This window comes from Hoskinsella mucinilytica (assembly GCF_045223415.1).
Lineage (GTDB): Bacteria > Bacillota_I > Bacilli_A > Erysipelotrichales > Erysipelotrichaceae > Hoskinsella > Hoskinsella mucinilytica.
This window is the reverse complement of the sequence record NZ_JBEQZJ010000003.1, coordinates 1-115,343: the sequence shown is the minus strand read 5'-3', so window position 1 is coordinate 115,343 and position 115,343 is coordinate 1. Positions and strand designations below refer to the sequence as shown.

The 115,343-nt window shown below is 35.6% G+C and carries 113 protein-coding genes, 3 tRNA genes and 1 riboswitch (1 of these 117 running past the window's edge); of the genes, 19 read left to right on the top strand and 97 right to left on the bottom strand.

All coding sequences use genetic code 11. The annotated features are described in order from the left end of the window. Positions 1 to 433, bottom strand: the 5' portion of a protein-coding gene (locus tag UGRO018_RS01885; protein ID WP_416324754.1) for a stage VI sporulation protein D. It extends 305 nt beyond the left edge of the window; 433 of the gene's 738 nt are visible here — the first part of the coding sequence; the start codon lies at positions 431 to 433; the stop codon falls past the left edge of the window. 144 nt (positions 434 to 577) lie between these two features. Here UGRO018_RS01885 and UGRO018_RS01880 point away from each other — a divergent pair, with 144 nt between their 5' ends. Further along, positions 578 to 1,213: a hypothetical protein gene (locus UGRO018_RS01880; RefSeq protein WP_416324753.1), complete on the top strand. Its 636-nt coding sequence runs from the start codon at positions 578 to 580 to the stop codon at positions 1,211 to 1,213. A gap of 580 nt (positions 1,214 to 1,793) precedes the next feature. Here the strand turns inward: UGRO018_RS01880 and UGRO018_RS01875 are convergent. From UGRO018_RS01875 to UGRO018_RS01855, 5 genes are all read right to left on the bottom strand, one after another. After that, positions 1,794 to 1,970, bottom strand: a complete 177-nt coding sequence (locus UGRO018_RS01875; RefSeq protein ID WP_416324752.1) for a hypothetical protein — start codon at positions 1,968 to 1,970, stop codon at positions 1,794 to 1,796. 304 nt (positions 1,971 to 2,274) lie between these two features. Then, a complete protein-coding gene (gene yihA, locus UGRO018_RS01870) occupies positions 2,275 to 2,865 on the bottom strand; it encodes a ribosome biogenesis GTP-binding protein YihA/YsxC (protein ID WP_416324751.1) in 591 nt (196 codons plus the stop codon). Next, complete coding sequence (gene lon / locus UGRO018_RS01865) at positions 2,866 to 5,190, bottom strand: endopeptidase La (protein ID WP_416324750.1); 2,325 nt, start codon at positions 5,188 to 5,190, stop codon at positions 2,866 to 2,868. It abuts the gene before it with no gap. Between the two features lie 57 nt (positions 5,191 to 5,247). Next, complete coding sequence (gene tig / locus UGRO018_RS01860; protein WP_416324749.1) at positions 5,248 to 6,525, bottom strand: trigger factor; 1,278 nt, start codon at positions 6,523 to 6,525, stop codon at positions 5,248 to 5,250. 24 nt (positions 6,526 to 6,549) lie between these two features. Then, on the bottom strand, positions 6,550 to 7,281 hold the full coding sequence (locus UGRO018_RS01855) for a hypothetical protein (protein WP_416324748.1): 732 nt from the start codon (positions 7,279 to 7,281) through the stop codon (positions 6,550 to 6,552). Between the two features lie 212 nt (positions 7,282 to 7,493). Between UGRO018_RS01855 and UGRO018_RS01850 the strand changes: the two genes are divergently transcribed. Continuing rightward, a complete protein-coding gene (locus tag UGRO018_RS01850; protein WP_416324747.1) occupies positions 7,494 to 7,787 on the top strand; it encodes a hypothetical protein in 294 nt (97 codons plus the stop codon). A gap of 90 nt (positions 7,788 to 7,877) precedes the next feature. Here the strand turns inward: UGRO018_RS01850 and UGRO018_RS01845 are convergent. From UGRO018_RS01845 to hpf, 5 genes are all read right to left on the bottom strand, one after another. Continuing rightward, positions 7,878 to 7,954: transfer RNA gene (locus tag UGRO018_RS01845), tRNA-Arg, on the bottom strand. Between the two features lie 96 nt (positions 7,955 to 8,050). Then, positions 8,051 to 9,733 (bottom strand): ABC transporter ATP-binding protein, encoded by a 1,683-nt coding sequence (locus UGRO018_RS01840; RefSeq protein WP_416324746.1) that lies wholly within the window; start codon positions 9,731 to 9,733, stop codon positions 8,051 to 8,053. Beyond that, positions 9,730 to 10,581, bottom strand: coding sequence for a helix-turn-helix domain-containing protein (locus UGRO018_RS01835; protein WP_416324745.1), 852 nt, complete (start codon positions 10,579 to 10,581; stop codon positions 9,730 to 9,732). The genes UGRO018_RS01840 and UGRO018_RS01835 overlap by 4 nt, the downstream gene beginning before the upstream one ends. A gap of 133 nt (positions 10,582 to 10,714) precedes the next feature. Then, positions 10,715 to 11,275, bottom strand: a complete 561-nt coding sequence (locus UGRO018_RS01830) for a DNA-3-methyladenine glycosylase I (protein ID WP_416324744.1) — start codon at positions 11,273 to 11,275, stop codon at positions 10,715 to 10,717. Between the two features lie 106 nt (positions 11,276 to 11,381). Continuing rightward, positions 11,382 to 11,915: a ribosome hibernation-promoting factor, HPF/YfiA family gene (gene hpf / locus UGRO018_RS01825; RefSeq protein WP_416324743.1), complete on the bottom strand. Its 534-nt coding sequence runs from the start codon at positions 11,913 to 11,915 to the stop codon at positions 11,382 to 11,384. Positions 11,916 to 12,068: 153 nt separating this feature from the next. On the opposite strand from hpf, the gene UGRO018_RS01820 reads away from it, so the two are divergent. Beyond that, positions 12,069 to 12,467 (top strand): DUF1893 domain-containing protein, encoded by a 399-nt coding sequence (locus tag UGRO018_RS01820; protein WP_416324742.1) that lies wholly within the window; start codon positions 12,069 to 12,071, stop codon positions 12,465 to 12,467. A gap of 11 nt (positions 12,468 to 12,478) precedes the next feature. Here the strand turns inward: UGRO018_RS01820 and UGRO018_RS01815 are convergent, their stop codons facing one another. The 4 genes from UGRO018_RS01815 to UGRO018_RS01800 all read right to left on the bottom strand — a co-directional run bounded on the left by UGRO018_RS01815 (position 12,479) and on the right by UGRO018_RS01800 (position 16,836). Further along, positions 12,479 to 13,429, bottom strand: a complete 951-nt coding sequence (locus tag UGRO018_RS01815) for a dipeptidase (protein WP_416324741.1) — start codon at positions 13,427 to 13,429, stop codon at positions 12,479 to 12,481. Positions 13,430 to 13,451: 22 nt separating this feature from the next. Next, a complete protein-coding gene (locus tag UGRO018_RS01810; protein WP_416324740.1) occupies positions 13,452 to 14,435 on the bottom strand; it encodes a zinc dependent phospholipase C family protein in 984 nt (327 codons plus the stop codon). Between the two features lie 84 nt (positions 14,436 to 14,519). After that, positions 14,520 to 16,415, bottom strand: coding sequence for an ATP-dependent zinc metalloprotease FtsH (gene ftsH / locus UGRO018_RS01805; protein ID WP_463667542.1), 1,896 nt, complete (start codon positions 16,413 to 16,415; stop codon positions 14,520 to 14,522). After that, a complete protein-coding gene (locus UGRO018_RS01800) occupies positions 16,393 to 16,836 on the bottom strand; it encodes a MarR family winged helix-turn-helix transcriptional regulator (RefSeq protein WP_416324738.1) in 444 nt (147 codons plus the stop codon). The genes ftsH and UGRO018_RS01800 overlap by 23 nt, the downstream gene beginning before the upstream one ends. Before the next feature lie 304 nt (positions 16,837 to 17,140). On the opposite strand from UGRO018_RS01800, the gene UGRO018_RS01795 reads away from it, so the two are divergent. After that, complete coding sequence (locus UGRO018_RS01795; protein ID WP_416324737.1) at positions 17,141 to 18,238, top strand: peptidoglycan-binding domain-containing protein; 1,098 nt, start codon at positions 17,141 to 17,143, stop codon at positions 18,236 to 18,238. A 58-nt stretch (positions 18,239 to 18,296) separates the two neighbouring features. Here UGRO018_RS01795 and UGRO018_RS01790 read toward each other — a convergent pair whose 3' ends face one another. The 10 genes from UGRO018_RS01790 to uvsE form a co-directional block, all read right to left on the bottom strand. Next, the gene (locus UGRO018_RS01790) at positions 18,297 to 18,998 is read right to left on the bottom strand and encodes an LrgB family protein (RefSeq protein WP_416324736.1); all 702 of its coding nucleotides are present in this window, start codon (positions 18,996 to 18,998) and stop codon (positions 18,297 to 18,299) included. Then, positions 18,998 to 19,348 (bottom strand): CidA/LrgA family protein, encoded by a 351-nt coding sequence (locus tag UGRO018_RS01785; protein ID WP_416324735.1) that lies wholly within the window; start codon positions 19,346 to 19,348, stop codon positions 18,998 to 19,000. Before UGRO018_RS01785 ends, UGRO018_RS01790 begins: the two co-directional genes overlap by 1 nt. 9 nt (positions 19,349 to 19,357) lie before the next feature. Beyond that, a complete protein-coding gene (locus UGRO018_RS01780) occupies positions 19,358 to 21,229 on the bottom strand; it encodes a YgiQ family radical SAM protein (RefSeq protein WP_416324734.1) in 1,872 nt (623 codons plus the stop codon). Between the two features lie 277 nt (positions 21,230 to 21,506). Beyond that, entirely contained in the window at positions 21,507 to 22,433 is a 927-nt protein-coding gene (locus UGRO018_RS01775) for a magnesium transporter CorA family protein (protein ID WP_416324733.1), read from the bottom strand. After that, a complete protein-coding gene (locus tag UGRO018_RS01770; RefSeq protein WP_416324732.1) occupies positions 22,423 to 23,289 on the bottom strand; it encodes a DMT family transporter in 867 nt (288 codons plus the stop codon). Before UGRO018_RS01770 ends, UGRO018_RS01775 begins: the two co-directional genes overlap by 11 nt. Beyond that, positions 23,277 to 24,740 (bottom strand): DUF2779 domain-containing protein, encoded by a 1,464-nt coding sequence (locus tag UGRO018_RS01765; RefSeq protein ID WP_416324731.1) that lies wholly within the window; start codon positions 24,738 to 24,740, stop codon positions 23,277 to 23,279. Before UGRO018_RS01765 ends, UGRO018_RS01770 begins: the two co-directional genes overlap by 13 nt. A 37-nt stretch (positions 24,741 to 24,777) precedes the next feature. Next, positions 24,778 to 25,731 carry a helix-turn-helix transcriptional regulator gene (locus tag UGRO018_RS01760; RefSeq protein WP_416324730.1) on the bottom strand — a complete coding sequence of 318 codons (954 nt, stop codon included), beginning with the start codon at positions 25,729 to 25,731 and terminating at the stop codon, positions 24,778 to 24,780. A 14-nt stretch (positions 25,732 to 25,745) separates the two neighbouring features. Beyond that, the gene (locus tag UGRO018_RS01755) at positions 25,746 to 26,105 is read right to left on the bottom strand and encodes an ankyrin repeat domain-containing protein (RefSeq protein WP_416324729.1); all 360 of its coding nucleotides are present in this window, start codon (positions 26,103 to 26,105) and stop codon (positions 25,746 to 25,748) included. A gap of 124 nt (positions 26,106 to 26,229) precedes the next feature. Further along, positions 26,230 to 26,784: a hypothetical protein gene (locus tag UGRO018_RS01750; RefSeq protein ID WP_416324728.1), complete on the bottom strand. Its 555-nt coding sequence runs from the start codon at positions 26,782 to 26,784 to the stop codon at positions 26,230 to 26,232. Positions 26,785 to 26,836: 52 nt separating this feature from the next. Next, a complete protein-coding gene (gene uvsE, locus UGRO018_RS01745; protein WP_416324727.1) occupies positions 26,837 to 28,060 on the bottom strand; it encodes a UV DNA damage repair endonuclease UvsE in 1,224 nt (407 codons plus the stop codon). A 107-nt stretch (positions 28,061 to 28,167) separates the two neighbouring features. Between uvsE and UGRO018_RS01740 the strand changes: the two genes are divergently transcribed. After that, on the top strand, positions 28,168 to 28,944 hold the full coding sequence (locus UGRO018_RS01740; protein WP_416324726.1) for an HAD-IIB family hydrolase: 777 nt from the start codon (positions 28,168 to 28,170) through the stop codon (positions 28,942 to 28,944). 22 nt (positions 28,945 to 28,966) lie between these two features. Here UGRO018_RS01740 and UGRO018_RS01735 read toward each other — a convergent pair whose 3' ends face one another. From UGRO018_RS01735 to UGRO018_RS01710, 6 genes are all read right to left on the bottom strand, one after another. Next, a complete protein-coding gene (locus UGRO018_RS01735) occupies positions 28,967 to 29,506 on the bottom strand; it encodes a GNAT family N-acetyltransferase (protein WP_416324725.1) in 540 nt (179 codons plus the stop codon). Between the two features lie 107 nt (positions 29,507 to 29,613). Continuing rightward, complete coding sequence (locus tag UGRO018_RS01730) at positions 29,614 to 30,012, bottom strand: MerR family transcriptional regulator (protein ID WP_416324724.1); 399 nt, start codon at positions 30,010 to 30,012, stop codon at positions 29,614 to 29,616. A gap of 79 nt (positions 30,013 to 30,091) precedes the next feature. Beyond that, complete coding sequence (locus UGRO018_RS01725) at positions 30,092 to 31,354, bottom strand: peptidoglycan bridge formation glycyltransferase FemA/FemB family protein (protein WP_416324723.1); 1,263 nt, start codon at positions 31,352 to 31,354, stop codon at positions 30,092 to 30,094. Between the two features lie 5 nt (positions 31,355 to 31,359). After that, a complete protein-coding gene (locus tag UGRO018_RS01720; protein WP_416324722.1) occupies positions 31,360 to 31,680 on the bottom strand; it encodes a hypothetical protein in 321 nt (106 codons plus the stop codon). Further along, entirely contained in the window at positions 31,677 to 32,171 is a 495-nt protein-coding gene (locus tag UGRO018_RS01715) for a flavodoxin (RefSeq protein WP_416324721.1), read from the bottom strand. Before UGRO018_RS01715 ends, UGRO018_RS01720 begins: the two co-directional genes overlap by 4 nt. A gap of 295 nt (positions 32,172 to 32,466) precedes the next feature. Next, positions 32,467 to 35,229 carry a PAS domain-containing hybrid sensor histidine kinase/response regulator gene (locus UGRO018_RS01710; protein WP_416324720.1) on the bottom strand — a complete coding sequence of 921 codons (2,763 nt, stop codon included), beginning with the start codon at positions 35,227 to 35,229 and terminating at the stop codon, positions 32,467 to 32,469. A gap of 414 nt (positions 35,230 to 35,643) precedes the next feature. Between UGRO018_RS01710 and UGRO018_RS01705 the strand changes: the two genes are divergently transcribed. Beyond that, positions 35,644 to 36,300: a putative ABC transporter permease gene (locus tag UGRO018_RS01705; protein WP_416324719.1), complete on the top strand. Its 657-nt coding sequence runs from the start codon at positions 35,644 to 35,646 to the stop codon at positions 36,298 to 36,300. Between the two features lie 258 nt (positions 36,301 to 36,558). On the opposite strand, the gene ppdK is transcribed toward UGRO018_RS01705, so the two are convergent. From ppdK to UGRO018_RS01690, 3 genes are all read right to left on the bottom strand, one after another. After that, positions 36,559 to 39,192 (bottom strand): pyruvate, phosphate dikinase, encoded by a 2,634-nt coding sequence (gene ppdK / locus UGRO018_RS01700; RefSeq protein WP_416324718.1) that lies wholly within the window; start codon positions 39,190 to 39,192, stop codon positions 36,559 to 36,561. Between the two features lie 234 nt (positions 39,193 to 39,426). Beyond that, entirely contained in the window at positions 39,427 to 40,701 is a 1,275-nt protein-coding gene (locus UGRO018_RS01695; RefSeq protein ID WP_416324717.1) for a glucose-6-phosphate isomerase, read from the bottom strand. Between the two features lie 14 nt (positions 40,702 to 40,715). After that, the gene (locus UGRO018_RS01690; RefSeq protein ID WP_463667543.1) at positions 40,716 to 41,057 is read right to left on the bottom strand and encodes a CvfD/Ygs/GSP13 family RNA-binding post-transcriptional regulator; all 342 of its coding nucleotides are present in this window, start codon (positions 41,055 to 41,057) and stop codon (positions 40,716 to 40,718) included. A gap of 119 nt (positions 41,058 to 41,176) precedes the next feature. On the opposite strand from UGRO018_RS01690, the gene UGRO018_RS01685 reads away from it, so the two are divergent. Both UGRO018_RS01685 and UGRO018_RS01680 read left to right on the top strand, forming a co-directional pair. Next, entirely contained in the window at positions 41,177 to 41,635 is a 459-nt protein-coding gene (locus UGRO018_RS01685; protein WP_416324715.1) for a divergent PAP2 family protein, read from the top strand. Between the two features lie 14 nt (positions 41,636 to 41,649). Further along, on the top strand, positions 41,650 to 41,883 hold the full coding sequence (locus UGRO018_RS01680; RefSeq protein WP_416324714.1) for a NifU family protein: 234 nt from the start codon (positions 41,650 to 41,652) through the stop codon (positions 41,881 to 41,883). 49 nt (positions 41,884 to 41,932) lie between these two features. Here the strand turns inward: UGRO018_RS01680 and UGRO018_RS01675 are convergent, their stop codons facing one another. After that, positions 41,933 to 42,928, bottom strand: a complete 996-nt coding sequence (locus UGRO018_RS01675) for a nucleoid-associated protein (RefSeq protein ID WP_416324713.1) — start codon at positions 42,926 to 42,928, stop codon at positions 41,933 to 41,935. 168 nt (positions 42,929 to 43,096) lie between these two features. Here UGRO018_RS01675 and UGRO018_RS01670 point away from each other — a divergent pair, with 168 nt between their 5' ends. Then, complete coding sequence (locus UGRO018_RS01670) at positions 43,097 to 43,648, top strand: HD domain-containing protein (RefSeq protein ID WP_416324712.1); 552 nt, start codon at positions 43,097 to 43,099, stop codon at positions 43,646 to 43,648. A gap of 41 nt (positions 43,649 to 43,689) precedes the next feature. On the opposite strand, the gene UGRO018_RS01665 is transcribed toward UGRO018_RS01670, so the two are convergent. The 11 genes from UGRO018_RS01665 to UGRO018_RS01615 all read right to left on the bottom strand — a co-directional run bounded on the left by UGRO018_RS01665 (position 43,690) and on the right by UGRO018_RS01615 (position 55,734). Next, entirely contained in the window at positions 43,690 to 43,986 is a 297-nt protein-coding gene (locus UGRO018_RS01665) for a DUF4176 domain-containing protein (protein ID WP_416324711.1), read from the bottom strand. 24 nt (positions 43,987 to 44,010) lie between these two features. Continuing rightward, positions 44,011 to 44,910, bottom strand: coding sequence for an amino acid transporter (locus UGRO018_RS01660; RefSeq protein WP_416324710.1), 900 nt, complete (start codon positions 44,908 to 44,910; stop codon positions 44,011 to 44,013). Between the two features lie 186 nt (positions 44,911 to 45,096). Next, a complete protein-coding gene (locus tag UGRO018_RS01655; protein WP_416324709.1) occupies positions 45,097 to 45,396 on the bottom strand; it encodes a pore-forming ESAT-6 family protein in 300 nt (99 codons plus the stop codon). A 12-nt stretch (positions 45,397 to 45,408) separates the two neighbouring features. Then, on the bottom strand, positions 45,409 to 45,711 hold the full coding sequence (locus tag UGRO018_RS01650; RefSeq protein WP_416324708.1) for a WXG100 family type VII secretion target: 303 nt from the start codon (positions 45,709 to 45,711) through the stop codon (positions 45,409 to 45,411). Positions 45,712 to 45,723: 12 nt separating this feature from the next. After that, entirely contained in the window at positions 45,724 to 45,969 is a 246-nt protein-coding gene (locus tag UGRO018_RS01645) for a hypothetical protein (protein WP_416324707.1), read from the bottom strand. Continuing rightward, positions 45,962 to 49,933 carry an FtsK/SpoIIIE domain-containing protein gene (locus UGRO018_RS01640; protein ID WP_416324706.1) on the bottom strand — a complete coding sequence of 1,324 codons (3,972 nt, stop codon included), beginning with the start codon at positions 49,931 to 49,933 and terminating at the stop codon, positions 45,962 to 45,964. The genes UGRO018_RS01645 and UGRO018_RS01640 overlap by 8 nt, the downstream gene beginning before the upstream one ends. Further along, positions 49,893 to 52,946 (bottom strand): Ig-like domain-containing protein, encoded by a 3,054-nt coding sequence (locus UGRO018_RS01635; protein WP_416324705.1) that lies wholly within the window; start codon positions 52,944 to 52,946, stop codon positions 49,893 to 49,895. Before UGRO018_RS01635 ends, UGRO018_RS01640 begins: the two co-directional genes overlap by 41 nt. Continuing rightward, a complete protein-coding gene (locus tag UGRO018_RS01630) occupies positions 52,943 to 53,101 on the bottom strand; it encodes a hypothetical protein (protein WP_416324704.1) in 159 nt (52 codons plus the stop codon). The genes UGRO018_RS01635 and UGRO018_RS01630 overlap by 4 nt, the downstream gene beginning before the upstream one ends. Before the next feature lie 45 nt (positions 53,102 to 53,146). Further along, positions 53,147 to 54,343, bottom strand: a complete 1,197-nt coding sequence (locus UGRO018_RS01625; protein WP_416324703.1) for a protein kinase family protein — start codon at positions 54,341 to 54,343, stop codon at positions 53,147 to 53,149. After that, positions 54,252 to 54,740, bottom strand: coding sequence for a serine/threonine protein kinase (locus UGRO018_RS01620; RefSeq protein WP_416324702.1), 489 nt, complete (start codon positions 54,738 to 54,740; stop codon positions 54,252 to 54,254). Before UGRO018_RS01620 ends, UGRO018_RS01625 begins: the two co-directional genes overlap by 92 nt. Then, complete coding sequence (locus UGRO018_RS01615; protein ID WP_416324701.1) at positions 54,727 to 55,734, bottom strand: FHA domain-containing protein; 1,008 nt, start codon at positions 55,732 to 55,734, stop codon at positions 54,727 to 54,729. The genes UGRO018_RS01620 and UGRO018_RS01615 overlap by 14 nt, the downstream gene beginning before the upstream one ends. A gap of 136 nt (positions 55,735 to 55,870) precedes the next feature. Here UGRO018_RS01615 and UGRO018_RS01610 point away from each other — a divergent pair, with 136 nt between their 5' ends. After that, positions 55,871 to 56,428, top strand: a complete 558-nt coding sequence (locus UGRO018_RS01610) for a hypothetical protein (protein ID WP_416324700.1) — start codon at positions 55,871 to 55,873, stop codon at positions 56,426 to 56,428. Between the two features lie 92 nt (positions 56,429 to 56,520). Here UGRO018_RS01610 and UGRO018_RS01605 read toward each other — a convergent pair whose 3' ends face one another. From UGRO018_RS01605 to UGRO018_RS01540, 14 genes are all read right to left on the bottom strand, one after another. After that, positions 56,521 to 56,682, bottom strand: coding sequence for a hypothetical protein (locus tag UGRO018_RS01605; protein ID WP_416324699.1), 162 nt, complete (start codon positions 56,680 to 56,682; stop codon positions 56,521 to 56,523). An 18-nt stretch (positions 56,683 to 56,700) separates the two neighbouring features. Then, positions 56,701 to 57,399 carry an ABC transporter ATP-binding protein gene (locus tag UGRO018_RS01600; protein WP_416324698.1) on the bottom strand — a complete coding sequence of 233 codons (699 nt, stop codon included), beginning with the start codon at positions 57,397 to 57,399 and terminating at the stop codon, positions 56,701 to 56,703. Continuing rightward, the gene (locus UGRO018_RS01595; RefSeq protein WP_416324697.1) at positions 57,383 to 57,751 is read right to left on the bottom strand and encodes a GntR family transcriptional regulator; all 369 of its coding nucleotides are present in this window, start codon (positions 57,749 to 57,751) and stop codon (positions 57,383 to 57,385) included. The genes UGRO018_RS01600 and UGRO018_RS01595 overlap by 17 nt, the downstream gene beginning before the upstream one ends. 12 nt (positions 57,752 to 57,763) lie before the next feature. Then, positions 57,764 to 57,961 carry a hypothetical protein gene (locus UGRO018_RS01590; protein WP_416324696.1) on the bottom strand — a complete coding sequence of 66 codons (198 nt, stop codon included), beginning with the start codon at positions 57,959 to 57,961 and terminating at the stop codon, positions 57,764 to 57,766. After that, positions 57,962 to 58,729: a hypothetical protein gene (locus tag UGRO018_RS01585; protein WP_416324695.1), complete on the bottom strand. Its 768-nt coding sequence runs from the start codon at positions 58,727 to 58,729 to the stop codon at positions 57,962 to 57,964. Between the two features lie 107 nt (positions 58,730 to 58,836). Continuing rightward, positions 58,837 to 60,171: an ABC transporter permease gene (locus UGRO018_RS01580; RefSeq protein ID WP_416324694.1), complete on the bottom strand. Its 1,335-nt coding sequence runs from the start codon at positions 60,169 to 60,171 to the stop codon at positions 58,837 to 58,839. Continuing rightward, a complete protein-coding gene (locus UGRO018_RS01575) occupies positions 60,149 to 61,039 on the bottom strand; it encodes an ATP-binding cassette domain-containing protein (protein WP_416324693.1) in 891 nt (296 codons plus the stop codon). Before UGRO018_RS01575 ends, UGRO018_RS01580 begins: the two co-directional genes overlap by 23 nt. Further along, on the bottom strand, positions 61,023 to 61,772 hold the full coding sequence (locus tag UGRO018_RS01570) for a hypothetical protein (RefSeq protein ID WP_416324692.1): 750 nt from the start codon (positions 61,770 to 61,772) through the stop codon (positions 61,023 to 61,025). The genes UGRO018_RS01575 and UGRO018_RS01570 overlap by 17 nt, the downstream gene beginning before the upstream one ends. Beyond that, positions 61,769 to 62,281 carry an RNA polymerase sigma factor gene (locus UGRO018_RS01565; protein WP_416324691.1) on the bottom strand — a complete coding sequence of 171 codons (513 nt, stop codon included), beginning with the start codon at positions 62,279 to 62,281 and terminating at the stop codon, positions 61,769 to 61,771. Before UGRO018_RS01565 ends, UGRO018_RS01570 begins: the two co-directional genes overlap by 4 nt. A gap of 82 nt (positions 62,282 to 62,363) precedes the next feature. Next, positions 62,364 to 62,801: a MarR family winged helix-turn-helix transcriptional regulator gene (locus UGRO018_RS01560; protein ID WP_416324690.1), complete on the bottom strand. Its 438-nt coding sequence runs from the start codon at positions 62,799 to 62,801 to the stop codon at positions 62,364 to 62,366. Positions 62,802 to 62,815: 14 nt separating this feature from the next. Beyond that, entirely contained in the window at positions 62,816 to 63,184 is a 369-nt protein-coding gene (gene rplT, locus UGRO018_RS01555) for a 50S ribosomal protein L20 (RefSeq protein ID WP_416324689.1), read from the bottom strand. A gap of 14 nt (positions 63,185 to 63,198) precedes the next feature. Next, positions 63,199 to 63,393 carry a 50S ribosomal protein L35 gene (gene rpmI / locus UGRO018_RS01550; protein ID WP_416324688.1) on the bottom strand — a complete coding sequence of 65 codons (195 nt, stop codon included), beginning with the start codon at positions 63,391 to 63,393 and terminating at the stop codon, positions 63,199 to 63,201. A gap of 24 nt (positions 63,394 to 63,417) precedes the next feature. Further along, complete coding sequence (gene infC, locus UGRO018_RS01545) at positions 63,418 to 63,969, bottom strand: translation initiation factor IF-3 (RefSeq protein ID WP_416324687.1); 552 nt, start codon at positions 63,967 to 63,969, stop codon at positions 63,418 to 63,420. 192 nt (positions 63,970 to 64,161) lie between these two features. Further along, positions 64,162 to 65,304 carry a DUF6348 family protein gene (locus tag UGRO018_RS01540; protein ID WP_416324686.1) on the bottom strand — a complete coding sequence of 381 codons (1,143 nt, stop codon included), beginning with the start codon at positions 65,302 to 65,304 and terminating at the stop codon, positions 64,162 to 64,164. 291 nt (positions 65,305 to 65,595) lie between these two features. Here UGRO018_RS01540 and UGRO018_RS01535 point away from each other — a divergent pair. Both UGRO018_RS01535 and UGRO018_RS01530 read left to right on the top strand, forming a co-directional pair. Further along, a tRNA-Lys gene (locus UGRO018_RS01535) sits at positions 65,596 to 65,671 on the top strand. Positions 65,672 to 66,210: 539 nt separating this feature from the next. Next, on the top strand, positions 66,211 to 66,453 hold the full coding sequence (locus UGRO018_RS01530; protein WP_416324685.1) for a hypothetical protein: 243 nt from the start codon (positions 66,211 to 66,213) through the stop codon (positions 66,451 to 66,453). A gap of 54 nt (positions 66,454 to 66,507) precedes the next feature. Here UGRO018_RS01530 and UGRO018_RS01525 read toward each other — a convergent pair whose 3' ends face one another. Further along, the gene (locus tag UGRO018_RS01525) at positions 66,508 to 67,572 is read right to left on the bottom strand and encodes a glycoside hydrolase family 25 protein (RefSeq protein WP_416324684.1); all 1,065 of its coding nucleotides are present in this window, start codon (positions 67,570 to 67,572) and stop codon (positions 66,508 to 66,510) included. Positions 67,573 to 67,682: 110 nt separating this feature from the next. Further along, entirely contained in the window at positions 67,683 to 68,180 is a 498-nt protein-coding gene (locus UGRO018_RS01520; protein ID WP_416324683.1) for a GNAT family N-acetyltransferase, read from the bottom strand. Positions 68,181 to 68,314: 134 nt separating this feature from the next. On the opposite strand from UGRO018_RS01520, the gene UGRO018_RS01515 reads away from it, so the two are divergent. Both UGRO018_RS01515 and UGRO018_RS01510 read left to right on the top strand, forming a co-directional pair. Further along, a complete protein-coding gene (locus UGRO018_RS01515; RefSeq protein WP_416324682.1) occupies positions 68,315 to 69,562 on the top strand; it encodes a hypothetical protein in 1,248 nt (415 codons plus the stop codon). 49 nt (positions 69,563 to 69,611) lie between these two features. Next, the gene (locus UGRO018_RS01510) at positions 69,612 to 70,079 is read left to right on the top strand and encodes a hypothetical protein (RefSeq protein ID WP_416324681.1); all 468 of its coding nucleotides are present in this window, start codon (positions 69,612 to 69,614) and stop codon (positions 70,077 to 70,079) included. A gap of 24 nt (positions 70,080 to 70,103) precedes the next feature. Here the strand turns inward: UGRO018_RS01510 and UGRO018_RS01505 are convergent, their stop codons facing one another. The 18 genes from UGRO018_RS01505 to UGRO018_RS01420 form a co-directional block, all read right to left on the bottom strand. Continuing rightward, positions 70,104 to 70,589 (bottom strand): DNA-deoxyinosine glycosylase, encoded by a 486-nt coding sequence (locus UGRO018_RS01505; RefSeq protein ID WP_416324680.1) that lies wholly within the window; start codon positions 70,587 to 70,589, stop codon positions 70,104 to 70,106. Then, on the bottom strand, positions 70,583 to 71,884 hold the full coding sequence (gene rimO / locus UGRO018_RS01500; RefSeq protein WP_416324679.1) for a 30S ribosomal protein S12 methylthiotransferase RimO: 1,302 nt from the start codon (positions 71,882 to 71,884) through the stop codon (positions 70,583 to 70,585). The genes UGRO018_RS01505 and rimO overlap by 7 nt, the downstream gene beginning before the upstream one ends. A 77-nt stretch (positions 71,885 to 71,961) precedes the next feature. Continuing rightward, positions 71,962 to 72,909: a 3'-5' exoribonuclease YhaM family protein gene (locus tag UGRO018_RS01495; RefSeq protein ID WP_416324678.1), complete on the bottom strand. Its 948-nt coding sequence runs from the start codon at positions 72,907 to 72,909 to the stop codon at positions 71,962 to 71,964. After that, the gene (locus UGRO018_RS01490) at positions 72,887 to 74,878 is read right to left on the bottom strand and encodes a glycosyltransferase (RefSeq protein ID WP_416324677.1); all 1,992 of its coding nucleotides are present in this window, start codon (positions 74,876 to 74,878) and stop codon (positions 72,887 to 72,889) included. The genes UGRO018_RS01495 and UGRO018_RS01490 overlap by 23 nt, the downstream gene beginning before the upstream one ends. Positions 74,879 to 74,903: 25 nt before the next feature. Further along, positions 74,904 to 75,956 carry a lysylphosphatidylglycerol synthase transmembrane domain-containing protein gene (locus UGRO018_RS01485; protein WP_416324676.1) on the bottom strand — a complete coding sequence of 351 codons (1,053 nt, stop codon included), beginning with the start codon at positions 75,954 to 75,956 and terminating at the stop codon, positions 74,904 to 74,906. Positions 75,957 to 76,121: 165 nt separating this feature from the next. Continuing rightward, positions 76,122 to 77,123, bottom strand: coding sequence for an LTA glycolipid anchor biosynthesis glycosyltransferase, IagA/BgsA family (locus UGRO018_RS01480; protein ID WP_416324675.1), 1,002 nt, complete (start codon positions 77,121 to 77,123; stop codon positions 76,122 to 76,124). A 57-nt stretch (positions 77,124 to 77,180) separates the two neighbouring features. Then, positions 77,181 to 77,600 (bottom strand): hypothetical protein, encoded by a 420-nt coding sequence (locus UGRO018_RS01475; protein ID WP_416324674.1) that lies wholly within the window; start codon positions 77,598 to 77,600, stop codon positions 77,181 to 77,183. A 53-nt stretch (positions 77,601 to 77,653) separates the two neighbouring features. Beyond that, positions 77,654 to 78,487 (bottom strand): inositol monophosphatase family protein, encoded by an 834-nt coding sequence (locus tag UGRO018_RS01470; protein ID WP_416324673.1) that lies wholly within the window; start codon positions 78,485 to 78,487, stop codon positions 77,654 to 77,656. Between the two features lie 55 nt (positions 78,488 to 78,542). Next, on the bottom strand, positions 78,543 to 79,340 hold the full coding sequence (locus UGRO018_RS01465) for a transporter substrate-binding domain-containing protein (RefSeq protein ID WP_416324672.1): 798 nt from the start codon (positions 79,338 to 79,340) through the stop codon (positions 78,543 to 78,545). Between the two features lie 102 nt (positions 79,341 to 79,442). After that, positions 79,443 to 79,877: a VanZ family protein gene (locus tag UGRO018_RS01460; protein WP_416324671.1), complete on the bottom strand. Its 435-nt coding sequence runs from the start codon at positions 79,875 to 79,877 to the stop codon at positions 79,443 to 79,445. 29 nt (positions 79,878 to 79,906) lie between these two features. Next, positions 79,907 to 81,214, bottom strand: coding sequence for an immunoglobulin-like domain-containing protein (locus tag UGRO018_RS01455; protein ID WP_416324670.1), 1,308 nt, complete (start codon positions 81,212 to 81,214; stop codon positions 79,907 to 79,909). A 96-nt stretch (positions 81,215 to 81,310) separates the two neighbouring features. Continuing rightward, positions 81,311 to 82,126 carry an HAD family hydrolase gene (locus UGRO018_RS01450; protein WP_416324669.1) on the bottom strand — a complete coding sequence of 272 codons (816 nt, stop codon included), beginning with the start codon at positions 82,124 to 82,126 and terminating at the stop codon, positions 81,311 to 81,313. Between the two features lie 27 nt (positions 82,127 to 82,153). Then, positions 82,154 to 83,605, bottom strand: a complete 1,452-nt coding sequence (locus UGRO018_RS01445) for a glycoside hydrolase family 1 protein (RefSeq protein ID WP_416324668.1) — start codon at positions 83,603 to 83,605, stop codon at positions 82,154 to 82,156. Between the two features lie 72 nt (positions 83,606 to 83,677). Beyond that, positions 83,678 to 84,463 carry a histidine phosphatase family protein gene (locus UGRO018_RS01440; protein WP_416324667.1) on the bottom strand — a complete coding sequence of 262 codons (786 nt, stop codon included), beginning with the start codon at positions 84,461 to 84,463 and terminating at the stop codon, positions 83,678 to 83,680. Between the two features lie 15 nt (positions 84,464 to 84,478). Then, positions 84,479 to 85,897, bottom strand: coding sequence for a glycoside hydrolase family 1 protein (locus UGRO018_RS01435; RefSeq protein WP_416324666.1), 1,419 nt, complete (start codon positions 85,895 to 85,897; stop codon positions 84,479 to 84,481). Next, complete coding sequence (locus tag UGRO018_RS01430) at positions 85,891 to 86,235, bottom strand: PTS lactose/cellobiose transporter subunit IIA (protein WP_416324665.1); 345 nt, start codon at positions 86,233 to 86,235, stop codon at positions 85,891 to 85,893. Before UGRO018_RS01430 ends, UGRO018_RS01435 begins: the two co-directional genes overlap by 7 nt. A 12-nt stretch (positions 86,236 to 86,247) precedes the next feature. Continuing rightward, entirely contained in the window at positions 86,248 to 87,540 is a 1,293-nt protein-coding gene (locus UGRO018_RS01425; protein ID WP_416324664.1) for a PTS sugar transporter subunit IIC, read from the bottom strand. A gap of 21 nt (positions 87,541 to 87,561) precedes the next feature. Next, complete coding sequence (locus tag UGRO018_RS01420; protein WP_416324663.1) at positions 87,562 to 87,870, bottom strand: PTS sugar transporter subunit IIB; 309 nt, start codon at positions 87,868 to 87,870, stop codon at positions 87,562 to 87,564. Between the two features lie 318 nt (positions 87,871 to 88,188). Between UGRO018_RS01420 and UGRO018_RS01415 the strand changes: the two genes are divergently transcribed. Continuing rightward, positions 88,189 to 90,117 carry a BglG family transcription antiterminator gene (locus UGRO018_RS01415; protein ID WP_416324662.1) on the top strand — a complete coding sequence of 643 codons (1,929 nt, stop codon included), beginning with the start codon at positions 88,189 to 88,191 and terminating at the stop codon, positions 90,115 to 90,117. A gap of 27 nt (positions 90,118 to 90,144) precedes the next feature. Here the strand turns inward: UGRO018_RS01415 and UGRO018_RS01410 are convergent, their stop codons facing one another. After that, complete coding sequence (locus UGRO018_RS01410; protein ID WP_416324755.1) at positions 90,145 to 91,581, bottom strand: glycoside hydrolase family 1 protein; 1,437 nt, start codon at positions 91,579 to 91,581, stop codon at positions 90,145 to 90,147. Positions 91,582 to 91,680: 99 nt separating this feature from the next. On the opposite strand from UGRO018_RS01410, the gene UGRO018_RS01405 reads away from it, so the two are divergent. After that, positions 91,681 to 93,378 (top strand): helix-turn-helix domain-containing protein, encoded by a 1,698-nt coding sequence (locus UGRO018_RS01405; protein ID WP_416324661.1) that lies wholly within the window; start codon positions 91,681 to 91,683, stop codon positions 93,376 to 93,378. Here the strand turns inward: UGRO018_RS01405 and UGRO018_RS01400 are convergent. The 7 genes from UGRO018_RS01400 to pepD form a co-directional block, all read right to left on the bottom strand. Further along, a complete protein-coding gene (locus UGRO018_RS01400) occupies positions 93,371 to 95,314 on the bottom strand; it encodes an EAL domain-containing protein (protein ID WP_416324660.1) in 1,944 nt (647 codons plus the stop codon). The two genes, UGRO018_RS01405 and UGRO018_RS01400, sit on opposite strands and share 8 nt — an antisense overlap. A gap of 84 nt (positions 95,315 to 95,398) precedes the next feature. Continuing rightward, on the bottom strand, positions 95,399 to 97,000 hold the full coding sequence (locus UGRO018_RS01395; RefSeq protein WP_416324659.1) for an NAD(P)/FAD-dependent oxidoreductase: 1,602 nt from the start codon (positions 96,998 to 97,000) through the stop codon (positions 95,399 to 95,401). Positions 97,001 to 97,012: 12 nt separating this feature from the next. Then, complete coding sequence (locus tag UGRO018_RS01390; RefSeq protein WP_416324658.1) at positions 97,013 to 98,044, bottom strand: acyltransferase family protein; 1,032 nt, start codon at positions 98,042 to 98,044, stop codon at positions 97,013 to 97,015. A 36-nt stretch (positions 98,045 to 98,080) separates the two neighbouring features. After that, positions 98,081 to 99,229, bottom strand: a complete 1,149-nt coding sequence (gene alr, locus UGRO018_RS01385; RefSeq protein ID WP_416324657.1) for an alanine racemase — start codon at positions 99,227 to 99,229, stop codon at positions 98,081 to 98,083. Between the two features lie 12 nt (positions 99,230 to 99,241). Beyond that, complete coding sequence (locus tag UGRO018_RS01380; protein ID WP_416324656.1) at positions 99,242 to 100,306, bottom strand: D-alanine--D-alanine ligase family protein; 1,065 nt, start codon at positions 100,304 to 100,306, stop codon at positions 99,242 to 99,244. A 14-nt stretch (positions 100,307 to 100,320) separates the two neighbouring features. Beyond that, positions 100,321 to 101,700 (bottom strand): UDP-N-acetylmuramoyl-tripeptide--D-alanyl-D-alanine ligase, encoded by a 1,380-nt coding sequence (locus UGRO018_RS01375; RefSeq protein WP_416324655.1) that lies wholly within the window; start codon positions 101,698 to 101,700, stop codon positions 100,321 to 100,323. Positions 101,701 to 101,805: 105 nt separating this feature from the next. Beyond that, the gene (pepD, locus tag UGRO018_RS01370) at positions 101,806 to 103,236 is read right to left on the bottom strand and encodes a beta-Ala-His dipeptidase (RefSeq protein WP_416324654.1); all 1,431 of its coding nucleotides are present in this window, start codon (positions 103,234 to 103,236) and stop codon (positions 101,806 to 101,808) included. A 222-nt stretch (positions 103,237 to 103,458) separates the two neighbouring features. Here pepD and UGRO018_RS01365 point away from each other — a divergent pair, with 222 nt between their 5' ends. Beyond that, positions 103,459 to 103,899, top strand: a complete 441-nt coding sequence (locus tag UGRO018_RS01365) for a hypothetical protein (protein ID WP_416324653.1) — start codon at positions 103,459 to 103,461, stop codon at positions 103,897 to 103,899. 423 nt (positions 103,900 to 104,322) lie between these two features. Here UGRO018_RS01365 and UGRO018_RS01360 read toward each other — a convergent pair whose 3' ends face one another. From UGRO018_RS01360 to UGRO018_RS01340, 5 genes are all read right to left on the bottom strand, one after another. Next, complete coding sequence (locus tag UGRO018_RS01360; RefSeq protein WP_416324652.1) at positions 104,323 to 105,495, bottom strand: phosphoribosylaminoimidazolecarboxamide formyltransferase; 1,173 nt, start codon at positions 105,493 to 105,495, stop codon at positions 104,323 to 104,325. Between the two features lie 42 nt (positions 105,496 to 105,537). Next, positions 105,538 to 105,615: riboswitch (ZMP/ZTP riboswitch) on the bottom strand. Between the two features lie 194 nt (positions 105,616 to 105,809). Then, positions 105,810 to 107,705, bottom strand: coding sequence for an extracellular solute-binding protein (locus UGRO018_RS01355; RefSeq protein WP_416324651.1), 1,896 nt, complete (start codon positions 107,703 to 107,705; stop codon positions 105,810 to 105,812). After that, positions 107,702 to 108,556 carry an ABC transporter permease gene (locus UGRO018_RS01350; protein ID WP_416324650.1) on the bottom strand — a complete coding sequence of 285 codons (855 nt, stop codon included), beginning with the start codon at positions 108,554 to 108,556 and terminating at the stop codon, positions 107,702 to 107,704. Before UGRO018_RS01350 ends, UGRO018_RS01355 begins: the two co-directional genes overlap by 4 nt. Position 108,557: 1 nt before the next feature. Next, positions 108,558 to 110,135 carry an ABC transporter ATP-binding protein gene (locus UGRO018_RS01345; RefSeq protein WP_416324649.1) on the bottom strand — a complete coding sequence of 526 codons (1,578 nt, stop codon included), beginning with the start codon at positions 110,133 to 110,135 and terminating at the stop codon, positions 108,558 to 108,560. An 11-nt stretch (positions 110,136 to 110,146) separates the two neighbouring features. Beyond that, complete coding sequence (locus tag UGRO018_RS01340) at positions 110,147 to 110,680, bottom strand: helix-turn-helix domain-containing protein (protein WP_416324648.1); 534 nt, start codon at positions 110,678 to 110,680, stop codon at positions 110,147 to 110,149. A 386-nt stretch (positions 110,681 to 111,066) separates the two neighbouring features. Here UGRO018_RS01340 and UGRO018_RS01335 point away from each other — a divergent pair, with 386 nt between their 5' ends. Beyond that, positions 111,067 to 111,402: a helix-turn-helix domain-containing protein gene (locus UGRO018_RS01335; RefSeq protein WP_416324647.1), complete on the top strand. Its 336-nt coding sequence runs from the start codon at positions 111,067 to 111,069 to the stop codon at positions 111,400 to 111,402. Between the two features lie 157 nt (positions 111,403 to 111,559). Here the strand turns inward: UGRO018_RS01335 and UGRO018_RS01330 are convergent, their stop codons facing one another. Together UGRO018_RS01330 and UGRO018_RS01325 are read right to left on the bottom strand one after the other, a co-directional pair. Further along, entirely contained in the window at positions 111,560 to 111,901 is a 342-nt protein-coding gene (locus tag UGRO018_RS01330) for a winged helix-turn-helix transcriptional regulator (protein WP_416324646.1), read from the bottom strand. 354 nt (positions 111,902 to 112,255) lie between these two features. Next, positions 112,256 to 112,570, bottom strand: a complete 315-nt coding sequence (locus tag UGRO018_RS01325; protein ID WP_416324645.1) for a hypothetical protein — start codon at positions 112,568 to 112,570, stop codon at positions 112,256 to 112,258. Between the two features lie 119 nt (positions 112,571 to 112,689). On the opposite strand from UGRO018_RS01325, the gene UGRO018_RS01320 reads away from it, so the two are divergent. Continuing rightward, positions 112,690 to 112,765 (top strand) — tRNA-Val (locus tag UGRO018_RS01320). 164 nt (positions 112,766 to 112,929) lie between these two features. On the opposite strand, the gene UGRO018_RS01315 is transcribed toward UGRO018_RS01320, so the two are convergent. Next, the gene (locus UGRO018_RS01315) at positions 112,930 to 113,994 is read right to left on the bottom strand and encodes an ArsR/SmtB family transcription factor (RefSeq protein WP_416324644.1); all 1,065 of its coding nucleotides are present in this window, start codon (positions 113,992 to 113,994) and stop codon (positions 112,930 to 112,932) included. Between the two features lie 12 nt (positions 113,995 to 114,006). Next, positions 114,007 to 115,260, bottom strand: coding sequence for an MFS transporter (locus tag UGRO018_RS01310; RefSeq protein WP_416324643.1), 1,254 nt, complete (start codon positions 115,258 to 115,260; stop codon positions 114,007 to 114,009). Positions 115,261 to 115,343: the final 83 nt, after the last annotated feature.

Sequence of the window (115,343 nt, the reverse complement as noted above, 5' to 3'; positions counted from 1 at the left end):
CATGAGTTGGCATAGGTGGAATTGCTTGCGTTAGATTAAGTGCCGCTTTTTCCTCTTTCATGGTATCTATTTGTTTTTTACTTACTTCACCATGTACATCATTAGGTTCCTCTAACAATCCATGAATGCTCATGGTGATGTATAAATGAATGCCTTCCTTTTCCGGTACTCCATGATAATCTTCAATTTGTATTTGGAAATCTTCTCCACTCAATTTATGCTTAGGTGCCATGATATCCATATCTAAAACTTCTTGAAAGCTTTGCATACCACCATCCTGATCTTCATATTCTCCACTGATAAATAATGGACCTATGGCTCGAATACCATCCTCCTCTTGACGGTATTGCAATCCATCACTCACATTCAATGTACTTAATTTTCTGACCGTATCCGCAAAGAGCATCTGTTTTTCTATTTTCATTGTTTTCATATCGTAGTCCTCCTATATGTATGTATGTTTCCACATAAGAAAGTATGATAATTTCTATATGTGAAATTAAAAACTTTTTTTGCTTAGGTGAACCTTGTGTTCTATGTTACAATATTTGTACAGAAAAATAGAGAGGTAAATGAAATGATAAAAATAGAACGTACATCCGTAATGAATTTTGAAAATGCAATTCGTGGCGCAAGAAATCCTATGAACAGCTGGAATCGCATGGATTCCTATTATCAAGAAGATGGGGTCTTTGTGATGGGACCAAATGATCTAAGCCTAGCACAGCGTCTTGCTCGTGCAGGAAGTGATCACCGTAAATTTATCCGTCAGATTTTTGTTTCTGTTGATTTCACAGCACCAATGTACTGGTGGAAAGAATATGACACCTATAAGGTCGCAACTGTTGCTAATTCTACTAGCACGATGCATAAGATAGCAAGCAAACCATTTGAGCTAGATGATTTCTCTCATGATCACATGAATGAAGCTGCTTTATCAAGTTTACAAAGCGTGATCGATGTATTAGAAGCATTACGTTTAAAATATTTAGAAACTAAGGATAAAACTGTTTGGTATAGCATGATACAACTTCTTCCAAGTAGCTATCATCAAATGCGAACTTGTACTTTGAATTATGAAACACTAATGAATATCTATTATGCTAGAAGAAATCATAAGTTAGATGAATGGCACACAGTTTGTGACTGGATCAAAACGTTACCTTATGCAACTGAATTAATTCTTGCCGTAGAAGATCACAAAGGTGAATAAGCACCTTTGTTTTTTTTACCGCTAAGCTTTCATGTGAATCATCTTTATTACCTTTCTATGTTGTCTTGTATTACATATCCGATTTTCGGAAAGTCCTTTTCCATATAATCGACCTTTGCCTTTTCCATTTGATTTTGAAAGGAAGATGATCGTATTACTTCTCTTGTAAGATTACTGATATCAATGATTTTGTCATTTTGATAAATTTTAAAGTGGAAAGCTGTTGAAAAAAAACAATTTGTTTCTAAGCATCATACGCTTGCATGCTTTTACATAATGCATCGATATCCTCTTGTTGTCTTGTAATAGAAATCGTTGCTAAAATAGATATGCGTTGATCAATAGAACGAGCATATGAGAACGAGCATATGAGAACGAGCATATGATTCATGAAGTATCAATACATTTCTTTGCTGATCCTTTTCACTTTGTAGTCCTGTCATAGTTACATCTGCATTCAAATAATCGTTGGAAAAGAACTTTTTGGATACTGAATCAATATCTTGTTGTTAGTCCTCAAGCAATCGTGCTAAAACAGTTACTTTTTGATTTATTTGATATTCATAATTATCCTTGATGGTTAAAAAAAATCCTTGGTACAAAGAGAAAACTTCAAATCTGGTTCTTGTTCATCTATTGCTTTTACATCAGCCGAATAAAACCCGTTTGATGTACCAAATCCTTTTGTCTCAGGATCATAATATTCGAAATTTTCCAACTTTACATACTGTTCATGATAGTGCATCGCAAGATACATTTGCATTCTCCATTTGGTTAAGTTGGACACACTCCTTGTAAAGCATAATAAAATTACGAAGCATCCTAGCAAGACATATCATAGCCTTTTTTGTTTTATCATTTTTTCATATAATTTCCCGTCCTTTGATAACATCTTAACATGAAACTATTCGTCTATCTATGGGAGTAATAGAATTATAAGAATGGTGTTTGATTTCTGTAAATATCGTAAGGGAATCTTAATCATTATCATGATAATAAAAAGTTTAAAATAAAAATGATCTATTCATGTTTACGCAAAAAAAGTGTATCTTTCGATACACTTAGGATTCGAATATTGGAATCAAATACTCCCATACAGCCTCCATTCCTTCTTTTTTTTCTGCAGAAAAAGGAAATAATGGCTCTTTATGATCTAATTCTAATTCTTTACGAATCATTTGTAACTGATTTTTTAATCTTGTTGAAGGAACTTTATCTGTTTTTGTAGCTACTACTGCAACAGGAATATCAAAATAACGAGCAAATTCTATCATCGTGATATCATCCTCTGTTGGCTTATGCCTAGCATCCACAAGAATGACCAGACCTTTTTTTTGTTCTCGTTTCGCAAAATACTCTTCCATCATCTCGCCAAATTTCTTTAGCTGGGTTTTTGATATGTTCGCATAACCATATCCGGGAACATCGACAAACATGTATTTATCATCTAGATTGAAAAAATTTAACAATCTAGTTTTCCCTGGAGTATTTCCAACGTATGCCAATTTTTTTCTGCCACACATCGTATTGATAAAGCTACTTTTCCCAACATTGCTTCTACCTGCTAAAACAATTTCAGGTAGGTCGGTATCTGGCCACGATTTCTTATCGGGCGCAGACACCACCAATTCTGCTTTCTGAAAGGTAATCATTTATTTAACCAATGCAACATCCAATACCTGAGAAACACGTTCTACAGGAATGAAGTTGACACTTTCTTTGACCGTAGCTGGTACATCATCCAAATCTTTAACATTAGCCTTAGGAATGACAACTGTTGTAATGCCACAACGATGTGCAGCCATGGATTTTTCTTTTAGTCCACCAATCGGTAAAACGTTTCCTCTTAGTGTAACCTCACCGGTCATTGCTAAATTTGCTTTTACTGGCGTATTACTTAAGCTTGACACCAATGCTGTTGTCAAAGTAACACCAGCACTTGGTCCATCTTTTGGTACTGCTCCTTCTGGAACATGAATATGAATATCATTCTTTTCAAAGATGTCAGGCTTGATTTTATATTTTTTGCAATTTGCACGAACATAGTCATATGCAATAGATGCACTTTCTTTCATCACATCGCCAAGTTGACCAGTCAAAATCAACTTACCTTTCCCTTCGAAATGATTCACTTCAATCTGTAAAACATCACCGCCAAATGCAGTATAAGCAAGTCCGGTAACCGTACCTACTTGATCCTTCATTTCACGTTTGCCATATTCAAATTTTTCATTACCCAGCCACTCTTTTACCAATTTCTTTGTGACCTTAATAGAGCGTTTTTTATCTTTCAATATAGCTAAAACACTCTTACGGCAAACAGTCGCAATGACACGTTCTAGCTGACGAACACCACTTTCACGGGTATAATAGCGAATCAAGAAACTGATGATATCATCATCGATTTTCAGTTGATTTTCTTTCAATCCGTTTTCATTTAATTGTTTCGGTACAAGATGACGTTTGGCAATCTCAACCTTTTCTAGTTCCGTATACGAAGATAATTCAATAATTTCTAAACGGTCACGTAACGCATTTGGGATATTCTCCAAATAATTAGCTGTCGCAATAAATAAAACTTTGCTTAGATCATAGCTTTCTTCAATGTAATGATCAGAAAAATATTCATTTTGCTCTGGGTCTAAAACCTCAAGCATTGCACTAGCAGGATCACCCTTATAGTCGCTAGCCATCTTATCAATTTCATCAATCAAGAAGACAGGATTGATCGTTCCGGCTTTTTTCATAGCTTGTATAAATCTGCCTGGCATACTGCCAAGATAGGTTCTTCTATGTCCTCGGATTTCAGATTCGTCTTTTACACCGCCAAGGGAAATTTTCACAAATTTACGATCCAAAGCTCTTGCTACAGATTTCGCCAAGGAAGTTTTACCGACACCTGGAGGACCAACAAGACAAATGATCGGTGCCTTTAATGAATTGGTCATTTGCTTAACCGCAAGATATTCCAATATACGTTCTTTGATTTTTTCTAAACCATAGTGATCTGCATCGAGAATCTCAGAAGCCTTATTCAAATCTTCGTTATCCTTGCTTTCTTGCCACCATGGCAAATCCATCAACCAATCGATGTAAGTCTTAATTACACCGGTTTCACCACTAGCTGCTGGTAACATTTCATAACGAGATAATTCATCCTTGACCTTTGCTTTGATTGCATCCGGATAAGGATTCTCTTCTAAACGTTTACGAATGGCATCCACATCTTTATCAGTATCAGGCACATCTCCTAATTCCTCTTTGATTGCACGCATTTTTTCACGTAAATAATATTCTTTTTGTCCTTCTTCTATTCTAGTTTTTACTTTATCATTAATTTTATTTTCAATTTGTGATAATTCTTTTTCGCTTTCAATTTCTTGCAAAATGATATATAAACGATCATTTACACCTAGGGTTTCTAACAATTGTTGGCGTTTTTCCAAAGTAAAAGGGAACAACTGAGAAATCTGGTCAGCTAGTTGAGGAGCACTTACTCCTTTTGCAAGTTCATTGATCATTTCTTTAGGAATCGCTTGAGAAACGGTTTCTATTTCTTCAAATTGCTTTGCGATTTTTCTGATAAGAGCTACTTCCTCCATATCATCCTGATGTAGATCATCTTTTACTTCTGCATCTACTACCATCATTTCTGCATCATTTATGATCGTATGCAACTCAACACGTTTTACACCTCTGAATTTTACACGTAAATATCCATCCATACGGCGAATATGTTTGATTTGACAAAGAGTACCAAAGGAATATAAATCATTCACATCTGGATCTTCTACCGCCAAATCTCTTTGAGCTACCAATACGACTTGACCTTGATATTGTTCCTGTGCTGTTTCTACAGCATGGCAAGATTTTGCACGACCAACATCAATCACGATTTCTTGATTTGGGAATACGATGACACCTCTTGTACATACTAAGGGATATTGTACATTTAGTGATTCATTTGTTTCACTCATAATTCCTACACTCCTTTCTATAGGGCAAAAAAGACGCAAACTGCGTCTTTATGCATATTACTTACCTACTGATTCTTTGATAAGCTCTAATGCTTTGCGAATACGCAGGTCATAAGAAACTGCATCAGCAGACACCATAGTCTTGATCTGTTCTGTTTCCATACCATACATGTTTGCGATTCTTTCAAATTCTGCATTTACATCTTCATCATTGATTTCAATTTTTTCTTCTGCAGCGATTGCTTCCAGTACAAGACGTACCTTTACTTTATTCTGTGCATCTTTACCCATTTCATCACGAATCATTTCATCTGTCTGTCCAGTTACTTGTTTAAACTGATCCAAAGAGAATCCTTGAGACTGTAAACGTTGTGCAAAATCACGAACAAGGTTATCTGTTTCTTCTTCAATCATCACTTCTGGAATTTCAACTTCAGCATTTTCTGTGATTGCAGTTAAAATTTCGCTTTCAAATTTATTTTCAGCTTGTTGAACCTTTGTAGCTTCTAAATTCTTACGAGAATATTCTTTAAATGCTTCCAATGTTTCTACATCTTTGATTTCAGCCTGTTTTACAAGTTCATCATTTGCTTCTGGCAATTCTTTTGTTTTAATATCATGAACAGTTACTTTGAATACTACTGGAGCATTAGCTAAATCCTCTACTTGATAATCTTCAGGGAATGTAACATTAATGTCCTTTGTTTCTTCGCTCTTCATACCGATCAATTGTTCTTCAAATCCAGGAATGAAAGAACCGCTACCGATAACTAATGGATAAGCATCTGCTTTTCCACCTTCAAAAGCAACACCGTCTTTGAATCCTTCAAAATCGATAACAGCAGTGTCTCCATCTTCTACAGCGCCATCTTCTTTTACGATCAAATCAGCAAATCTTTCTTGTAAACGAGTGATTTCAGCATTGACATCTTCATCAGTTACTGTTGCGTCTTCTTTTGTGATATCCAATCCTTTGTATTGACCTAATGTCACTTCTGGCTTAACCGTAACCACAAATTTGAAAGTTACTTTTTCTTCATCGATGCTATCGATATCCAAAGATGGACGAGCAACCAATTGTAGATCATGTTCTGTAATACCAGCATTTAATGCATCACCAGCAACATCATCTATTGCTTCCATCAATATATTCTGTGAACTAATGTGTTTTTTCACCAAAGCTTCTGGAGCCTGTCCTGGACGAAATCCTGGAAGATTTACTTTCTTTGCCAGTTTTTTGAATGCTTTTTTCTGAGCCTTCTGCCAAGCTTCACCTTCTACTGTTGTCTTTAATTCACCTTGTGATTTTTCTTTTAATTCCCATGTTGAACTCATTGTTCATACCTCCTACATATCATGTTACATTTCATGCTTATCTAATAATAATTCATAACCTTGATACTGACCAAGTGATTTTTCTTTTAAGAACAATTCCATTCCTTCACGATTATCACTTGCGATAAATACATAGCATACAATTGCCACTGCCAGATTCATTGCCTCATCTTCTTCTACATTGAAAGGTAGCTTAAGATAGGCCTCCTTGACAAGAGACTCCACACACATCATCAAGAAGCTAGGATCTTCATTCTCAAACCATTCCCGTAACAACTCAATTGCACTGACAACACCGTCACTCTCCATAGGAGCTTCGATATAGCATGGTGTGAACGTGACCTCTAAGCCGTCGATAAGCGTAGTGATCTCATCTGTGATGTTTTGTTCCATCATCGCTTCCATGAGAAAGGAGCGCACAAGATAATGAGGATCATTCATCAAATAATCCTGTATCTCTGTCAAATGATTACGAATATTACTTTTCTTCAATTGTTCAATCGCAAGAAATGCTTCATCCAGACTTCCATTTAAAAGATCAGCAATATCTTCTTCATCATAAACAGTCTGTTTACGGTCATCCTGCCTGATAACTGCACGACATTCATTGTAATCAGCAATCAAGCGTTCCTCATATTCTCTTGGAATATAAGGCATAGAAAGTTCTTCTTCAAGAATCTTCAGACATTCATCATATCCTTGATTTTGTTTAAGATTTTCTACTTTTTTCAGAATATCCTCATAATAACTATCCATGGCTTCTCCTTTACGACTAAACATACATTAATATAGCATATTTCCTAGGTTTTATCAATTCTAAAGTACACAAACATGTGTTTTCACGTTACTATTTGCATATTTTCACACAATATGGTGATAATTCATTTCCAATAAAAATGAAAACAACTCTTTTCAAACACGAATTTCTGTATTATCATGATTAAGAAATAAAGAATCGAGGTAATGATATGAAGATAGAGGATATATTTAAGGAAAAGGGATATCTGGCTCAAGCAGTACCTTTATCCATTCCAGAACTTGGGTTTGCTTATCTTAATGATATTGGGTTATGGAATATTACCATCAATCAAAAAAATGTAGCGTGCATTGATAATAAAATCACCGTTGGTCAGCTGAAAGATATCTTTGAACATCATTGTACCTGTTATCAGAATCAAAACGATGTCATCGAGAGCAAACGAAACCACATGTTAGAACAGTTACAAAATTTCGATCCAAATGACATCATTGATTTTTCATAAGCGTATAAGGTATGAGCATTATGACCTCATACCTTTTACATATTGCATTAAAATAAAAAAGCCCGATCTTCATCGGGTTATTTTTTATAGTGGCGTCCACAGTAGGATTCGAACCTACGACCGCACGCTTAGAAGGCGTGTGCTCTATCCAGCTGAGCTATGTAGACATCTGCTTTTAATTGCTTAACTATAATACCAAACTTTCTAAATGATTTCAACCTTTTTTTCAAAAAATTCAAAAGAAAAGATGGAGTTCTCCATCTTTAAGTAGCAATCGTATATAAGGAATAAAAATATCCTTTCTTCTCATAAAGCTCATCAAAGCTCCCCTTCTCTATTAACTGATGCTGTCCGATCACTAAAATCTCATCATATTGACGAAGTATTTTTTCCTGTAGTTTATGTGTTACAATGATTCTAGTCAATCCTTCCATATTTAAGATTGCCTGTTCTACTGCCGTTGCTGTTGCTTGATCCAATGCCGCAGTAGCTTCATCCATCAATAATATCGGTGTATGCTTCAATAATGTTCTCGCAATAGAAATACGCTGTTTTTCACCACCCGATAAATGACATCCATTTTCACCACAAGGATATTCTCTGCCTTTTTCCATCCAAAGCTTAGATAACCCTGCCCTATGGATTGCTTCTTCCATATCTTCTTTTGAAAATGATTTATACATGGTGATATTATGTTCTAAACTGTCATCGAAGATAAAGACATTTTGTTGGATCATACCGAACATTTCATATAAACCATCACTAATCATATGTTTTAAGGAAATTCCATCCATTTGAATATCTCCATCATAATCATGATACCCTAACAATAGCTGAAGTAAGGTAGATTTTCCACTTCCACTTGCCCCTACGATTGCATAACTTTTTCCCTTTTCCAAGGTAAATGACACATCTTGAAGTACAAGGCTATCCTCATAACCAAAGCTGACATGATCAAATTCTATCGTTTCCTTAAAACAGTTTAATGTCGTAAGTTCTCTTTTTTCTTCAGACCTTTGACACAGCTGTTCTAGCTTTTCCATCAAGGTAGCACTTGCTTTTTTTGCGCTTATCAACGCCGGCGCTGTTTGTAAAGGTGATACAACATAATTGGTCAATTGTACAAACGCAACCAATATTCCAACCGTGACCTCACCGTGAACAGCAAGAAAAGCACCAAATCCAAACACAGCGATATGAACCAACAATCCACCGGTTGCCGAACATAACGTAACCAAAGAAATCAAATCTCGACGTTTTCGTTTTACTTTTTCTACTAATCCGTTTTCATAAGCAAAATTACCTGCAATCTCTTTTTCCGCTTGAAAACTTTTGATCACTGTGAATCCATCCAAAAGGCCTTTGATCAATCCGGTAAATCTTCCATTGTGTAAAGAAGTATTTTTTTCTGCCTCATTGATGTTATTACCAAATGCAATTGACACGATCAACGGAAGCAAGCATACCACGATCACTACTATTGTCATCTTGATATTCAAATATGCCATGGCACATAAGCCCCCTACAAACATCAAAGATTGTGTATAAATAAGAAAGCTACCCTCTAAATAATGTTGTTCAATACTGTTAACATCATTATTCAACGCCGAAATATACGTACTTGTTGACTCTTTTTGAAAACTGGCGATATGCTTTGCCATGATTTGATCAAACGCATATTCTTTATACTGGCGTAGTCCTCGTTCAATGAAGCGATTTTTAAAATAGAAACCAAATGCATCAAACAAAACAAATAGGATCAAAAACACAAGGAATTGAAATAACATGTGTTTTAAGTTTTCCATATTACCACTTGCTGCAATGTCTGTAAAATCCTTTAACAAAAAAGCAATCCATACTGTCAATGCGGTATTGACGAACACACCCATCAATGCACATAAATAATAGATCTTATTGTGCTGAAATATTCTTTTCTTTAAGTTCATCTCTTTATTTTATGGTCACTTAATATTGGCTTTTCACGTAACACAATGGTGTAACCTGTTGTGGTTTTCTTGTTTAATTCTTTGGCAAAAATTAACATGCCCAAAAAAGCGAAATTCTCATTGAGTACATAGACAGCAAGATCACTTTCATCTGTTTCCACTTCTACCTTTATGATCCAGTTTCTTTCCATAAACTCTTTTAAAATTTGTACTACATCGTTTCTAGGAATATGACATTGTTTTACCAACAGCTCTACCGTAAATCCTTTTTTTCTTTGATAAAGTTCATACAGTATATGAAATCGATGCTCTTTCGCTAGGAAGGCAAATAGTTCTTCATATTCTTCTCGCTTCATCAACATATCTTTGTATCCCTCTTCAGGTTCCGGCATAAAAATGAAATAAGGAAAATGATCCATTAAGGACATCAATGAAATCACATGATCATTGGCCATTTCATATTGAAAATTCATTTCCTTTTTATGATACATTTGCATCTTCTCTGTTTGCATGACCATAGAAATCTCATCATATTCATTACAAGCATTCATAAGAGAATACATAAGATGATAAGCCTCCATAGGACGTTTTTTCAAAGGTAGTTTATGAATTTGTTGATAAACATACATAGATAAGCTTGTCTCTTCTGCAAGATTTCTGCCAAATAAATAATCAATACTAACATGAAAGAAATCTGCTATCGCCGGTAGTAATTCAACATCAGGTGTACCTCCGCATTCCCATTTGGATACAGCCTGAGTAGATACTCCAACCGCATTTCCTAGTGCTTCCTGTGTTACATGTTGTGTTTTCCTAAGCTCTTGAATCTTTTTTCCAATGGTGACCATAAGTTCTCCTTTCTCAACTTACACTCTCATCATACAAGTATCGTTAGTTGATAACAATGGATGTAAAACTGATAAAATCAACTGTCAGTTGTATTTAGATCTAAAAAAGTAGGTACTGCATTTTTTACAGCACCTAGGATGCTTTATGATATAAAAAACATTCTTGTTCATGAGAATGAACCACACCGACAGCTTGTAAGTAGGCATATATAATGGTGGTTCCCACAAAATTCATACCTCTTTTTTTCAAATCTTTGCTGATGTTATCAGATAATGGTGTACTGGAAGGAATAATATCGCCATGATCATATACAACTTGATTTTCAGTAAATCCCCATAAATAAGAATCAAAGCTTCCGTATTCTTTTTGAATTTGCATAAATACCTGAGCATTGCGTCTACTAGCTTCTATTTTCCTGCGATTGCGAACGATATCTGCATTATTCATCAAGATTTCTATTTTCTCATCTGTATAATTGGCCACTTTTTGAACATCAAAATAATCAAACGCTTTGCGAAATGCTTCTCTTTTTTTTAAAATGGTCAACCAAGATAATCCGGCTTGAAATCCTTCTAAGATCAGCATTTCAAATAATCGTTTGTCATCATGTTGTGGCACGCCCCATTCTTCATCATGATAGACTTCATATATTTCAGGAACATTTTGTGCCCAATGGCATCGTTTCTTCTCCATAACATCACCATCCTTATTACTTATATTATATCCTACTAATACCTTTATTTCATTATTTTTATCTGTTTATTAAGTTGAAAAAAAGTCCTTTCGGACTTTTCATATCTTATTCAGTTTCGATCAACCCATAGCCACCATCATGACGTTTGTAGACAACAGCTATTTCACTGGTTTCATCATCACGATAGATAAAGAAATTATGATTTAACATTTCCATACGCATGATTGCTTCATCCAATTCCATCGTATCCGGTACAATAGATTTTGTCTTTACAAGTTCTTCATCATCTTCACCGTCTTCAACTTCGAAATCTTCTTCAATGAAAGCATATGCTAGTTTTTCTTTGTTCTTTCTTGTTAGACGTGTCTTCTGACGACGAATCTGATCTTCTAATTTATCGATTGCTTTATCAATGGCAGCATATAAATCATCATCAACGACCTCTGTACGTAAAACTGCGTATTTAGTAGGAATCGTAACCTCGATTTTTTGTTTATTTGGATATACACGTACCACCACATTTGCTACCACGTTTTCATCAATTATAAAGTATTTTTCAAGATGAGATAGCTTCTTCTCGATCTTCTCGGCAATCGCCACTGTAACTGTAATATTTTTTCCGTAGATTTGGACTTTCATATAAAATCCCTCCTTGTTGTTTATACCTATATTATACGATAAAAAATCTATTTTAACAGTCTTACATTTTGTGGAATAATGTGATAAACTAATACTGTAAGGGCGATAAATAAACATCGTCTTTTTTCATACAAGAAAGCAGGTGGGCATAACATGCAGGATTTAAAACAACAATTGTTAGAGGAAGGTTTAAGTTGCATCGTAAAGCAAAAGGATTCCATTTATAAGGAGCATGCACATGGTATTCTTCCCCTATTACATTTCATCGAACAAGATCGACTTAAAGACAGCATCCTTGTGGATAAAGTCATTGGTAAAGCTGCCGCTATGTTGATGGTATATGGTGGTGTGAAAAAGATTCACGCACTTATCATCAGTGAACATGCCTTACAGATTCTACAAGCACATAACATATCTATTAGCTATGATACCTTAGTACCATATATCATAAATCGAAAAAAGGATGGTATGTGTCCCATGGAGCAAGCTGTTTTATCTATTCAAGATATCGATCAAGCCTATCAGCTTCTTGTCGATAAAGTAATGCATTAAAAAACCAGTAATCACTGGTTTTTTTCATACGCAACAGATAACACTCTTCTTGCATTCTCATAACAAATCTTTCGAATCTCATCCTCAGAAAAATCTTGCGCATATAGCTCTTTGACAAAATTTTGTGCCTGAGTTGCATTCGATAAAGTTTCTATAGCGCCATACGTATCCGCATCATCATAAAAATCCATAAAGTCAAAACCGATAGCGATATGATCAATACCGATCCATTCTTTTAACTGCCTTACATGTTGAACTAAGTGTGGAATATCTTGCTTTTCTGAATGAGTAGAAACAAAGGGTGGCGCTGATACCACACCGACAACACCGCCATGATCTTTTATTGCCATCAATTGTTCTTTCCATAGATTTCTTGGATGATCACAAAGCTCTCTCACATTTGAATGAGTTGCGATCACGATGCCGGGATCTAGTTCCATGATATCCCAGAATGTTTTTTCGTTTGCATGAGATACATCAACGATCATATTTAAATCGATCATTTCCTTTAATGCCTCTTTGCCCATTTCGCTTAACCCTCGTTTAGGATTACCTTTTACTCCGGTAGCTAATGCATTTTCCTCATTCCAACAAAAGGAAGCTACTCTAATGCCTTGATCATATAACCATTTTATAGATTCTCTTGGCTGTGTTTTAATTCCACACATACCTTCAATGGTCAACAACGCTTTCTTTTTTCCGGAATTATCAAAGAGATCATCTTTGGTAAGCACCAATTCTAAATCTTCACATTCTATAATTTGTCGCTTTAGTTGAAGAACCATCTTTTGCATGTATTCCCAACTTTCGACACCTTCAAAATAGCTGGCCATTGCGATATAAGCAAGTTCACCTTGATCAAATTTCTTACAATGCACATCTCTTACCACGTGATCGTTTCCTTTTGCGCTCTCTTCCATGACATCATAGCCGATGTCCGCATGTAAATCAAATAATTTCATTGACACCTCCGTTGATTTATTTTTAGGATGCTTCTTCATAAATGATATCAAAATATTTCATTTCACGTTCTCCATCCATACCAGTATCATATGCACGATCCTTTAAAATATCCATCACTCCAGATATATCAGCATCATATTCCACGCACCCATATGCCTTCTCTAATACTGTGTTTGCGATTTTGATTGCTTCATTGAATAATTCTAGAAAACTTGCATTAGAACTAATATGATCATCACATGGATGATACCAAATATGTTTTTCTTCATTCAAGATATCATATCGATCCTCAACATCCGGCCTCACGACATTACCTGAAATCATCCATGGTTTACGAATGATGGTTTCGACGCCTTTTAATGCCTTATATTTCATTTTCTTAGGATCATAGAGTAACTTTTGTATATCATACCAAGAATTCAGTGTTTCTCTAATATCATGCACTTTTACTTCTACATGATAGACCTCTTTTGCTACTGGAACATAAATACGTGAGATAGCACGCAAGATATCCTCATCATATTCACATATTTCATAAGCACGATAATCACGAATACTTAAATTATGATAACGCTCTAGCATCATCGTATCCATCATAGATTCAAATCGATGGTGATACCCGGCACTTACGCCTTTGCAATTTCCCGTACGATAAAATATATAAGGATGTGTTTTCATATCTAATGCCCAATGGCACAAATGTCCAAATAAATATACGCTCATTGCTTCTTTGACATCCGGATGTTTTTGTTCCTTGATACAACGCATAGCGACACGATAGAAGTCATTGATATGTACAGCATGCATCGCACTTCCTAAATGATTGAGCGTATGACTTTTCATTGCTTCCCATGGTTTCGCATGTTGAAAGAATAAAAAATCAGGACCATTGCTTCCGATATAGAAAATTTGTGGGTGTCGGTCTATCATTCCCTTGATATCTTGTTTCGTTATTTCTTTTAGAACCTCTTCTGCGAAGATTTTATGTGTAATGATATTTGGCATATCAAATTCCTCCTTATAACAGGGCTATTATAACACTTTAAAAAGAAAAGAGGAAACGATTTATGTCGTTTCCCCACGACTCGTCTATTCTTGTGATTGATTAGGAATTGCTTCATGTACTTCGTTTTCTAACAATGGTTTACGTGTTAAAATTTCCATAAACTGTTCTCCGGTAATGGTTTCTCTTTCATACAGGAATTTCGCAAGTTCATGTAGCTTATCCTTATTCTCTTCTAATATACGATACGCTTTTTCATAGGCTTCTTTGATTAATTTGATGACCTCTGCATCGATCTTGGTTGCTGTTTGATCACTACATGTCAAGGATGCATCTCCGCCTAAATATTTTTGATTGATGGTTTCTAAAGCTGTCATACCGAATTCTTCACTCATACCAAGACGAGTGATCATGCTTCTTGCCACTTTTGTAGCTTGTTCGATATCATTGGCTGCCCCACTGGTAATAGAATGAAAAATCAGATCTTCTGCAGCTCGTCCACCACAATAGGTCACGATCTTCGTAAATGCTTCTTCCTTTGTAATTAAATTAGATTCATCTTCAGGTACTTGCATCGTATAGCCTAGTGCACCACTTGTCCTAGGAACAATCGTGATTTTTGTCACAGGCATACTATTTTTAGATTTTGCCGCAACCAAGGCATGACCGATTTCATGATAGGACACGATTAATTTTTCTTTGGTAGATATGACCGCATTTTTTCTTTGATATCCGGCAATCACTGTTTCTACAGCTTCTTCCAGATCCTTTTGAATTACTTGATTTCGATGATCTTTTACCGCTAACAAGGCTGATTCATTGATAATATTGGCAAGTTCTGCGCCACTTGCTCCGGCAGTTGCACGAGCAATTGCTTTTAAATCTACATTTTTACTGATTTTCACATCTTTCGCATGTACTTGTAGGATTGCGATTCGCCCTGATAGATCCGGTAATTCCACCGGTATACGTCGATCGAATCGTCCCGGACGTAGCAATGCCTGATCTAAAGATTCCGGACGATTGGTTGCTGCCAAAATAATGACACCAGTAGAACCGTCAAAACCATCCATTTCAGCTAACAACTGATTTAAGGTCTGTTCTCGTTCATCATTCCCACCATAACCTGCACCATCACGTTTTTTACCTATGGTATCAATTTCATCGATAAAGACGATACATGGCGCTTTTTCTCTTGCTTGTTTGAATAAATCACGCACACGTGCAGCACCTCGTCCGACAAACATTTCCACAAATTCCGAACCGCTGATGGAAAAGAATGGTACGTTCGCTTCTCCTGCGACAGCTTTTGCCAATAATGTTTTACCGGTACCAGGAGGACCTACCAATAGTGCTCCTTTTGGCATCTGTGCACCAATGGCTTTATATTTCCCTGGATTTTTTAAGAACTCTACCATTTCTTGTAAAGCTTCCTTCGCTTCTTCCTGTCCTGCGACATCATCAAACGTTTTACCACTTTGGCTTTTCACATAAACCTTTGCATCACTTTTCCCAAAGTTGCCAAAACCGCCACCACCAAAGCTCATGGAATCTCCTCCCATTTTGTTTTGCATTTTCTTAAACATATGGTTTCCTAACCACCAGAATAAAAGCAATGGCAATACGATCGTCAACAACAAATAAAGCCATGGATTCATTTCTTGTGCATGCTCTCTTGTAAAGGTAGCGCCTGCTGTTTGTAGCTTATCCACAAGTGTCAGATCATTCTCTATGGTTTCCGTTTGATAAGCCTTTTTCTCTTCACCTTTGATGGTATAGGTGATATCTTCATCTCCAATATTGACCTTATCGATTTTCTTTTCTTCGATTGCTGTCAAAAATTGATTATAACTGACTTCCTCTACATGATTGTTATAAATGAAATTAGATAATACATAATTGCCTACTAAAATAACGATCAATATGATGATATAGTAAAAATATAACGGTCTTTTCTTTTTATTCGTTTTGTTCATTTCCATTACCTCCCAAAACAGCCTGATCTAATAATTTCAGACTCTCTATGATTTGTTCTCTTTGCTGATCATCTAAACAATATAACATTGGTTCATGACGTTTACATTTCCGCATTTCTTTCATACATAACTTTGCTTTTTTTGTCAAGGAAAGTGTTACGACCCTTTCATCCAATTTGTTTCGCTTTCTTTCCAACAGCTCGTGCTGTTCTAATCGTTTGACAATTGCAGAGATATTTGAATTACTCATCATCAGTCGTCTGGCAAGCTCACTGATTTTCAATTCCTCATCACTGGTAGCTACTTCCATTAACACCAGGCACTGAACACCGGTGATTCCAAAAGGTTCATAGCAGCGGTTCATTTGCATGGAAAGATTGGACATGATGTTTCTCAATAAACGAAAAATCATTTCCTCATCTTGCATACCACCACCTCCTTTATCAAAATATTTCATGCGTGAAATATTTACACATCAAATAGTAATGCCATCCTTGTATTTCGTCAACCATTGAGCTCGTGTTTCCATAATTCTATAAGTTGTTCACATATTTCACATAAATTTGATTTACGTTCTAGGCATATTCCCATGCGGATTTCGGCCTATCTCATAAGGTAAGGTAGGGGGTGAAATTATCGCAACAGGTTATTTAGACATTGATATAACACAACGTGATCACAAAGCATCATTAGCATTTGTCAATATTAGAGTTTGCCGCTTTGATAAAGATTTGCTTCTCTATGAGGATTTTTTCTTAAGTGATGAAAAAGGTGAAATCACATCGATTCCCCTTTATGTTGCGGATAGCAAACAAACATATCTCATTGAAGGTTTCAAACAAGGATATGTGCGTACTCATTCGGAAGTAACCATCAAAAAAGGTAGCCATACTTCGCTTTCTATAACCATGGAACCTGTCAAAGATGAAATAAAAAAAACACCCCCTGATCGATTTGACCTTTTATCGAAAACGATTACGGTTCATCTTGGACAAGTGTATCAAGAGGGTGAAACCATTACTATGCCTTTTCTTTCCTATTTGAAGAATGTTGCCTGTTCTCAGCTATATCCTACCTGGCCATATCAAGCATTAAAGGCCGCTATCAGAGATCAGTTACGTATGATCCTTCATATGATGGAAAGTCAATGGTATCGTCAACAGGGATATTCCTTTGACATCACCAATACTGCTTATTTTGATCCAGCTTATGTCAAGGACCGTAATATTTTTGATTCCATCAGTAACATCGTAGACGAAGTCGTGCAGGAATACACACAAGATCAAAGATGTGGCTCTTCAACTTATCCGGGCCATGCCTTTCAGGAAAAGGAGCATAGTGAAGCTGTATTGCTACTTCAAAAAGCATTGAATACAATTGCCTCCCAATATCCTGCGATCCCTGTACTTGTGATGGATGGTATGTTTGAAACTGGTACCAAACATGCAGTTTGCACATTTCAGCGTGTTTTCGGATTACCTGTAGATGGTATCACAAAAAAAGCCACTTGGGATGCCATTTTCGATACTGCCGCACAAATCGAACAAAGTGATCTTCCCGGAGAAGGAAGGCCTTTATTCCCAGGCACTCCACTACAATTATATTCTCATGGAGATGATGTTTTACTGATGCAAAGTCGTCTACAAATCATTTCTTTATCCTACTCCTCCATTCCAAAACCAAAGATTGATGGTATGTTTCTTGAAACTACACATCAATCCGTACTTGCTTTTCAACGTTTGCTTGGGTTATCGATCCATGGTATCATTGATCAAATGACCTGGTCTCAAATCAATCAAGTTTATGAAGAACTCAGAGCTTCCTCATAATTTAGAAACAACAAAAAAGGAAATTCATGTCTAATGATTTTCCTTTTTTTGTTATAAGCTATAAAAACGTTACGATCATATTCCAAAGAATTGGTGCTACCAATACTGTCATCAAGCCACTTACACCAATTGCAAGAGAGCTCATCGCTGCTTCTACATGACCTAGTTGCAATGCTTTGCTTGTGCCTATGGCATGGGCACTGGTACCAAGTGCCACACCCTTTGCAATCGGATGATCGATACGAAAGATACGAAACACCGGTTCTGCGACGACAGCTCCCATGATACCGGTTACCAAAATCGTTAACACCGTAACCGCTTGAATCCCACCAAGTTGAAGACTCAATTCAATTCCAATTGGAGTGGTAATGGATTTCGGCAAGATACTTGCAATGATTTCCATATCAAAGCCCATAAGCAAGCCACAAAGCAAGGTCGATATCAATCCACAAGCTACACCTGTACAGATTCCGATCATGATAGGCATAAAATAATGTTTTAAATTATGCACCTGTCGATATAAAGGAACTGCCAATACAACTGTCGCAGGGCCTAAAAACATAGAAATCATCGCTCCTCCCTTTTCAAACGAGGAAAGAGGAATACCGCTGACCATAAGGATCAAGATGATCAACACAATGGCAATCAATAATGGATTACATAACAACAACTTCGTTTTTTTCTGAACCCATAATCCGATTTCAAATGCAATCAATGCCAATAAAATCCCAAACATAGGAGATAAGAACAATTCATCCATTATGTTTTCTTCCTTTCCATTAGCTTTTGAATACATTTCCCGCTCAACCCCATGGTGACAATGGTCGTCAACAGACACACGATCAGTATTTGTATCCAAATACCTTGAATATGCATAAAGTTTGCCATTAAAGCAACTCCTGCAGGGATGAAGAAAAACGGCAAATGTCCTAGCAAGAAATCAGCAGTTTCTTCCAAATGGTTCAATTGAAGGATATGAAATTGTAGTGCTAGAAACAATAGGATCATACCGATAAGAGAACCCGGTAAGGGTAAAGAAAGCAAGCTTGCTATCCATTCTCCAGCATAATAAAAACCAAACACCAAAATAAGTTGTCGAAAGATTTTCATGTGATTCTCTTACCTTTTTCGCTTATCCGCTTGCGTATAGCTTCTCTTTTTTCCATTGTTTCCTCTATCCTTTTGTTTTCTCCACAAAGAAGCATTGCCCGGTTTCTGATATGGGATCAAACATTTAGGACCATTGCCTACCAGATCCATACGATTTGCTTGTTTTAATGCTTGATACACCAAATCATAATTTTGCGGATAGGTAAATTGCATCAATGCTCGTTGCATTGCCTTTTCTTCATGTGTTTTTGCGACATAAACAGGTTTCATCGTCTTAGGATCTAGTCCTGTATAATACATACAAGTCGCAGGTGTTCCAGGTGTGGGATAAAAGTCTTGTACCTGTTTTGGTGTATGATGAATTTTCTTTAAATAACAAGCCAATTCAATGGCTGCCTTTAAATCACTTCCAGGATGGGAGCTCATCAAATAAGGAACGATGTATTGATCCTTTTGGAACGCTTTATTTTTCGCATTGAATTTATCAACGAATTTCAGATATAATTCTTTTCTCGGTTTTCCCATCTTATCCAATACTTCTGCACTGATATGCTCCGGTGCCACCTTTAACTGACCGCTGATATGATGTTGAACAAGCTCATCAAAGAACTCATCATTCTTATCATACATAAGATAATCATAGCGAATACCGGAACGAATAAACACTTTTTTTACTCTCGGTAATTCTCTGACTGCTCTTAAAATTTCCAAATATCGGCTATGATCAACAACTAAATTTCCACATGGTTTGGGATGTAGACATTCTCGTGTCTTACATGCTCCGAATTCCCTTTGTTTATCACACGCTTCTCTTGAGAAATTTGCGGTCGGACCGCCTATATCATGAATATAGCCTTTAAAGTTCGGCATATCGGTGATACGTTTGGCCTCTTCTACGATGCTATCCTTACTTCGTGTCGAAATCACTCTTCCTTGATGATGAGTGATGGCACAAAAGGCACAAGATCCAAAGCACCCACGATTGGATACAATGGAAAATTGTACTTCTTCAATGGCCGGTATGTATTTATATTTTGGATGAAACGTTCGCTCATACGGTAAAGAATATGTGAAATCCATTTCTTCTTGTGTCAATGGAAGTGGTGGCTGATTTTGAACGATATACCAGCCATCATATGGTTCTACAAGTACACTGGCAGCGATAGCGTCAATATTTTCATGTTGAATATGAAAACTTTTGGCATATGTTTTTTTATCCTTACAAACCTCTTCATAGCTTGGTAGCATCAAATAATCACTAAGATATTCCAAGGATTTTGTTTTCCATACCGTACCTCTGATATAACAAATATCCTTTGCTTCTAAACCACTAGCCAAGGCATCCGCTACCTCAATGATCGTATTTTCTCCCATTCCATACATCAATAAATCTGCCTGAGAATCCATCAAGATACTTCTTCTGACACGATCGTCCCAATAATCATAATGAGATAAGCGTCGAAGACTGGCTTCGATTCCACCAATTAAAACAGGCTTATTTGGAAATAACCGTTTTAATATTTGAGTATATACAATGGTCGGACGATCAGGACGTTTGCCCATAACACCTTCATCACTGTAATAGTCCTTATCTCTTCTTCGTTTATTTACAGAATAATGATTCACCATAGAATCAATATTTCCCGCAGATACTAAAAATCCCAGTCGTGGTTCATCGAATTGCAGAAATTCTGCATCGTTATGCCAATCTGGCTGAGCCAATATCGCACAGCTATATCCATATGCCTGAAGGACCCTGGTAATAATGGCACAGCCAAAGCTAGGATGATCGACATAAGCATCCCCGCAGACATAGACAAAATCCACCTGTTCAAATCCTTGTTCCAGCATTTCTTCTCGTGTTGTCGGTAAAAAAGCCATATTCTCAACTCCAATCGATATTAGTTTACCATACTTCTGTTCTTTTGGAAAAGGAAAAGCGATGTTCTTTTTGACGAAGAAAAAGGAATATGTTTGATTATCACATATCCCTAAATAAGAAGTCAGATTTTTTTGGTTGGTTGTAAAGTTATAGAGGATTAGAGAAGCATGTTTGAGAAAGGAAATTCTGCAATCTCTTTTGTTAGTTTTATCTAACTTCATCTATAGTATATATCAAAAGTTAGCCTTTGTCAACATTTTTCTATTTTCTTTCTGATTATTTTAATAATTTGTTTTTTTTGAAAAACAAAATGCATAACACAACCGTGATAATGGATAGTAAGATCACCAATGGATATCCAAAACGCCAATTCAATTCCGGCATATTTTTAAAATTCATGCCATACCAACCAACGATCAATGTTAAAGGTAGAAAGATGGTGGTGATCACAGTAAAGAAATACATGATATGATTTAAGTTCATATCGACTTGGGCCTGATATGAATTCTGTACTTGAACCATATAATCCTTTAACAAACGAACATTGCTATCTAATCTTTGAATACGATCTGACATGATCCTAAGATGATGAAGTTCCTCCATTTGAAAAAATCCATTTTCGTCTTGTAACAGCTCTTCACATACATCCATGAATTGTTCATAATAGTGTGTCAAAAACAAAATTTCATTCCTAAAACTTCGAATTTGCGTATTAAAATCTTTCATATGATTTTCTAAAACCTGTTCATCCATCGTTGCCAATCTAGTTTCCATTTGCTCTATCATATCCGTATGCTCTACTATGATACAATGAAGCAAGGCCGATAAGACATGCTCCTTACAAAATGTCTTTTGGTTAATTTTATAGACCGCTTGAAAAATGGTTTGACAAAACATCTCATCATCACAGATCACCAGTATTACCTGTGCATTAACATACACCCCAACTCTGATTTTTGAAAACCCATGATTACCTTTTGTAATATGCTGTAATAAACCGAAATTATAGCCATAATAAGAATCCATTTTATGATGCATGCGTTTAGATTCATGCTCATATTCTTGCATGGTAGCGATATCAAAATGTAATCGCTCATGAAGCTGATTCATTTCTTGAGATGTAACAATGCCAAATAGCAATGTTGAACCATCCCATGTATCTATTTCTATACGTTTCAAGCCTTGATGATATTCATAAAACATGCTCTTCTCTCCCTTTTTTCTGATAAGAAGTTAAAAGAATTCCTGTAAAAATCAATAGTATACCAACGATTTGCATCATACTGCTACCTTCATGTAACACGAATATGGATAACAAAATGGCAGTACATGGATCAAGATAGGAAAATACAGCGATCGTAGCAGGTGATAGCTTTGCAATAGAAGAAAAATACAATAAATATGCAAGACCTGTATGGACGATTCCCAGGATAAGAATAAAGGGAATCTGATGCATTGTAAGCGTAGTTAATAAGGAAAGCTCTTGTTGCATCATCACATAAGGAAACAACAAAATCGCAGCTATTCCAAGTTGAACAAATGTAAAACCAATGGATTCCATATGGATCTTTTTATTGGTCAAAACAACTCCAGCATATCCTAATGCCGCAAGTAAACCGAATAGGATGCCCATCACATTGATTTCTCCACCTTGAAAGGTAATACAAATCAAACCCATCATGGTCAAAAAAAGACAAATACCATCCTTTACTTTCAGCTTCATATGATAGATGATCGCCGAAAGTAATAGAATCAAAATAGGAGCTGTGTAGTATGCAATGGTTGCATTGGATACGCTTGTATAGCGATAACTTTCAAATAAAAACACCCAGTTACAGCCAAGAAATAAAGCAGATAAGATCAGATACTTTAATTGTCCCTTTTCAACATGGATCGGCTTTTTTTGAAACCATAAGACAGCGCCTAATATGATAGCTCCGATCAAAGTACGTAACCATGCCAACAATGCGCTAGGTACACCTGCGGATTTCACAAATAAACCAATGGTACCAAAGATGAGCATTGCGATCACGTTATGATATAAATTTATTCTTCCCATGCCAGCTTCTCAATTGCATGAAATACAATATATTCCGCATAAGTATCCATCGAACAATAAGCATCTAATTGTTCACGGATAAGATTCGAAACTTCTGGTGTACAATGTTCTAATTCCCGAAATTTCTCTACCGCATCCATACCATAGGAGATATCCAGATCTTGATAATTATAATCTGAAAAGATCGGCACCAAGGTTTTTAAAGAATAAAAGCCCGCCATACGATTATCATAGATATTGCCGGTAGAAAATGGAAGAGATAAATCGACCATTCTTTCCCATATTGCTTCCAATTGTTTTTCATATTGAGGAAATTGCACCGCTAATTGCTTTAAACGTAGCTTTTCTGCACCTTCCATGTTATATACAAGGATGGTTCCATGTGTTGGTACATTGGCAATGAGTGATTCGATAAATGCGATACGACAATCTTTTGTTTCTATAAATCCGACATGTTTCAAAGGTGCATGTTCACTTTCTTCAATATGCAGACTATATTGAAAACATAATACATCAAATGGTTTCATTCCGGGATATGGAGGATATGCATAGGTTTCCCATTCAAAATCCAAATAGCTGATTGGATATTGAATATGATCCTTTAACCAACAACGAAGTGCCGCTTTATCTACATATCTACCGTATTTTGCTGCCATGATCTGGGCATATTGATGACGAGTTCCCTCAATCCGTTCGATATCAACATCTTTGATATCCTTGATTCCTTCCTCATGCATATCGTATTTTTTGGACGATTGCACAAGATGGAGAATGCTTGTGTGATCCAATTCCTCATCAAAACAATCTTCAAAATAAGGACATTTGATTCCTCTGGTACAAGCATTACTTCTGATTGCGCAAACTTCATCACATGCTTCACAAGAACGAAGTTCTTCCAACAATGCTACCACATCTCGATCATTTGCTTTTAACAATTCCTTGATCGTCTTTCCTAAATGATTTTTTGAGTTATATAAATGATCATTGATCACAAGTAAGTTTCTAACATCCAGCTCTTTGTCTCTTACATAATCCGCATTTAAATGAATGAGATATACTTCATCAACGTCAATTCCCAATAAGCTTAACACAGATAGCGTATCTGCCATCCGTTTTGCTTCTCCTTCTTTTGGATAACAGTTGGTAGAGGTGAAATAAACGATTCGTTTTCCTGCTTCTTGATATAAGATTGGTATCTTTACTCTAAGGTCTTCATATACAAATCTGGCATTCAAAAGCCACGTATATTCCTCTAATGCAGCCAACGCTCTTTCCCCTTCATCATTTGCTTCTCCGATAAAAGGATCTTTGATCATCAGCAACTCTTGACATAGTTCCATCATATTCATATTATAATTCACAAAAGGAATCATGGATTTTCGTTCTTTTCGTGACAACCAGAACATTCTTTGACATCGCTCATATTTTTTAAAATCAGATACATGATACATCTTTCTTCACTTCACTTTCTTAATGATTATAACAGAATTATTCTGAAAAGTGATAGTTTCCTAGCATATCGTGTAATATTTCTTCGATTTCTTTTCGTATACTTTGCGGTTTGATGACTTTACATTGCTTTCCTAGTGACAAAAGAAAGCTGATGACTTCCATCTTTCCTTCCATGATCGTGGAGTAATGCAACGTATCTTCGCTGATCCATTGTATGACTGGATGCAATCCTACTTGCTTTTCTGACATTAACAAAGCCGTTTCTTCATATAATTCTAACTCCAATTCATACACCGCATCTTGAATTAATCCAAGATTTCCGACATGATCCTTGATATTGAAATCCATATCACGATTAAAGGTAAGCTCATTCATGGTGACAAGGCGCATACGCTCTTCACTAAATTTATAATGGCGATAATCCTTTGCTTTTAAAGAGTATGCCAAACAATAATAGCTTCCCTTATAGTTTAAGATTTCATATGGATGAATACGAATTTGTTGGAAGGTCTTAGCATGCATACTTTTATACTCCATATCGATTACTCTATGTTCTTGTCTTGCTTGTTCACACAATTGAATCATCTCTTGCACCTGTTTTGATACGATGGCTTTGGTATCGTTCAGATAGAACCCGGCTGAACTATGCGGCATTGCACTGGATGCTTGTATCTTATCCATCGCACTTTGAAAATCTTCGATCATATAAAAATCCGGATGTTCTTTCAAATAAACCAAGGCCTCTTGTAACGCCTTTTTTTGTTTTGTGGTGAATCCTTGTACAGGCAAAAGGGTACCCCTTTCCAGAGTGTACCCGCCATATTTTCCGGTTGTTGTCATAATCGTGTATCCGGCTGCTTCTAATTCTTTTCGATATTCTACGATATTTCTCAGGTTCACACCTAATTCATCAGCCAATTCTTCTTTTCGCATAAATCCTCTTGCATGTAATAACAGCAACATTTGTATGCAATTCGCACATCGATTCATGTTGTTCCCTCTTTCTATGGATGTAATAGGGCTTGGTAATCAATAGGTGCATAACGATTAGGATAATAGCCAAATGCAACATTCATATATTCATGTTTAGGTGAAGCCCCATAGCGATGTAATAATAAAACCATGCCGGTAAGTCCTCGATCTTGTGCAAATGCCAATGCACTATCAATTTGAACTGCACCACGTTCAATCAGAAGTTTCACCATACGACGATCCTTTTTACATACTGCATGATGCAAGATCGGATATCCGTTAAAGATCCAGTTCGCATCAGCGCCAAAATCCAACAACTCCTCAGCACGCTCTAAATCCTTATCATACACTGCATTTAATAATTCCCTTGCCAATCTACGTTCGTTGACCATAAACCTCATCCTTTCTTTTCTGATGGCTTTATGATACAACACTTTCTTACATTATTTATGTAAGAACTAAAAACATTATGGCATATTTTCTTCACTTTGTAAAATAAAAAGGATAAACGTAAGTTTAATCCTCTTTCTCAGTATTGGTATCCGTATTAGAGTTTGATTGATCATCTGTATCTTCTTGTGTACTTGTGGTAGTTGTAGTCGTACCTGGTGTATATCCTGGGAATGCATTTAATACTTCACGCATATCTGCTTTCGTATCATACAGCAATAAATAATCTCCATTGACCCTAGCGGCATATTCACTTTCCTTATTATCAACATTAACCTTTACTTTACCTTTATCTTTCGCTTCTTGTAATACCTTTTTCATGTTTTCGTCATTGCTTTTTACTCGATATAAATATGCTCTTGATCCATTGAACATGAAGCTTCTTCCTTCATAAGCAGCAAAATCCATTTGATCGATGGTTTCATCACTTTCATACTTCACACCTTTTTCTTTAAAATAATTCATGAAATGATCAATGCTATCATCTACATCCTTTTTGGCTGTATTCGCCTTATTTTCTACCTTATCTTTCGCATCTTCTACATCTTTTTTCGCATTACATGCGCTCATCATTGAACATAATGCCAAAACACACGCAACAATTTTCATATTCTTTTTCATTATCATTTCCTCCTGTCACAATTAGTATTGCCATAGCAGTTCACCTTATACCTTAAAGAAACAGATAATCATCCTCTTCTTTGATACTTTTTGAGACAGTAAGAAATGCTTGTTTCACACCTTGTTCAGATAATTTATGCTCCTGATATCGCATGATAGCTCGTGTAAGTTTTACTTTTTGTTCCTCTTGAAGTCGAGGAGCCCATTCCTGTAACATAAGACGATAACAGATCGCACCTTGTTCCTCCATCATACTACATGCGGTATGGATCCATTGATAAAAAGTATATGCATCCATATGACTAACATCCTGTTCTAGTTTAGTAAATATGGATATGGAATGTCGTAACACAAGAAAACGATAGTGCTTCCATGTCTTTATAGCACAAAAGTGTTTAGGATATAAAAGATCAAGTGCCTCTAATGCCGCAAGATTTTTTGATTTCACTTCCAACATGATATCTATATCCATCCATTTGATATCCTCACAGAATGAAACAAAGGCTATCGGATCCAAATAGTGTGCATGTGCCCCTTTCCTACGATCAGGATCTTGTTGACTATAATGAATTTTCATTCTGCCATCCTGATTCTTCCAACTTTTTTGTACCATTTGCATGACCTGTAGCAAAGAAAGCTTTGGAAAGGAAGGAAGTAGTGCATGATGAAGATTATCAAATACAATCGGAATATGTAATTGATTTGCCAAAGACCATACATCTTGCAAAGTATAATATCGATCATCATTTTCTAAGATCAAACGTGCTTGTATATCTTCATCTAATTTAGGAAAGGATGATAAAAAACGCTTTATGGCTTCCTCTTTATTCCCATAGATACCTCCAACATGTAAAATCAACTTATTGGTGGTATCCATTCCCATAAGATTTAAGATATCACAATGATATCGTAAATCTAACACCGAGCGTTGCCATACATTCTCATTTGGAGTATTCAGGATCGTATATTGCCCTGGATGCATGGTCAAACGCATATGATATGCTTTTGCTTTCTCTCCCAAGGCAAGAAAAGAGGAAGCAAATATTGATCTCCATGCAACTGTATTGATCGGACTGGAGCCAAAGGGTATCAAATCACTGCTTAAGCGAAATAGTTGTATACCATGTTCATGATTATAATCAAGTATTTCATCTAATACCTTAAGATTATGTGTGATGATCGAAAGTAAATTTTCTTCACTGGCAAATTTTTTGATACAAGTACGAAAGGATGGCATGGTATTGCTTAAACACTGACATGCATAACCGATTTTCATAATTTCACCTCATCATATTTAGCTTGTTCATTTCCCTTTTTTTCATTCGAGAGAGTTGTATTTTTTTATATGCTGCGTTATCATAAAAGCAAATTAGGAGATAGCTTATGGATAAAAAATACTTTTTTTTCGATATTGACGGAACTTTAACTGATCAAGCTAGCAAGCAGATCGTTCCATCTGCACAACAAGCCTTGCTGGCATTACAAAAAGAAGGCCATTTTGTAGCAATTGCTACTGGAAGAGCACATTATAAAGCAAGGCCTTTTATGGAACAAGTTCATTTACATCATATGGTTTGTTGTGGTGGAGCCGGTCTTGTGATTCAAGATCAGTTCATTCAAAATATCCCATTAAACAAAGAAGCAGCCATTCATATTTATGATGAAGCACAACAATTAGGCTATGGTGTACTTGCCATGTTGGATGATTCTATTGATGTATATAGTAATAATGATGACTTTAGGATCCAATGCGGTGAGCGAAAAGAGGCTACTCATTACATCATTGATGCATCTTTTGATATCCATCAGGTAAAGGAAATTTATAAGTTATATATATCCATTCCACAAGTTGAAGAATATCGCCTTACAAAGCAAGATGCTATCGGATATTTACGTCTGGAAAAAGGCTATCTGGTGTTTCAACATGATCGTAAAAAAGATGGTATTTTGGATATGATAGCCAATCTTGGTGCAGACACAAAAGATGTTGTTGTTTTCGGAGATGACTATAATGATCTGGTTATGTTTGACGAACAATGGTTTTCCATCGCAATGGGAAATGCTTGTGAAGCATTAAAGAAAAAAGCAAAATATGTAACTGACACAAATATAAGAGATGGTATTTGGAAAGCATGTAAAAAATTTGGTTGGATCGATTAAAAAAAAGACCATGTGGTCTTCGTTAATCAAAATCAATTTGATAATATCGATAGGTGATCATCAACTTTCCAGGTTTTCTCATCTGGAAGCTATAACGATAGCGCATTTTAATAAGTTCCATAAGTTTACCACAATATGGTACCTCTGTACTTTGTGATATAGAAACACTGGCAAAGCCGTTTTCCTTTGCCTTTTTTAATACTGCCTCACCGGCTTCTTTGGCATAGCCACCATCCCAATAAGATTTCAACAAACCATATTCAATTTCACCTTTACATAAATTCTCATCGATTCCGACAATGGATATGAATCCAATGACCTGATGATCCAACTTATCTTCAATCGCATAAAAATATCCAATGTTTTCTTGATAAACAGGATAAATTCTTTTTTTAATATAGGCCTTCACTTGAGATATGGTCGTAAACGGAATCCATGGACGATAACGATGAATACCTTCCACTTGATAGATTGCCAACAATGCATCGGCATCCTGTAATGTAACTTTTCTTAAGCGTAACCTCGTTGTTTCTATTTCTGGTGTATTTTCTCTTTTTAGCATAACGTACCTCTTTACAAATACCATTCATTCGTATAAAAGTAATAATATACTATCGTGAAAAGGTACGTCAATTCCTTTTTTACATGTAACCGAATACATTTATAAAATTATGCTAATTCCTCTTCTTCTTGGCGATTTAAACGGTGTTCTGCCATCAAAATAGTATCATCATAGTGGGCTATTTTCGATTCTAAACGCTTCATGGTATCCTTCATTTCCTGAACTCGTATCGAAAGTTTTTCATACTCCTCTATCAATAATTGCTTCCTACACTCTCTTGTTTTCTCACCTTGTTGAAACAATGCCACATATTCAATCAAAGCCTCAATAGAAATTCCTGCATTTCGCATACATTTTGCGAACTCCACCCATTTACAATCTTCTTCCGTAAAATTTCTTATCCCATTGGTATTTCGATGTACAGGAGGTATTAAGTGTATTCTTTCATAATAACGAAGCGTATCTGCACTTATTCCATACTTCTTACTAACTTCTGCAATGGTCATATCCCTACACTCCTTTCCTATCTATATTGTAAGACTTGGAGTACACTTTAAGTCAAGTAAAATATTGCATAATATCGTATCAAAGTTCGGCTATTTTTCCTTTCCATCTACGATAGAGTCGATATTTCATTGGTTGAATCGGTAAAATAAAATCTCCGATCAACTCTTCTACATGTGCATGGAATCCTTTTTTAAACAAATACACCCCATAATCCGGAGCATCTTTGTGAAAGATCCCACTGGTACCATAGAAATTATAACGAGCGATACCTTGGTTCAATGCCTCTTTGATCATATACCATTGAATAGCATAAGGTCCATTAAAACTGCGAAATTCATCAAAAGCTCCACTGGATACATAAACAATTTCATTCTCATAAAGAATAAAATAAGCAGTGGCGATATCAATGATATTCCCATGTTTCTTCTTTAATTGTTCTATTTGTGCGCTTTGTTGCTTCATAGCAACCATCTCTTCCAGAATGGAAGCTTTTTTCTTACGATATTTTTTAGAATCCGGATGCTCTAATAAAGTTTGCTTAACTTCACTTAGCTCCTTCATTTTCTCATCATAAGCATCCTGTAAGCGTAGAGTTACCTTATCACAATCCAAATATGCCATGAGAAATTTAGCTCTATCACTTCCGAAAATTTCTCGCTGGGCTTTATAATGAGATAATGGCATGTTCAAAAAATGTCTTGTAAATGAAGTATATTCCATCATTTCATAGAAGCGATCTAATTCCTCTTCCTTTAGCTCTCTGATCTCGACACCAAGCCTTTCAGCTTTACGAATGCTCCATCGTGTTCTTTGATTCAATTCTTGAAATATCTGTGCTTCACTCTTATCCTTTAGATCTAACACCATCATCCATCGTACTTGACTCGTTGAAGAAAACCCGGTGGTAAATCCCTGATGATGATATCCATTGGTTTTTAAATGACTTAATAAGGCAAAATTTTTCCATCCTTCTTCAATGATTGCTCCATCCTCATCTCGTTGTTGTAGCATCACATAAGGATCCATACGCAAATAAATGACGTTTTGTTTTTTTAAATAACTTTTCAATTTTTCTGTAAAAAAAGAAAGTAGTTCCTGATCTTGAAAATCAATTAAAAAGCCTCTTTGTGCATATGCATAACGATAGAATTTCATTAAAGGGGATAAGGAAATCGCCGCAGCGCCCAGCAACTCCCCATCCTTTTTTACGCCTACAAAGTGATTTTCATAACCATAATATCGTTTTACTTCAAAAGCATATAATGAGTTAAGATAATTACGATATGGATGATTTCTAGCAAAACGATCGTATTCCTGTGTGTCTAATACAACAAATTCCATACACCTCACACTCCTCTTTGTTTTAATTGATCTACATAATCAAATAATGGTAACGTTCCGTTCAGCTCTTCTATTAACAAATCACATAAATAGCACCAATCATCCCTTTCTATGTGAAATGCCTTTCTTTCTACCAGCAAATAACATTGCCATAGGATAGGCTCTTTATATCGTTGGATTGCCTGGTAAAGTGTTTGTAGTAATAACACTTGTTCTTTGCTTAATGTCGTGTTTGATATGTTATCTTCTTGATTTATAATGCAATTTGCATATTTTGGTAGTTTCTCTACTTCTGTTTTAGAAAAAAATTGATAGATTTCCTTCATTCCTTCACACCCTTTTTCTGTATGTATGTGATGTTTTTAATCATTTGGTTTAATTCCTGAAATGAAATCGCCATTTTTTTCATATGAAAAGGAATGATGTTGATCCATGGAATGTGGGCATTTGGGCAATATTGATGAAGCTCCTCACTGCTATTTCCGATTCCATAACCACCATGTGCCAAGAAAGGAATCAATACTTTTCCATTTGTATCGATTTCTTTGAGTAAGTTGATAGATGCAGGCGCAATCCGATACCACCATATCGGTGTACAAAAAATCAGCAGTTCATATGTTTCCATAATGCTTTTTTTATCCTTTTGATATCGTTTTTCTATTGATCCGTTTTCCAATGTTAAGGCTTGACAAGTTTTCGCATATGGATGCTCTACCAATACAGCATACAAATCACACGGAACTCTTTTTTGTATATATCTGGCAATATTACGAGAATTTCCCGTATGAGAAAAATAGATGACAGCAGTTTTCATCATGAAAACTTACACCCTTCGTTTTGGCGACTTTTAACATTGTATCGTGTTAAAAGGCGAGTCGTACAAGCTGATTCCTCACAATATAGCATACTCCATTTATTTGTATGAATATGACGATTTATCTGTATACAATGTAATTTCTTCACTTCAACACCTCATTTCTTCATTCAACTTCACCAGATGAAGAGATGATATCAGTTAAAGTTTACTTTAAGTCAAGTTGATATGATCCATTTCACAATATTTCACATTTTAATCAAACAATAAAAGCCCATGACAACTCATGGACCTTTTCTTATTTGATATATTTTTGTAATACTTCAACCAAATGTTCTACATCTATTGGTTTTGCGACATGATCATTCATTCCTGCACTTTGCGCAGATATGACATCGGATAAGAAAGCATTGGCTGTTAATGCAATGATAGGTATTTCCTTCGCATCTTCTCGATCCAATCGACGAATGGCTTTCGTTGCTTCATAGCCATCCATCTCCGGCATCTGGATATCCATTAAAATAGCGGTATAATAACCAAGATCAGAAGCTTTATATTTATCTAAGGCCTCGATACCATCCTGTGCACAATCAACTAAAATCCCCTGTAAAGCAAGTAATTCAACTGCGATTTCTCGATTCAATTCATTATCTTCAGCTAATAATACTCGTTTTCCGCATAGTGAAGAATATGTTTCTTCTATCTCCGTATTTGCATTATCCAATCGATTGCTCGTACAGAACAATTCTAATACATGAAGCATCTTAGACTTAAATAGTGGCTTGGTGATAAAGGCATCTGCACCCGCTTTGACGAATTCTTCTTCTATTTCCGTAAAATCATAGGCTGAGATAATAATGATCGGTATATCATCTCCTAATTCTTTTCTGATTATTCTTAATGTATCCAATCCACTTAGATCCGGCATCTTCCAATCTAAGATGACCGCAAAAAAATCATTCTTCTCTTCATGTGCTTGTACTACATAAGTGATTGCTTCTCGACCTGATAACACCCATTTTCCACGCATACCCAACTCATTTAACAATAATACAGCATTTTCACATACGATCTGATCATCATCTACTACAAGGACAGCGTTACCACTCAATTGCTCGTCTATCTTTTGTTCCTCTTCTTGTATCTGCAAGGGAATCGACACGATAAATTGACTACCCTTTCCAAGCTCGCTTTTCACTTCTATGGTTCCATTCATCATATGAACGATATTTTCCGTGATTGCCATACCCAAACCGGTTCCTTGAATTTTACTGATTCTAGAATCCTCAGCTCTTGAAAACGCCTCAAAAATGTGTGGAATAAATTCCTCAGACATTCCTATACCATCGTCAGTAAAGATAAATTCAAAACGTCCCTTTCCCGGTATCAAAGAAGGAACTTCATGGATTTGTAAGCTGATATGTCCATGTTCAGGTGTGTACTTCATTGCATTGGACAAAAGATTCATACAAATCTGTTGTAAACGATCCCCATCAGTAATGATCTTTTCATGATTGACACAATCGATTACGATCTTAAAATCTTGATGTTTACGATTCATCATCGGTCTACAAATATTGGATATATTTTCAACCAATTCAGAAAGTTCAACGGTTTCCAACATCAAATCGATCTTACCACTTTCGATTTTTGACATATCCAAGACTTCATTGATCAAACTTAATAAATGCCTACTAGATATATTAATTTTATTTAAACAATCGTGTACCTTTTCTTGTGAATCGATATTTGCTTGAGCGATCGTTGCCATTCCAACAATGGCGTTCATTGGTGTTCTGATATCATGAGACATGGAGGATAGAAAATTCGTTTTCGCTTGCGATGCTACTCTTGCGGTATCATAGGCCTCTTCCAACGCTTTTCTTTGTCTTGCTTGTTCTACTCGATCCTTTGTGATATCTAAGGCAATACTGTAATAAGAAGGAATACCATCCCAACTGTCTTCTCCACTAATATAACACAGCGTTATCATTAAGATACGTTCCTCTTTATCACGTGTTAGGATATTAGCTTCAAAAATCACATTATCTCCGGTCTTTGTCAATGTTTGTGCTAATTGTGATGCACGATTGAAATCTTCTTCCTTCATATAAGTACAACGGGAATTTAATTCACTTTCAAATTGTTGGGTCGTATAACCAATCATATCTAATAGTCTACCATTGTACCATAAGATTTTACTAAAATCACGAGCATCCAAACGTGCCAATGCACCGGGAATCGTCTGAAGAATAGCTTCTCTTTCCTGATCTTTTTTCGCTAATTTATATTCTGCGCTAAACATATCATAAGATAGCTCTATTCGGGTTCTATGTCCATGCCAATTCAATTCTCTATTTTTAATCATAAAGGTTCGATTTAAATTCGGATTGAAAAATTCCCATTCATAGGTTTGTTCTCTATTCAAACGATTATTTGTACAAAATGGACAAGGAGAGGTCCTTCCTTGGATGACTTCATAACATTTCTTACCAATCACTTCATCTGCGGAATGTTGTAACGTCTGACAGGCCATTTTATTTACATAAAGTAATTCATAGGTATCCATATCACTCATATAAACATTGCCTGCGTATTCAGACATCATCCATTTGAAATTCTCTTCTCGCTCTTCTTCACTTGCTCTTATATTTTCTAATTCTCGCATTACATCATCAATATCTGTGAATAAAATAGAATATACAGGATGATCATCTATAGCTCCTTCCAATAAGGTAATGGTAAGTTTAGCCCAGATGGTTGTTTTTTCATGATGTGGAAGATGCACGGTTAAGGTCTGTTTCTTTCGATGTTGCGATTTCATCATAAAAAGAAGTTCCTTTAATTTCTGAAATTCCTTGGGATATGAAAATAAACAGTGCTTCCAATCAGGATATAAAGAAAGAAACACTTGTTCTTGATAACAAAGTGATTCATAAAAATAGTGATTGCACCATAGTATATCAATATTTTCACTTAAAATAACCTGACTCATTCCAACATCCAACTGCTCAAAGATTGCTTGTTGTTCACCTATGTATCCTTTTTTTATGATTTGCATTATCCTTACACTCCTCTTATGAATGGAAGACCACATATGTTAATATTGTATAATGAATATTCTATAAAGGAAAGGATAAAATAGTAAAAAACTTACTTTCACACACCTATTCTAAAAAAAACCTATCCAGTGGTACCTTCATTGGGAATAAAAAACAAAATTTTAAATAAAACAGTAGCGATTTTGATAATTTAAGGTCTGTAAAATATTTTTAAGATTACTTTTATTAGGTAATTTCACTCCCTATTTTTATAGTATTCAATACTTTAAATTAATGTATTCGAATAATTTCATCATTCATTGATTCCTATTCTACGTTATGATACAAAATGCATTTATAGAAAATAAAAATCTTCCTTTTTTTCCGTAATAATTCTTGCTATGGTATGATGATAAAGAAGGGAGAGTTTTACCATGGAAACTAAAATTTTTGCTAAGGGGTATTGTTTTACAAAAATATTTATTTTTTTTGTAATAGGCTGTATCATAGGCACATATTATGAAGAAATATTAAACTTCGTGAAATATGGCACCTATTCTGATCGACAAGGACTGCTTTATGGTCCTTTTAGTCCTATTTATGGCGTAGGGATCGCAATTTTCATCCTATTTCTAGGGAAACACAATGATGCACGTCCATTATGGAAAACATTATTATATGCTTCCTTGATTGGAGGAGTTACGGAATTTATGACAAGTTGGATTGCCGATACGTTCTTTCATGTTGAGTTTTGGGATTATTCAGATTATTTCTTGAATATTGCGGGACGAACTACGATACCGTTTATGATAGGCTGGGGTATTGGCGGAACCATTCTAATGAAAGTCATCTATCCTTTCATTTCAAAATGGCTTGAAAAAATCCCTTATAAAATAGGTCACCCTCTATATATGATTCTTCTTATCTTTATTATCTTTGATGTGATTTTGACCTATACTGCATTTGGCAGAATGGCTTTACGAGATCAAAATATAAAGCCTTATTCCATAATCGGAGAGTGGATTGATCATACTTATGATGATGAATATATGTATCAAAAGTTCCCTGTTATGCGCCCAGAGGAAAACTAACAGCTTCTTTGATGATCATTTATGAGAACTCTTGTGATTAACATGGTAAAGAGACACTTCAGCATATTCTGCAGAAATGCCTCTTTTTTTATTATAACTTTAATTTAAAAATGCCATAAGTTTGATTAAGTATCCAAACGTAAAAAAAACGATATTATAAAAACAGATGATTTATAAAGGCTTGTTCTTCCTCTAGTTATCATCTGTTTGATTGAGCTTACTACATCACTTTCCTAAGTAATCTAGCAAAGTCTTAAATTATTTTTCTTTATTGGTGATAGCAGCTTGTGCAGCAGCTAGTCTTGCGATAGGCACTCTAAATGGACTACAGCTTACATAAGTCAATCCCATACGGTGACAGAAATCAATACTGCTAGGATCTCCACCATGTTCACCACAAATACCAAGTTTGATACCTGGGCGAGCTTGGCGACCTAAGTCTACAGCCATCTTAATTAATTTACCGACACCCTTTTGATCTACTCTGGCAAATGGGTCCTGTTCAAAGATTTTTTTCTCATAATAATCATTTAAGAATCCACCAGCATCATCTCTTGAAAAACCAAAGGTCATCTGAGTCAAGTCATTTGTTCCAAAGCTGAAGAATTCAGCTTCTTCTGCAATTTCATCTGCCAGTAATGCGGCACGTGGAATCTCGATCATTGTTCCTACATGATATGTTACTTCCGCATTCTCACGTTTCAATACTTCCTCAGCAGTGCGAACAACGACATCTTTTACATATTTCAATTCAGCCTTATCACCAACAAGTGGTATCATGATTTCAGGTTCAATATGCCAATCCGGATGTTTTTTATTCACATTGATCGCTGCTTCGATCACAGCTGTTGTCTGCATTTCCGCAATTTCAGGATAAGAAATCGCAAGACGACATCCACGATGTCCCATCATTGGGTTAAATTCATGTAAATTCATAATAACACCACGTAATTCATCCAAATCAATATTCATATCTTTTGCTAATTGTGCAATATCATAAGAACTTGTTGGTAAGAATTCATGTAATGGTGGATCAAGATAACGAATGGTTACAGGTAATCCATGCATAGCCTCATAAATACCTTCAAAATCACCACGTTGCATTGGAAGCAATTTCGCAAGTGCTTTTCTTCTTTGACCTTCTGTTTTAGATACGATCATTTCACGCACTGCCTTGATACGATCGCCTTCAAAGAACATGTGTTCTGTACGAACCAAACCGATTCCTTCTGCACCAAATGCAACTGCTTGTGCTGCATCCTTAGGTGTATCCGCATTCGTTCTAACTTTCAATACACGAACCTCATCTGCCCATTTCATAAAGCGCTCAAAATCACCTGAAATTTCAGCTGGAACTGTAGGAATTTTTTCTCCATAGATATTACCAGTTGATCCATCTAAAGAAATATAATCACCTGAATGGTAAGTGACACCCTTCACTTCAAATGTCATATCTGTTTCATTGATCTTAATTTCACCACATCCTGAAACACAGCAAGTTCCCATACCACGAGCAACAACAGCAGCATGTGAAGTCATACCACCTCTTACCGTCAAAATACCTTCGGATACATGCATACCTTCAATATCTTCTGGGCTGGTTTCCAATCTAACCAAAACAACCTTGTGACCAAGCGCAGCTTCCTCAATTGCCTGTTCAGCAGTAAATACGACCTGCCCACAAGCTGCCCCTGGGGATGCAGGAAGTGCTGATGCAATTGGTTTGGCCTTTTTCAAAGCTTCTTCATCAAAACGTGGATGTAATAAACTATCCAACTGTTTTGGTTCCACCATCATCAACGCTTCTTCACGAGTAATCATACCTTCATCATACATATCACAAGCAATTTTCAAAGCAGCTGCTGCTGTACGTTTACCATTACGTGTTTGCAACATAAACAAATTGCCTTTTTCAATTGTGAATTCCATATCCTGCATATTCTTATAATGTTTTTCTAAGGAAGCACAAATTTCAGTAAATTTTTGATAAGCAGCAGGCGCTGTTTCTTTCAAACGATCAATGGTTTGAGGTGTACGAATACCGGCTACTACATCTTCACCCTGAGCATTCATTAAGAATTCTCCATATAGCTTATTTTCACCTGTACTTGGATTACGTGTAAAGGCAACCCCGGTACCACAATCATTTCCCATATTACCGAATACCATCATCTGTACGTTAACAGCAGTTCCCCAACTTCCCGGAATATCATTCATCTTACGATAGAAGATTGCACGTGGATTGTTCCATGAACGGAATACCGCTTCGATTGCTCGAAACAGCTGTTCTTTTGGATCAGCAGGGAAATCCTCTTCTAAGCTTTCTTGATAGAATTTCTTAAAACGTTTTACCATTTCCTTCATGTCATCAGCATCAAGGTCAGTATCCTGTTCTACACCCTTCTTTTCTTTCATTTCATCTATGATTTCTTCGAATTTTGCTTTATTTAAACCCATGACAACATCTGCAAACATCTGAATGAAACGACGATAAGAATCATATGCAAAACGTGGATTTCCGGTCAAAGTCGCAACACCTTCGACAACCTCATCATTGAGTCCTAAATTTAAAATGGTATCCATCATACCGGGCATTGACGCTCTTGCTCCTGATCTTACGGATACTAACAAAGGGTTCTTTGGGTCACCGAATTGCTTCTGACTCAACTCCTCTAATTTCATTAAATAATCAAAGATTTCCTTACGAATTTCTTCAGAGATTTTTTCTCCGTCATCATAATACGTATTACATGCTTCAGTAGTTACAGTAAAGCCAAAAGGAACTGGCATACCCAAATTCATCATTTCTGCCAGATTAGCACCTTTACCGCCTAATAAATCACGCATGTGTTCGTTTCCTTCAGAAAAAAGGTAAACATATTTCTTACTCATTAAGCATTCCTCCTCTAATGTAATCGGTTACATTTCGTTGTTACTATTATACTATATTCTTACTCATATGACCAGTGCTATTTTTATATTTTTCATTTTTCCATAAAATTAATTATTACCTTACGATATCTAGCTCATATCATCACCTGTTATGATTCTATGTTTGCTTTCCTCCTATTTATGCTCAAGCATGAAAAAAGGCTTGATTCTATAAATGAATCATAGCCTTTTGCTTTAGTTTTTACCTAATAAACGGAACATATTCTTTTTATATACTTCTACTCCTGGTTGATCAAATGGATTCACATCCAACATTGCAACACTAATTGCACAAGCCTTGAAGAAGAAATAACACATGTAACCAAAAGTTTCAGCACTCATATCAGGCAATGTAATCAAAATATTTGGTACATTTCCTGTTACCTCATGTGCCTCTAATGTGCCTTTACAAGCCATTTTGTTGACCCAATCGACACTCTTACCACTTAAATAATTCATTCCATCTGCATTATCAGGATCACTTGGGAATTCTAAATCAGCATCAGGTTGATCAACCAATACCAATGTTTCATATAGAACTTTTTTCCCTTGTTGGATAAATTGTCCCAGTGAATGAAGATCGGTTGAGAAATTTGCACTGGTTGGAAGATTTCCCTTTTCTTCCTTGCCTTCACTCTCACCGAATAATTGTTTCCACCACTCTGCTACCATGACCATCTGAGGTTCGTAAGATACCAGCATCTCTACATCTTTACCCTGATTTTCTAAAATACGACGTGCAACTGCATACTGATACGCAATGTTTTTATGCAAATCAGCATCCTTAAAATCTTCATACCCTTTTGATAGACCATTCATAATAGCATCGATATCGATACCTGCGACTGCAATTGGGAATAAACCAACAGGAGTAATGACAGAAAATCTTCCACCGATATCATCAGGAATAACGAATGTTTCATAGCCTTCCTTATCTGCAATCGTCTTCAGCGTTCCTCTAGCTTTATCGGTAGTTGCCACAATACGTTTGCTTGCTTCTTCTTTTCCGTATTTTTCTTCCATAAATTGTTTCAAAAGACGGAAAGCAAGTGCTGTTTCTGTAGTAGTACCAGATTTTGAAATTACATTTACACAAACTTCTTTATCTTTGATATATTCCATAACATTAGAAATATAACTACTTGAGAAAGTATTTCCCATAAAGATAATTTCTACTTTATCTTTGTTATATAAGCCCTTGATCATTTCGATTGCGGCACGACTTCCCAAATAAGAACCGCCAATACCACATACAATGAATACTTCGCTTTTTTCACGGATTTCCTTTGCTGTTTTTTTGATACGGTCAAACTCTTCTTTATCATAGTTGTTTGGCCATTCTACCCAGCCAGTAAAGTCATTCCCTTTACATGTCTTATTGATGAGTTCTTCATGACATTTGCTTACTGCATCCTGATAAGCAAAAACGTCTTCCTTCAATAAAGCATGTGTTAAATCCAACTTCATCATGTTTGTTCCTCCTTCTATTGAATGGCATCTTTGATCCAGCCATCCAGTTTTTCCTGCAAGGAAGCAAAACCGATTTTCATCTCAGGCAATTCATGCGTAATTCGTTTTCTCATGCTCCTTGCCTTTTGCGGCTGTAATGCCTTCAGTGACAGCTTAAAGTGCGTGCCATCTTCATCCACATCCAGAATTTTAACCTTTACACGCTGATTAACATTTACATACGTATGCACATCACGTACAAAGCGTTCACTTATTTCTGAGATATGGATCAAACCAGTATGCTTACTGTCTAGATAAACAAAAGCTCCATATGGTTTTATCCCAGTAACGACACCTTCAACCACACTTCCAATCATATACTGCACGGCTTCACCTCATTTCATCGGGTTTATTATATCATATCTTCGCTTTTATGTGTTATAATAATAAGTGCCAGATGGAATTTTTCCTATCTCGCATGGTTTGAGGTGACACTATGAGTTCTATATACCCTTTGTTGGCCGCACTTTTAGCAAATGTACTAGCACAGGTGTTAAAGCCCTTTGTCTTATATTTGAGAACAAAGAAATTTGATGTACATCAATGTATTGCCTGTGGAGGCTTTCCTAGCTCACACAGTAGCACGGTTAGTGCTTTGACCATTGCCATTGGTATGAGTGAAGGGTTTGATTCAACATTTTTTGCGATAACCTGTGTATTCAGTTTTATCGTCATCTATGATGCAACAAATGTTCGTTATTATGCTGGTAAAAATATTCAGTTGACGAAACAGTTGATCAGCGATCTGGAAACTTTAAAAGGTTTGAAATTTTCTGATCCAATCTATCAGGAAAAAATCAAAAGTGTGCTTGGCCACAAATTCATCGAAGTATTAGGCGGCATATTACTTGGTATATTGGTTGCTCTTGTTCTATATGAGTTGCTTCATATTTAGAAGGAAGGGATATCATGCAAACAAAAATTGAAGAAATTAAGCACGTGATTGAAAAGATCCGTCCATACATACAGCGTGATGGCGGTGATGTAGAATTTGTTTCTTTCGAGGATGGTATTGTTACTGTTCGCATGTTAGGAGCATGTATGGGATGTTTTGCCTTGGATGATACCATCAAAGATGGCATTGAGGCGATCCTATTAGATGAAGTTGAAGGTGTGGTTGGTGTTGCAGTTGCACCAGAATGATCCAATATAAAACAAGACCCGTTATCAAAGTGATAAAGCGGGTCATTTTTTATTTACTTGTGATATGTGCTATGTTTTTTAACTGAATGCTGATGGTACCATCACTTTGTGTAACAAATTCGATATAGTCTTTTGAATTCATATAATCAACCGGGATAATGATTTCAATCCCATTATCTGTTTTGATCTTTTGTACTTTTTCACTTTTTCTTGGTTTCATATATTCCACATCGATTTTTTCATGAATACCTTGATTTTTGATTTCTTCTTTAAAATCCATTTTTGCTAATGGTTGTGATTCAAACAAAACACTGGCAATTTCTTCCATATCAATATCTTTTTGTTGTTCCACACTATCTTTTACAATGCTTTTCATTTTCGGTATCAAATTGACTTCTTGGATATCGTATTTATCCTTCACTTCTTCAACTGTTTTTGTAATGGCTTTTACTGCCTCTACATAACTTGCTTGGGTCGTACATTGCAAGATGAGTTCTGATAAAAAATTTACCTTTTGCGCTTCGATTTCTACTTTATTTTCAACACAATGAATGCTTAGATCACTGCATTCTATCAAAGCAGCACGATCCTTACTCGTTAAATTAGAAGATAACAGAGTACGATAAGAAATCAATTCATTATATATTTGATCTTCTTGTAGAAGATGATGAGTTAATCCACTTTGATAACCATTATCCAATATCAAAAGATATCTTCTTCCTTCTTGTAAGATACTAGCGACCATGAAATCGCTTCCCTCATAAATACCGTGTTTCATTTTTAAATCAAACATATGCTTCGCAAGCTTTTCACTTAGTTCCTCAAAACTCAATAAGGATGCTGTATAATTTTCTATCCAATTTTTCACAATACTGCCCTCTTTGAAATGGGCTGCTTTTTTCTTTGTACTGGCAAATACCTTATTTGCCTTGGTCTCGATCATTTTCGCAATTTCTTCACTCATATCCTGCATACAGCGTGAGCTAGGTATAAAGGTATTATGCTCACAATCCAAAATATGAACAATGCTTTTTTCCAGTTCCATCTATATCCTCTTTTCCATTTTCATCTCGATAATCATACCTTATTTCAAAAAAAAATTCCAGTAAATATAAAATTGTATTATTTTATAAAAATCACAACAAAATCACATGATTTTTTCTATAAATATGTTACAATAAATATTAGCGAGAGTGCTAGAGAGGCTGATGAAATGGAAAAAGCTATATTTTCAAGAGTGGATTTAGACAATGAAAACTGTATATTAGCAAATGAATATCTGGATTGTATCAAAGATTTGATCGATATTGAAGATGTTCAAGGTCTGAAAGAGTTTTCTCAACATTTAAAAACAAGTCGTTTTCAACATTCTTTGAATGTTTCTTATTATAGCTTTTTATTAGCAAGAAGATTCCATCTTGATGCTTATAGTATTGCAAGAGCCGGTTTACTTCATGATCTGTATTTCTATGATTGGCGTGAAAAAGAAACACGTCCTATGGAAGGAAGACATTGTTCTATCCATCCGCAAATAGCATTGGATAATGCAAAGAAAGCATGTAGTATTAATCCAGTAATGGAGGATTGTATCGTTCATCATATGTGGCCAATGACCATTCATTGTCCTAAAACCAAAGAAGGTTGGGTCGTACAGGCAGTGGATAAATATTGTGCAGTAAGTGAAATGCTATTACAAAGTGGGCGTAAGCTAAAAGCATCACATGTTTCTTTCTATTTTATGGCTTTAATTTCCATCCTACGTTAAGACGCAAAAGAAGATATCTATCCGATATCTTCTTTTTTTGATCAATCTTCTAACATACCCATAGAGGTAAGTTGTTGTTCCATAAAATCACGAAATGCAAATTCTTCTCCATCTTGCATACCGATGTAATATACTTTATCGATATCTTCCTGTTGGAAAAGAAACAGTTCCTGTGGATTTAAAACACCCTCAGGATAGTAACAGGATGAATAATCATAATCGATACCGGTTGCTTGATTTTTTTGACATCGACCAATGATCATGACCTTCTTTGTCCCTTGTTTTAAGGTTACAATAGAACCTAATGGTAAAATATGTGCTAATGTTTGTTTTCTCATATATGCTCCTCATTTATCTCTTTTTCAATATTCAACTTTAACCTTCAGACCAATACCCGCCAAAAATGATGCTTTTCCTCCAAACTCTAGCTCCCCTTCCTTGCTGGAAAACTCTGCTCCTAACCCTGCTGATCCTAATTCGCCTTCACCAGTGATCGTTACCTTTGCGCCAAAGAAATTAAAACTACCTTTGATATCGCCTTGTAATGCCGCAACACCTACTTCTCCTTTTACAGTAAATTCCTCTTTATTAATGGTAATTTCACCTTCTGCTTTTGCCACACCAACTCGACCTGTAGCTTCAGCATCTATATGTAAATTTGATGTACCTAAACCAACGGTTGCCTTTGCTTCTCCAAGACTTCCAATAACCTTACCTTCCAAATGAAGGGATGGTGCGAAAGCATCATCTTCAAACAATTGGATCTTAGCATCTCCACCAGCTTCCAGATTTCCTAAATCAATGCGGCCTTCCATATCCATGTATTTCATGTTCTTTTCTGCTTTCCATTCAAGTGCATGAAAACTGCCAAATATACCGACACAGGCACCGTTTTTCATATAGTCCTGCAAGGACTTATCACTGCGAAAGGAATGATGAAATCTTGAATATGTTTTACCTGTTTTAAACGAGGTGGTCCAAAAGGGAGGTGTCTTCTCTTCTTCATCTTGATAAGAAAAGATTTTGGATACAAGTGGAATCATGGTTTGCATCGCATGCATTACATTTGATTCAATTGCTTCATATGCTTCAATGGAATCCTGATAAAAGTGTTGGAGTTGTTCTAATGCATAACTTAATTGCTTAGTTTTTTGATTTAGTCTCCATTCATAAAAACAACTGCTTAAGGTTTGTACTTGGGAAGTCGTTTGATAACAAAGTTTTAGAGCCTGCTGAAGTTCTCCAGTATTTACGTTCAGCATATCGTATAAAATTATAACAATTGTTCACAGATATACGATTGCTCCTTGATATTTTGTTTCATAGAATCAATATGATTCCTTACATAGGGAAGCTCTTTTGATGAGCAACAAACAGTACTGCTGTTTGCCACTTTATTTAGATATTGAAGAATAACATCCAATTGTTTCAGGTAGGTATGAATCTGGTCAGCGTTTGAAGGTGTCAGCTTCTGCATTCAGTTGCTGTTCCATCGTTTGATAAGTGAGGACAGTAGAGTCGAGAAATTTTGCGTAAGAATCAATGATGGTACGGTAATTATCAAAAGACGGTAACATTGCTTGAAAACGTTGTCTTATCGTTTCACTTGCAGGACTTTGCCAAAAACCCGCCAATTGTGTCATTACCGCTGATATCTCTTGTAAATTTGAGTATAGCTGTTCATTGTCCTGTCGAATTTGATTTGCGCAGGTGGTGACATTATTTAAAGATATGTTCATGATTTCCATAATGGTTCCTCCTTAATTTGTTAAACGACGTGCCATATCAGCACGTTCCTGCTGTGTTTTCTGATAAATGGTTGCACTTTGTCTTAAGAATTGTGCATATTGTCGCATTAACGTAACCATTTTCACAAAATCAGTTTCAAATCCTCTGATTTGACTTGTAAAAGAAAGATTATCTTTTCCTTGCCATCCTTGTTTCATTGTGTCTACGCTCTGAAATAGATGGCGATATCTTTGTTCATAGGCATCAGCCTGTTGTTCGATTCTTGAAGCACTTGATTCTAGTCTTTGATAGTCTACATTAATTTTTATACTCATAAGAGTACCTCCTTACAATAGTATGATTTGTGAGCCGGTAAACAGGCCACAGTCTTTTACGATTTGATCACATGCTAATATGCAATCTGTTTGTACATGATAAAGATAGCTTATCGCCTGATGATAGCATCTTTTCTTTTTTATGTATTCCACGCAAGCTTGCGTACATTCATACAAGGTAGCTTCCAATGGAAAATAAGCGTCAAATCGAAGCTGCACGATCGGTACGTACACCTCCACAAGAATTCTTTCATCCATTTTCTATTTCCTCCACCAAGCGAATGATCTGATGATTTCCATTTTTCCATAGAACCCCCATTCTTTCGTCTAAGCCCTGATCTGGTAAATAAGGAAGATTCAACGCATAACACGCTTGTGAATATCCACTACCATTCCAAAGCACACTTCCTTGAATCAAAGCCTTTTTTATGTTCTCCTCTTGACGTCGTATCGTTAGTTCTTCCATAGATAAGAGTGATATAGAGTCATATTGCTTCATTACCTTTTCAAAAGGTTGATAAAAGCTGAAGGAACAAAGTATCAGAATATCATCTTTTTCTGATAACCATACCGGCTCTTTACTTATCACATCTAATCCAATGAATAGATAACCATGTTTCTTCTGATCATAAACTCGTTTCGGCAACAAGGGGATCATTCTGCTTTTTCGTTTTCTTTGTGATAATGTGATATCGCTAGCACATTGAAATTGATAAATCATTTGTTCTTTTTCTAACATTCCTCTTCCTAGCTGTTTTCCTATTTTTATACCATCATTAGAATGAAATAATCCTAAATAACCATCGGATTCTTCGAGATAAAAACAATATACGGTAGAAAGAAAGCCTTTCATTTGATACGTCATTGTATAAGGAGATTGCATCATAAAGCAGAAATAAATGCCATACTTGCTACCTTCTCTGGCAAGTTGAAATAACGCATCTTTTCGTTCCTCTCCAGAAGATAAAAATGCTTCAAAGTGTTGAAATATTGAGAATATCGCCAGATTGCTTCGCTTTCTTTTTCGCTGTTCTAACTCTTGTTGTAACACATACAGATAGCTCTGCCATTTTTCTTCTTCATGATAAAGAATCTCATCATCTACTCCCAATGCTCCTATATCCAAGTCACCATCTTTCAACAAATAAAGATAAGTATGCTCTTGGTCAATTGCGGATAACATTGCTTCCAGCATGATTTGATGATCCTCTTCACGACTTGCGATAACTGCAATCTGAGCCAATTTATCTAATGAGAATCGAAGGGGAAGCTTTCTTTGATTAGCTGGATCATCGATTTCAGCAATAACCGCTTCATCATGATAACGAAGCACCAACTCTTTTTTTGTGATGGTCTCGTCTAGTGGAGAAAGCCATAAAGCTCTTGCCATTAGCTCATATTGTTTTGCTAATGCATGTAAGTAAGAAACAATAGCCTCTAACTGTGTTTTTTCTGCGCTTTGACAACAAGATAATTCTTTTTCATACAGAATCGTCCCTGTCGTAGAGATCACTGATAAGTTTTGATTCGTTTTTTTCTTATACTCTTCTTTTTCCACATAAGGTGCATTTGCCCATGCAGCCTTTCCTTTTACATAATGCTCGTCATACCCAATTTGTAAATAAAACATACCTGCTTCTTTCAAATAAATGGCATCTTCTTTTTTTAACATTTCCATACTATCCATACGATCTTGTACCTTTAAACAAACATGAAACCGTGCATTGCTCCATATTTGATCGTCGATCACTCCATTTGGTTTTTGCGTTGCCAAAAGCAAATGAATACCTAGACTTCTTCCAATTCTAGCTATTTGCTTCAGATCTTCCATAAAGGCCGGTTGTTGCTGTTTTAGTTCTGCGAATTCATCGCTAACTATGACGATATGACTTAATCGTTCTTTGACGAAACCTTCAGACCATAGTTGTCGATATTGATCAATATGCATCACATTCTTACCATAAGCTTTTTGACAGTTTCGAAATAAAGCTTGTCTTCTGGTCAATTCTTGACGAATTCCTTGAATTGCTCTTTGAATCTGTTCATCATCTAAATTGGTCAATATCCCTGCTACATGTGGTAACTGAGCAAAAGCTTGAGCCATGCCTCCTCCTTTATAGTCAATCAACACAAAACTAATATCATTAGGAGCATGTTGTATCGCTAAAGATAAAATTAATGTTATGAGCCATTCACTCTTTCCAGAACCTGTCATACCGGCAATCAAGCCATGAGGTCCATGGAATTGTTCATGAAGATCTAACTTAATAATTTCTTCGTGTTCATTGATTCCAACACAAGCCTCTAGTGAAGTAGACATCTTTTTCCATCGTTGAAGAATACCAAGTTGTGCAACATTACCACATTGATACATATCTAAAAAGGTGAATTGTATTGGAAAACCAATATGTTGTTTTTCTATGAATTCCAAACGATGATATTGATGCATCAATGTTTTGCTGACAACATCACTCATATAGGAAGGTGTTACAACATGATCGTTTATTTTAATTTTTTCATATTCGTTTAATGATATCATTAGCTCGCATTCTGGATGTAGTTGTTGCATGCTCTTTGCAGATTGAATATATACAACATGTTCCTCATGTAGTAGCATGCTTAGACAATCCAGACGTTCTTCTAAGCTACGATCAAAAGAAACAATGACAAGATACTCCTGTTTTAAGCGTTGTTTCCACCATTCCCTTAAGGCCAGATCTACTTCCTTGCCATCTTCTTTCTCACATACCAATAAACGATGACTTCCATAAAACAATGCAGGTAATGTACGAATGGCATATCGATAACTATCTTCTGTATGTATGATCATACAGATATGTAAAAATTGACGATGTTGCAATAAGAATATTTGCATCACTTTATCAATTAAGAACTTTAAACAAACCTCATGTTCACCATAAACACCAATATGTGACCATAATTTCATATCTAGACAAAACGTCTGGGTAGGTAAAAGAAATTTATGGTTTTTAAAGTCTTGATATGCCTTCCAGCTAGCATCTTTAGGTGGAGAAAGTGGTGATTTTGTTGATGTGATATGAATGGAAGCTGTCAACTCTGTTTTTCCCATGCTAATGAATAAGAAAGAATCATCTTGTGGTAAACGTTCATGCATAAGCCAAGGTTGATATTTCAATTTATCTTGAATCGATTCACTATCATCATAATTGACCTTTCTGCTTTCCTCTTCTTCCTTCATATAGCTATGCAATTGTTCTTCTAACTCTTTTAGATATGTTAGATAATCACATTCCTGTTTTTGTTTTTCTTTTTTCTGTTGATGTTGTTCATAATAATGAAGTATGATCGGCCATACCATCATTGTGATTGCCATAGAACAGCTCATCAACAAGGTTGGTAAAACACTTTGCAATGATTGATGTTGCATCTTAGCTTGATACACACTCAACAACCCCATTGCCATAGAAGACATTCCCATAGTGAATGATGGTCCTGTTGTCAAGATCAATGGCATTTTTTTTGTTTCCGTCACACTCATCGGAGGTTCAAGTTCGACATTCAATGGTTCCAGTGTTTTTTTTGGCATAGCTGATGGAAGTATTTTCTTTCTTTGGACACCTATGCTTTTCTGGGATAGGGGAATACATGGTTCCAGTACTTGAGAAAGCTGAGATTCCGCCATAATCAATAAGGTATCTTTTCCCATAACGATCAAATATTGCATCATTTGAATACGATCACCTGGATTCAATTGTTGTTGGGTCACTCTTTTCGCATTCACATATGTTCCGTTTCTGCTATGTAAATCAAAGATCTGCCATTTACCTTGATGAAAGCTAAGTTGAGCATGATGATAGGAAATCATGTTATCCTTGATCACGATTTCTTGATCTTTACCTCTTCCGATGTGATAGATTTGTTCCTTTTTCAATGCATAATGTATATGACTGGTAGATGGAATAGGGTGATAAATCAAACAATATTCGCCCTCATTACTTTGTAAATACAACCGAAAATCGAAAGTAAGAAGATATGACTCCTTTCCATCTTGAGGAAATTGGTACAATTTGTTTTTCAGAAGATACCATCCATCCTCCTTACCCCAAATTTCAGCTACCGGCTTTTTACCATCTTTATCTTTACGATATAACCAAAATCTTCCCTCATGCTCTGTAGGAAGAAAACACGTATCTAAATCATCAGGACTTAGAATGATGATTTCGGCGTTTTCTTGTGCCATACCATAAGCATCCAAAAGCCAGTATAAGAGAACATGTTATGATCCACATCAATTCATCTCCCTGTGCTTCCTTTTCACTCAACATCAACGTATCCGGAATGGATTCTTGTTTTTGCTTTTTCCGAATCGTTTCCTTTATTTCTTCCTCTTTGTTTATCTCAATGCTTCTTTCTAATTTTTGTTCATTACCCGCAACATCTACAGCTTTTGCCATAATCTGCATTGATCCATTGACCTTAATTAATACATAAGGAACGCCTTGTTCATTGTATTGAATTTGTGATAGAGAAAGTTGTTTCCCATTGACCCAAATTTCTGTAAAATGCTCTTGTTCTCGTTTCTTTTCATCCATCTGTTCTAAATAAATACAAAGCGTAGAGCCTAAGGATGCTTGTTGTTCAACAGGCCATTTATGATCAACATCATAAAGTCGAATCACAGGAGCACTATGATCTATAGAAAAGATGATCGGATCTAGTTGCCAACGATTCATTGCGGCATCCCTCACTTGTAAAATCAACTCATATTCCCCTTCATCTTCAATTGGCTCTTGCCAAACATAAGGAATGACTACACCGTTTTTTTTCAGAACGCAATGAACAACTTGCATATCTTGACTTAATTTTGTTACTTCTGGAATCCAGCGATTCGAAAAACTTAATTCTTTTTCTGTTTGGGGTATTTTCCAAGCTGGCTTTTCACAATCTATCACAAAATCAAAACTTTTTTCTATTACATTTCCCGCTAAATCGCTCGCAATGATCCTTAATTGATAAGAGCTTATTTTCTCATCCTGTTTATAAACCACTAAATTAGAAACTGATTCAAGAGATCGTAATAACGTTCCTTGTTCATAAAGCTCATATCGATAACCAGCCAATTGCTCATCCGTAACAGTCCATTGAATTTCCATATCTTTATTTGTGATAAAGGGGATATCCGTCTTCAAAAAAGTTCCTTGACTGAATGCTTCGATCTGTGGACTATTTGGATCATAGATAACATCAACCGGTGCTGTGATCACCTCATTACCTGCAATATCCAGCGCATGTACACAAATGGAATACTTTGCAAATCCATGATCCTTTAAGGTTAAAACTGCTTGATTTTGATTCTGAAACCGCCATACCTTCGTCTCTTGATTCTCTGTAACCATAACCTCAAATTCCTTTAAATGTGCATCTTTAACATCAACATATATACTTGGAAGTACGTTGGTATTGTTTGCTGTTGTTATTTGTATTGATGCATATGGTTTGCTTTGATCTATGATAAAACTTTTCTTACCACAGGTATGATTACCTGCTAAATCCACGATGTCCCACACTATTTGATAATCTCCATCTTCATCAAACAAATGGCTCCAACTAGCATCATTCAAATACTGAGTATCCATCAATGTCTGATTACGATACACTTGTATCTGGCTTTTTTTCTGATCTAGAAAAGAATCTGTTGCAGTCAAATAAACTCCGTTTTCATGATTTAAAACATCGCTTTTTTGTGTAGCATCTTTTACTTTTACGATTGGAGCCGTTTGATCTATCACAAAGGATATTTTTTTTATCGTTTTGTTATTAGCTTGATCTATCGCTACGATTTCTAATTCATAACTACCTTCTTCCTCAAAATGTAACAAACCATAACTTCCCTGCTTTGTTTCATTCCAATCAACCTTCAAATCTTTTTGATATTGATCTTTTTGACAGGTCACCATGATCTCTTTTAGATTGCGTTCCTGAATGTTCAAAGGTAGATCAAAGGCATCCTTATGGTAGGTCGATGTTGATGCATCAATGATCGGTGCTGTACTATCCACAAGAAATGACAATATCTCACCTTCACTTACATGACCTGCTAGATCAACGATATGATATTGAAATGTATGCATTCCATCTTGAAATACAAACTCATAACAATCTCGTATATCCGGAAGTAACTGCTTTTCTCCATCAAGGCAAACATAGCTTTCCTTTACATCCAAGAAAGGTTCTTGAATCATCATTTGTAAATGAAATTCATGATCATAGATCTGCTTGATGTCATCGATTGGTTCGTTTTGTTCTTGTAATACGACCTCAGGCGCTGTTTTATCAATACCAAACAAATAGGTTTCTTCTATGACATTTCCTGCAAGATCTTGTACCTTACACTCTATGGTATGTACACCTTCATCTGTAAATAACATTGTCGTTTTTTGTTTTGATTCGTCGCTTTCCCAGGTAATCTTTGTTTCTTCCCCATCAACTAAGATCATTGTATTTGAAAAATCCAAATGCTCCTCTAACAAAATCAAATCTACCTTTTGATCGAATTGTGATATCATCGGTTTTACATAAGATTCTTCATTTACAAAAACTTGTATCTTTGGAAGTACATCATCTACCAAGATGTTCTTTTCATATATAGAACGATTTCCATAAGTGTCTTGCATCTCAATATGGATGTCATAACTTCCATTCGTTAAAGGAAGCTTTAGAACTTCATTTTCCACAGACCATGGCAAAGATAGCGGTTGTCCATCTTTTTGTATATCGGCGCTTACATGATCCATATGTGGATCAGAAAACTGAAAGGTAATCATAGTGTCCTGTTGATAAGTATCTTTCAAGGCTCCAGTTTCTTCACCATTTTCAAACAACTTCATACTACAAGTAATCGTATCCTTAGAAAAAGTCGGAGTTTCATAGATCTCATCTTCAATAGATAGCTCATATTGAATTTTCTCTCCATCCATGACCTCTACTTGTCCGATCCACGCACCTTCTTGTTTTATCCACTTGATTGATGTAACCTCTTGTTTTTGCATAGCTTCATCTTTTACGTATAACTTCACTGCATCTTTTTTCTCTTCCTCGACTTGAAAGCTCAGCCAAGCTACATCATGATATTGCTTTTGAATTTCTGCGCCATTGATCATAAATCTTGATTCCTTAGCTGACAAAGGTGCGTGTAATTGACCTAAAGTCATCGCAGACAATAAACAAAATCCGATTTGTTTTGATTTTTTCAATATTTCTCCTCACTTTCTTTCATAATTTGTGTTTCTCTAATCTCGATCCTCTTATGAATCTGACGTTGTCGTTTTGTGTAAGTGGATAACAATAACGCAAACATCAACAAGGTAGCGATTAGATAACATAGTTTAGATAATACATAATAATTCATCGTATCCTATAGCACTCCTTTCCACCTATTGCCTGAATATATAGATCATCTCTTCCATTTCTTTTGTAGATAAGTCACTTGTTGTAACATAGCTTCCCTGTTGGTATCCTCTTTTACCATATCGATATACATATTTGCTTTATCTAATAGATCCATTCGATTGCTTTTCTCTTCATCAACAATGCACTTTTCAAATATCTCTAAATACAAATTTCCAAGATGATAGGCTTCTTTTATATCCCACTCATTTTCCAATTGTTCAACAAAGGAGAATATACTGACATCCTTTTGTTCGCAAAGCCATAGACCATATGCGTATTGAAGCTCTATTTTTTTACTAGATGCATGCTGTAATTCATAAAGGGGTAATAAAAATTCATATGTTTGCGCTAATTGATCACTTTGCGTTTCATATAAAGCAACCAAGAGATCCACTTTTTTATCTGACATGTCCTTTGGATCATCCAATTTTTGATATAGCACCTTTAAACTACTCATAACATCCTGCTTTTGAAGAATTAAGGATAAAGCCGATTCATAATTTTTTTCATAAGCATCCGCTTTTATCTCTTTTATTAATCGCAAGGCATATTCATAAAGGGATAGCTCCTTTGTTAACACACATTCCTGAATCAAATAGCAGGCTATTTCCTCATTCATAGATAAGGGATAGTTCTCATAGATTTGTGAAATTCTTTTCAATGCCAATATCTTTCCTTTTAGCTGATGTTCTTTCTCTGCTTGTTTCAAAAAGCATTGATAGGCTCGTAAATCATCGCTTTGATAAAGAATCGCCTCTTCATAATCTTGCTTTTCGATCAACTGCAGATATGTGATTTCTTTCTCTTTTTCATATTGATAATTTGAAAAAAGTGCACAACTGATACAACAAAGCATCAAACTAAGAAGCAGCTTATTTTTCCACTGAAGCGTTTTATGGACAATCGCTTGATATGCCTTATCAAGCTCTTTCATATCTCTATAGCGTTTTTTCGGATCTATTTCACAACAACGTAATAGAAATTTATCTATCGCATCTTGAGAAGCAGAAAGCTTATGATCTTCAGGAAAGCATTGATGACGTAATACATAAAACAATCTACCGAAACTATAGATATCTGCTAATGCAGAAATCAAACCATGTTGTAATTCAGGCGCTCCATAGCCTGGGAGTGATTGCACTGACTTTTGGGCCATCTTGATAGACGCTTGTACCAAAATCAACAAGATGTAATTTCCCATTTGCATCTTCCATTAAATTTTGCGGTTTTAAATCTAAATAAAAAATTTTATGATGATGCAAGTATGATAAAATCTCAATCACCTCCTTCATCCAACCATACAATATGGAATCTGGTATACCATTTGTCATATGTGTTTCTAAACTATGTCCTTCGATAAGATCCATGATGAAATAAGTTCTAGGTTCATATGCAATCAAGGAAGGTATCATAGGATGATGAATCCCTGCCAGTATATGAGCTTCTTTATGTAACGCATTTCGATAAACGGTAGAATGTGTGGTATGTTGTTTGGCTTCTTTCATTGCATAGGTTTGTCCATTGCTTTTGTCCTCTACCAACCAAACCTCTGACATACCACCAGACCCTAACAATCTTATTTTTTCATACTCCTTCATACGCTCCATCCTCCTTTCCCAACTCACCTTCTTCATATAGGAATTCATGATTTGCGAAACTAACGATATCACCATGATGTAAAGTGATAGATGTTATCCTATTGTGATTCACAAAGGTACCATTGCTACTGCCTTGATCGATCAATTGTTTTGTTTGTTTTTCATAAACTGCATGTTTGTGAGAAATAAAGGTGTCTTGAATACAAAGATCGTTTTCTGTACCTCTTCCAATGAGATAATGTTCTTTTTCAATCGTATATACTGCTTTTGTTTTCTGATCAATGAAAACCGCTTCGTCATGATTAGAAAACAATACCATTGTTTCCATGAACATATCAGGTGATCGTGCAGAAGGCACAACACGTGGTGGTCTTGGAATATCTCTTACTTGAAAGCGCTCATTTTCCTTACTTTTTGAAGGAACCCATTTTTGATACCATGGTGGCTTAGGTCTACAAGCCGCATATAGATCATGCAGTCCTTGTAAGAGGTTTGGAAAGCTCATTTCCTTTTGTTTTAATTGTTCTACTAAGAAACCAATGGTTTGATAACTATCTTCCCCTTTCAAAGCGGAAATCAACTCTTTAAGAAACACTTGACTTTGCTCACATTGAAAGATCCATTTATCCATCGTCAAAGGCAAGACCAAGAACTTTAAAACACCTCCGTCATAGCTAAGATAAATCAAATCACTTTGTAAATAGACAGGCTTATTGGTATTGACCCTTATAAGGTTCTCAAACAAGTAAATCAAAAATTCCATTAGCTCCATCTTTTCAAAACGATGAGACGTCACATAACTCTTAAGATCAAGATATCCATTGGTGTCATAAAAGAAACGGGTACAATCACGATGATCTTTGATTACAGAAAGACAAGAACCATCTTTACACATCTGAGCCAAAACATACTCATCAAAATCTTTTGCATCCTGTAAGGATACTTCTACAAATCCATCCTCTCGTTTTTTTAATTCTTTCATTTGCTTTTCCAATTTCAACACCTCTTTTTTATGCCCCTATATATTTACATACGTATGAAATGTCAAAAATCCTAAATTTTTCGTGTTTTCACATATTTTCACATAATTAAAATGGTATAATATTCCCATGTATCAAAGGAGCTAAAACATGAAGAATAAAGCGTTTTTTTACAATATACAGCCATTTTTTATGGTAATGATCATCGTGATCAACTTAGGAACATTTTTTTTCGTTTTTCCACTTTCTCAAAATCTAAGTGATTTAGGAAATGTTCTCGGACATAAAAGTTATCTTATCTTATGGGGAACCAGCGCTGCTCTTTATTTTCTTATCTATACACTTTTCTTTATAAAAAAATGCCGATATACGTATCGTTTCGGCATTCCTATTCTATTATGTTCTTGTTTTTTTATGGCTCTATCCGTTTGGATTCCATACCTTCCAACACAATTACCACAGCTTGCGAAATGGCATACCAGAACTGCCATGCTTGGCACCTCCCTTTTTATCTTGCTTATCTTTCATATCATCACATCTTGTTTAAAAACAGATGTATTGTTATTTCAAAAAGCTTTTCCACCATTCTTTATACTTGTCGTATTTGACCTTTTACTCTATCTTCTTAATGGCGGTGTATCAACTTTGCTTGAAACTTCCTTTACCATTGGAATGAGTATGTATCTGTTTTATATGCTGAATAAATAAGCAATTTTTTTATTTCAAATGTACAAAAAAAAGGTTTATTCTGATCAGAATCTTCTTTCTGACAAATAAACCTTTTTATATTGATATTGTAATTACAATGGTAAATCTTTCACTTTAATGATCAATGCAGCAACTACTACGCCAAGCATTAAAAACAAAAGATGATGAAACTGCATATAAGCTACAACTCCAAAGATGATTGCAAGACTTGCTAAACTGATCCTTTTTTTGAAAACCTCTTTATTGTTTTGCATAATAGGATGCCCTTTTGATTAATAACGGAACTCTTCCCGGAATAACTCATCAACGGATTTACCCGTTTCTTGACGAAGTGTTTCAACATCTTTATCTAACACGATCTTGCCTTCTTTGATAAAGACAACGTTACTGAAAACTCGTTCAATATCAGCAATCAAATGTGTGGCAATCAAAATTGTCTGATTCTCATCATAATTCTCTAAAATAGTGTCTAATATCACTTCTCTAGCTGCTGGATCCACGCCACCGATCGGCTCATCCATAATGATGATTTTTGCTTTTCTACTCATTACAAGTGCAAGCTGAAACTTCTCTTTGGTACCCTTTGACATACTTTTGATTCTCATTGATGCATCAATTTTAAACTTATCCATAATTCTTTGACACTTTGCTTTATCAAAGTCATGATACATATCTTCGAAAATGCTTAATACATCTTTCACCTTCATCCAGTCTGAGAAATAAGGCTCATCCGGTAAATAAGAAACAATTTCTTTTGTTTCTGGACCAATGTTTTTCCCATCAATTTTTACAACACCTTGATAATCCTTCAACATACCAGTCATGATTTTCAGCATGGTGGTCTTACCACTTCCGTTTGGTCCCAATAAGCCAATGATCTGACCACGTTCTGCCATCATTTCAACATTTTTTAATACTTCTTTTTTTCCATAAGATTTATTTAATCCACATATCTCAATCAGCTTTTCCATTATCGTATCGCTCCCTTATCATCTGGATGATTTCCTCTTCTTCACATCCATATTGTTTCATCTCATTTAGAAATGAAAGTATTCTATCATTGACAACGCTTTTTTTCAAAGCATGAATCAGTTCAGTATCTTTGCATATGAAACGTCCACTAGTACGTTCACTAATAAACAGTCCTTCTCGTTCTAAATCACTCATTGCTCGTTGTACCGTGTTTGGATTCACACCAAATTCAACTGCTAATTCACGAACCGGAGGAACTTTGCTTCCTGGTGCATATACACCTGTGATCATACGTCGTTTACATTCATCCATAATTTGTATATAGATTGGTATATTGTCATTAAAATTCACATTGATCACTCCTTAGTATTCTCTTCTTTTCATTTGTCGCATCGTTTTCAATACCGCAATGATAATCACACACAGTACTGCTAAGCCTATTGCGATGACAACAAAGCTTACTTTAAGATAATCTACTAACAAATATCCTGTAAAAATATACCAAAAGGTAAACAACAATATTACAAGAATCGCCAGTACATTTTCTTTTATATCATTCATTTATTCAATTTCAAGTTTGTGATCAATCAGATAACTTGCAATAAAGAAGAATGCAACGCTTAGAAGTACATCTTCTATCATAGTGATATAAAGTGACATATCACTTGTAACTGCCGGCATTGTCGTATCCACTACACCCATTGAAATTGCAAACCCGAAATCCAATGCTGAATCTGGAAAGATGATTCCATTGATGTATGAAATCACAATATTGATAGCAAAGAACAATACCACTGCAATGATACCACGATGACGACGAATATAATTGGTATGAGTTAAATTCATCACCATATATAACAATGTAATCATCTCAATAACACCAATGAATGTTGACAATAACGTCAACCATCCCTCTAAAGGCATTTGAGCCAATCCATTACTTAACAACTCAAAGATATTGCCAAAACCGATTTCACCGGTTCTCCATGCCAATAACATTGCTGCCAACATAATGACTAAATACGATAAAATAAACCATAAAGATGAATTCAAAATTTTAACCAATAATAGCTTTTTACTGGACACCGGTAATGTTAATGTCAAATACCCTGCCTTTGAAAACATAGAACTTTGATAAGTTCGTATTACCATGACGAATGTCATAATGACAGTAACAAATACCATCACTGTAAATAAAATACTGATCAATGCCATCAAAACCGTATTTGATTGATTAAACAGTAATGCCGCAAGTAACATAATTGCATAAGTGAAGAGATAATTACGATAAGAGCACTTTATCTCATACTTCCATAAATTCCAAAACATATTGTTTCCTCCCTTTAACAAAAGATGATGTACTATTGTATTAATCATCTAGTACAATAGTACATCATCTTTAATGGTTTGTCAACCTTATTAGGAATAAAAAGTATTTAAGCATGCGTTGTGATACGATGACGTTTTCCTTCCCACACCATAGTACCAATCAACACGGTATCTAAAATGATCCAAAAGATCCAATAAATACTGATTTTCGGTAATACTATACCGAATATGGAATAAAATAACGTTTGATTTCCATTAAAATAGCTGTATGCACTCAAATTTTCTGAGAATCTCATTAACAGATTACTCGGAAAAAAGGAAGCAACGGAGTTTCCGCCAATGCGAAACATCTCATAATAAATAGGTAGGATCACAAAAATCAATGCGAACACAGCTGCTAGATAACTATTTTTAGATTTTTGAGAAATAAATAATATACTGATACAAAGTGATAGCGTCCCAATAGAATAATTGATTAAGCTAGCCGGGATCAATTCTTTGAAAGTATATAAATAAGAACTGATCAATCCTTCCTTTTCAAAATAAAACATATTCCAATCAAGTCCACCATACCGCATCAATATAAGTATCAATACACCTATTTTCGCTAATACAGGAATCAAAACACCAAGTAATATACATAAGATGATTTTAGCCCAAATCACCTTTACTCCACCATTGGGAGAGGAAGCCAAATAAATATCCGTCTTAGATTGCGTTTCTTTACTGAATATGTTTGCGAAAAGAATGCCTAGAACAATTAGCATCAAAAAATTTGTGTAACTTAAGTTATCGGTTAACATAGACCCTAAAACATTGCTATGGTACGTTGTTGGCAAGGACAAAAAACGTCGATTGATCTCATTTCTTGAAACATCATCTTGAATAGCATCACAATCTTGTAACACACACATCGCTTGAGTATCCTTATTCTCCTCTGTATACAAATACTCCTTTCGATGAAGCATTTTTTCACTTTCTGGCATGAGATGATCGATCAAATACCAAAGATCATCATCTTCATATGCATAATATATAGTGAAGTCTTCCAATGAATATTTTTCTTCAGATGAATCATTCATTGCCTCTTTTATTTCATCTTCACTTAATGTTCCATCTTCATATGCACGATAAATCTTTTTCCAATTGAATCCATTCATATCTGAAGTACTTTCCTCATCAAGAGGTCGATGAACATTCAAATGACGATGATCATATTCTAAATCCGGCATAGTAGAATGTTTTGCTAATGTTTCATAGGATCCTTCTAGCTTTTTCTGTTGTGCGATCACATCTTTTATATTAGATTGCGATAACAAACTCGGCGTATGCAAATCTTGTTGGAATTGCCATAAACATATGCCTAAAAACAATAGTAGAATGATCTTCCCCGAAATAGACGAGGTTAGTTTTTTCGCTTCATAACAAATCAGTTTCCACATAATTTCGTTCCTCCTGAAAATAAGACAAATAGACATCATCTAAGGTTGGTTCTCTTACTATCGCATCTTCTCTAGGCTTGTTTGAAGATAATACTCGAAGAATGACAGTATCTCCTTCTTTTTTTCTATTTACCACACATAATTCTTGTTCTATTGCCACCAACTCTTGTTCACTTCCTCGTAACTCATATACGCTTCCTTGAATATCCTGTAATGTATCAGCTAATGTTTTTTTGAAAAGAATCTTCCCTTCTTTCATGATCATCACATCATCCGCTATAGTTTCCACATCACTGACAATATGCGTAGATAGAATGACAATGGTATCTTTCCCAACATGAGATAACAACTGACGTAGTGCGATTCGCTCTTTTGGATCAAGCCCACTACTTGGCTCATCTAAGATCAACACCTTTGGATGATTCAATAAGGCTTGCGCTATGCCAACCCTTTGTAGCATACCACCTGATAAATGGCGCAATTTCTTCTTTCGTACATCATGCAAATTCAATCTAGTCAAAAGCTCTTCGATTTTTTTCTCACAAAATGACTTATCCATACATTTTAAAACACCGATATAGGTTAAAAAAGCTTCTACTTTAAAATCCATATAAAAACCGGCATTTTGCGGTAAATAGCCCAAGACTCTGGTATATTCCTGATAATTGCCTAAAATCTGAATATCATCCATCTTTACCACACCATCATCGGCTTTTAATATTCCGCAGATCATACGCATTAACGTTGTTTTTCCACTGCCATTTGCGCCTAATAAAGCATGAATTCCTTCTTCTAAAGTAAAACTTACATCATTCACTGCCTTTTTCGTTTTAAAACTTTTTGATAAATGCTCAACACTTAATTTCATAAAATTGCTCCTTTCCAAGTTGTCGATAATACATATAACATGCAACAATCAATAACAACAAACTTAACAAAACAAATAGAAATCTCCCTAGACTATGTTCCAAAATAATCTGAAATTGCTTACTAAAGTGATACTGAGGGATCGGGGCATCGTTTGTAAGATAAGTGATCATAATAAATACAACGGTATAAATAGATAATGCCTCTTGGTAGCTACGAATTTTTGACAATATCAATAAAAGTATCGCTTGGCTCATACAAAGTGGAAAAAACATTTCACAAAAAATTTCAAACATCGTTTGTTCTCTTAATCCTTCGCCAATTGTGATATACAGTCCAAAGGTCATGAAAAACAACATCAAGAAACTAAACATCTGATATAGAAATAGTTTTGCTCCATTCATAGGCATGGTATAAAGCAATTCCTGAAATCCGGTTTCACGATATTTCATTACTTGATAAATGAAATATCCTCCCATTGTGCCAAAATAAATGGTAAACAAAAGGGCTCTATCCACTGAGGAAGCTTGTAACAAGATGATAAAAACCAATAAAAATACAGCATATCCTTTCCATATGCGAAGACCCTCTACATCCAAGTATCTTTGAAACAAGCGAATTGGATGATGCTCTTGTCGTTTAACTTGCTTTTGATATTGAGCTTTACATTGTTGTATCGTCTTTGATCTTGCTTCTTCATTATCAATTTCCAGCTCATTCCAATCAATTTTCATAACCAGTCTTCCTTCCTTATCATTTGTTTTAACTTGCTTAATCCTAATCGAAGCCTTGTTTTCACGGTATTCTCTGATAGATCCAAAACCATTGCAATTTCTTTTATTTTCAATTCTTCATAGTATCTTAACACTAAGGCCTCTTCTTGTTCAGCAGGAAGCTTTTGCAACAAGGCTCGCAAATTTCCTTGTTGTATGTTCTCTTCTTTTGCTGCAATGGTTTCTGTATCTTCTAAATGATACGTTTCCAGATGATTTCGATACCAACCATTACAACAGTTAACGGCGATTCTTAATAAGTATTGTTTGGTCTTGCCTCTAAATTCAAAATGGTCGATATTTTTTATGAAATTCAAAAATACTTCTTGTGTGATATCTTTGCTACAATCTCTTCCTTTCATTCGTACATAGACATAAGAATAAATTTGAGGATACAGTTGCGATATCAAATCATCGATTGCCTGCTCATTTCCATTTTGGATTTCACGTATCAATTTGTTTTCTTTCATACCTGTCCTCCTCACTAAGATAATGCTTTTCAAAGAGAAAAAGTTCTCTCTTATATAAAAAAAGTCTGTATTTTCAACAGACTTAATATCTCTCTTTAAAGAATTTCATCAGATTTTTTAAGGAACGAATCAATTCTTCTTCTTTATCCAATTCTAGTTCATTTAGTAATTTTTCAATCATTTCCTCATGAAACTGATCATGGATATGGATGATTGACTCCGCTTTTTCTGTCAATGTCAGACGCACGATACGTTTGTCCTTCTCATCCTTGACTCGCTCTACATATCCCTTTTTCACAAGTTTACTTGTGGAAACGGTCAAAGTACCTTGTGTGACCATCAAACGTTTCGCAATAGCGGACATCATATTGGACTCACTTTTCTGTATTGCCTCTAGAATATGTACCTCAGTCATGGAAAGATTGACCCCCTGATCTTGAAGATTTTTCTCCTCAATCAGAAGGATGTAGTTAAATAAATCTACTAGAAGTTCATTTAAAGTATGACGTGTGTCATCCATATATGCTCCTCAAATTAAGCAGCTTGTTTTTCTAAAGCAGCTTTCGCTGTTTCAACGATTTTTGTGAAGCCCTTAGGATCGTGAATTGCAATTTCTGATAACATTTTACGGTTGATCGTAACATTTGCAAGTTTCAATCCGTGCATTAATTTAGAATAAGAAATCTCATTCATTCTTGCTGCAGCATTGATACGAGCAATCCATAATTTACGCATGTTACGTTTTAAATCTTTACGGTCATTGTATGCATATTTAAATGAATGCATTACCTGCTCATGAGCAGTCTTATATAGAATATGTTTAGCTCCGTAATAACCCTTTGCTAATTTGATGATTTTTTTTCTTCTTTGACGTGTTGTGTATCCACCTTTTACTCTAGCCATATTTTACTTCCTCCTTATTTCACAAGCATCTGTTTGATACGTTTGTAATCCGTATTGTTAACAGTTCCTGATTTTCTTAAATGACGTTTTTGTTTCTGTGTTTTACCATGGAAACGGTGTGAAGTATAAGCATGACTTCTCTTTAATTTTCCAGAACCAGTTGTTTTTACACGTTTTGCTAGTCCTCTATGTGATTTCATCTTTGGCATAAGTAGTACCTCCTCTAATTTAATTTATTTCTTCTTTGGTGCCAGAACACATGACATTGTATTACCTTCAAGAATTGGTCTTTTCTCTACGGTAGCAATATCAGAAATTTCTTCCGTAAAGCTATTCATAATTTTCTTACCAACTTCCAGTCTCGTGATCAGACGTCCTCTAAAACGCATATCTACTTTGACCTTCATTCCGTCTTCAATCCAGCTTCTCGCATGACGCATTTTTGTATCAAAATCATGCTTATCGATCACTGGTGATAAACGGATCGGCTTAACCTCCGTTACATGCTGTTTCTTCTTCGCTTCTTTTGCTTTCTTCTGCTGTTCAAAGCGATATCTTCCATAATCCAATACCTTACATACTGGTGGCACTCCCTTTGGCGCAACACACAATAGATCTAAATTCTGATCATATGCGATCTGCAAAGCCTCACGACGCATCTTGATTCCAAGCTTATCGCCATTTGAATCAATTACCATGACTTCTTTGAATTTGATTTTTTCGTTTACTAAATCGTCGTTTACGTTGTTAGGAATAACTTTCTTGTTTATAATAGACACCTCCAATTGTTGCCATTAGAAAAGCGGGTACTCATATGCACCCGCACTATTACCTACTTTTTTCATATCATTCTATGAAGTAGCGTATAACCCATGTCCTTAGGACATCAGGTGAGAAGGGGTGCTTCTAACTTTCCACAAACTTTTCTGCTTTGTTATGATATCATATTTATTTGTTATCGTCAATCATTTTCTTTCTTATCGCAAAATATAATCATCCTTAACGATATAGCCGATTCCCGGTGTAAACAATTCCGATATCTCACTTCCCTCATCCACTGCTTTTTGAACTGCTCGATAATTAGCACTGAATTGAGCAATCTGTTCAATGTTTTTTTGACTAACATGATCATTTTTCAAATGTCTTCGTATCGTTTCTTCTATATAGGAAAAGGATCTTATTTGTGTTTGGTAAAAATCTTGAGTCGGTTTTTCTTTCTGTATCAGAAATAATTGTTCTCCATATTCCAAGTCTGAAAATACATGTTTACAATATAGCTCAGGTATAAAACCAAACAATTCCATTCCAAGACTATCATCTTTACATAACTTACATAGTTGCACACGTAAATTTTTATAATCTTGAGTTGTTTTACATTTTTCAAACATGACGATTGCTTTTTTTGTAAGCTCGATCGTTTCCTCTTTGGAAAATACCGGTGCTACATAAGTATCATCCTTCTGATAAAAGAAAAAACATTGTTTTTCTGTATGATAGCTATCTAAACAATCCCATCCGTTGACATAGTCTTGTAACAGCTTGCTTAATTCTTTGGATAGTACGTCATTGATTCTAACCTCGATATCATTCTTTCTTCCCATTTTGGCGCAATATACCTTTACCCAATACAAACGTTTATTTCCTAATCTTTTTTGAATTCCATCGCCAATCCAATCCCAAAAGGTTTCCGGTAACTCTCCCTCTCTTTTGCCATGACTTCCCAACTCACTATGATAAAAGTCAAAGGCATGATTTTCTTGGGTACGCCCTATGATCTGGATTGTTTTTTCCCTCGTTAGACAAGACAATAATGGCTTCAAATCATGCTGATAAAAATTTTCACATGCATCCATCACACATTCTTCTTCATTTAATCCCAATCCGCAAACGGGATCGACGATAGCATCTTCTAATTCATCATGATGAATTTGGAAAACGATCTGTGCCATAGAATCATCACTATCTAGCACATCTGCATAGATATATAATTGATACTCTGGTAAAACAAATGCAGTGCCTTGTATTTGCCCATCTTCACAAAATTGTTTCAAATAGTGATATACTTGAGATTCCTCTTCAACAAGGGAGATGGTTTCTTTTTTCTTTTTTTTGAAAAACACAGTCATTACCTCTCTTTTTCTTTCATTATACACTAAAAATCGACACCTTTCTAGCACATGACGTTAATACCACGAAAACACATATTTTATCTCAATGTAATGGATATCAGTCGATAAGACAACAAAAAATCTCATGATGACAAACAATGATATCATGAGCATTCAACTGTATTCGTTTTTTTCTTAAAATCCATCTTGGTTCCATAAAAAAGCCAGAAAATACAAAAAATTATGAATAAGCTATTGCATTTCTTTCTATTATTGTTTATAATAACTGAGCAGTTAAGAAGTGACTTGTTAGCTCAGCTGGCAGAGCAACTGACTCTTAATCAGTGGGTCCAGGGTTCGATTCCCTGACAGGTCACCATGAAAAAATAAAGCCTTTAGGTAAAGAGAATTCTTTGTTTAAAGGCTTTTTTGTTATTCTTAGCACTTTAGGCTTTTTGTGATCAGCTATACCAAAATTGTTTTATGCAAAATAATGCAATAAAAGCAATCTATAATCTATGATCTTTCATTATTTATATGCAGCAACATACTTGGTTGTTTGGTATATCTACAACATTATATGCCACCAATAAGGTATTTTTCCCTCGGCCCTTTGACTTGACTTGTTTAATGTATTGCTGAGACTGCTTAAGGTTGTATTAGCGTTGTAGCAATCTTTCACTTTATCCTTAAAGATATTCCCATCCATATGGTTTATTTGCTTTATCTGGCTTGTGCAGTTTTAATTTCTACCATTTAAATTTCCTCGCTTTCTTTATTCTTTCATTGTTTGTAAGCGTCAAATTGCTCAAAATGAGCCTTTTTTATGAATTCCATCAATGTTCGACAAATCTCGTCTTATTCTGCAAACAGGTTGCTTTATAATAGCATCAGATACAGATATAGGAGGAAAAACATATGCAGAACAATTTGATTTATTTCGATGACGAATTCAATAAGAACGCAATTACTGTCATGTCGGATTTTGATTTATGGGTGGATGATTTCATCAATCAAATTCAGTTACACAAAGAAAGCGCTGAAACTTTAACGGAATTCCAGAAAACCTTAAGGCTAATGATTCAGTCCTATTATTGTTCCCTGATGTCCAAGGAAGAATTTGACAACATCATGAAACAGATGTACACCGTTTTGTCTTGACTTTAGATACATAATATAAAAACAAACGCTTAGTTCCTTGCCAAGCGTTTGTTTTTATATATGATGAAGTTGATTTTCTTGTGCCCATCCTACATTATGATTTATCAGATATGGATGCTTACTTCCCTTTACGATATCTGTTATAATGCCCTGTTTCACAAGAAGAGCACTGGCTGGATAATAAACTCCTCCATTGCTTTGTGTCCATAAACCATCAAAGCTCACCTTGTCATTAATACGAAACGCATTGCTTTGTGGTTTCAAAACAACGGCATCATTTGCCCATCCTACATTGTTATTGATCAAATAGGGATGTTGTGTACCATACAAAATTTTGGTGATAACGCCTTCTTTGACCGCTAATCGATCAACAGGATACCAGTTTCCTCCATTGCTTTGTGTCCAAAGACCTTTAAAACGGATACGATCTCCAACACTATAACGAGGTCGCTGTACTCCTCCTGATTCATGGCTTCCTTCTTGATCTCCTTTTTTGTATCCATTAAAACCGCCGGATATGATCAAGGAAGGATAATCTACATAACTGTAATCCATATCCAAACGCCCAGAATAACCATCTACATGACCATCGCTGGTAAACTGCCACATTTGATAAGGCTTTTTATACGTATTTACATCATTCCATTGTGCCACCCATTTATCAAAGCGATCCAAACTTGCAGAATTCAAATGATTGTTCCACCAATCTAAGTTTGCGTAAATGCCAGCATAAAAACCATTCGCCTCTAATTCACTGCAGGTATAATAACACACTTTGATATTCATAGCGTCTGTCACACCCATTTTTTTCTTCCAACCATCCGCATCCTCCATATCAATAAAGCAAGGATAAGACGGCTTACAGCTTTTACATAATTTGATAAAACCATTTGCTTCCTCTCTCATTTGTTCATCTGTTGCAACATAAGAATAATGATATAATCCATAAGGAAGCCCTATTCGCTCGCATTCTCTTACGTTTCTTTGAAATTGTTGATCTTCTACAAAGTGTCCATAACTAGAACGAATAATAGCAAATTTGATTCCACCTTTCTTGATCAAAGACCAGTCAATAACACCATTATGCTCTGATACATCAATACCTAATAGCTTTGTCATATTGATTTCCTCCTCACATTAAGGTATGAGCATACATTCTCATCGTGTCAACAAACAACCAAGTTCACGAAGAGAACTTTATATATGCGAAAAAAAAGCGCATCTTGCGCTTAGTTCAAATCTAATTGTAAGATATAATCATCCATGATGAAGCCATTCCCGATATCGGTTTGTACTGCATCCGTTTGATAAAACCCTTTCTTTTCATAAACCTGTAAAGAATGCGTATTATATTTATTACAAGTCAAATAGATCGCTGCCAGCTTTTGTTCTTTCGCAAAATCAATTGCTTGATTTAATAAAACACTGGCATATCCTTTCCCTCTGTTTTCCTTATCAAGATATAGCTTGCTTAAAAACAAGCGCTGATCCTCACAAGGTCTTACACCACAATATCCGATCAACTTCCCTTGCTCATAGGCAAGAAAATAGGTATACTGTTCTTCTTCTATCGCCTGTTTGATTGCTTCATAACTTTGAAATTTTTCAACCATATAATCTATCTGTTCTTTAGTGATGATGGATATAAAATACTCATTCCATATCTTTTCCGCTTTTTCTGCAAGCTCTTTCAGTTGCGCCTCACTTTGACATACTTTGATTTCCATAAAAAGCCTCCCTTTTTCTATTTTGTTTATGATTATATCACAAAATATTCGAAAAAATTAGGCTTTTTTAATATTTATTGATGTCCTTTTTCAAGTACGTGATATAATAAAGGAGTATTTTGGAGGAGAAAAGAATGTACCCTAGAAAATTTCGTTTAAATGATAATGTGAAAAACTGTATAGCGGTACTTTTGAAGTATTATCGCAAACAGGCTAATTTGAAACAAAAAGATTTCATTACGTATAACAATGCGTTGATTTGTTCTATGGATTCTTATAGTAGAATCGAGAATCTACATCCTATCAAAAGTGATTCTATTTATATCTACCTATTACATCAAATCAATGCCACCATTGAGTATGATCCTGCCTTTTGGAAGAATTTTCAACCTTTATTTGAACAGGTGTTGGAGGATGTTACATTTTATCATATAGATAATCTGAATCGCACAACTGCAAAAATAAAAAAGCTGTTACCTGAAAACAGTAAGGATATTTTTGTACAGGAGATTCGTGATTTATGCGATATCATACCCAACTATTATGCTAATTGTAGTGATTTAACAGAGGAAGATTTTGAAAAATATCTGGCGTTGCTGGATATTTTTACCAAGCCACTCAAGGAAATTTTAAAGGATATGCTGTTTACTTATACGGTTCATCGTACCAGAAGTGCAAAAAAAGAACAAGAGATTTATAACAAATTAAAAATTGATGAAAGTGAGCATCCTTTGGGAATTTTAAATCGTTCTTATATGCATTTCTATAAGGGATGGTTTCTTGATTGTTTCCGTGATTCTTTAATGTTAGAAAAAATATTTATAGAAACCCATAATTATAATCGCCTATTGGATGTTTATGATGCCATGGCTTTATTATATGTGGAAATCCAACAGAATCAGAACAATCAATATGAAAAAAAGCTATTTGCACTTGTAAATGATCATAAAGAAGAGCTTCATAAAAACAAATATTATCAATCATTATATCAATGTGGAATGTTGTATCTTGAAGGAAAAGAATATCAACAAGCGTATACTTATTTTGTTGAACTTGCAAGAGAAGATGATTTTCACTATCTACCTGCTGCTTTGATTGCCAATACCATTTGTACCATGTTGAATACGACCCCTGATCCGGCAGTCTTAAAAGATGTTGCTTATCCAGAGCGATTCCCTCAACATATTTTATATTTTTATCAATACTATCAGATGAAATATCGTGGTGCATCCATAGAGGAATTAGAGGATTATTTGGTTCGTACGGTAACTCCGAATATTGCAAAAGATGATCTTTATTGGGAGCCTTTCTTAAAAGAACTTGATCATTGTCTTCATGTAACAAAGCATTATTATGTGAAGCGTAAGCTAAAAATCAAATAAACATAAACCAACATATGATATCATGATAAAGAAAGAAATGAGGAACACTATGAAAAAAATATTATGTGCTAGCGCTTTGTTATTATTTCTAAGCGGATGTAATCAAAAAGAAGAAGATGTCACAGTAAAGAAGACGACCTGTTCCTTAGAACAAACCTTAAATGATGTGACATTTCAAACAACCCAGGAAATTGAATATATTGGTGAGACCGTAAGAAGTCAAAAACAGATCGTACAGGCGCAATTCAAAAAAGATGATAAAAAGGCAAAAGAAAGTGTAGAAGCATCCATCAAGGAAAATGAAGAAAAGTATAAAGATGTAAAAGGAATGAGCTTTGAAGCTTCTTTAAATAAGGATTATCTTTATAAAGAAGAAATCACCTTTGATTTTAAAACAATTTCTGCGACTGATTATGGTAAAATTACTGAGCAAAAATTAGAAGGTGATAAGGTTACCATTGATTATCAACAAAGCAAAAACAATTTAGAAAAACAAGGGTTTACCTGTAAAGAATAGCAAAAAAGCAGATGTCATGTGAGATCACAGAACACCTGCTTTTTTTAATCCTTGTTCCCATGCGTGAAATAAATCTATTTCTTTGATGGTACGATTGGCATTACTTGTACTAGGAAGATATATACAAGTTAATGGAAGTTTTGAAAAATGCTTTTGGTAAAGCTCATAACTTTTTTTACCATTACAAATCACCATACGCAAGGAAGGATAATTTGCAACAAGAGCGGCGATATCATTGACTTTTTCCTTGCGAATCTTGCTATCTAAACTACCTTCTCGCTCACATTCTCCAATGACATCCCATAAAATCAAATGGTTTTCTAAGATGATTTGTTGCTTTTGTTCATAAGTTTGAATGGACATATCAAATAATGTGTTCATGATTTTCCAAAAACGATTGTGTTGAAATCCATAATATTCCTGTTTTTCCAATGAGGTAACACTTGGCATAGAGCCTAAGATGATCGCATATGGTTCTTTGGCAAGGATAGGAGCGAAACCTTTTAACACACCTCTACACCCTTTAAATCATGAGGGAGTGCTTCTGTGATCTTCACTTGAACAAATTCACCGAAATTGATCATGCGATCACTGGTAAACATAACAACACCATCTACCTCATCCGGTGCATCATGTACACTTCTACCTCGATATACGCCACGTAATCCATCTTGATCCTCTACCAGAACTTCTAATACCTGTCCTACCATTGCTTGTTGATTTTGTAAGGATATCCTTTCCTGTTCTTTCATCAAAGCCGCAAGCCGTGCTTCTTTCAGCGTTTCATCAATCGCATCTGGCATAGAGTAAGCCGGTGTATCTTCTTCTGGTGAATACGTAAAGGCTCCCATACGATCCCATCGAACATCTTTAGCAAACTGTAACAGCTCTTCAAAATCTGCTTCACTTTCCGTTGGAAAGCCTACAATAAAGGTAGTACGAAGCGTCGGGTGAGCAAAAGTATTTCTGATGTTATCGACTAGGCGTAACACCTCTTCCTTAGTTCCTCTACGATTCATCGCCTCTAGCATACGATTATTTGCATGTTGCATCGGAATATCGAAATAAGGCAATACCTTTGGTAGCTTCGCCATTCCTTCAATCAACTCCGGTTCAATTTCATCCGGATACATATAAAGAATACGAATCCAATGGAATCCTTCAATGTCATGTAGTTTCTTTAACAAATCCAGCAATGCCAATCTTCCATATAGATCTAAGCCGTATTTCGTTGTATCTTGTGCTATCAAAACCAGCTCTTTGACACCACGAGCTGCAAGCTCTTTTGCTTCCTCTAATAGTTGCTCCATAGGAAAAGAAACATTATCCCCACGAATCAAAGGAATTGCACAATAAGTACAGCGATTGCTACAACCTTCTGCGATTTTTAGATATGCAGTCCATGGTTTACTACTGACAAGACGTTCTGCCTTAGCATAGCTTACCAGATCATGACCATCTAAAAGTTGTCCCAATATTTCATGAATATGAGGATATTCTTTGATACTGATGACTGCATCTATTTCCGGTATCTCTGCTTCTAATGTGTCTTTATAACGTTGTGCAAGACATCCTACAACGATCAATTTCTTACAATTCTGTTTTTTATACTCTGCCATTTTAAAAATGGTATTGATTGCTTCTTCCTTAGCTGGATTGATAAAACCACATGTATTGATGATGATTGCTTCCGCAAGTGATGGGTCAGACACCATCTCATGAGCGCCTTCCTTCAACATACCCATAATTTTTTCACTATCTACTAAATTTTTACTACATCCTAAAGATACGAATCCTATTTTCATATAAACACCTCATGCATTACTATAACATGAATTAAAGTAATAAAAAAGTCATTGGCAAAAAAAGAAACAGGCATTTTCTACCTGTTTCGCTGATTCTCTAATGTTGTTTTGTAAAAATTACGATTTTCCATAGCAAAGATCCTCGGTGTAAATTCACCCGGTGTTACATTGCTCATTGCTTTTTCTAATGTGCTCATTCTAGCATCGATGTTATCAATCAAATGTAATATTTCTGCCTCAGGAATCATAGGGAGAACCGGTGAACCATATTCATGAACCCCGTGATGGGATAAGATCATATGACGTAATAATAAAACCTCTTCTCCATCTATGCCAAGCTGTTGTGCTTTCTCATAAACAATTGCTTGCATGATCGAAATATGTCCCAACAATTTCCCTTGCGTCGTATATTCACTGATTACCGCTTTGCTAAGTTCTGTTAGCTTTCCGATATCATGTAAAATGACACCGCCAATCAGTAAGTCTTCATTTAACATAGGATATTGAACACAAATATCATGTGCTAATTGCAACATGCCTAATACATGTGTTGCCAATCCTCCGACAAAATCATGATGATTCTTTGTTGCGGCAGGATATTCGAAAAAATCTTTTTCATTTTCCTTCATGATTTCACTGATCAATAAATGAATCTTCTCATTCTGAATTTCATCGATTTTTGCATAAATCGCTGATTGTAGTTCCTCTTTGCTTAATGCGCTACTTTTTACATACTCATAAATATCTTCTTGTTCCATATCCAATGGTTCCATTTTTGATACACGAAACTGAAGCATTTTTTTATGACATAATACATCACCATGTGCCTCAACAAGCATTCCATTGTGATAAGCCTCTAATTCTTCTTCCTTTACATTCCAGTATTTTGCTTCCATCGTTCCGCTTTTATCTTGAAACGTAAAAGAAAGATAGGGAGCACCTTTGGCTGTTAAGCCACGATTCATATTGGTCAACAGCACAGTAATACTACCTTTATAACCATCAGTTAATTCCTGAATTTTCATCATTCCACTCCATTTCATCCAGTTGTTTTGCTACATCTTCCCTTAAAAAACCTTTCCCCATACAATAAATCATAACTTTATTACGCAGATCCTGTCCATGGTATTTTCTGGAATAATTACGATTTGCCTTAGCGATTGTTTTTACCAATGCATTATGATCATCCTCATCTTCAAAATTCAAGGTTTCACTAGCGGATAGTGCAACATCACTATCATATCCGAGATTGATCAGCTTTTTCACAATGGTTTGCTTTTTCATTTTTTTGGATTTGTCCTTGATACTTGTCATTAGCTTTTCTGCCATTTGACTTGCTCTTTGACGTTCTCCTTCTTCATCCAAAGCATTTAGTGCTTGATCAATATCTTCTTTTGAAATTCCTTTGCTCATTAAATTTCTGCGCATATTCCCTTTTCCCATGAGGGAGTATTGCATCTTATCGATTTTTTCTTGCAAGTACAGTTGATCATTGATATAACCTTTTTCTTCTAGTTCACGCAAGAGTTCCTCTACATCATCCGCAGATAAACCGGGAAGGCGATTAAAATATAGTTTCATTTCTTTTCGAGTATAATCTCGAATCTTTAATTTTCTAATCGCTCCTCGATAAGCCTCTAACTTAATTTCTTGATGTTGGAATTCTTCTACAATGTATCGATCAAGCATGGTACCGATTCTGATTTTATAAAGGAAATAATCCTCCACTGTAATTAAGATCTTCAAAGGCTGATCTTCACTATCATTTTCTACATAAATACGTACATAGTCATCTAGATTTTTGATTTTGATGACTTCATAAGCATGTTGATAATCATCAATCGCTTGATAATATACACTCAATACCTTCGTATAGAATACTCGGGAATCATATTTCTCTACATATTGCTTAGCTTGTTGTTTCATTTGAAGAATTGCCTCTTTCTCCATGGAAAAATAATGTATGAGCTTTTCCGCAAATTGCTTTGGCGTATCAAACAAATAACCACTGACATTTTCTATGACCAGTTCTTCTAATACTTCATCCGGTCTTGCAAATACCGGTAATCCACAAGCAAGTGCCTCTATAAATGTCATACCTTGTGTTTCACTTAAAGAAGCAGACACAAAACAATCAGCGCACGCATAATAAGCCGGAACCTCTTCTCTCAGCTTTTTCCCAGCAAACAATACCTGCTGTTCTAAATGATACGTTTTTACTAACTTTTTGTAATCATCAATTTGAGGTCCATCCCCAACAATAAGAAATTTGATGGTAGGATCATCTACATAGCGAAAACCTTCAATCGGTATATCCACACTTTTTTCTTCCGCAAGTCGTCCGATATACACGATCAATTTATCTTCTGGTCGTATTCCATAAGTATTACGAATGTTTTGTATCGTATCTTGGCTTACTCCATCGGTATTGAACATAGAAAAATCTAATCCGGTAGGGATCACATAGATTGGTGTTTTCACCCCATATTTAAATAGGGTTTCTTTTGTTTTCTCGCTAGGAGATATCACTGCTTGCACATTATCTGATATGGAACGACTAAAAGTGGATATGATCTTTTTAGACATCTTATCTACTTCTTCTAAACCAAATAGATTGATATAATGTGTATAATCTTCATACATGGTATGATAGGTCGATACAACAGGAATATTCAAATTTTTCGCTACGATTCGAGCAAAAAAACCTACCCCAAACTCTGTATGCACATGTATCACATCAAGGTTCATTTTCTTCACTTCATCACGAGCTGCGTAATGAAATGGAGTGGATAACTTATAGCCATACAACCATTTCAATTCAAGGCCGGGAAGACGCAATACATTGCCCTCACGTTTCATCGTCATTGCCTTATGATTTGTAATGACAAATACCTCATGTCCATTCTTTTCGAGTTCCTTTTGAAGGGTAACAATGCTACTTACGACCCCATTGATATCCGGTGTATACGTATCGGTAAACAATCCTATTCTCATGAATGTGCTCCTTTCTATCCTTCCCTTATGACTTTTTTCCCTCATAATCATCCTTGTTATATTTCTGTTTTAAATAAACAAAGATCACAGCTCCGATCATCATGACCATATGATAGGTTGAAAAACGCCAAAGGATCATGACACCACTGGTGATCGCAGATTCCACGATCAAATAACCGTAAAGTTGCGTAAATACATATTCCGTTCCTCCACTTGCACCTGGAATTGGAATAAATGCATTTGCCATCAATACAAAACTTGATAATGCCAAACAATCCACAAAACGATCCAACCCTAGTTCATAGCCAAGTGCATTGGCAATAAACCAAGGCAACATGAATTGAATGGTCATACGAACGATATTCCATAAAACTGTTTGCACGATCATTTTTTTCTCATTTTTTAATTTTTTTATTTCATCTGTAAAAGAGGTTACTTGTGCAGACCATGATGCCAGTGTTTTTTCTTTATTCTTTACAATATGAATTTTTGCTAGAATTTTTACACATAAATTACTTAGCTTAACATACATTTTTGGAAATAATGCCATGGTCCAAAGAACCCCTATCACACATAAATTGATGATATAACCAATTAAGATCAACAATAATAAAGGTCCGCCGATCATAGACATATAATGTGTATATCGCAGTAAAAATAATAATGTGACATATCCCATCATCGTAGTCTGATACACGATGAAATCTGCCCATAAAATACTAGCGCCATCGCTGATTTTGATACCTTGTTTTTTAAAGATATATGCTTGTGCAAATTGACCTCCGGTAGAGCTAGGTGTAATGCCACTAAAAAAGCTTCCCACAAGTCCGTTTTGGATACCTTGCAGGACCGTGTAATCTTTTTTGTTTTTTCTTGCGAATATCGATAATATTTTTCCTACCACGCAAGAATATAGAAATCCCCAACATAAAATGATAAGTAACCAATACCATCGTAAGCTGGTGATCAATGCCATAACTTCCTGATAATTGTCCTTCAGGGCAAACCATAGTGCCACGATCGTCAACCCTATGATAACCAGAAAATTCAAAGCATAGCTTTTCATTGAATTTTTCATGACTAGACTCCCTTTACTTCTTCGTTACCGTAATTAGGATACCCAATTCCCACATGAGATATGTCAAGCATATCCCACATCTCTTCTTCATTATACCATAAAATCAAAGATGTGAATGAAAACCCCACGTTACAAAGTTGTAACATAAAACAACCCGAAGGTTGTTTAATCTTTTAATACCGCTTCATACACTTGTCGCAATTGCTTTCCTACCTCTGGAATACTTCTTTCCATTGCCGTTTTCCTACCTTCAGCACTTACATCAGGCAAGCGTTTGCAAACAACATCATCTACCAGCTTGGTAAAGGAATCTACATCATGACCTTTATAACAATTGACTTTATCTTTCATCCAAGGATCAAATACAGGGATATCTCTCAATATCACTTGCTGATAAGAAGCCAACGCTTCCAATACAACGATTCCCTCTGTTTCTTCCATGCTAGGGAAAAAGAATGCATCCGCACCACAATATGCACCCTCTATGACAGGTCCACTGACATACCCCGGAAAGATCACGTTATCTGGATGATCCTTAGTGACAATGTCACGTATCTGTTTGGGAATTGAATAAAGTGGAACATGTCCAAACCAAATGAATTTATATTCAGGAAGTCGTTTTGCGACCTCAATAAAATCTAAAATGCCCTTTCGGACAAAGAATAAGCCAACACATATAATGACTTTCTCGTCTTTTATATTGAAATATTCGTGAAATGCTTTGATTTTATCTTCATTGTAGTTGAATTTTTCCAAATCGATTCCATTACTAATAGCATGAATAGGTAAATCAATTCCATAACTTTCAATCAGTTTTTTAGAGTATGGAGTAGGCGTTATGATGTGATCGGCCTTACTATATAGATGTACTAAACGCTTTTTAAACAATGGAGCTATCTGATTGCTCAGCATAAAAGAGTTTCTGAAATCCTCTTCTGTACTATGTGCATGATAAACAATTTTTCGATTCAAATGGCGAGCCTTGCGGATCATAGGAGAACTATTCGGTCCGATCGTGTTGATATGTAAAATATCATAATCATCATCTGGATCAAGCGTATATTCAATTCCTTGAGAGGTTAATGCTGCCATCTGATGCTTCATCGCACGTCCGATACCTGACTTACTAATGACCTTTTCACCTTCAAAATACAATAATACTTTCATAACGCACCTCCAAGCACCATACAATTATAGCATAAGCTACGATGGGAAACAATAAGCCTATTCCTCTAGCATAATTGTTTTATGCAATAAAATCGCCAAATGATACAGCGCATTCTGACTTCTTCTACGAAGCGTACAACTGGTGATCTTTAATTTTTTACACACCTCTTCCTTTTCGTTATGTAACAAATAAAGTTCTTCCATAAGAATACGTTCCTTTTGAGGAAGTCTATGAATTCCTTGTAACAGTTCTTGTGTCAAAGCCTGAGTTTGTACCATGAATTGCTCGTTCTCTTTGGTTTCTTTGAATGTTGGCTGATAGGATAAATAGCTAGCATCACTCTCTTCTACATTCAGCTTTTGCGTGTGGTCTACAAAGCTGTTTCCAAAGTAGTACAACTGTTCCATTTCCTTCTTCATCATACGAATCGTTTTCTTTCTGTCAATTCTTGTTTCTAGTTCCATAAATGTTTTCATATAAAAACCCTCCTTATATATCTCTATACGTAAAAGGAGGCAAAAATCCTAAATTATTTTAAAATTTTTGAAATTTCTTCCGGAAACCGTGTAAAAATGCCAAATGGAAGCCTCCCTTTCAACGGCCAAGCAATCGTTTCCCCATGTTCATCCAGCAAAGCACCATGTTCACATTTACTTAAAATGGCACCCATCAAGATATCTCTGAGGTTTCGTGTATCACATAAATAGCACAATGCCTCTTCCTTGATACAATGAATTAACGCTTCCGGACAATTACAAGTACGATCATCAAAAACACGATATCCGGCTTTCTCAAATCGTGCTATCATTGTTTGATCTACTCGATCATTTTTATAAACAAGATCAGGTTTACCATGATATCGTGGAATCGTTTCTCCATCCTCCCAAAGACAAAGATGTGCTTGCTTGAAATAGCGTGCTTTTCCTTTAGGCTCATAGCAATATAATATATCACGTGCTGGAAAGTACACCACACAAGCCTCAATATCGTTTTCAAAGATAACAGCACAACAGATGGAATAGGTATCCTTTTGATTCAGATAATCCATGGTTCCATCAATAGGATCTATGATAAGCGAATATTCTGCTTTTGCATTAGAAAACAATGTTACTTGCTGACTTTCTTCCTCAACATCCAAAGTAAGGACATCACGATATCCTCTCAATGCCGTTAATAGCATATCCTGTACCATCACATCAACTTTTGTTTTTGCCTGTCGCATAGCTAGATGATGCGCATCTTCATGAGCTAATCGTTCTACTTTTTTTCCTTCATTGGTGATTCCTTTTTGCATGGCCAATGCAACTACACCGGCTTGTATGCTTGCCTCAAATAACTCTTTACAAATTTTTGTTGAATCCATTTTATCCCTCACTTCCACATGGAAAAGGCAACCCCTATGGATTGCCTATGTATTTTTATTTTGATGCCTTTAACATTTCATCTCTTTCCTCTTGAGAAATAGCATCCAATGCTTTTTGTACGTTAAGGAATAATTCATCTTCTTTACTACCCTTTTTCATACCGATAACAGCTTCAGCTTGTTTATGAAAGCCTTTTTTCTCATCAAATTTGACCATGGTAATATCCCCATCGACCATGTTCTCTGCTAAGATGCTAGGTGCGATCATCGCATCGATTTTTTTATCTTTTAACGCCTTGATCAATTCTTCATAACTTGCCATGGCTTTCTCATGTTTTACATCCTTGATTTCATCGATCATCGCATCCAAACTTGTGTTTTGAAGAGCCGCAACACTACTACCTTTGAAATCCGCAAGATCCTTTGATTTTGCTTTCTTATCATCTTTTCTTACCAATAAAACAACATCAGAGCTTTGATATGCTTTTGTGACATCCATGTTTTGTTTTTCATCAGGATATAATCCTGAAATCACCGCATCTATTTCACCTTCATCCAAAGCTTCTTGCATCGCATCGGCTGCGATTTTCTTTACTTGGATTTCCATATTCATATGTTCTGCAAGCTTTCTTGCGATTTTTACATCATATCCATCACAATAGCTTTCACCTATTGTTACGCTGGTATCACTTTGTGTTTTCTTCTCAGTCGCAAATGGCGCTAGATCACAGGTCATTCCTACTTTGAAATATTCTTTCCCTGTATTCTTAGATATCTCACGTTCCTTTTCTTTGGAACCACAGCCACTCAAAAGTAGTGTGCATGCCATCGCTGCCATCATCCATTTTTTCACGTACATTACCTCACTTTTTTTACCATAGTCAAATTATGACATATGTGTATTTACTTTAGCTCATTCTTTCTTTGATGTCAATAGTGCACCATTTCCAGTACATTATGTATGTTGCCGAAATCCATATCGTATGACATGCCATAACAAAATACCTGTGCTACCACCCGCCGTATCAATGAGCACATCTTTAAACTGTCCGGCCCTACCATCCATGAATAGCTGATGAAATTCATCTGTACATGCATATAGAAAGACACCTAATATCAAAAGTAACAGTTCCTTTCCTTGAATTTCACGATAAGTCGTTAACAACATATAGCACAAGATACCTAAGATTGCATATTCACTGAAATGCGCCGCTTTTCTCACTAGAAAGGTCCAAGTATCATTGTATTCCACGAAGGGCAAATATTTAGACATCAATAAAACAATAGCATCGCTCATCCCTTTGCTTTCTTCTCCCTGTGCATTTGACATACCGAAGATGATAAACATCCAAAAAAGGCACAGGATTGCATATAGCCAGCGTTTTTTCATCTGTTATCACATCCCTGTGCTCTATTATACTATGTTTCTTTGTTTTGTGGAATATGATCCACCGTATCAAAGCGATAACCCAGATCCTTCATATTTTTGATAAACGTATCCATTGCCTCATAGTTTCCTTTATTACTAGGATGCAAAAGATAAATTGCGCCATTATGATAATGATCCATCATCGTCTTTAACGCCTCTTCACCGCTTACATCACTTGCATAATCATAATAGGCATGACTCCAGAAATAAGTGGAATAGCCCAGATCCTTCACCATTTTCATTGCTCGCTCACTGCCCCCACCTTTGGGAAAACGAAACACCTTTTTCATCGGTTCTCCCGTAACTTCCATATAAGTTTTTTCCGTTTCCGTGATTTCCGCAACAAATTTATCCACACTTAAAGCGTTCGCAAGCGTCGGCATATCATAATGGTGCCAACTATGATTTCCGATGACATGTCCTTTCTTGACCAACTCATTCATAAAGTCTGCTTCGTCTTTGATATAATTTCGAGTTAAGAAAAAGGTTCCTTGGACATCATTCTCATTTAATACATCAGCGATTTGTTTGATATACGTGATGTCATTTCCTCCTTCATCAAAGGTCAGATAAATCACTTTTTCATCCGGTCCTTGAAAATATGCATCATATTGATCTAACAACTCTTGAGGCTTTGCGCCGGTTGTACGAGCATGATCTTTGCTTTTATTAAACCACCATTCTTCTGCTGTATTATCATACTCATCATAATCATAAAATAATTTGGTATTGCTTGGATCACTTAAAACTTCTACCTCTCGTTGTACTTTTGTTTGATTCCCGCTTGCATCACTGACACTGTATGTGACATGATAAGTTCCCAGTTTTTTCATATTGATGTTATGTTCTACCTTGACTTTTTTTGTGATATTTCCATCACATTGATCAATTGCCGTAAATCCGGGTTCTTGATACGTACCATTCTCAAACACTCGTAGTGATTTGTTTCCTTCCAATCGTATTTCGGGTGCTTTGGTATCTACGACCTCTACTTTTCGTGTCACTTCTTTGTTATATTTCTTACTTTTATATACGATGGTATAAGTTCCTTTTTTCTTGATATCGACATGATTTTCTACTTGAATTTCATCACTGTAATCTTGAAAATGGAAGCTTGCAATCACTCCGGGATCTTCATATTGCTCATTCACTTCCAGCTTTAAAGGATCATCTCCTTTCACCTTCAAAAGTGGCACAAACATTCCTGAAAAAAACAATAGCTTGATCACTAGAGCCAGTATCGCAATCCCTATTGCGCTTATTATCATCATGATGACCATCTTGCATCGTTTACTCATGGCTTCACCTCTCACACACTAACCTTATGCAAGATCGATAGAAAAAAGTCCGATAAAATATAAAAACCATGCTTCTGATACTTCTTTGCTGTTAATTTATCCTTTTACTATGAATTCTTCTAAATAGGATGCCACACCATCATCTTCACAAGAGGAAATGATCGTTTTCGCTTTTTTCTTAATTGCTTCACTAGCATTTTCTACCGCTATACAATTGGGAAATTGTTCAAACATTTGTAAGTCATTATCACTATCGCCAAAAATCAAAGCATGTTCAGGTTGGATATGATAATAATCAAGCACCTGATGAACCATATGTGCCTTATGTACATGAAGTGGTGTAATTTCTATATTGAAAGGAAGCGAGCTAGTAACAAGACAATCTTTTCTTTTTTTCAACTGTTTCATACAAGCGTTTCTTTGAGTAAGATCGATAGTAACCACCTCAACCTTTAAAATATCTTGATCAAGTTTACTTGCATCACCCAGTTGTCTTAGACCTTTTGTATACAATATCTCTGTACTGTGAAAAAAGGTTTCTACACAGCGTTGTATCATCTTATGATCACCAAGAAGATAGCTTTCTTTTTGTCCATATAAGATTGCCGGTAATCCAAAATCAGCAATCTGATCGAGAAGTTTTATGAGTGAATGATAAAGAAAGCTATCTTGTTTTATGACGTTTTGCTGTTCTCCTAGAAACAAAGCCCCATTTAATACGATTGACGCAAAGTGTAGGTCTTGGGGAAAACAGGTACGCATATCTGCATAACTTCTACCGGTAACAGGTAGAAATCGTATGCCTTGTTTTTTCAATGTGTCCAATACATATAAGGTTCTATCGGATATCGTATTGTCTTCCTTGACCAAGGTACCATCCAAATCGCTGAATATCATTTTTATTTGTTTCATGAAGTGATCCTTTTCTTGATCATCACATCATAACTCCTCTCCATTGCTGGCAATGACGTTTTGATACCAAGCAAAAGAATCCTTTTTGATACGTCGTTTACTTCCGTTCCCATAATCATCTTGATCTACATAGATAAAACCATAGCGCTTGCGCATTTCACTGGAGGAACAAGATATGATATCAATTGGTCCCCAAGGATAATATCCGATCACCTCTACCCCATCTTTGATGGCTTCTTTCACTGCAGATATATGCTGTCTTAGGTAATCGATACGATAATCATCGTGGATACCACCATCCTCGCTGATTTCATCCTGACAACCATAGCCGTTTTCTGCGATGATGATAGGCTTTTGATAGCGATCATAATAATAATTCAATACCGTTCTTAACCCTTCAGGATCAATTGCCCAACCCCAATCATTGCTTTTCAAATAAGGGTTTGCGATTGCGCCATCCTCATTAACACCTATTTGCGCATAGCTTTCAGCACTACAAATGCAAGAATAATAATAAGATAAAGAGAAGAAATCGGCGGTATGTTCTTTTAATACCATTTCATCCTCTTCACGTATATCCAGATGGATATCATGATCCTTAAAGAAACGAAGTGCATAACCCGGATATTCCCCACGCAGTAATAAATCACTGAAAAAGTATTCCATTTGATTACGTTTACGATTTGCGGATACATCCTTTGGCTTACAACTTGCGGGTTCACTTAACCCATCATATACCATCATACCGATTTGAAAATCAGGATTGATTTCATGACCTAATTTGGTTACCAACGCACTTGCAGTACATTCATGATGAATCCCTTGGTATTTTGCTTCCCATAAATTTTCTACTTGATCTGCCGGTATGCCCAAATGGTTGAAAGATTCGTGATGAATCAAATTGATTTGATTGACTACGATCCAATAAGTAACCTTATCTTTATATCTTCGCATCACTGTTTCACAATATTTCACAAAGAAATCAATCGTTTTTCTGTTATACCAGCCAAGATATTTGCATGCCAGATGAAGCGGCATCTCATAGTGTGATAATGTAACCAAAGGTTCCATTCCGTTTTTTCGTATTTCATCAATTAAATCATCATAAAACTGTAATCCCGCTTCATTAGGTGACTCATCATCACCATTTGGATAGATCCTTGCCCAGTTGATAGAAATACGAAAACTATTCATACCGGTTTGTGCCAACAACTTAAGATCTTCTTTATAGGTATGGTAAAAATCAATTCCATAGCGTTTAGGATAATACCCTTCTTGATCTTGTAATGCAAAGTTGATATCTGCCATGGTCGTTTCTTTATTTGATTTTTTCTTTGGATCTCCTTCATCTTGTACTTTTAAGATATCCGCTACACATAATCCCTTTCCACCTTCTAAATAAGCTCCTTCACATTGATTTGCGGCCGTCGCACCACCCCACATAAAATCCTTTGGGAATCCATCCAATACTTTTCTCATATAAACTTTCCTCCTTGTATGTTTTGATTTAGGAAAAGGACAAAACGTATCAAACGATTTGCCCTTTTTTTGTTATGCTTGTGTTCCTTTTTCTGTATAACTAGTGTCACCGATGACGGATAATGTATATGCTCCATCCTTATATTCTACGATCGTAACAGAGCAATTTGAAATATCCTCACCTTTGTACTGCCCAGGTACAATTAATTCCAAAATGGTAGGAATTTCACTTCCACTGGAGATGATCAAAGCATTACCGCCACCTTTTTCTTCTGTTTCTTTGATAATTTGATCGATTGCTTCCTGTGAGCGTTTGGTAATTTCCGCATAGGTTTCGGCAGTATGTGTAGGATCATTTTCTGCGATAGCATTGGCGATATCCTCATCACTCATCATCGTTGTCAACTCAGCATATTGACTCCATTCATCATCAAATTTCAATCCATGTGCTTCGAAGATAGGATCCCACATTTCATGATTTAGTTTTCCTTCATATCCTCCATATCCCCATTCACGAAGACCTACAAGTTCGATCAAATCAGGAATTTCATGATCATTTTTCGCTAAGATACGTTTTGCTGTAGCTCTAGCTCTTCCAAGATCAGAAGTATAAGCCGTGGTAAATGTGATATCTTTCATACCTACCCCTGTAGCATCAGCTTGCTTTTCACCTTTTTCAATGAGAGGTGTATCAGACCATCCTTGTACCTGATCGGTATTATTGAACATTGTTTTTCCATGTCGTACAAAATATAAAGTAATGCCCTCAGATTCTGGTTTCTTCTCTTCTTTACTGGAGCATGCGAATAAACATAAGGCAACAGCAGATGCCAATAGCACTTTTCTTATTTTTTTCATATTTTCCCTTTTCCTTTAAATTTCTTCACCATTTGTTTGAATTACATTTTGATACCAGTAAAAGGAATCTTTTTTCAAACGTTTCCCAGTTCCTTTTCCTCGATCATCTAAATCTACATAAATATATCCATAGCGTTTGCTCATTTCACCTTGAGAACAACTGATGATATCGATAGGACCCCAAGAAGCATAACCAAACACTTCTACGCCATCTTTTATAGCTTCTTTCATTGCCTCGATATGGCTTTTCAAATATGCAATACGATAATCATCATGGATGGCACCATCTACCACTTCATCCAAAGCGCCAAGTCCGTTTTCCGCAATGAACATTGGCATATGATAACGATCCCAGTATTGGTTGAAAGAGTTTCTGAATCCTAAGGCATCTACCGCCCAACCCCAGATTGACTTTTCAAGATATGGATTATCCGTATCACTTGGATCATCAGCATTTACAATTTTTGTAGAGTAGTAGGAGAAAGATAAGAAATCTGCGGTATACGTTTTTAATAAAGCCAATTCTTCTTCTGTCACATTTAAATGAATATCATGTTCATGGAAATAGCGAATGGCATAGCCCGGATATTCTCCTCTACATAACACATCAGAGTAAAAGTATTGACACATTTGATTCAGCTGCGTAGTCGCAAACACATCCTCTGGTTTGCACGTTGCAGGATATCGTGTATCATCTCCTAACATCATACCGATCTTCATAGATGGATTGATTTCATGTGCGATTTTCGTTGCTTTTGCGCATGCCACAAATTGATGATGGGTTGCTTGATACACATCCTGTTGATCATAACCTTCTAATAAGCCTAAGGATGAAAATTCACCCCAACCACCCAATGAATTGATCTGATTGATCAATATCCAGTAGGTTACTTTGTCTTTATAACGCTCAAACAACGTTTTACAAAGTTTCACAAAATGATCGATACTATCAGGATTCAAAAAGCCTTGTTTCATTACCAATCCGATTGGCATTTCATAATGAGATATCGTCATGATCGGTTCGATGCCATCTTTTAACATTTCATCAATCAAATCATCATAAAATTTCAAACCGGCTTCATTTGGCGTTTCCTCATCACCATTTGGATAAATTCTCGCCCAGTTAAAGGAAGTTCTTAAACAACGAAATCCCATTTCTTTCATCAAAGCCAGATCTTCTTTATAAGTATGATAGAAGTCTATTGCACTTCTTCTAGGATAATAGCCTTCTTGATCCGCTAATGCTTTTTCGATATCTTCCTTACTATGTTGAAAGCCTACAACGGTTTTTCTACTATAAACTTCAGGTAAAATTTCAATATCTGCAATGGATGGACCTTTTCCATCCACATCCCATGCGCCTTCTGCCTGATTTGCCGCAATGGCACCACCCCAAAGGAAATCCTTAGGGAAACCCTGTTTCATATCTAGCATGATGTCACCTTATCTTCCAACATACGATACATTTTGATCATATGTGTTGCCATATTCAATTCTGAATAAATTGTCATCAACGTATCTTGTGCATGGGTAAAAAGAAGCGTTGTTTCCAGTTCATCGTCTTCGATGGTACTTTGAATCATATCTGTCTGAATTTTGTGTGCTTTCGTGATTTCTTCTTTTGCGCATTTCATTTTTTCATCCACACAAGATCGATCAACGTTTTGTTCTGTATCACGCAATGCCTCATTTACCATATTTCTACTGTTTCCTGCAAATAAGATCATTTGCATTGCTGCGTTATTTAATTCTTCTGGTGTAGCCTTTTTCATATGTTATCCCCCTTATTCTTCTATAGGTTCTTTTCTTGTTGCTTTTTTAGCTGCTAATCTTGCTTTCTTTTCTTCCTCTGCCATTTCCTCTTCACATACTTGTTTATCATATACCTTGAAGAATGGGTAATATACGACCCAGGAAACTGCGAAATTTACCAATACCAATAACAGACCTGCGATAGACTTCGTTACCATGTATCCAACGATCGGACTTGGAAGATACCAGAAGTTAAATGGCTCTGATGGAATCGGAACGATACCTGAACTTAATGCAAGATATGTAATGATAGGTGTTACTAATCCGACGATCCACATAGGTACCATTAAAATAGGGTTAAATGCGATCGGTGCTCCAAATACCAATGGTTCATTGATATTACAGATAGATGGAACGATGGTAGATTTTCCAATGACCTTTAACTTCTTGGATTTTGCGATAAATAACAACATAAATGCCAATGCCAAGGTTGTTCCTCCACCACCCAATGCAAATAGATTGACTGCTTCACCGGTATGGATATAAATAGGCGCTTTTCCTGCCGCAACCAATGCCATATTATCTCCGATACCCTGTAAACAGATTGCGGAAGTAATCGGATAAATGACCCATGTTGAAATACCAAAGGTATACAAGAAGGTATAACCGATAAAATTCAAGATAACAAATCCCCAGAAGGATTGTCCGATTGAAATAAACGGTTTAAAGATTTCATAAATGACATTAAAGATACTGATTTCTAATACAAAGGTAAAGATCCATCCGATGATCAAAATGAGGGTGATCGGAATCAAGGTATCAAACCAAACCGTGATAAAATCAGGTAATGCACTGTCCTCACCAAAGAAAGAATGCTTAGCAAATTGATTCATAACTGCACCTACAAATAAACCTGCAATTAAAGAAGCAATCATACCACCTGTACCAAGATTTGAAAATACGATATTGATATTACCGACATCATCAAAGGTAGGATAGACGATCATTAAGAAGAATGCCAAACCGGCCATACCTGCTTGTTTTGCTGTCTTTCTGTGTTTCTTCTTTTCCATGATGGTAGCCGGAATCAAGTATGCTAAGAACAATGCCAATAACCCAAATGAAAAATTACTGATCATTGAAATATCCGGTATCTGTGGAATAAAATCTCTTAAAATGTTAAATACGGTTGCAAAGGAACCAATCAAAATGACCGGCATAGCCGCCAAAATAGATTCCTGAACTGCCGCAATCCAAGGATTACGAGCAATTTTGTTCATCTTTGGAGCGAATACATTCGTCATCCAATCCATAAATTTTTTCATAGTTTTCTCCTTTAATTCAAATTATAAATCTAATTCTTTTACAATTGCATCAAGTACTGCTTCTCCATCCAAAGCTCCATAAGCTGATTCTTCGATAATTCTAACTGGTACATCATAAGGATCAGCGATTTCTTCTAGGTCACCTAACATATATTTCAAGTGAGGTCCTACCATCAATAAATCGATCTCTTCGATATACTCTTCTACTTCTGAATCACTTCTGGCTTTTACGCTGATCTCAAGACCACGTGCTTTTGCGGCATTTCGAATGTTTTTTGCCATGAAACCGCTGCTGGCTCCAGTTCCACATACCAATAAAATGTTTTTCATATCTTTTTTTCTCCTTTACGATATTTTTAGTGAAATAATTTAGGATTGATGATAAAATATTCATGAGATATATCTTTAACATGTATGGGCAAATACGGTGGGATGTATCTCTTTTTTATCATCTTATGAACTGTCCTCCTTTCGTTTCCTGATTACACTCTCAGTTTAACTCGGAAATAAAAGGCTAACAAATATAAAAAGTTCCACCTGATGGGAACAATTTCCATTGGAGCACAAAAATCTATTTTGCTATAATATGCTCAGATATGATAGGGGAAATGTGTCGTTATACAATGCAGGAAAGAGAGGAAGTATCCAATGAAGGCAACAAAAACCAGCAGATTGCTTGATTACATGGTATCAGAAGGGGATCGCTGGATACCATCTAAAATACTTTCTGATTATCTATCTGTTTCTACCAGACAAATTAGAAAGTATATTAACAACATTAATGAAAGTGTTGGACAAACCATGATTCAATCCAGTAATAGAGGGTATCGGATCGACATGGAACTATATCAGACCTATCGTGTCCAAACACAGGATACAGATGAAAACACACCGGTTACCAGACAGAATTACATCATCCAAAAGCTCGTCAGTGAAAAAGACGGTTACAGCATTTTTGACATCGCAGAGGAACTCTATGTTAGTGAAGCTACCATTGAAAATGATTTAAAGATGGTTCGTAATACGTTAAAGGAATATCATCTGAGCTTAAAACGTGATAAAGATAAAATACAGATGATTGGTGGTGAAAAAAGAAAACGTTCTTTAATGAGCCATCTCATCTCTTCTGATTCCTATGATAATTTCGTTTTAAAGGATGAAGTAAGACTGTTGACCTTTCATTATCATTTTTGGGATTTTCGTACCACCATACGTGAAATATTCGCAAGAAATGATATCTTTGCCAATGATTATACCTTAAATAACACAGCTCTTCATTTGATCATCATGATCGATCGTATACGGAACCATTGCGTATTGGAAGAAGATGCGAATATAGAAAAAGTAAAAAACACGTTACAATATCGTGTTGCTGAACAAATCAAAGAATTTATTGAGGAGACCTATCAAGTAAAGATCACAGACAGTGAATTATATAATTTGATCCTTGTCATCAGCAATCATACAACAATGATTGATTATTCCTTTATCACTGCAGACAATATCAATGAATATATTGAACAGAAATACATCGACATTGCGCATAAGGTCATACATAATGTTGAGATATGTTATTACCTGGATCCTTTTGATGAAGAGTTTATTACGAAATTTACCATTCATGTGAAAAACATGTTCAATCGTGTAAAAAATGATTATTACGCCAAAAATCCATTAACGGCGAAAATCAAGACCACGTATCCTTTGATCTATGATATCGCTGTATTTATCGCACAGGAGTTTAAGCGTGATTACGATGTTACATTGACAGAAGATGAAATCACCTTTATCGCATTTCACATCGGTTCTTATTTTGAGAATAATGTTCAAAGCAAAACTAAAGTGACTTGTGCCTTTATTTATGCGGACTATTATTCCATCCATAAAAACGTCATGGATAAGATCATTCGCCAGTTTGATGATAAGATCAATATGAAATATGCGATTTCTATCAACAATTATCATCCTTCCATGCTTCATGCCGATTTGATCATCTCAACGATCGATATGCCATTTCCTAACACCTATGTAACAATCCATCCTTTCCTTACGGAGAAGGATCATAAGAATATTCGAAATGCCATTGATTCGATTGCTCAGCAAAAGCGAGGAAAAGCATTAAAAGCATATTTGATGAATTTCTTTGATGAACGTTTATTTTATAAAAACCCTTCCTTTCAGGATAAGGAAGATGCCATTCACGTATTGACAAAAGATGTCGTTGCTTTGAATCTTGCACAAGATTCCTTGTATGAGGATGTCATGGCAAGAGAAAAGATGTCATCCACAGCTTTTGATGATGTCGCAGTTCCTCATTCACTCTCGAAAAGCGCCAATGCAAGTTTTATTTCCATTGCGATTAGTGAAAAACCAATGAAATGGGGAAATCATGAGGTGCATATCATTGCCTTGATTGGTGTCAATGAGGATTCAAGAAAAACCTTTTCCGAAGTTTTTGATGAATTGATCGATATTTTAAGCGAACCTGTACATGTAAAAGAGCTAATACAGGCAAAAGACTTTAAAGAATTCATTACCCGTATCATGCAACTAATGAGCAAAAGTAAACATGAGTAAAGGCTGCTTGACAAGCAGCCTCTTTCCTTAATCCAGTTGTTCTCCGTTGCTTGCAATGACATTTTGATACCATGCAAAGGAATCCTTACAAATTCGTTTGCCACTTCCCTTTCCCATGTCATCTAAATCGACATAGATAAATCCATAACGTTTACTGATTTCAGAGGTGGAACAACTGATGATATCAATGGGAGACCACATACAGTATGCAAATAACTCAACACCATCCATACAAGCTAATTTCATCTGTTCAATATGCTGTCTTAAATAAGAAATACGCTCAACATCATGAATGGATCCATCAGCTTCTACCACATCTTCCATACCTAATCCGTTTTCTGCAATCATGATGGGTACTTGATAACGATCATAATATTGATTCAATGTGTTTCTAAGTCCAATTGGATCAATTTCCCAACCCCATTCAGACTCTCTCAAATAAGGATTTTTATCTACATCAAATGGATGATCGCTATGCTGTGCGGTATTCACTTTTGAGTAATAATAACTCAAAGAGAAAAAGTCACATGGATAGCTTTGTAGGATTTCTTCATCCCCATAAGCAAAGGAAAGATCGATCTGATGTTCTTCAAAATAAGCATAACTGTATCTTGGATACTTTCCTCTTAACATGACATCACAGAAGAAATATTGCATCTGATTTTTCTTAACCGTTGCCATCATATCCTTTGGATCACATGTTTTAGAATACGCAATGGTATCCGCAACCATCATACCGATCTTCATGTTAGGATTTAGGCTTCGAGCAAGTTTCACACATAATGCATTGGCAATAAATTGATGATGCAATGCCTGCCAACAATCCTGTGTTGTTGCTTCATCCTCCAACATCGCAAAAGGAATGAAGCTTCCTAAATAAGTTAAATTAATTTGATTGAATGGTATCCAATAGGTTACCTTATCTTGATAACGAGTCATAACACATTGTGCATATTTCATAAACATATCAATGACTTTGCGGTTTTTCCATCCACCGTATTCTAAGGTAATGGCAAGTGGTGTCTCATAATGAGATAAGGTAATGATAGGTTCCATACCATGCGCTATGATCTGATCGATCAAACGATCATAAAACGCCAATCCTTCCTCATTAGGAGATGCTTCATCCCCTCTTGGAAAAATACGAGACCATGCGATGCTTGTACGAAAACATTTCATTCCCATATCTTGCATCAGCTGTAAATCTTCATCATAGGTATGATAAAAATCAATGCCATGACGTTTAGGATAATAGTTCTCTTGATCCTGTAGGGCCTTTTCGATATCTTCTCTTGTGTGTTGAAATCCTAATATCTTTTTACGATCTAGACTTGGCTGATATGGTTCGATATCCGCAATGGACCATCCCTTTCCTCCAACATCATAAGCACCCTCACATTGATTGGCCGCTACTGCACCACCCCATAAAAAATGTTCTGGAAATCCTTTGATTACATCCATAATAAACCTCCTTTGTTTTACATCATCAGTTTATCCTGAATATATCAAAATTCCCAATGAAAAAATTACCTGACCTCGAGGAAATAATTTAAGGAGAGCCATATGAAAAAAGAAGAAAAGCTTGAGCTACTATTAAACTATTTATTAAAACACAACGAACATTGGATATCCGGTAAACAATTAAATGAATATATACAGATATCCTCACGTCAATTAAGAAATTACATTTATGAATGGAATCTTCGATATCCAGGATTGATCTTGTCCAGTGAGCATGGTTATTTTGTAGAACCTACAGCTTATAAAGCTTATTTACATCAAAAAGAAGAACCTTTTAGTGTAGAAAAAAGACAAGATCATATCTTAGAACTACTATGTGATACGAAAAGCGGAATCGATATCTTTGATCTTGAAAGCACATTTCATATCAGTATCCCATCCTTAGAAGCCGATATCACTTATTTGAAATTATACGTAAGTACGTTTGCTTTATCGATTCAACGAAAACAACATATGCTTTCTCTCATCGGTGAAGAAAGTGATACAAGGAAGTTACTTTGTCAGCTTTATGAAAAAAGGTTATATGCTCATTTCTTCCTTGAACATGACAATTATCAACTAACTTGTAAAAACGTAGCCAAATGTCTAGAGGAACATCACATCATCATAGATGAATCAACCATATCTTATCTCAGTATTTATCTATCCATCGCCATACAACGAATCCAAAAGGGATTTTATTTATCAACGACCGTAAACACAACGACATACGAAGCAATTGCCCATCATATTTTTACAAGTGTATATCATCTACAACCTCAATCAACAGAAGTAGCTTATTTTTCAAATATGATTGACCATGCGACAACATCGCTTTCTTTTGATGATTCCTCATTTCAAGATGCATGGGTTCAATTTCAGACAGAGTTACAATTTGATGGTCCTACCTTATATGACTCCCTTTTCCTATGGTATCAAAAAACAAAAAGGGATCAAACCTTTTTCTCTCATTTTCAAGCAACTGTGTATCCTCTCAGCTTTACCTATCCACTTGCTGATTTTCTTGCCAAACGCTTTCTTTCCTATCTCGATGTGAATTCAACACAAAAAGCAATCTATGAATTAACAAAACTATTTGCCAGTAAGATAGCATCGATCCTACCTAAAGAACCCCTAGATGTAGTATTGGTCTATCAATCTCTTTATGGGGAAGAACAACAGCTTATAGACCTTCTAATCAAAAGCTTTACACCTGATGTAAGAATGATCAAAAGGATTCCTTGGTATGCTTATGATCATTCATTAGATACATCTGATCTGATCATTTGCAATACAAATCTCATGTTTTATCGTACCTATGTCCATATGCATCCTGTCTGTAATGAGAAAGATATCTATAAGCTTCGTTATGTCATTGCTCACCAATTACATAAAAAAAGAAGAAGCCATATGGTGCGTTGGCTCACTTCTTATACTACCATGAATACAACGAATATACTTCCATCAACCGAACACTATGTGCTTATGTTTGACCAAGGATTCCCCCTTTTTTATGCCACTCAAGCTACCCATACCTCCCTTCGTATCTATCAAAAACATCAACATTTGGTATTTTTACTTGATATTCAAAAGGATCAAATACAAACGTGGATGCAAATCTATGATGATCTAATTGCTATCATCAGTGATAAGACCTATCAAAAGCAACTTCTTTTCGCAAGCGATACAACTAGTTTCTTGCAATTGATGACACAAGCATTACATCATTATCATCAAAAATTAGAAAAAGCCATCATATGATCGATGGCTCTTTTTGTAAGATGATCGTATCTTGAATGATCCTTAAAGCTTCTTCTTTAGGCACTGGTTTTGCATAATAGAAGCCTTGTAGATAATCACATCCACATTGAGAAACAAATGCAATTTGCTCCGTAGTTTCAATACCTTCTACCAAAACATGTTGCCCGATTCTTAAAAAAGCTTCGCACATTTTTGCAACGACAGTGGCGGCTTTTGGATTTTGCATAGACATCCAGACCAAACTCTTATCAATTTTGATGGTATGAAATGGAATGGTCAAAACATAGGAAATATTGGAATATCCCGTACCAAAATCATCCAATAGAAATTGAACCCCACGATCGATCATATTTCTCATAAATCCTACAACTGCCCCATAATTGGTCGCAAGCATACTTTCTGTAATTTCAATTTTTATTTTATCTATCTCAATATCATTGTGTTCAATGATCTCCATGACCTTTTGTTCCAGATCTTCTTGCATAAACATAACAATGGAGAAATTCACCGATATACCCACAAACTCTATGTCACGCTTCTTGATCTCTTGAACAAATTTACATGCTTGATCCAGAACCTGATAAGTCATAGGTACGATCAAACCATGCTCTTCCGCAATCGGAATAAACTCCTCTGGTGATATGAAGCCTAATTTTTCATCATACAATCGAAGGAGTGCTTCAGCTTTCCGATATCGCTGTTTTTTCAAATCATAAATAGGTTGATAATATACTTGAAAGCTATTATGATCTAGCGCAGATTTCAAAATAGATAAAATCTCATATTTCCTTTGTACCCCTATCAGCATCTGTTTACTACAAAAGCAAATATGTTGCTCCTTACTTGTCTTTGCTTTTGCTACAGCGTACTCCAATCCTTTGATCATTTCTTCACTGGTATCCGCAACTTGAGGATAGGATACTCCACCGATCACATAGTTCAACATTAGTTCCATATCATGTACCATCCATGGATTGGAAAGTCTAAAAGAAATACGCTCTAATACCTCATTTTTCTGATTTTCATCATCTATGAGTATGGCAAATTCATCCCCACCATAGCGATATAAAGAATTTTTCGGCATTACTTGTTTTAGATAATTACAAATTTGAAGTAGAATTTCATCTCCAGTATTTTGCCCGAATTTATCATTGATAAACTTAAAATCCTTTAAGGACAATACGAATACCGTAAATGCTTTGGTATCCTTTAGTTTTATTTCCATCATTTTATTGAATTCTTGTCGATTCAATAAATCGGTCAAGGTATCTGTAAACATCTGTTTATTCTGCAAATAGAGATAAATGATCAAAAGAGCACAGGTTGCGGCAGTTCCGGTTAAAATATAATGTGGATAAAAATATTGGAAGATGATCACAATAGATGACAACAAGGGAAAAAACGCTAAAATATATCGTACCGTCTTATCTAAGCTTTGGCGATGGATCCATACAACAACACCACACAATGCAACATAAATAAAGAAAATGATGTAGGTTGATACGAGCCAAGGCCCTTGTATATAGTCTTGATTCTGAGTAAATACAAACAATCCATGCGTGAATGGATTCAAACATACACAAGCCACATAAAGATATGCTGGAATACTGCACATGAGGATCGTTCGTTTTACTTTTCCTTTATCATGTTCATAAATGTTCGCCAATGTATAAATAAAAAACATCATTCCCATCAAGGGTGTCGTTAAATAATAAAGCATTAATAAGATCATATTGACAACATAGGGCACTAAGTTCGTATGTTTCAGACCAAATGTTGATAGGATATTGATCACCATCGATATAAATGTAAAACTCAGGCAAAATTGAAATGCCTGATTTTTCATTGTAGGCAACAAACTACCTTTTGTTGCATATATCAAGATGATTCCCAATATGATAGCTGATACGATTTCCGCAGATATATCCCAAGTCATACCTTCACCATTTTCTTTCCGTCTTTCCCTTTTTCATTTTTATTATATCACATATTCATCATAGAAAAAGAAAAGATTCTGAGATTATTCAGAATCTTTCTCTAGATGATAATAGGCAATCATTTTTTCTGCACAACGTAATCCATCGATTGCCGCAGATACGATTCCACCTGCATATCCTGCTCCTTCTCCACAAGGATACAGTCCTTTTAGCGATAAGGACATATGTTCTTGTTGATCACGTTCTAATCTAATAGGAGAACTGCTTCTTGTTTCAACACCGGTCAATACTGCATCATCCATGGCAAAACCTTTTAATTTACGATCAAATCCCAATAGTCCCTCTTCCATTGCTTGGGTGATTTCATTTGGTAAGATCGTATGGAGATCACAAAGTGTCACACCCAATGCATAACTTGGTTTTACACTCTTCAATGCTTTACTTGGTTGATGACTTAAAAAGTCTTTTACCAACTGTGCCGGTGCATGATAAGTGTTACCAGCTACTTGATACGCTTTTCGCTCAATGGTTTCTTGATAAGCGATACCTTTCATCGGATCATCATCAAAATCACTTGTATGCACTTGAACAAGCACTGCACTATTTGCATTTTCTTTATCTCGTGCATGCTCACTCATTCCATTGACCACAATAGCACCTTCACATGAAGTACTAGGTACGACAGTGCCTCCAGGACACATACAGAAGGTATAGACCCCACGACCATTCGTTGCCTGATGAGTCAATCGATATTCCGCAGCTCCAAGTCTTGGATGTTGAGCAAACGCTTTGTATTGCGCATGATCAATTAAGCTTTGTGGGTGTTCAATACGAGCTCCTATCGCAAAAGCCTTTGCTTTCATGGCGATGCCGTTTTTCTTCAACATACGATAAGTATCTCTTGCACTATGACCAATAGCCAAAATGACATGTTCACTCTCAAAGATTCCATTATTTGTTTGAACACCTGTGATCTGTCCTTGTTCCATGATCAGATCATTTACACAGGTATGAAAATGAAACTCTCCACCTAATGCTAAAATTTCCTCACGAAAAGCTTTGACGATCCCTCTTAACAAATCCGTTCCGATATGTGGATAAGCTTGATACAAAATTTGCTTAGGAGCTCCAAAACGAACAAATTCCTCTAATACTTTATGTACTCTAGGATCTTTTACTCTAGTGGTTAATTTACCATCTGAAAAAGTACCGGCTCCCCCTTCACCAAATTGTACATTGCTCTCGCAATTTAAAATACCATGTTCCCAAAAAGCTTCTACATCCTTGACTCGTTGTTCAACTCTTGCACCACGCTCAATTACGATAGGACGATATCCTAATTGCGCAAGCAATAACGCAGAAAACATTCCGGCAGGTCCAAAGCCAACCACGATTGGTCTTTTTTTCATCCCTATCACACCTGGTATTGGCATGGTATAATGCTCATTTGGTGTTTTACTAACATCCTTGAGCTTTTTCTTTAAAATGCGTTCCTCCCCTTTCACCTTACAATCTACACAATAATTAAAATAAATCTGATTGCTTTTTCTGGCATCTACACTTTCCTTACATATATGGTAGGATAATAGATCCTCTTCCTTGATATGTAACTTTTGTATGATATGATTGGGAATTCTTTCTAATGGTTCTTCAATGGTAAGTCTTAGCTGCGAAATACGTAGCATGGCATAACCTCCTTAATATAACTGTTTCAGTATTGGATATTGCTTTGATAAATGATAAATCAGATAAGATAACAGGAAGGAACAACCTAGTGTCAACACATAAAACATAAAGGAATTCATTTCCGGTGTAAACCAAATAAACAATTGTGCAAATAGGATATGTGATACATAAATCAATAAAGACAGGATCCGAAAGGTATGATACATCGGTTTATGTTTCATTTTCACCTTCAGTAAACGGATGAATAGTAAATAAATACAAGGTACCAACATTAGATACATACTACTTAGATCTTGTATACGATCATTCATTTTTAACAGTACACATTCTATTACCAATAGGATAAAGCTAATGGCTGAATACAAGGAAATTTGGTTATTTTCTAGCTTTGCATGATAATTTGTCGCACAACATCCCAAAGTCACAAAGACCATACCAAAAAACAATCCATTTCTTGTTGTCACAAACACATTCAAGTATACCTTAAATACGGTGGATATCACCGGAATCTGTGATAGCACATCAGGATAAAGATTACCAGCCATTCCTATTAGATAACACACAAAGCTAATACCAAGCGTTTTTTTCATGCCGAACTTCAAAACAAGGAAATAGATTGCACTCACCGCAAACATCAATGCCGGCAAAAACCAGAGATGATAATAGCTTCCTGTAAAGAAGATATCACGAATATAGCGTAATACACTAACAAAGGTGAATCCACCGCTTTTCATTAAAATCAGCTGATAAGGCAAGTAAATGATGGACCATATCACATAAATCTTAAACAATCGATATAAGTAATGTTTCAAAACTCCTAAATTTTCGCTATCCTTCCAAGTTTTATGCAAATTGATCTTGCGAAAGAAAAAATAAGCACTTGTGATAAAAAAGAAAGGAACCGCAAGTCTTGCTAATATGGATACCAATACAAAATTGGCATTTTCTGAGATATCCGCAAATGGAAATGTGTGAATACTGACCACCAGTAACGCAGATATTAGCTTTGCGATATCAATAGCATCATAAGTCTTTTGTTTCATAAACTACCTCCCAAACCAAAAATAGCCAGAGTCTGGCTATTTGTATATTCTCGGAACACGTGAGGATATCCAACACAGTGTTTCATTATTGATGGTATTTGCCAGACGGCTTAATTCATCAATGCATACAGTCTTATCATGATCTTTTCCTACCAATGTAACAATATCGCCTTCCTTAACATTGTCGATACCTGTTACATCGATCATCATCTGATCCATACATACATTACCTATAATTTCCGCATATTCGCCATGAATCAATACACGGTATCCTTTATTTGATACACAACGTGGAAAGCCATCCGCATATCCAATCGCTACAGTCGCAACTTTTCTAGGTGTTTTCGCAATATAATGTCGTCCATAGCTCACACTGACACCAGGTTGGATCTCTTTTACGAGGGAAACATTTGCCTTCCATGACATAATCGGATCAAAATCAGGCTCAGTCAAAATTTCAACAGCATCATCACTGGTCACACCCATCCATAGCAAGCCCGGTCTGACATAATCATACGCAAGATCAGGATAATTCAAGATACCATAACTATTTTGAAGATGCTTGGTACCCGGCTCAATACCTGCTGCTTGTAAATCTGCCAATACTCGATCAAATAATTCTATTTGATGTTTCGTAAAGTTTTTATTCTCTTCATCTAGATAATCACTGACACTGAAATGAGAAAAGATTCCTGTCACATCTAAATGCTCAAAGTGATATACCGCTTTGACATCCTCAATACGATAATCATGATCCTGGCATATAATACCAATACGTGACATTCCTGTATCTACCTTGACATGACCTCGAATGCGAACGCCTTGTTTTGCCGCAAAAGCATCTAGCTTTTTCGCATATTCTAAGGAAACAAACGTTTGTAATATATTGTATTGGGCAAGAAGTCCGAAGTGTTTTGGTGGCGTATACCCCAAGATCAAAATTTCCTCATCAATGCCACCTTCCCTTAAGGAAACCGCTTCATCAATACTACTAACACCAAAAAAATCAATCCCACACGCCTTCAATTCCTTTGCACAAACAACATCCCCATGACCATATGCATTCGCCTTTACGATTGCCATGATCTTACTTGTAGAAGGAATCAATTTCTGTACCTCTTCTACATTATGACGTATTTTTGTTAAATCGATTTCTGTCCATGCTCTTGTATCACTGTTAAGCATAAAACCACCTCGCTATTTTTCTAATGCTAAGTCCACAAGCTGATCGATCAAATCAGGAAAGCTAATTCCCGCTTCCTTCATCATGCTAGGATAGCGTGATGTTGCAGTAAAGCCCGGAATCGTATTTACTTCATTCAATACTATTGTATGTTTGCTTGTCACAAACATGTCAACACGAGTCATACCCTTACAGTTCAAAGCACGATATGCTTTTTTCGCTAAAGCTCTTGCCTGTTCAAATAACGCCTCATCAATTCTAGCAGGACAATAAATCTGACTATCTACCATTTGATATTTTCCTTCATAATCAAAGAAAGGTGCACTTGTCTGTATTTCATCTACACTTCCGGCAAAAAGTTTTTGATTTCCCATAACAGCACATCCGATTTCAAAGCCATCAATGGTCGTCTCTAAAATAACTTTCCCTTTACCATCATGATAAAAAGCATCCTTCATTCCTTCTTCGAAAGTATCAAAGCTATCTATTTTATGAATGCCAAAGCTACTACCGGCATTCGCAGGTTTGATAAAAATCGGTAAGCCCAATTTCTGTTTTGCCTCTTCAAAGATTGCCGAATAATCTAGATCATCCTCTTCATATACACACATAAACGGTGCACATGGCACACCTGCATGTTCTAAAATGATATGCGTCATTTCCTTATCCATACAAACAGAAGAGCTCATATGACCACATCCAACGTAAGGTATACCACTTAATTCGAATAAACCTTGAATGGTTCCATCTTCTCCATTTTTACCATGAAGAACAGGGAAGATACAATCTATCGGAAGAAGTTGATAACCTTGTTCTTCAAATACAAGAACTCCCTTATCGCTTGTGGAACAAGACAATACACATCGTTTACAATGCTCATCATTCAACCATGTATCATGTTCAATGCTTTCGATATCCCCATCATATAAATACCAATCTCCATCCTTACTGATTCCGATATAAATCAAATCATAACGTAACGTATCGATCTGATGTAATAAACTACCGGCTGAATGTAAGGATACCGGATATTCACTTGATTTTCCTCCAAAAATGACTGCTAATTTTATTTTATTCATATCTTTTCTACCTCTTATTTATCGTGTACCAATTCATCTACTACTTCATCAAGCTTCATTCCTCTAGACCCCTTAATCAAGATCATACATGTTTGATCAAGATATGGTTTCAAATAAGAACTCAGATCTTCCTTTGATGTAAAATGCTGAACATTTGCAGTTGTATGATCTCTTGCTCCTTGCGCAATATATCGAGCCATATCGCCAATGGTCAATACCTCATCTACATGATACTTAGCTAAATCCTTACCTAGACGATAATGAATCATATCACTTGTATCACCCAGTTCTAACATATCCCCAAGCACTGCTATCTTATAAGAATGATCAAATTCTTCCATGGTATCCATTGCCGCCAGTGCGCTATTAGGATTTGATTTATAAGAATCATTTAAGATCAATGCCTGTTTCGCCTTTACAAGTTCATTACGAAGACCGGTTTTTTCTATCAATCGCATACCGTCTTGGATTTCTTCATCACTCATACCAAGTGCTTTCGCTACCAAAATTGCAGCTGCCGCATTGCAAGCATTATGCTTACCGATCATATCAAGATGATAAACGAAATCATGATGATTCAACATAAAGCTGATTCCTGTTTCATCTTGTCGAATATGCGTCACACTGGCATCAGCCTGTTCATTCCAACCAAACGTTTTTATTCTGATTGAGCCTGGAATCAACTTATCCTTAACAGCATCTTCTAATAACTTCTGATCACCTTGATAAATAAATAATCCATGTTCTTTTAAGCCTTCCGTAATTTCTACTTTGGCTTTTGCGATATTTTCCATAGAACCTAAATTTTCTAAATGAGCACAACCAACATTGGTTACAATAGCAATATCAGGTTGAACCATCTTTGTCAAAAAAGATAACTCTCCTAAATTTTCCATTCCCATCTCTACAACAGCTACTTCTATGGTTTCACTAAAGGATAATAGCGTCAAAGGTACCCCGATTTCGTTATTAAAATTACCCATCGTTTTTTGCGTAACAAAACGCTTTGATAAAATACCGGCTAAAATATCCTTTGTGCTTGTCTTACCGTTACTTCCGGTAATACCGATTACCTTCATGTTTAATTGATTTCGATATTGCTTAGCAAGCTGTTGTAATGCAATCGTAGTATCTTCTACTAAGATCACAACGACTTCCTTAGGGGGATTGGGCTCTTTGCGCTCCCATAAAACTGCTTTTGCACCATTTTCAATTGCTTGTTTCACATAATCATGGCCATTGTTGTTCACACCATGAATGGGAATATATAAATTTCCCTCTACCACTTTTCTTGAATCAATACAGACACCGGTAATCTTTTCTTCGATATCTGCATTTTCTATGTAATCCGCATCTAGCATACGAATAATTGCATCAATAGATCGTATCATCATGAAACATACGCCCTTTCATTTTCTAACTTGTATATTATAGCATAACCCCCGACAATTGCGGGGGTTGTTTTAAAAAAATATAAAATGTTAGGAAAATCTTAAGATTTATAACGCTGCCAAAAACGCTTTCAGAAATTCAAAGATTTCATCAAAGCTAGAAAGCAATAAACCTTCTTGAGGTGTATGGATATTTTTCATGTTCGGACCAAGGGTCACAATATCCATATCAGGATCCATTGCTTTGAATACGCCACATTCCAAGCCACCATGTGTTGCCATGATACCCAACTCTTTTCCCGTTATTTTTTGACATACTGCTTTCATAGTTTCTCTCATCTTACTTTGAGCATCATAACTCCAAGCTGGATATCTTGCTTCATGACTTGTTTCACATCCAAATAATTCAGCCAATAAATCAATTTCCATCGCAAATTCATCAATATAAGACTCCAAGGCACCTCGTAAAGAACAATTGATATGTAGTTGATGTTCTTCCATACAAATGACACCTACATTACTACTAGCTGTACTTAATCCTTCGATACTCATACTACGATGACGTAATCCATTTGGCAACAATACAAGCAATTTAATGATTTCTTCACTCTCTTCTATTGATAAATAAGATGTAAGTAGTGTTTCTTCTATTTCTAATTCAATAACATCGCTAAATTCCAGTTCTTTTTTCAAAATTGCTTGATACTCAGCCACATAGTCTTGTAACTGGTTCAAATCAGCTGAGCTATAAAAGGTTGCACTTGCCTCTCTTGGTATTGCATTGTCCATGAGTCCACCTTGTAAATCAGCTAACTGTACTCCATATTTTTCTATCATACCATATAACACACGAACCAAAAGTTTATTAGCATTGCCACGTTCTTTATCGATTTCTGCACCGGAATGTCCACCCTTTAACCCTTTTACACGTAAGATATAACCTGCATTCTCTTCATAAATACGAAGTACATCACGATGTAACAGGACATTCATACCACCTGCACTCGTCGTACAAGTAGCATATCCGCTTTCATCATCTAGATTGATCATTCGTTTTGCACGAAACTGATCCTTTTTCAAATGTAAAGCACCACATAAGCCAACTTCTTCTTGTACGGTGAATATACATTCTAAGGCTGGATGCTGTAAGGTATCATCTGCCAAAACTGCTAACATATAAGCAACACCACAGCCATCATCTGCGCCAAGCGTTGTATGATCTGCCATCAACCATCCCTCTTCTATATGTAGCTTTAATGGATCCTTTTTAAAATCATGCTCGCTGTCTTTGTTTTTCTCACAAACCATATCCATATGTGCCTGCATGATCAAAGGTTCATGATCCTCATATCCGTTGCTTGCTTCCTTATATATAATGACATTATACATATCATCCTGTACATAAGTATACCCATGCTCCTTAGCAAAAGAAACAAGATAGTCACTATAAGCTTTCTCATTCTCAGAACCATGAGGAATTTGTGTCATTTCTTCAAAATACTTTTGATGCAACAATGTATGATCTAATATTGTTTTCATAAACATACCTCCGATATCTTCTATTTTACCACAAAATAAGAAAAGTAAGGAATCAAAAGCATGTTCTTACCCTCCTTTTCATTATTATTTTTCCCATTAGTAATTTCTTATATTCAATGATTCTTTTTAAACTTTCCTCATATTTTCTTTTTAGATTTTCGTTTCTTTTGATAAGTGGTATAATGAAAGCAGTAAAAATATTTTAGAAAGGGGTTATTCATGATGGAAAACGTATTAAAAAATGTAACATTCAGTAAAGACACCTATACCATTGGAGAAAACATTGAACTATCTTTTGAATATGAGGAGGGTTGTGAGGATATCGTCATCGGATTTGCGCCTGATGTCAATGCCAGCTTATTTGACAGCTATGTATTTTCATTAGCAGAACAGAAAAAAGCTGATCAACATGTAGTTGAAAATAACACCTATCATTTACAGTTAGAAGTAAATAAAAAGATAACAGGTCATTGTAAATTTCTATATGCCATCATAAAAAAGAATGAAAACGATATTGAAGTTTATAAAACACAAGGCTGTGAAGTCATACCGATGATTTTAACACTCATGATAGGTAAGGAAGCATCAAAACAAACATTTGTAGCTGCCCCAATCATTGAGGGTATGCCTGAATTCGATACCATTGATGAAACAATACATTAAACCGCACATCATACCTCTATATATGGTGTGCAGTTTTTCATCTTCTTCGTCATAATAACCTCTGTTTATCATATACGATTCTATATAACATAATCGATAACAACAAACATAATCCTATTATTTTTTCTATATGAAAGTTTTGGTATAAGAATAAGTTCCCTTGTATGAGATCAAAGCATGTAATATTCAATAAAAACTTTGCACCATTATAGTAAAAAAGCATAGGCAATAAAAATACCAAAAGACTTGTCAAGCAACTGACGAGAAGAATAAATATAAAAACCCTTTACCTTGCCGTATGCGTTTTCATTATATAATAAATGATACAAGCCTCTTATAAAGTCAATTTTATCCCTTGCACTGATACTGATAACTTCATGCGATTCAAAAAAAGTACCCCTATCGCTAGAAGTACCTGAATTATTAATGATGGAATAATCTTACATGTGTAAATGCCATTGCAATATCGTATTTATCACAAGTCGCAATGACATGATCATCACGTATACTGCCACCGGCCTGTGCAATAAATGCAACACCGCTTTTATGTGCACGTTCTATATTATCACCAAATGGGAAGAAAGCATCGCTACCTAAAGCAACGTTGTTCATTGTTGACAACCAGGCCTTCTTTTCCTCTTTGGTAAATGGTTCTGGTTTGCTGGTAAAGGTTTCTTGCCATATACCCTCTGCCAAAACATCTTCATAATCATCGGAAATATATACATCTATGGCATTATCACGATCAGCACGACGAATTCCTTCTTTAAATGGCAATGTTAATACTTTCTCATTTTGGCGAAGATACCAGTTTTCTGCCTTATTACCAGCAAGTCTAGTACAATGTACTCGTGATTGTTGTCCTGCGCCAATACCAATTGCCTGCCCATCTTTTACATAACAAACAGAGTTAGATTGTGTATATTTCAGCGTTATCAATGCAACAATTAAATCTCGTTTTGCATCCTCACTTAATTCTTGATTTTTGGTAGGCATATCCTGAAATAATGCTTCTGTAATCTTTTGTTCATTTCTACCTTGTTCAAAACGAATGCCATAGACATCCTTTGTTTCCAAAGATTGAGGTACATAACTTTCATCCATCTGAATCACTACATACTTACCTTTTTTCTTTTTCTTTAATATTTCTAATGCTTCAGGTGTAAACCCTGGTGCAATCACACCATCACTTACTTCCTTAGCAATATATCTTGCACAAGACTCATCACATATGTCACTTAAAGCAACAAAATCACCATAGCTTGACATACGATCACTACCACGTGCTCTCACATATGCAGTAGCAATCGGTGATAAAGCTAATCCATCCGTAAAATAAATTTGTTCCATTACATCATTTAAAGGAACATAAACTGCTGCTCCCGCAGGGGAAACGTGTTTAAAACTTGCTGCACTTGGTAAATGTGTAGCTTCTTTTAATTCTTTTACTAACTGCCAACTGTTAAAAGCATCTAAAAGATTGATATAACCCGGTACACCATTTAACACTTTGATAGGAAGTTCTCCTTCTTTCATAAAGATACGAGCAGGTTTTTGATTAGGATTACAGCCGTATTTTAATTCTAATTCTTTCATTTTGATCTCCTTTTCCACAATAAAAGCCGACAATTCTGAACATCTTCATGCCCAGACGGTCGGCTTTTTACATTATACTTCATGTGGTCAATTCCACTTCCGTCAGTCGTATAACTGCTTATACTTTATCACGTTTCGATTTTATCGTCAATATGCTATTTTAGTGATACAAAAGAGGTCAAAGTTGCATCATTTCAACAACCATCGACCTCTTTTTCTTATAAAATACTTAGCAGAACCATAAAAACAACAACACAGACGATCACAGTACGATACAGGATCAGTTTTGTTTTCTTTTTCATTCAAATCACCTTCTATTTTGCGATTTTCACCTTTGTCCAATAATTAGACATTAGTTTTTTCTGCTTTTCATTATACTGAAAGATTTCATCTTTTGCAAATCCCACACGTGGAAGATAAGCTTCATTTCCTTCAAAATCTCCACCTTCTCCACTTAAGCTATCCAAGACCTCTCCATTGCTACTAGCATAACCTACAAACAAAGAGTTTTTCAAGCTTGACTCATAATCAAGAATAAAATTAATATATTCATTCGCAAGTTTAGGATTTTTGGCATTTTTTGGAATGACCATTGCATCACTCCATAAATTGGTTCCTTCCTCTGGCATATAATATGCCATATCTTCATTTTCAGATAGAATATAGGCAGCATCTCCGCTATATACAAGAGCCATATCCTTATTGCCATTGATCATTGCATCGATTACCTCATCTGTTACAATTTCAGGTTCCATCGTGGATACTACCTGAACTAACCAATCATATGCTTCTTTCAGTTCTTCTTCATCATCCGTATTCATAGAATATCCTAATGCTTTTAAAGCCATCATAAAGGAATCACGTTCAGAATCATACATATAAATATGTCCCTTATACTTTTGATCAAGGAAGATATTCCAGCCTTCCTTTTTCAGATCTTCTAGATTGATATTATTTTTATTGTAAACAATACCAACGGTACCCCAGAAATAAGGTACGCTATACGTATTTTCCGGATCATATTGTAGTCCCTTGACCCCATCAGCCAATAAAGGAAGATTGGTGATGCGATCCTTATCTAATGGTTGCAAATAATCTTCTTTGATCAATCGTTCGATCATATAGTCACTAGGTACTAAGACATCATAAGATTCTCCACCCTGTAGTTTGGTATACATCAATTCATTAGAATCAAACGTATCATAAATCACTTTGACGCCATATTCTCGTTCAAAGGCTTCATTGACCTCAGGATCGATATATTCACCCCAGTTATAAACCTTTAACGTATCACTACCATACTTCGCAATTGCATCTTCAGAAGAAGAAGCTCGCATACCACCCTTTAATCCAAACAATACACCACCGATGGCCAACGTAAAGCATAATCCGATAATTCCAATGGTACGATTGCTGATTGGCTTATTTTTAGCCTTTGCTTTTTCCTTAGCTACCGGCAAAAGATTGACAATCAAAAGTGTGATCGTGATCATTACGACAATTAAGGTAGATAATGAATTGATACTAGGATTGATACGTTTGGACATTGTCCATACGAGTGTTGAAATATTTTTAACACCGTTTCCTGTCACAAAGTAACTGATCGTAAAATCATCAAAACTCATCGTAAATGCAATCAAAGCTCCCGATACGATCCCGGGCATGATTTGAGGTACAATGACCTTCCACATTGCCTGACTTGGTTTTGCGCCAAGATCCATTGCCGCCTCTGCCAAATTAGGATCTAAGCTTCTTAACTTAGGCATAACACTTAAGATGACATAGGGTGTACAAAATGCAATATGTGCAAATAGCATTGTTAAAAATCCCTTTTCCATCCTTAAGGATACATAAAACAGCATTAAGCCTACTGCTGTAACAATTTCAGGATTCATGATCGGTAAATCATTGATCTGTTGTACAACTTCACGTACGATGCGTTTAGATTTTGATAGACCAATCGCCGTAATGGTACCCACAACAGTAGATACTAACGTTGCTATTACCGCAGTGATCAAGGTATAGTAGATAGCCTCCATCATATTACGATCATGGAACATCTTCGTATACCATTGTAAAGAGAACCCATCAAAGCTTGTTAAGGAACGACTTCCATTAAAAGAGAAAACAAGCATATATAAAATAGGGAAATAAAAGAAAATCATGATCAAAGCAAGAATCAAACGGCGAGAGAATTTACGATTTTTCATTGTACATTCCCTCCTTTTCTTGCACGAACAGTGTCATCTCCTTTATCCAAACGACGTGTTACATACATACTGATCATAATAATAACTGCCATAATCAAAGAAATCGCACTACCGAAGTTCCATTCACCGACGGTAATGAATTGATTTTCAATGATATTTCCGATCATCATATAACCACCGCCACCCATAAGTTTTGGAATGACGAAACTGGACACACTTGGTAGAAATACCAACGTAATTCCTGAAATAACACCTGGAAGGGATAATGGTAACGTGATATGACGAAATCGTTCAAATCGATTTGCGCCAAGATCATTTGCTGCTTCCAATAAATGTTGATCCATTTTAGCCAAAGAACTTTCAATCTGTAAGATCATAAATGGCACAAAGTTATACACCATGCCAAGTACAACAGCAAAATCTGTATAAAGAAGCTTCACCGGATCAAATCCAAAGTACTGTAATATATGATTGATCAATCCATTATCTGCCAATATACCAATCCAAGCATAAGTTCGCACCAGCATATTGATCCACATAGGTAAAGTAATCAAAAGAATTAATAGATTGCGTTTACGATCAGATGCTTTAGAAATCGCATACGCTACAGGATATCCAATCAAAATACATAACACTGTTGTAATAAAAGCAATTCGTAAGGATAACCATAACGTTTTCAAAAAGTCAGGGTCTGTAAAAAACTTTTTGAAATGATCCAACGTAAATTGTAGGGTTGCTACGTCATTTCCTTCTTTTGTAAAAGCATAGACAACGATCAGTAGCATAGGGATGACGATCATCGCTACCATCCATACAATATAAGGAATCGTTAATCGTTTAAATGTCTTCATCTTAATAACCCATCTTACTCATGACGTGAATATCTTCTGGGAAGAAGCTTAGACCCACTTCTGCTCCTTCTTGTGCCAAATCTGTTGTATGCACCTTAAATTCACGTCCCTGTGTAGAGAAGGTAACCTCATAAGTACCTGCTGTGATATTGGCAGGGTCAAAGTCATAATCAACATTGCTGATTTCTACATCACTTTCATCACTCAACTTCCAACTTTGTGCATTTGCCCAAGTTTTTAAATCTGTATCAATCGCTGCGCTTTCCTTTAACTCATCTACTGTCTTAAAGAAATTAAATGCGGAGATTGCTTCATTTGCCTTAGGATTTTCCACATATTTCTGTTGAACAACAAAAACCTTGATAGATACACTTGTTCCAGAACTAGTTGAGAAGGTTACCGGATATGTTCCTATAGTTTCGGGAATATCATATTCGATTTTACTCAGAGAAATATATTCATCATTTTCAGGATCCCATGCCTGCGCATCTGCTCTTGCTATGATCTCAGCATCGTTTAATTCTTTGACATCCTCGATATCCACATAAAAATCGTTTGCGGAAATTTTTTCCTTGGCATCGGATGAGACTACATCATGCTCTTTTGTTACGTTCATCATAACCGTGACATTAGTACCCGGTACGGTTTCTACCATGATTTCATAATGAACACCTTTGAATAATACAGATTTTACAATACCGGTCATCTTTCCTTCTTCTTCTTTGACAATATCTAGATCCTCAGGACGAATGACTACATCTACTTTTTCATTTTTCTTAAATCCAAAATCTACACAATCAAAGGTGATATCGTCAAACATGACCTTATAGTCATCCAACATCACACCTGGAATGATATTACTTTCCCCTATGAAATTCGCAACATAACGGTTTTCCGGTTCATTATAAATATCTGTAGGGCTACCTACTTGTTGAATCTCCCCATCCTTCATGACTACGATCTTATCAGACATGGTCAATGCCTCTTCTTGATCATGCGTAACATAAATAAACGTGATTCCGACTTCTTGCTGAATTTTCTTTAACTCATATTGCATTTCTTTTCGCAATTTAAGATCCAATGCTCCCAATGGTTCATCAAGCAATAATACTTTAGGTTCATTTACAAGTGCACGAGCAATCGCTATACGTTGTTGCTGCCCACCAGAAAGTAAAGTAACATCCTTTTTTTCATAGCCCTCTAAACCGATCAGCTTCAGCATTTTCATAACTTTTTGTTCGATAACATCTTTACTCATTTTTTTGATTTTTAATCCAAATGCGATATTATCATATACATTCATATGAGGAAACAAAGCGTATTTTTGAAATACGGTATTTAACTCTCTTTTATATGGTGGAAGTTCATCAATGATTTCACCATCAAATACTACTTTACCTTCGCTTTGTTGTAAAAAGCCACCAAGAATTCTCAATAATGTCGTCTTACCACAACCACTAGGTCCTAACAACGTTACAAACTCATTTTCATAGATATCCAGATTGATTCCCTTCAATACTAGCTGACCATCAAAATCTTTTACGATATTTCTAAATTCGATCAGTTTTTTATTCTCCATCTCATGTCCTCCTAAAAACGTGGTGGTGTCGTGATCCATAACACCATGGCGTCCTTCTTCGCTGTGTTTTTTAAAAAATGCTTTTGTTTACCATTGATATAGAAGGTTTCCCCTTTTTTCACAGGATATTCCTGTTCTCCATAAACTAGAGCAATCCTTCCCTCAAGTACATAACCAAATTCCTCTCCATCATGCGGCTCAAAGATCATGGACGTTTCCATTGGGTGAAGTTCCAATAGAATCGGTTCCATTTCGTTTTTTTGAGCATTGGGAACGATCCAATGAATACAATATTCCTCATGCTCATCGATAAAATAATCATCCTTATGAAACACCATTTTTGTTTCTTTGCTATCCTTAAAAAATGTCGCTAGGTCTGTTCCCAAAGCTTCCAGTATATCTTCCAGTGTTGAAACAGAGGGTGATGTCAGGTTACGTTCTACCTGTGATAAAAATCCCTTTGTCAGCTCACTTCGAGATGCCAGTTCTTCTAAGGTAAGATCATTTTGTATCCTCAGCTGTTTGATCCTTTGTCCGATATCCATGACATTCCTCCTTCTTGTTTAGTAACACTAAACTTTTCGTTAAATATTTGAAACAAGATTATTATACTTATTTTCTCAGCATATGCAATACTTTCTAAACAAAAAGTTTAATATTTTAAACTTCAAACAGAAAAAATAAAGATGATATTTTCCCTTTATGCCATTCTTCATAAATATATGATTGATCAAAAACAATTTTTTCACTTTAGTCTCATAGAAATCTTGTCTAAGAAAATAATTTTTTTATCGCTCTTTCGTGGTGTGGCTCATATACTTTGTGATACTATTATTTTATCTATTTTTTATATATACCATATTTAATGGTATATCACTATCAGAAACCCATTTGTCATTTATACTATTAGATAAAGAAAGAGGTGCATTGTATGCTGAAAATCGGAGGAATCATAAAAGCAAGTCTGGAGAACAAAAATATGACACAAAAACAGTTGGGAATCATCTTAAATGTGAATCAACGTACGATATCCAGCTATTGCAATGATATTTCTTATCCGGATTTAGATACGCTTCAAAGATTGTGTAAAACACTTGATATCGATCTTTGTTCCTTACTGGAGCTTCATAGAAATAAAGAAGATCATTTGATCATAAGGGATGAAAATGAAATGAAAATTATAGATGCCTTTCGTCAATTACCGGATCATAAACGTAAAGACTTTTGCGATAGTATGACGTTATTAGCAAGCATCGTAAATCGTTAATCACATAATTTCACATTGTTTATTTATCTTTCTTCTACAAGCCTTATGTATGCTATAGGTAGGCAAAGATAATCTTCGCCTGATAGAAAATAATCCCCCTAATTATTTTCTATACATTCTATCCCCTTAATAATTTATTATTGAAAAAAGGCGTTCCCTAGCGCCTTTTTTCTTTTTCCAAATATTTATCTAAAATCACGTTTCCCACAGATCTCATCTTACGAATACATCCTGCTAACATAACTCCTTCATTTGTTAATGCGTACTCCACATAATGTGGTTGCTTCCTCACATGAATTAGTCTTGAAACAAGCCCCATCTCCACCAACTCTGCCAATTCCTCATTGATCGTTTCTCTTGTAATATTTGGTAAACTTGCCAAGTATTCATATGCTTGTTTCTTTTTATTTTCCGTTTCGCATAATATTACAACTTTGATTTGATTTGCTACGATATCATAGATCAATTGCAGTGAATCTTCATATTCTCCAATTTTCAATAAGCTCACTCCTCTTTCTTAAGTATAATCCTAGCAGATTTCCTCTATTGCTTCAATTCCTAATTCCATTATTTGCCATCACATATTTTCACTTAATTCAAACATTTTTTTCTTACAGTGTTGCGATATCATACTAGGGAGCAAGGGAAAGTAAACCTTGCTTGTATGTACTCATCATTCTCCCTAATGATAATTCATACAATTTTCTATCCCCTTAAATAAACATAATTATTTAGGAAAACCCGGAGCCCCCCCTTAACTCCGGGTTTTTCCTTGTTTTATAACGATGTGAATCATTTGATTTGTGAACTAATGCACCTCTTTAATGAAACTATATCAACGCATCATAAGTATTCATAAGTAAACCTTTTCAATCATTCTTAATTGATTGCGATATTCTTGCTCATCTATTTGCCGAAAACGATGTTTCCTTTCTAGCAACATACATTCATATTCCACACATCTTTGATTTAAAAGAATATATGCCCTCACAAGATCATGACGCTTACAATATTGTGCGAATTCATACCTATGACTTTTCCATATCTTACAAAAATACATGATATCTTGTGAAAATAATGTTGGATCATATCTTCCCCTTTCCTCTTCCATAAATGTTTGAAAATAACGATATTCCATATCTGCTGCCATAATCATCACCTCAACCATACTGTACACCTTTTTCTTCCACTATATTTGTAAGAATAAAAATTAAATTTTTTTATTTATTTCCCACTTGTCCTCTTGCTTTTTGTTCAAAATATGGTATTATAGTTAGGCAAACAAACGGAGGTTTAGCTCAGTTGGGAGAGCATCTGCCTTACAAGCAGAGGGTCAGCGGTTCGAGCCCGTTAACCTCCACCATTTGACGATAACTGTTCACTTTATGAACAGTTTTTTTGTATACATGATTTAAAAAGCACAACATGGTTTAGAAAATATCATTAGCTATATTGTATGCATGGAATACCCATATAATATAAAAACCAGATGATCACGATCTGGTTTTTATATTGACACATCCATTTTTATTCACCAGTTAGCTGATGATAAACCTGTGTTAAGACTTTTTTTAGATACTCTTGATTCATTTGATAATATAATCGATTATTATCCTTTTGAATCGTTACTAATTTTGCATTCAACAACGATTGCATATGATAAGAAATCGTTGGTGTAGATAGCTTTAATTCGTTGGCTATCTGTGCCCCATAAGCTTTTCTTTTCGCAACAAAGCGAAGAATATCAAACTTACTACGATCACTCAATAGCTTTAAAGCTGAACATAGTGCTTCTAAATCTATACTTTCTTCATCTTTCATAACTCTTTTTAAAGTTCCGATTCCCCAATAAACGATCAAACATGTTTGATTATGATCCTTTTTAACACTAACAAAGCTAAGAGAACGCATATTAGAGATGGTTGGTACAATGATGATATTTTCATCTGAGAATTTCAAATTTAATTTCTTCACAACAAAATCATAACTACCCATACCATTAAGATCAAATGCCAGTTCCTCTTGATAAGCATAAAGAAACTCTTGATATAAATCATCAAATTGGTGATAGATAGGCAACATTGCTTTGAAAATCTCTTCTACCTTATTGATAAATTCATCTAAATGATAATGAAGCTGATATAACCGCCACTTGATTCCATCATCTAACATAAGGCCATTGATTGCCTCCAACAATTCTTTATCCTTGATATGATCCAACTCTTTATCAAAGGATACTATTTCTTTGATAAAGAGAAATGAATCCTTTTGATAACATTGTTTGATATGTTCAAAACTTTGTTCCTCACTTCTTTCTTGATCATCAAAACATGGATATAATAAAGCACGTACGCAAGAGATCTGTTCCTCTTTATGTAAATACTCGAAAAGGTAACGGTCTTGGAAAAATAATCGATCAAATTCCTTTTTCATCACATCAAGTACTTGAAATAATCGTTTCATTCGATCTTTTTCCTGATCATTTTCACAATACTCATACATTTTAGTTAAATCATCTGCATCATTCACAAAACGTTCGATAAGACCTAAACATTCATGAAGAGGATACAAGTTTTTTTTATATTCTATCACGATGACTTCCTCCTATAATTCTTTCAAACTTCGTATTCCTATCATACTAAGAAATAGAAGGATTGTAAACACACCAAACACGAGCAAAATATCCAAAACAGCGGCAAATTCACAAATTGCGCTTAGTAGAAAGGATAATACCGGCATTCCCAAAATGGCAAATGCACTGTAAATAGAACTTGCTCTAGTTAAATATTCATTACTTACATGACTCATAAACGAGATATTAGCCAATACCATGATAAACCCAATGCTTATTCCGAAGATCAAATTAATCGATGCCAATACAAGATTAATTAGCCATAAAGACGATATTTGTACAAGTAGTACCATCACCAGATAATAACATCCTGTTAATATACCACCAAGAATGATCAAACTACGGTTTTGAATATATTTATGAAAAAATGGATAAAGAAAGGAACCGATACCAATACCAATGGTCAAGGAAATTGACATGAGTGATAACACATATGCCGGAGCATGTAAGATTCCACTGACATAAGCTGCTTCAAAACTATTCAAAGGCACCAATGACATATTCAATATACATGCAAGGATACAAAGAAGCACTAAAATTTTGGTCTGTTTTAAATAAGAAAAACCATCTTTCATGGAATAAAACACCTCAAGGATACGCTCCCTTACAGAAGAAATCTGTTTCACATTGGCTTGTTCTTTTAAAGGTATAAAAGCGATGATCACTGCAGATATGAAAAAGGTCATCATATCGATTGCAATCGCTCCTACAACACCAAGCAATGTTAAGATAACACCTGCAAGTCCTGTTCCGATCAATTCACAGATTCTGATACTTGATTGATTCAAAGCAAGTCCATACTCATAATCCTCTTTTGGTAAAATTAAGGGAATAAAACCAACAGAAGCGGGATTACGAAAAGATTCCAATGCATTATTCAAAAAGGTGATCAATAATAACATCCAAGGTGATAATATATGCATACAATACAATACTATGATCGTTCCTGTAAGGATTCCTCGTCCAATATCACATATGACCATGATCCTCTTTTTAGGAATATGCTCAACGATTGCCCCGGCAATTGGCTGTATGAATACATTAGGCAACATATTTACGCCCAATACGATTGCTGACCATCCTGCAGATTCCGTCAATCCATACACCAACCAACTAAATGCAAGCATGTCTATCGAATCACCGATTCGATTAATAACCGTTGCGGCCATTGTTTGCATAAAATTACGATGCTTCATTACCATTCGATATCCTTGTTTCATATTCATCTACCATCCTTATTCGATAACTATATGATATACCACAATTAGAACAATGTCAACATATCATATTAGATATTCATCTAACTAAA

Excerpts from the sequence above, each read along its gene's own strand:
- UGRO018_RS01880 (WP_416324753.1), top strand. The coding sequence starts at position 578 with ATGATAAAAATAGAACGTACATCCGTAATGAATTTTGAAAATGCAATT.
- UGRO018_RS01875 (WP_416324752.1), bottom strand. The coding sequence starts at position 1,970 with ATGTATCTTGCGATGCACTATCATGAACAGTATGTAAAGTTGGAAAAT.
- yihA (WP_416324751.1), bottom strand. The coding sequence starts at position 2,865 with ATGATTACCTTTCAGAAAGCAGAATTGGTGGTGTCTGCGCCCGATAAG.
- lon (WP_416324750.1), bottom strand. The coding sequence starts at position 5,190 with ATGAGTGAAACAAATGAATCACTAAATGTACAATATCCCTTAGTATGT.
- tig (WP_416324749.1), bottom strand. The coding sequence starts at position 6,525 with ATGAGTTCAACATGGGAATTAAAAGAAAAATCACAAGGTGAATTAAAG.
- UGRO018_RS01855 (WP_416324748.1), bottom strand. The coding sequence starts at position 7,281 with ATGGATAGTTATTATGAGGATATTCTGAAAAAAGTAGAAAATCTTAAA.
- UGRO018_RS01850 (WP_416324747.1), top strand. The coding sequence starts at position 7,494 with ATGAAGATAGAGGATATATTTAAGGAAAAGGGATATCTGGCTCAAGCA.
- UGRO018_RS01840 (WP_416324746.1), bottom strand. The coding sequence starts at position 9,733 with ATGAACTTAAAGAAAAGAATATTTCAGCACAATAAGATCTATTATTTA.
- UGRO018_RS01835 (WP_416324745.1), bottom strand. The coding sequence starts at position 10,581 with ATGGTCACCATTGGAAAAAAGATTCAAGAGCTTAGGAAAACACAACAT.
- UGRO018_RS01830 (WP_416324744.1), bottom strand. The coding sequence starts at position 11,275 with ATGGAGAAGAAACGATGCCATTGGGCACAAAATGTTCCTGAAATATAT.
- hpf (WP_416324743.1), bottom strand. The coding sequence starts at position 11,915 with ATGAAAGTCCAAATCTACGGAAAAAATATTACAGTTACAGTGGCGATT.
- UGRO018_RS01820 (WP_416324742.1), top strand. The coding sequence starts at position 12,069 with ATGCAGGATTTAAAACAACAATTGTTAGAGGAAGGTTTAAGTTGCATC.
- UGRO018_RS01815 (WP_416324741.1), bottom strand. The coding sequence starts at position 13,429 with ATGAAATTATTTGATTTACATGCGGACATCGGCTATGATGTCATGGAA.
- UGRO018_RS01810 (WP_416324740.1), bottom strand. The coding sequence starts at position 14,435 with ATGCCAAATATCATTACACATAAAATCTTCGCAGAAGAGGTTCTAAAA.
- ftsH (WP_463667542.1), bottom strand. The coding sequence starts at position 16,415 with ATGGAAATGAACAAAACGAATAAAAAGAAAAGACCGTTATATTTTTAC.
- UGRO018_RS01800 (WP_416324738.1), bottom strand. The coding sequence starts at position 16,836 with ATGCAAGATGAGGAAATGATTTTTCGTTTATTGAGAAACATCATGTCC.
- UGRO018_RS01790 (WP_416324736.1), bottom strand. The coding sequence starts at position 18,998 with ATGGATGAATTGTTCTTATCTCCTATGTTTGGGATTTTATTGGCATTG.
- UGRO018_RS01785 (WP_416324735.1), bottom strand. The coding sequence starts at position 19,348 with ATGAAAATCTTTCGACAACTTATTTTGGTGTTTGGTTTTTATTATGCT.
- UGRO018_RS01780 (WP_416324734.1), bottom strand. The coding sequence starts at position 21,229 with ATGGCTTTTTTACCGACAACACGAGAAGAAATGCTGGAACAAGGATTT.
- UGRO018_RS01775 (WP_416324733.1), bottom strand. The coding sequence starts at position 22,433 with ATGTTTTATGAATATCATCAAGGCTTGAAACGTATAGAAATAGATACA.
- UGRO018_RS01770 (WP_416324732.1), bottom strand. The coding sequence starts at position 23,289 with ATGGGAAGAATAAATTTATATCATAACGTGATCGCAATGCTCATCTTT.
- UGRO018_RS01765 (WP_416324731.1), bottom strand. The coding sequence starts at position 24,740 with ATGTATCATGTATCTGATTTTAAAAAATATGAGCGATGTCAAAGAATG.
- UGRO018_RS01760 (WP_416324730.1), bottom strand. The coding sequence starts at position 25,731 with ATGAATCGATGTGCGAATTGCATACAAATGTTGCTGTTATTACATGCA.
- UGRO018_RS01755 (WP_416324729.1), bottom strand. The coding sequence starts at position 26,105 with ATGGTCAACGAACGTAGATTGGCAAGGGAATTATTAAATGCAGTGTAT.
- UGRO018_RS01750 (WP_416324728.1), bottom strand. The coding sequence starts at position 26,784 with ATGAAAAAGAATATGAAAATTGTTGCGTGTGTTTTGGCATTATGTTCA.
- uvsE (WP_416324727.1), bottom strand. The coding sequence starts at position 28,060 with ATGAAAATCGGTTATGCATGTCAGTGTTTAAGCAATACCATGCCATCC.
- UGRO018_RS01740 (WP_416324726.1), top strand. The coding sequence starts at position 28,168 with ATGGATAAAAAATACTTTTTTTTCGATATTGACGGAACTTTAACTGAT.
- UGRO018_RS01735 (WP_416324725.1), bottom strand. The coding sequence starts at position 29,506 with ATGCTAAAAAGAGAAAATACACCAGAAATAGAAACAACGAGGTTACGC.
- UGRO018_RS01730 (WP_416324724.1), bottom strand. The coding sequence starts at position 30,012 with ATGACCATTGCAGAAGTTAGTAAGAAGTATGGAATAAGTGCAGATACG.
- UGRO018_RS01725 (WP_416324723.1), bottom strand. The coding sequence starts at position 31,354 with ATGGAATTTGTTGTATTAGACACACAGGAATACGATCGTTTTGCTAGA.
- UGRO018_RS01720 (WP_416324722.1), bottom strand. The coding sequence starts at position 31,680 with ATGAAGGAAATCTATCAATTTTTTTCTAAAACAGAAGTAGAGAAACTA.
- UGRO018_RS01715 (WP_416324721.1), bottom strand. The coding sequence starts at position 32,171 with ATGATGAAAACTGCTGTCATCTATTTTTCTCATACGGGAAATTCTCGT.
- UGRO018_RS01710 (WP_416324720.1), bottom strand. The coding sequence starts at position 35,229 with ATGCAAATCATAAAAAAAGGATACATAGGTGAACAACAAGCAATCTTT.
- UGRO018_RS01705 (WP_416324719.1), top strand. The coding sequence starts at position 35,644 with ATGGAAACTAAAATTTTTGCTAAGGGGTATTGTTTTACAAAAATATTT.
- ppdK (WP_416324718.1), bottom strand. The coding sequence starts at position 39,192 with ATGAGTAAGAAATATGTTTACCTTTTTTCTGAAGGAAACGAACACATG.
- UGRO018_RS01695 (WP_416324717.1), bottom strand. The coding sequence starts at position 40,701 with ATGATGAAGTTGGATTTAACACATGCTTTATTGAAGGAAGACGTTTTT.
- UGRO018_RS01690 (WP_463667543.1), bottom strand. The coding sequence starts at position 41,057 with ATGATTGGAAGTGTGGTTGAAGGTGTCGTTACTGGGATAAAACCATAT.
- UGRO018_RS01685 (WP_416324715.1), top strand. The coding sequence starts at position 41,177 with ATGAGTTCTATATACCCTTTGTTGGCCGCACTTTTAGCAAATGTACTA.
- UGRO018_RS01680 (WP_416324714.1), top strand. The coding sequence starts at position 41,650 with ATGCAAACAAAAATTGAAGAAATTAAGCACGTGATTGAAAAGATCCGT.
- UGRO018_RS01675 (WP_416324713.1), bottom strand. The coding sequence starts at position 42,928 with ATGGAACTGGAAAAAAGCATTGTTCATATTTTGGATTGTGAGCATAAT.
- UGRO018_RS01670 (WP_416324712.1), top strand. The coding sequence starts at position 43,097 with ATGGAAAAAGCTATATTTTCAAGAGTGGATTTAGACAATGAAAACTGT.
- UGRO018_RS01665 (WP_416324711.1), bottom strand. The coding sequence starts at position 43,986 with ATGAGAAAACAAACATTAGCACATATTTTACCATTAGGTTCTATTGTA.
- UGRO018_RS01660 (WP_416324710.1), bottom strand. The coding sequence starts at position 44,910 with ATGCTGAACGTAAATACTGGAGAACTTCAGCAGGCTCTAAAACTTTGT.
- UGRO018_RS01655 (WP_416324709.1), bottom strand. The coding sequence starts at position 45,396 with ATGGAAATCATGAACATATCTTTAAATAATGTCACCACCTGCGCAAAT.
- UGRO018_RS01650 (WP_416324708.1), bottom strand. The coding sequence starts at position 45,711 with ATGAGTATAAAAATTAATGTAGACTATCAAAGACTAGAATCAAGTGCT.
- UGRO018_RS01645 (WP_416324707.1), bottom strand. The coding sequence starts at position 45,969 with ATGGATGAAAGAATTCTTGTGGAGGTGTACGTACCGATCGTGCAGCTT.
- UGRO018_RS01640 (WP_416324706.1), bottom strand. The coding sequence starts at position 49,933 with ATGGCACAAGAAAACGCCGAAATCATCATTCTAAGTCCTGATGATTTA.
- UGRO018_RS01630 (WP_416324704.1), bottom strand. The coding sequence starts at position 53,101 with ATGAATTATTATGTATTATCTAAACTATGTTATCTAATCGCTACCTTG.
- UGRO018_RS01625 (WP_416324703.1), bottom strand. The coding sequence starts at position 54,343 with ATGGGAAATTACATCTTGTTGATTTTGGTACAAGCGTCTATCAAGATG.
- UGRO018_RS01620 (WP_416324702.1), bottom strand. The coding sequence starts at position 54,740 with ATGAAGGAGTATGAAAAAATAAGATTGTTAGGGTCTGGTGGTATGTCA.
- UGRO018_RS01610 (WP_416324700.1), top strand. The coding sequence starts at position 55,871 with ATGAAGAATAAAGCGTTTTTTTACAATATACAGCCATTTTTTATGGTA.
- UGRO018_RS01605 (WP_416324699.1), bottom strand. The coding sequence starts at position 56,682 with ATGCAAAACAATAAAGAGGTTTTCAAAAAAAGGATCAGTTTAGCAAGT.
- UGRO018_RS01600 (WP_416324698.1), bottom strand. The coding sequence starts at position 57,399 with ATGGAAAAGCTGATTGAGATATGTGGATTAAATAAATCTTATGGAAAA.
- UGRO018_RS01590 (WP_416324696.1), bottom strand. The coding sequence starts at position 57,961 with ATGAATGATATAAAAGAAAATGTACTGGCGATTCTTGTAATATTGTTG.
- UGRO018_RS01585 (WP_416324695.1), bottom strand. The coding sequence starts at position 58,729 with ATGTTTTGGAATTTATGGAAGTATGAGATAAAGTGCTCTTATCGTAAT.
- UGRO018_RS01580 (WP_416324694.1), bottom strand. The coding sequence starts at position 60,171 with ATGTGGAAACTGATTTGTTATGAAGCGAAAAAACTAACCTCGTCTATT.
- UGRO018_RS01575 (WP_416324693.1), bottom strand. The coding sequence starts at position 61,039 with ATGAAATTAAGTGTTGAGCATTTATCAAAAAGTTTTAAAACGAAAAAG.
- UGRO018_RS01570 (WP_416324692.1), bottom strand. The coding sequence starts at position 61,772 with ATGAAAATTGATTGGAATGAGCTGGAAATTGATAATGAAGAAGCAAGA.
- UGRO018_RS01565 (WP_416324691.1), bottom strand. The coding sequence starts at position 62,281 with ATGAAAGAAAACAAATTGATACGTGAAATCCAAAATGGAAATGAGCAG.
- UGRO018_RS01560 (WP_416324690.1), bottom strand. The coding sequence starts at position 62,801 with ATGGATGACACACGTCATACTTTAAATGAACTTCTAGTAGATTTATTT.
- rplT (WP_416324689.1), bottom strand. The coding sequence starts at position 63,184 with ATGGCTAGAGTAAAAGGTGGATACACAACACGTCAAAGAAGAAAAAAA.
- rpmI (WP_416324688.1), bottom strand. The coding sequence starts at position 63,393 with ATGCCAAAGATGAAATCACATAGAGGACTAGCAAAACGTGTAAAAACA.
- UGRO018_RS01530 (WP_416324685.1), top strand. The coding sequence starts at position 66,211 with ATGCAGAACAATTTGATTTATTTCGATGACGAATTCAATAAGAACGCA.
- UGRO018_RS01525 (WP_416324684.1), bottom strand. The coding sequence starts at position 67,572 with ATGACAAAGCTATTAGGTATTGATGTATCAGAGCATAATGGTGTTATT.
- UGRO018_RS01520 (WP_416324683.1), bottom strand. The coding sequence starts at position 68,180 with ATGGAAATCAAAGTATGTCAAAGTGAGGCGCAACTGAAAGAGCTTGCA.
- UGRO018_RS01515 (WP_416324682.1), top strand. The coding sequence starts at position 68,315 with ATGTACCCTAGAAAATTTCGTTTAAATGATAATGTGAAAAACTGTATA.
- UGRO018_RS01510 (WP_416324681.1), top strand. The coding sequence starts at position 69,612 with ATGAAAAAAATATTATGTGCTAGCGCTTTGTTATTATTTCTAAGCGGA.
- rimO (WP_416324679.1), bottom strand. The coding sequence starts at position 71,884 with ATGAAAATAGGATTCGTATCTTTAGGATGTAGTAAAAATTTAGTAGAT.
- UGRO018_RS01495 (WP_416324678.1), bottom strand. The coding sequence starts at position 72,909 with ATGAAAATTCAGGAATTAACTGATGGTTATAAAGGTAGTATTACTGTG.
- UGRO018_RS01490 (WP_416324677.1), bottom strand. The coding sequence starts at position 74,878 with ATGAGAATAGGATTGTTTACCGATACGTATACACCGGATATCAATGGG.
- UGRO018_RS01485 (WP_416324676.1), bottom strand. The coding sequence starts at position 75,956 with ATGAAAAATTCAATGAAAAGCTATGCTTTGAATTTTCTGGTTATCATA.
- UGRO018_RS01480 (WP_416324675.1), bottom strand. The coding sequence starts at position 77,123 with ATGAAAGTATTATTGTATTTTGAAGGTGAAAAGGTCATTAGTAAGTCA.
- UGRO018_RS01475 (WP_416324674.1), bottom strand. The coding sequence starts at position 77,600 with ATGAAAACATTTATGGAACTAGAAACAAGAATTGACAGAAAGAAAACG.
- UGRO018_RS01470 (WP_416324673.1), bottom strand. The coding sequence starts at position 78,487 with ATGGATTCAACAAAAATTTGTAAAGAGTTATTTGAGGCAAGCATACAA.
- UGRO018_RS01460 (WP_416324671.1), bottom strand. The coding sequence starts at position 79,877 with ATGAAAAAACGCTGGCTATATGCAATCCTGTGCCTTTTTTGGATGTTT.
- UGRO018_RS01455 (WP_416324670.1), bottom strand. The coding sequence starts at position 81,214 with ATGAGTAAACGATGCAAGATGGTCATCATGATGATAATAAGCGCAATA.
- UGRO018_RS01450 (WP_416324669.1), bottom strand. The coding sequence starts at position 82,126 with ATGAAACAAATAAAAATGATATTCAGCGATTTGGATGGTACCTTGGTC.
- UGRO018_RS01445 (WP_416324668.1), bottom strand. The coding sequence starts at position 83,605 with ATGAGAAAAGTATTGGATGGATTCCCAAAGGATTTTATGTGGGGTGGT.
- UGRO018_RS01440 (WP_416324667.1), bottom strand. The coding sequence starts at position 84,463 with ATGAAAAAAATAAGAAAAGTGCTATTGGCATCTGCTGTTGCCTTATGT.
- UGRO018_RS01435 (WP_416324666.1), bottom strand. The coding sequence starts at position 85,897 with ATGCTAGATATGAAACAGGGTTTCCCTAAGGATTTCCTTTGGGGTGGT.
- UGRO018_RS01430 (WP_416324665.1), bottom strand. The coding sequence starts at position 86,235 with ATGAAAAAGGCTACACCAGAAGAATTAAATAACGCAGCAATGCAAATG.
- UGRO018_RS01425 (WP_416324664.1), bottom strand. The coding sequence starts at position 87,540 with ATGAAAAAATTTATGGATTGGATGACGAATGTATTCGCTCCAAAGATG.
- UGRO018_RS01420 (WP_416324663.1), bottom strand. The coding sequence starts at position 87,870 with ATGAAAAACATTTTATTGGTATGTGGAACTGGAGCCAGCAGCGGTTTC.
- UGRO018_RS01415 (WP_416324662.1), top strand. The coding sequence starts at position 88,189 with ATGAAGGCAACAAAAACCAGCAGATTGCTTGATTACATGGTATCAGAA.
- UGRO018_RS01405 (WP_416324661.1), top strand. The coding sequence starts at position 91,681 with ATGAAAAAAGAAGAAAAGCTTGAGCTACTATTAAACTATTTATTAAAA.
- UGRO018_RS01400 (WP_416324660.1), bottom strand. The coding sequence starts at position 95,314 with ATGACTTGGGATATATCTGCGGAAATCGTATCAGCTATCATATTGGGA.
- UGRO018_RS01395 (WP_416324659.1), bottom strand. The coding sequence starts at position 97,000 with ATGCTACGTATTTCGCAGCTAAGACTTACCATTGAAGAACCATTAGAA.
- UGRO018_RS01390 (WP_416324658.1), bottom strand. The coding sequence starts at position 98,044 with ATGAAACAAAAGACTTATGATGCTATTGATATCGCAAAGCTAATATCT.
- alr (WP_416324657.1), bottom strand. The coding sequence starts at position 99,229 with ATGCTTAACAGTGATACAAGAGCATGGACAGAAATCGATTTAACAAAA.
- UGRO018_RS01380 (WP_416324656.1), bottom strand. The coding sequence starts at position 100,306 with ATGAATAAAATAAAATTAGCAGTCATTTTTGGAGGAAAATCAAGTGAA.
- UGRO018_RS01375 (WP_416324655.1), bottom strand. The coding sequence starts at position 101,700 with ATGATGATACGATCTATTGATGCAATTATTCGTATGCTAGATGCGGAT.
- pepD (WP_416324654.1), bottom strand. The coding sequence starts at position 103,236 with ATGAAAACAATATTAGATCATACATTGTTGCATCAAAAGTATTTTGAA.
- UGRO018_RS01365 (WP_416324653.1), top strand. The coding sequence starts at position 103,459 with ATGGAAAACGTATTAAAAAATGTAACATTCAGTAAAGACACCTATACC.
- UGRO018_RS01360 (WP_416324652.1), bottom strand. The coding sequence starts at position 105,495 with ATGAAAGAATTAGAATTAAAATACGGCTGTAATCCTAATCAAAAACCT.
- UGRO018_RS01355 (WP_416324651.1), bottom strand. The coding sequence starts at position 107,705 with ATGAAAAATCGTAAATTCTCTCGCCGTTTGATTCTTGCTTTGATCATG.
- UGRO018_RS01350 (WP_416324650.1), bottom strand. The coding sequence starts at position 108,556 with ATGAAGACATTTAAACGATTAACGATTCCTTATATTGTATGGATGGTA.
- UGRO018_RS01345 (WP_416324649.1), bottom strand. The coding sequence starts at position 110,135 with ATGGAGAATAAAAAACTGATCGAATTTAGAAATATCGTAAAAGATTTT.
- UGRO018_RS01340 (WP_416324648.1), bottom strand. The coding sequence starts at position 110,680 with ATGGATATCGGACAAAGGATCAAACAGCTGAGGATACAAAATGATCTT.
- UGRO018_RS01335 (WP_416324647.1), top strand. The coding sequence starts at position 111,067 with ATGCTGAAAATCGGAGGAATCATAAAAGCAAGTCTGGAGAACAAAAAT.
- UGRO018_RS01325 (WP_416324645.1), bottom strand. The coding sequence starts at position 112,570 with ATGGTTGAGGTGATGATTATGGCAGCAGATATGGAATATCGTTATTTT.
- UGRO018_RS01310 (WP_416324643.1), bottom strand. The coding sequence starts at position 115,260 with ATGAATATGAAACAAGGATATCGAATGGTAATGAAGCATCGTAATTTT.